This is a genomic window from Frondihabitans sp. OV104, assembly GCF_057787745.1.
In genome coordinates this window covers 3,390,318-3,501,151 of record NZ_CM173541.1, presented here as the reverse complement: position 1 = coordinate 3,501,151, position 110,834 = coordinate 3,390,318, and the positions used below count along the sequence as shown (strand labels likewise).

The following is a 110,834-nucleotide window of genomic DNA, read 5'->3' as shown; positions in this document are numbered from 1 at the left end:
AACCTCATCCTGGCGGCGATCATCACCGTGGTGATCTCGGCGGCCACCGGCTTCGCGCAGGACGCCTTCATCTGGAAGCCGCTCCGCAAGAAGGGCCTCAGCCTCACCCAGCTGATGATCGTCACGATCGGCCTCTCGATCGCGCTGCAGTACGCGTTCCAGTACTTCTACGGCGCCGCGACGGTGCGCATCCAGACGGCGAACCCCAAGGTCGTCACCATCGCCGGCGTGACCCTCACGGTCCAGTCGTACGTGGCGATGGGCATCTCGATCCTGGTCCTCGGCGGCGCGGCGTTCTTCCTGCTGCGCACCCGCACCGGACGGGCCACCCGCGCCGTGTCGGACAACCCCGCCCTCGCGGCCGCGTCGGGCATCGACGTCGACCGCATCATCCGCCTGGTCTGGACGGTGGCCGCGGGTCTCGCCGGCCTCTCGGGCGTGATGCTCGGCCTGGTGCTCAACGGCGTCAACTGGCAGACGGGGCTTCAGATCCTGCTGCTGATCTTCGCGGCAGTCACCCTCGGCGGCCTCGGCACCGCGTTCGGCGCCCTGGTCGGCTCGATGATCGTCGGCATCATCGTCGAGCTGACGAACCTCGTGCTCCCCGGCGACTTCAAGTACGCCACGGCGCTCTTCATCCTCATCATCATCCTGCTGTTCCGCCCGCAAGGCATCTTCGGCCGGCGCGAGCGAATCGGTTAAGGGAGACCACTCATGGATTACCTCGTTCAGCTCTTCCAGTCCCTCACGGTCCAGGCGCTCGCGCCGTCGACCGCGGCCTTCGCCATCGCGGCGATCGGCCTCAACGTGCACTTCGGCTTCGCCGGCCTGCTCAACATCGGCCAGGCGGCGTTCCTCCTGCTCGGCGCCTACGGCTTCGCCATCTCGATCGACCGCGGCCTGCCGCTCTTCGCCGCGGTGCTCGTCGCTCTCCTCTGCGCTCTCCTGTTCGCGTTCATCCTCGGCTTGCCGACGCTGAAGCTGAGAGGCGACTACCTGGCCATCGTGACGATCTCGGCGGCCGAGATCATCCGGATGGTCGGCCGGTCGAGCATCCTGACCGACCTCACCGGCGGCTCGAACGGCATCACCGGCAACACCTACAACGGCCCGTTCCAGGCGCTCTCGCCGCTGCCCGACGGCAGCACGCAGATCCTCTGGTTCGACTACGACAACAACGGCGTCAACGGCTGGTGGATCCGCATCGTCGGCTGGGGTCTCGTCGGCGTCTTCCTGCTGCTGATCTGGGCTCTGGCCCGCAGCCCGTGGGGCCGCCTGCTCAAGGGCATCCGCGAAGACGAGGACGCCGTGCGCAGCCTCGGCAAGAACGTCTACAGCTACAAGCTCCAGGCGCTCGTGCTCGGCGGCCTGATCGGCGCCGTGGCGGGCATCATCTACGTGCTGCCCTCGTCGGTCCAGCCCGACGGACTCGGCCGCTCGACGACGTTCTTCATCTACACGGCCCTCCTGCTGGGAGGTGCCGCCACGGTCTTCGGCCCGGTGCTCGGTGCGATCCTGTTCTTCGTCATGCGCCTGCTCATCCAGTCGCTCGCGCAGAGCTTCATCCCCGACAGCATCATGTCGACCCAGCAGACCGTGCAGTTCTCGTACGTCCTCGTGGGAGTAGCACTGATGTGCCTGATCATCTTCAGACCCCAGGGCATCCTGGGCAACAAGAAGGAGCTGTCGTTCAGTGTCTGAGACAACCGCAACCGGCACCCAGCCCGGATACGACTACGACCGCGTCGAGCTCCGCAAGAAGCTGGCGACCGTCGAGAAGGCCCCCGGGTCGTCGAAGCCCGACTCGATCCTCACGGTCGACAACGTCGTCCGCCGCTTCGGCGGCATGACCGCCGTCGACGTGCAGCACGTCGAGGTCCAGCGCGGCGCGATCACCGCTCTCATCGGCCCCAACGGCGCCGGCAAGACGACGTTCTTCAACCTCCTCACCGGCTTCGACAAGCCCAACTCGGCACCGACTCTGACGAACCGGGGCGCAGGAACCGCGCGCTGGGTCTTCAACGGCCGAGCCATGGGCGCTGTCGGCGCCGCCAAGGTGGCCAAGAGCGGCATGGTCCGCACGTTCCAGCTGACGAAGGCGCTCTCGCGTCTGACCGTCATGCAGAACATGCTCCTCGGAGCGCGCGACCAGCCCGGCGAGAACTTCTTCGTCGCGATCGTCAAGCCGCTGTGGAAGGCCCGCGAGGCCGAGATCGAGGCCAAGGCCGCCGACCTGCTCAAGCGCTTCAAGCTGTACGAGAAGAAGGACGACTACGCCGGCAGCCTCTCCGGAGGCCAGCGCAAGCTGCTCGAGATGGCACGCGCGCTCATGAGCGACCCCGCCATGATCATGCTGGACGAGCCCATGGCCGGTGTGAACCCGGCGCTGACCCAGTCGCTGCTCGGTCACATCCAGAGCCTTCGCGATGAGGGAACGACGGTGCTGTTCGTCGAGCACGACATGCACATGGTGCGGCACATCTCGGACTGGGTGATCGTCATGGCCGAGGGCAGGATCGTCGCCGAGGGACCCGCCGACACCGTCATGGACGACCAGGCCGTCATCGACGCGTACCTGGGCGCGCACCACGACACCGACCTGGGCGACGACTCGCTCCTCACCGACGAGTCGATCGAGGAGCTCGAGGCCGAGGTCAAAGAGGAAGACGCCGCGCGGGTCGAGACCGAGCACAACGAAGAGGGCAAGGCATGAGCATCGTCGACACCACCGTCCACAAGGGCACGGAGAAGTTCGCCGGCCAGGAGCCGATCATGCGCGCCGAGCACCTCGTCGCCGGCTACCTGCCGGGCGTGAACATCTTGAACGACTGCGACCTCGTCTGCTACCCGGGCGAGCTCATCGGCATCATCGGCCCGAACGGCGCCGGCAAGTCGACGCTGCTGAAGGCGCTGTTCGGCCTCGTGAAGATCCACTCCGGCGCCGTCACTCTCGGCGGCGAGGACATCACGAACCTCAAGGCCAACAAGCTCGTCCAGGCCGGGGTGGGCTTCGTGCCGCAGACGAACAACGTCTTCCCGTCGCTGACCATCCAGGAGAACCTCCAGATGGGCATGTTCCTGCGTCCGAAGAAGTTCGAGGAGCGCCTCGACGTCATCTTCGACCTGTTCCCCGTGCTCGCCGACCGCCGCGACCAGCGCGCCGGCTCGCTCTCGGGCGGCGAGCGCCAGAGCGTGGCCATGGCCCGCGCCCTGATGATGGACCCGAAGGTGCTCCTCCTCGACGAGCCCAGCGCCGGCCTCTCGCCGGTCCGCCAGGACGAGACCTTCATTCGCACCCGCCGCATCAACAAGGCCGGCGTCTCCGTCATCATGGTCGAGCAGAATGCCCGCCGCTGCCTCCAGATCTGCGATCGGGGCTACGTGCTCGACCAGGGCAGGAACGCGTACTCCGGCACGGGCCACGAGCTGGCCGACGACCCCAAGGTCATCGAGCTCTACCTCGGCACCCTCGCCAAGGACGTCGACGGCAAGTGACCTCAGGCAGGTCCTGTGTCGTTCTCAAGGCGCAGCGCCACGTTGTCGCCCCGGAGACATGGCTCCGCCGTAGTCTCCGGGGCTTTGCCTTGCCTCTCACGCACCCGAGCCCACTCGCGAGCTAGCGTGACCTGCTGCCACCCGTGACAGTACCGCCGAGCAGCGCCAGTATGGCGCGAAGCGGAGCTCAGCGGGGGGCGACTGCGGCGGCGAGCGCCTCGGCCCAGACCTCGTGCAGGGTCTTCCACGAGAACAGCCTGTTGACGTACATGTCGCCCAGCCTCCAGGTCGGGAACGGCACGAAGACCATTCCGGGCGTCGACGCGGCGACCTCCTGGCTGACGGCGTTGAGCCGCTCGACCTGCCGGTCGATGATGCGGCGCACGGCCGGGCGGATGGCCCGGAAGTCCGACAGCGGCGGGATGCCCGAGACCACGATGCGGACCGCGCGGAACTGCGACTCCGACCGGATCCGCTCGGCGACCACCCGGAGGTCTGCCGCCCACTTCTCGGAGCGCGTCGCCAGGAGCACGTCGGGGATCCCCAGCATCAGGAACGCGATCTCGACGCCGTCGGCCCCGTAGCGCGTGCGCGCGGCAAGCTGTGCCATCGTGAGGTCGGTCTGACTGATCATCGTCAGGTGCGCGCCGCGATCGCTGGCGGCGGCGATGCCGTACGACGCCTGCGCGGCAACGGTCAGTCCGTGGCTGAGCACGCCGTGTCCGGCCACGGCGATGTCGCCGGCGAAGAGCAGACCCTGAGGGTCGACGCCCTCGATCTGAGTCACGGGAGCGTCACGCGGGTAGAGATTGCGCCGGACCTCGACCCGGTACAGGGCGAAGGAGATCGCCAGCAGGGGTCTGGCGAGCAGGAGGAGCGCTTCTGTCGTCGCGCGACGCCGCGGGGTCGGCGCTGGGGGAAGCGCCCCGGGCTGCGGAGTCATCACGTCAATCGTGGCATGACAAGAGGCTCTTCGACCCCAACGACTGTCCCCGATATGGAGGACTTCTCGACGACGTGAAAAGGCCCGGCAGGAGAGTTCCTGCCGGGCCTCTTCGAGGTGGGGACTGACTACTTCACGTCACCCTGGATGCTGCTCTGGTACACCGGCTTGTTGTTCTTGTCGTACTTGTAGATGCCGATGTAGGCGCTCGACGGGTCGTTGTTCGTGTTGAACGGACCGATGCCGGAGGGACCCGTGTACTGGATGTCCTTGCCCGCGTCGAGGAGGGTCTTGCAGTCGGCGTACGACGTGCACTTCGTGCCGCCGTCAGCACCGGAGACCGCTGCCATCTTGGACTGGATCGTCGGAGCATCCGTGCCCTTGCCGGCCTCGGCCGCGAGAGCGGTCAGGGTGATGGCGTCGTAGGACTCGGCGGCGTACGAGTAGTCGGCGAGCGTCTTGCCGTCGTTCGACTTGTACCAGGCGCTCAGGCGCTTCTTGAGATCGTCGTTGGGCTGAGCACCGGGAATGGTGCCCTGGCCGCCGTTGAGCGTCCCCGCCTCGAAGTCCTTCGAGTAGTCGGCCGTGTTGCCGTCAGACATGTACGTGTCTTTGAGGTCGTAGTTCTGGGCGACGAGCTCGGGGACGATCGACTTGGTCTCGTCGAACGCGAGGATCACGATCGCGTCGGGCTTGGTGGCGAGAGCCGCGGTCACCTCGGTCGAGAACGTGGTCTGGCCGGGAGGGAACTCCTGGCTCTTGCCGGTGCCGCCGTAGACGACCGAGCCGCCGGCAGCCTCGATGGCCTTCTGCGTCGAGTCGCGGAGGCCGGTGCCGTACGAGTCGTTGAAGACCAGGAAGGCGACCTTGGCGTGACCGTCGTTGACGACGAGCTGACCGAGCGCCGAGCCCTGAACGGAGTCCGGCGGAGCGGTGCGGTAGTAGTACGACGAGTAGCCCGAGAGCGACGACGCCGTGTTGGCCGGCGAGATCTCGATGGTGCAGCTCGAGGTGATCTGGTCGATGACGTTCAGCGTGACGCTCGACGACTCGGCGCCGAGGACGACGGAGACCTTGGCGGCCTTCAGCTTCGCCGCGGCCGCGGTGGACACCGTGAGGTCGCTGGAGTCGCCCGAGTCGGTGGCGGTCGAGATCGAGGCGTCCTTGCCGAGGACGCCGCCGGCCTTGTTGATGTCGTCGAGGGCCAGGCCTGCACCCGCGATAGCGGGCGGGCCGAGGTACGCGAGGGATCCCGTGAGCGGCAGCATCGTGCCGATCTTGAGGGCGTCAGTGCTGGGCGTGCCCGGCTTGCAGGCCGCTGCCGGGTCGGCCTTCTTCGTCGACGTCGACGAAGCAGAGGTCGAAGCGGAGGGGGTGCTCGTGGAGGAGCAGCCGACCAGGGCGACAGAGACTGCCCCCATGATCGCTAGCGCCTTCACGGCTGTGGTGGATCTGATCATCCGTGAACCCTTTCTTGACGGTGGTGATGCGGCGGCACGATGGCGTGCAGCCCAACCGTGTGAATGGGTTAGAACCTATGCGGCGATTGTTTCGCGTGTGTGTTGCCGGGGTCACCTTGGGGTTTCGTTAGCAATTCGTGATGTGGTGACTGAGAGTCGTCGAGCCCCCGACACCCGCTCGCGGCGTCCCGACGAGACCGCGTGGATGCTCAGGATCACGAGCGCGACCCAGATGAGGGCGAAGCCGACCCAGCGCGACGTGGTCATCGGCTCGTGGAGCACGACGACGCCGACGACGAGCTGCAGGATCGGCGCGATGTACTGGGTGAGTCCCAGCGTCGACAGCGGGAGACGGCGGGCGGCCGAGGCGAACAGGAGGAGGGGCACGGCGGTGATCACGCCCGTGCCGACGACGGCCACGACGTGCCCCGTGCCGCTGCTGCCGAACGCGAGACCCGAGGTCGCACCGACGACGGCGAGCGCGATGCCGGCGGGGATGGCGACCGCCATCGTCTCGATGGTCAGGCCGCTGACCGCGTCGACCCGGCCGCCGACGCGCTTCTTGATCAGGCCGTAGAAGCCGAACGAGAACGCCAGCACCAGCGAGATCCACGGGAACGACCCGTAGCCGATCGCGATCACGAGAATCGCGACGACGCTGACGCCCACCGCCACCCACTGCAGCGGCTTGAGCTTCTCGCGCAGCACGAAGACGCCGAGCAGCACCGTCACGAGCGGGTTGATGAAGTACCCGAGGGCGGCCTCGACCACGTGGCCGGTGAGAGTGGCGAAGATGAACGTGGTCCAGTTGACGACGATGAACGCCCCCGCAAGTGCGAGCGTGCCGGTGATCGTCCGGTCGCGTGCCAGGGCCGCGAAGCGGCCGAACGAGCGGGTCACGGCAAGCAGGATCGCGCAGAACACCAGCGACCAGAGGATGCGGAAGGCGACGATCTCGATCGCACCCGAGGGGCGCAGCAGGAGGAAGTAGACCGGGAGCACGCCCCAGAGACCGTAGGCCGCCACGGCGTAGAGGAGGCCGGCGCGAGGGGTGTCTGTCTGGGTCACCTCGAAAGACTATCCGCGGCCGCCCACACCGGGGCGGCTCGTGACCGCCAGCGTGCGCGCACAAACTGCCACGTCGCGTTCCTGGACGACCGGTGACACAGAAGAACCCCGCCTCCGAGGAGGCGGGGTTCTTCGTGAACGTCGTCGTTACTTGACGATGACCGCGAGCACGTCGCGAGCGGAGAGGACCAGCAGGTCTTCGCCCGAGTACTTGACCTCGGTTCCGCCGTACTTCGAGTAGATGACCTTGTCGCCGACGGCGACGTCGAGCGGGACGCGGTTGCCGTTGTCGTCGATGCGGCCGGGGCCCACGGCGACGACCTCGCCCTCCTGGGGCTTCTCCTTGGCGGTGTCCGGGATCACGAGACCGGAGGCAGTGGTCTGCTCGGCCTCGACCTGACGGATGACGATGCGATCTTCGAGCGGCTTGATGTTGACCGACACGGTTGACCTCTTCTTTCTCACGAGCTGCGACGGTGTTGCTAAGAACAGAGATTGTGTTGTTGGCACTTCACGCGGGTGAGTGCCAGTTCAACTGTAGGGCGTGGCTGGCACTCGGTCAATCCGAGTGCTAGCAGTGGCACGATTGGGCCATGGACACTTCCGAGCTCCGCACCCTCCTCACCCCCGACGGGCTGCGGCTGCTCGACTCGCTGCCGCCCTTCGATCAGAAGGCCGATGTGGTGTCGCAGGTGGCGCGGCTGCGCAAGGAGGGGCACTCCCCCGATCTCGTCGCGGCCGTGCTCAGCCAGGCGAAGCTGCGCGCCAAGGGGCACGCGAAGTTCGGCGACTTCGCCGTCAGCATGCTCTTCACCGAGGCGGGCCTCGAGCAGGCGACGCGGCTTCCGGTGGCATCGAGCCACGCCGGGCGCTTCCGCAAGGCCGGTGTCACCCGGGTCGCCGACCTGGGCTGCGGCATCGGCGGTGACGCGCTGGCGTTCGCGGCGCTGGAACTGGGCGTGGTCGCCGTCGACCGCGACGAGGTCACGGCCGCCATAGCGTCGTTCAACCTCGCCCCGTGGAGCGCCGCCTCCGTCGTGCACGCCACGGCCGAGGAGGTCGACCTCGACGGCGTCGACGGCGTCTTCCTCGATCCGGCGCGCCGCACCGCCGGCACCGGCCAGACCTCCCGAATCCAAGATCCCTCGCAGTGGTCGCCCACCCTCGACGTCGCGTTCGGCTTCGCCGAGCGCTTCCCGACCGGCGTCAAGCTCGGCCCCGGCGTCGACCGCGAGCTGCTGCCGTCCGACGCGGAGTGCCAGTGGATCTCGGTCGACCGCTCGGTCGTCGAGGTCGGCGTCTGGTTCGGCCCGCTGGCCCGGCCCGGCATCACGCGAGCCGCTCTGGTGCTCGGACCCGACGGCCCGGCCGAGATGACCGCGCCCGGCGACTCCGACGACGTCGAGGTCGGCGAGCTCGCCGAGTTCGTCTACGAGCCCGACGGGTCGGTGATCCGCGCACGCCTGATCGGCGACCTGGCCCGCTCGCTCGACGCCACGACCGTCAGCCGCGACATCGCCTACCTGACGGCGCCGACCTCGGAGCCGACGCCGTTCGCCCAGTGCTTCCGGGTGGTCGAGACGCTTCCGCTCGACGAGAAGCGCCTGCGCCAGGAGCTCAAGGCGCGCGGCATCGGCCGGGTCGAGATCAAGAAGCGGGGCGTCGACGTCGACCCGGCGGCGTTCCGCAGGCGGCTGCAGCTCAAGGGGTCGAACGAGGCGACGCTCATCCTGACGCGCGTGGCGGGGCGGCACACGGCGCTGCTCTGCGAGCGCGTCGCTTGACTCCCTCTAGTACGGGTAGCTGCCGCTGGTGCCCTCGTTGAAGCCCTCCGTGCCGGCAAGCGCGAACAGCAGGACGAGGCCGACGATGCTCAGGATCGCGAAGACGATTCCGATGATGCCGAGCACGATTCCGGCGGTTGCAAGACCGCTGCCCTCCTGGTGCGTCTCGCGGATGCGGCGCTTGGCCAGGATTCCGAGGATCAAGGAGGCGATACCCGAGAAGCCGCCGGTGAAGACGATGGCGATGCCGGTGATGAGAGCTGCGATTGCCAGCCCGTTCGTGCCGACCGGCTGGTAGCCCCCGCCGTACGGCTGCGCCCCGTAGGGCTGCTGCGAGTAGCCGGACGTCTGCTGGCCGTACCCGGGCTGCTGTCCGTAGCCGTACTGTTGCTTGCCCGCGTCGGCGGAGCCGTAGGCGGGCGGGGTCGAGCCGTACGCGGGCGGCTGCTGACCCGTGGGCTCCTGGCCGGGCTGGTTCTGGTCGGTCATGCTGCTGCTCCGGTGTGTGATCGGTGTCGCGGGGCGGGTTGTACGCCCTCGACCCTACCGAAGGGACGCGAAAGGCGGGGCCGACGAGCGACCCCGCCTTCGCGGACGACTACTTGTTCATGTTCGCGACGACCGCCGAAGCCAGGATGATCGAGAGGATGCCGATGACGATGCCGATGGCACCGAGAATGATGCCGGCGAGTGCGAATCCGGCACCACGCTGGCCGGTGGCCTTGATCTGGCGACGGGAGACGATACCGAGGATCAGGGCCACCAGGCCCGGGATCCCGTAGAACGACAGGACGAACGTGACTCCCACGATTCCGACGACGAGCGAGGCGACCGCGAGGCCGTTCAGCTTGCCGGCAGCTGCTCCGGGCTGGGCGTAGGCGTCATTGCTGGGCGGGGCCACGGGGGGCGTTGAATCGGACATCGTCGTGCAACTCCTTGTTCGGGTATGCGGCCGGGGGTTCCGTCCGAGTTCGCGCGGAGACGAACTGGACAGGACGATAGACCACGGCATTCTGAGTGCCCCTCAGGATGTACCCCGGGTGTCGCTTAGACCGCCTGCGCGCTCGTGACCGGCAGGGTCGAGTCGGCCCCGAATCCGAGCGGTGACGGGGTGCGGCCGCGGGCGGCCAGCTCGGCCCCGAGGGCGGCGATCATGGCGCCGTTGTCGGTGCACAGGGACAGCGGAGGGATCCGCAGCTCGATCCCGGCGGCGGAGCACCGCTCGGCGGCCACCTGTCGCACCCTCGCGTTGGCCACGACGCCGCCGCCGAGCAGCAGTCGCGGTACGCCCCGGTCGGCGCACGCGGCGAGCGCCTTCGTCAGCAGCACGTCGACGACGGCCTCTCGGAAGCTCGCGGCCACGTCGGCGACGGGAACCGGCTCACCGGCGTTCTCGAGCTTCTCGACGTGGCGGGCGACCGCCGTCTTGAGCCCCGAGAACGAGAAGTCGTAGCGGTGCTTCGCCAGGTCTTTCGGCAGGGTGAGCCCGCGTGGGAAGCGGATGGCCCTCGGGTCGCCCTCGGCCGCCACGCGGTCGATCTGCGGGCCACCGGGGTAGGGCAGCCCCAGAAGGCGCGCGACCTTGTCGAAGGCCTCCCCCGCAGCGTCGTCGATGGTCTCGCCGAGCAGCTCGACGTCGTCGAGCAGGTCGCGCACGTGCAGCAGCGACGTGTGGCCCCCCGACACGAGCAGCGCGATCGTCGGCAGCTCGATGGCGGTGCCGTCGTCGCGGAGCACGTCGGCGCCGACGTGTCCGACGAGGTGGTTGACGGCGTACAGCGGCTTGCCGGCACCGAGCGCAAGGGCCTTGGCCGCTCCGACGCCGACCATCAGCGCCCCGGCGAGCCCCGGGCCGCTGGTGACGGCGATGGCGTCGAGGTCGTCGAGTGCGACGCCCGCCTCGGCGAGTGCCGCGGTGAGCGCGGGCTGGAGCGCCTCCAGATGGGCACGCGCGGCGATCTCGGGGACCACGCCTCCGTACCGGGCGTGCTCGTCCATCGACGAGGCGATCACGTTGGCCAGCAGGGTGCGGCCCCGGACGATCCCGACGCCGGTCTCGTCGCAGCTGGTCTCGATGCCCAGCACGAGTGGCGGGTTGCTCACGGCAGCTCCTTCTTCATCACGAGCGCGTCCACGCCGTCGGGCATGTAGTAGCGCGGGCGCACGGCGATCCCGACGAAGCCGAGCAGCTCGTAGAGGGCCTGGGCACCGGGGTTGTCGACCCTCACCTCGAGGAAGGTCTCGCGCGCGCCCCGTGAGGACGCCTCGTCGAGCATGAGCCGCATGAGCTCGCGCGCGATGCCCTGCCGCCGCGCCTCCGCGACCACGGCGATCGTCTGGACGTCCGACTCCGGACCACCGGGCGCCACGACGATGCCCGAGTACGCGACGACCTCGCCGCTCTGCTCGGCCACGAGGTAGAGGCACTGCGGGTTCGCGAGCTCGGCGGCCATCAGCTCGCGGCTCCACGCGTCGTTCGCGAACAGCGACTGCTCGAGGCCCATCAGCACGTCGAGGTCGTCTGCCACGGCGCGGCGGTACTCGACGCTCACGAGACGCGCTTCGGTGCGCCCGGGACCGTCACGTCGGGCGACCGCAGGTAGAGGGGCTCGTCGGCGGCGAACGGGCGCCGGTTCGCGAACAGGGTCTCGCCGAGCATGCCGAGAGCGCCGGCCGACACGGTCGTCGCCGCGGGATCCGTGCGCGTGGCGGCCGCGGCGAAGTCCGCACCGCAGGAACTCGACACCGCCTCGTCGAGCTCCGCCGGCCGGGTCAGCGCGGGCGCCCCGATCCGCACGGGGAGCCCCGCCTCGTCGAGCCCGCTGTACGCGCTCCAGTACACCTCGCGGCGGCGCGCGTCGGTGACGACGAGCAACGGCCTCGCGGTGCCGGTCGTCGCTGGGGCAGCATCCGCAGAGCCGGTCGCCACGGCCAGGCCGCCGAGCCGCTCGAAGGCGATGGCGTCGTGGCTGACGAGCGGCAGACAGGGCTTGCCGGCGCCGAACGCGAAGGCGCGCGCGGCCGCGATTCCGACGCGCAGGCCCGTGAACGGCCCGGGGCCCATGCCCGCGACGACGGCGCTGAGGCCGTGCGGCGCGATGCCCGACTCGTCGAGGCACGCGGCGATCAGCTCGCCGACGACCTCGGCATGACGGCGCGTGTCGAACTCGGTGGCCTCGGCCAGGACGCCGCCGTCGCGGTCGACCACGGCGACCGATGTGCCCGCGGAGGTGTCGATCGCCAGAAGCATGCGTCAATCGTAGTTCGCCGCCGGGGCGCGGCGCCGCGTCGGCGGATCAGAGCGGGAGCGCCACGCCGTCCCAGCGCGGCCCGTGCCCCTCGACGACCACCTGCCGCGGCTCGTCGATCTCCGCCTCGGCCTCGGTCTCCGCCTCGAGAGCGGCTGATCCCGCCCCCGTCGGCCTCTCGATCGTCACCTCGAGCCACGACTCCGTGACGCCGTCGAGCAGCCCCGCGCCCCACTCCACGACGACGATCGATCGGTCGTAGTCGATGTCGAGGTCGTCGAGCTCGGCCGCGGAGCCCAGCCGGTACGCGTCCACGTGCACCAGCGGCGGCCCGCCGGCGTGCAGCGCGGGGTGCGTGCGTGCCAGCACGAACGTGGGCGACGCCACCTGCCCGCGCACCCCGACGCCGAGGCCGAGTCCGCGCGTCATGGTCGTCTTGCCCGCTCCGAGGGGGCCGGTCAGCACCAGCAGGTCGCCCGCGCGCAGGAACCCGCCCACCCGCCGCCCGAACCTCTCCATGGCGCTCGAGTCGTCGATCGTCCCCTCCCACACGACCGTCACAGGTCGGCGCTCTCGGAGAGGCCGGCACCCTCAGACAGGTCAGCGCCCTCAGAGAGATAGGCCCGCGGCACCCGCGGGCCGATCCCCGAGCAGACCTCCTCGCCGATCGTGCCGATGACCTCGGCCCACTCTCCGACCGTCATCTCGCCGCGCGAGCCGGTGCCGAACAGGGTCACCTCGTCGCCGACCTCGACGGGGTCGTCGCCGACGTCGATCAAGAACTGGTCCATGGCGACGCGGCCGACGATGGGGTACCGCTTGCCGCGGAGGGCCACGGAGACGCCGTGCTGGGCGCGTCGCGACACCCCGTCGGCGTAGCCCACGGGGACGAGGGCGACGGTGGTCTCGTGCGGGGCGCGGTAGGTGTAGTCGTACGAGACGCCCGTTCCTGCGGCGATCCTCTTGACCCGGGCCACGCGGGCGCTGAGCGTCATCACCGGGGTGAGTCCGCGGTCGGCGGCCGAGACTCCGTCGGTGACGGGGATGCCGTAGGTGTTCGAGCCCATGCGGACCATGTCGAGGCGGAGCTCGGGCCGCTCCATGCCGGCGCTCGAGGCGGTGAGATGCCGGCGGTCGAACCGCGCTCCGAGGGAGTTCGCGCGCTCGACGGCCTCGGTGAGCAGCACGGCCGAGTCGGTGTCTTCGTCGTCGGAGGCCTCGGCGAGGTGCGAGTAGATGCCTCGGAGACGGATGACTCCGGCGCCGACGAGCTCGACGGCGCGAGTGACGAGCGGCTCCCAGTCGGCGGGCAGGACGCCGTCGCGGTGCAGGCCGGTGTCGACGTTGAGGTGCACCAGCGCGGTCAGCGCCGGGTCGACGGCGCCGCCCGAATCGGGGCTCGACGCCTGCGAGACGGCCTCGACGGCGCGGGCGACGGACTCGAGCTGCGCGAGCGACGAGATGCCGAGGTCGATCCGCTCGGACACGGCGCGCTCGAACGTCTCGGTGAACGAGAACTGCCAGGCGAAGAGCGCGACTGCGTCGGGGTCGGCCGTGCCGTCCGGCCCGGCCGGCGGACGGAACCCGGCGGCGCGCAGCTCGTGGGCGTTGCGGAGGTCGAGCGTGCCGAACCAGCGGACCCCGACCTCGAGCGCGGCCGCAGCGAGGTGGGTGGCGCCGTGCCCGTAGCCGTCGGCCTTGACGACGGCCATCAGCTCGGCGGGAGCGACCAGCTCGCGCAGGCGGCCGAGGTTCGAGCGGTACGCGTCGAGGTCGATCGTCGCCCGGCGCAGCCACGGCGCAGAGGACGGCGATGTGCGGGCGCTCATCGGCAGCTCCTCGGCAGCCGCGGCGACAGAGTCGCGACGACCTCGTAGTTGATCGTGCCGGTGGCGTCGGCCCAGTCGGCGGCGGTGGGGTGGCCTGCGGCCTCGTCGCCCCAGAACACGGCCTCGTCGCCGAGGCGCACGGGGTCGGCCGCGTCGTCGGGCCCGATGTCGACCGTGAGGGCGTTCATGGCGACGCGGCCGACGACGGGGCGCATCCTGCCGCCGAGCAGCACCCGGGCGCTGTTGCCGGCGTGCCGGGCGATGCCGTCGGCGTATCCGATCGGCAGCAGCGCCAGCCGGGTGTCGACGCTCGCGCGCCAGGTGTAGCCGTACGAGGTGCCCTCGCCGGCGGGGATCGCCTTGATGCCGATGACCGGAGCCGACAGGGTCATCGCGGGCCTCAGACCGAGGTCGGCGCTGGCGCGGTCGTCGAACGGGCTCAGGCCGTACATCGCCAGCCCGAACCGCACCATCGTGATGCGCGACGCCTGGTACGACAGCGCGGCCGCCGACGCGGCGAGGTGCTGCAGCGGCGGAGTGATGCCGCGCTCGGCGAGCAGTCCGACCGCGCGCACGAACGCCGCCATCTGGTGGCCGTCCTCGTGCGGCGACGTGTTCGAGAGGTGGGTCATCAGCCCTTCGATCTCGACGACGCCCGCGAGCTCGGCCGCCCGGTCGAAGAGGGCTGGCCACTCCGACGAGGTGGCGCCGTTGCGGCTGAGCCCCGTGTCGATCACGAGATGGACCGCAGGAACTCCTGCGGCAGCACACGCCTCGAGCTGCTCCAGGTCCGAGACCGCCGGCGTGATGCGGAACGCCGCCGCCCGCTCGAACGTCTCGCCGGGTGCGTGCAGCCAGCTCAGGATCGACGCGTCGACGCCGCCTTCGCGCAGGGCCACCGCCTCGTCGAGGTCGACCACGCCCAGCCAGTCGACCCCGGCCTCCTCGAACGCCAGCGCCGATTCGACTGCGCCGTGGCCGTAGGCGTTCGCCTTGACGACGGCCATCACGGCGGCGGGGGCGACGGCGCGGCGGAGCACGTCGACGTTGTGCTGCAGCGCCGCGCGGTCGACCGCGACGACGGCCTCGCGGGTCACGAGCCGCTCTCCGCGACGACGAACGCCGTCGCGATGCCGGCGTCGTGGCTGAGCGAGAGGTGCACGCGCGTCACCGACCGGGACTCGGCCAGCACCGCGGCACCGCCGCTCAGCAGCAGAGAGGGCGCGCGCTGGTCGTCGGCGCCGACGACCATGTCGTGCCAGGAGATCCCGGTCGACCCGCCGACGGCCTTGATGAACGCCTCCTTGGCGGCGAACCGGGCCGCGAGCGACTCGATCCGGCGCGGCTCGCCCTCGCGGACCAGCTCGGTCGGGGTGAACAGCCGGGCGAGCAACGCCGGGGTCCGCTCGAGCGAGCGCTCGAAACGGCCGACGTCGACGACATCGACCCCGATCCCCACGATGGCCACGAGCTACTCGACCGTGACGCTCTTGGCGAGGTTGCGCGGCTGGTCGACGTCGAGCCCCTTGGCGCTCGCCAGCTCCATGCCGAAGATGTGAAGCGGGACGACCGCGAGGAGCGGCTCGAACAGAGGCGCCGCGAGCGGGATGTGCAGCACCTCGTCGGCGAACGGCAGGACCGCCGCGTCGCCCTCCTCGGCGATCGCGATGACGCGTGCGCCGCGAGCGCGGATCTCCTGGATGTTCGAGACGACCTTGGCGTGCAGCGATCGCGGGTCGCGAGGCGACGGCACGATCACGAAGACGATCTGGCCCGGCTCGATCAGAGCGATGGGGCCGTGCTTCAGCTCGCCGGCGGCGAAGCCCTCGGCGTGGATGTACGCGAGCTCCTTGAGCTTGAGAGCGCCCTCGAGCGCGATCGGATAGCCGACGTGGCGGCCGAGGAAGAGCACGGAGCGGGTGTCGGCCATCCAGCCGGCCAGCGTCTTGATGCGCTCGCCGGTCTCGAGCACTCGCGAGATCTTCTCCGGGATGGCCTTGAGGTCGTCGACCTGCTCGACGATCTCGTCGGCGGTCAGCGTGCCGCGGATCGTCGCGAGGTGCAGGCCGAGCAGGAAGAGCGCCGTGCCCTGCGCGACGAACGCCTTGGTCGACGCGACAGCGACCTCGGGGCCGGCGTGCGTGTAGATGACGGCGTCGCTCTCGCGCGGGATCGTCGCGCCCTGCGTGTTGCAGATCGACAGCACCTGGGCGCCCTGCTCGCGAGCGAACTTGACGGCCATGAGGGTGTCCATCGTCTCGCCCGACTGGCTGATCGACACGACGAGCGTGTGCTCGTCGAGCACCGGGTCGCGGTAGCGGAACTCGTGCGCGAGCTCGACCTCGACGGGGAGGCGCGACCACTGCTCGATCGCGTACTTGCCGAGGATCCCGGCATAGGCGGCTGTGCCGCAGGCGATGATGATGAGCCGGTTGACGGTGAGGAGGCGCTCTCGGAGCGGCTCCAGATCGTCGAGGTGCACGGCGCCGTCCACGGCGCGGCCCAGCAACGTGTTGGCGACGGCCTCGGGCTCCTCCGAGATCTCCTTCGCCATGAAGCTCGACCAGCCGCCCTTCTCGGCCGCCTTGGCGTCCCAGGTGACCTCGAACTCGGTGGCCTCGACGGGGTTGCCGTCGAAGTCGACGACGGTGACCTCGTCGGCGGTGATCGTGACGAGCTGGTCCTGGCCGATGGCCATGGCGCGATGCGTGAACTCGATGAACGCGGCGACGTCGGACCCGAGGAAGTTCTCACCGTCGCCGAGGCCGATGACCAGCGGGGAGTTCCTGCGCGCCCCGACCACGACGCCGGGCTGGTCGGCGTGCACCACCAGCAGGGTGAAGGCCCCCTCGAGGCGCTTCACGACCGCGCGAAGGGCCTCGCCGAGGTCGCCGGTCTCGCGGTAGGCGCGGGCCACCAGGTGAGCGGCCACCTCGGAGTCGGTCTCGCTCAGGAACTGCACTCCCTCGAGCAGCAGCTCTTCTTTGAGCTCGGAGAAGTTCTCGATGATGCCGTTGTGGATGAGGGCGAGCCGGCCGCCGTCGGCGAGGTGCGGGTGCGCGTTCTGGTCGGTCGGGCCGCCGTGCGTCGCCCACCGCGTGTGGCCGATTCCGGTGCTGCCGTCGGCCAGCGGCGCCGCGGTCAGGTCGTCGACCAGCATCTGCAGCTTGCCGGCCTTCTTGCGCATGCCGAGCAAGCCGTCGGGCGCGATCACGGCGATTCCGGCCGAGTCGTAGCCCCGGTACTCCAGACGCTTCAAGCCGCCGAGGAGAACCTCGACGCTCTTGTCAGAGCCGACATATCCAACGATTCCACACATGCCAGCCAGCCTATTCGACGCCGCCCGGGGACTCGTCCGCCGCTCGGCGTATAGCCTCTCTACTTATGGCCGATGCGACCGCAGCCGCTCCCCCGACCCACCCCACCCCGTTCGTCGAGATCCATCGCGACGCGTGGGCGGCGTTGGCACCTCGGGCGCAGAATCCCCTGACCGAGACCGAGCTGGTGCAGCTTCGGGGGCTGGGCGACCGGCTCGACCTGCAGGAGGTCAGCGACGTCTACGTGCCGCTCAGCCGCCTCATCAACCTGTACGCTGCCGGTGCCCGGAACCTGCATCGGGCGACCAGCGACTTCCTCGGCGAGCGGGCCCAGCGGACCCCGTTCGTGATCGGCGTCGCCGGGAGCGTCGCCGTCGGCAAGTCGACCGTCGCGCGCCTGCTCCGCGAGCTGCTCTCGCGCTGGAGCGACACCCCGCGCGTCGAGCTGATCACCACCGACGGGTTCCTGTACCCGAACGCCGAGCTCGAGCGTCGCGGCATCATGGACCGCAAGGGCTTCCCCGAGTCGTACGACCGACGATCGCTGCTCAAGTTCGTCTCGCTGGTCAAGAGCGGCGCCCCCGAGGTGCGCGCGCCGTTCTACTCGCACCTCGAGTACGACATCGTGCCCGGTGCCGAGGTCGTCGTGCGCCAGCCCGACATCCTCATCGTCGAGGGCCTCAACGTGCTGCAGCCGCCCATCGGCGGCCGCCTCGCCCTGTCCGACCTGTTCGACTTCACCGTCTACGTCGACGCGCGCACCCACGACATCGAGGACTGGTTCGTCGAGCGGTTCCGATCGCTGCGCGAAGGCGCGTTCAACCAGAAGGACTCGTTCTTCCATCGCTTCGCCGAGATCCCCGAAGACGAGGCGCTCGGCTTCGCCCGGCAGGTCTGGCGGAGCGTCAACGAGCCGAACCTGAAGCAGAACGTGCAGCCCACCCGCTCGCGCGCGACTCTCGTGCTGCGGAAGGGCGCCGACCACAAGGTGGCGTCGGTGCTGCTCCGGAAGATCTAGAGGCGCCTCTCCACGGGCCTCAGCTCGCGGGAAACCGCCGCCGACCCGAGAAGGCGAAGACGCACACGATTGCGGCCGCGACGGCGAATCCGATCCCCGTCTCCGAGAGCCCCACGAGCTTCACTGCGACCCCGGCGAGGATCGCGGGGACGGAGATCGCGAGGTACGCGACGATGAAGTAGGCGCTCGTGGCCTCCGTCCTGACGGCATCCGGCGAGGCACCGGTGATGGCGCGCAGGCCGAAGCTGAAGAGGAGTCCCTGACCCGCGCCCGAGACGATCGAGGCCACTACCAGAAGGGCCAGTGACGCGAGGGGCAGGGCCGCCGCCAGCACGGCCATGCCGATGAACAGGAGCACGGCGCCGAGCGCGATGGCTCGCCGCACCGCGAGACCGCCGAAGGCGATCTGCGCCGCGGCCGACGCGATGAACAGCGAGGCCGTCACGACGCCGACGACGAGGGGCGAGTGGATGCCGAGCACGGTCCCGACGAAGTTCGGCGCGACCGATGAGAACAGGCCGCAGACCGCGAAGCCCGCCGTCGCTCCGAAGGCCGCCGCCGCGAACACGGAGCGCGCTTCGACCGGCACACCGGGCCGCTGCAGGCGGAAGCGGGCTCCCGGCTGCTTCTCCACGCTCTCTCGGATCGCGAGGAGGGCGATGCCGGCGATGACGAGAAGGACGGCGTGCATCACGAACGGCGCCCTGGTCGGCCACGGCGTGAGCTGCGCCACGAGTCCTGCGAGGAGCATGCCGAGGCCTAGGCCGCCGATGTTCGCCGCCGTCGCGAGAGGTCCGGCGATGCGGCGCTTCGAGTCGGGTGCCGCCTCCAGGACGGCGACCGTGCCCGTGCTGGTGAGGATGCCCGCAGAGAATCCGGAGATGATGCGACCGATGAAGAGCAGCGACTCGGCCGTGCCGATCGCGAAGAGCACGGCGCTGATCAGCGAGAGCACGATGCCCGCGAGGAGCAGCGGCTTTCGCCCGACGACTTGACTGAGGCGGCCGACCGTCACGAGAGCGACGATGACACCGCCGGCGTACACCGCGAAGAGCACCGTCGTCGTCGAGCCGCTGAAGCCGAACTCCCGCTGCAGCTCCGGGTAGATGGGCGTCGGCAGCGTGGTGCCGATCATGACCACGGCGAAGACGAAGAGGGTTGCGGCGAAGCCGAGAGTCGAGCGGGGGTTGGACGTCACCGGTCGACGGTACCGCTCCGGAGTCGGCTAGGCGGGCGTGGCGGCCAGCTGCACGCGGACGACGTCGGCGAGACGGTGCGCGATGCGGTCCGCGTCGTCCTGCGACGCCGCCTCGACCATGACGCGGACGAGCTGCTCGGTGCCCGACGGGCGAAGGAGCACCCGCCCCGAGTCGCCCAGCTCGGCCTCGGCCTCGGCGACGGCTGCGGCGACGACCTCGTTGCCGCCGAGGGCCGAGCGGTCGACGTCGCGGACGTTGATCAGGATCTGCGGGAAGACGGTCATGACCGAAGCGAGCTCGGCGAGCGACTTGCCCGTGCGGGCCATCTCGGCCACGAGCGAGAGGCCGGTGAGGATGCCGTCGCCGGTGGTGGCGTGCTGCTGGAAGACGATGTGGCCCGACTGCTCGCCGCCGAGGCTGTAGCCGTGCTCGTTCATGGCCTCGAGCACGTAGCGGTCGCCGACGCCGGTCTCGACGACCGCGATCCCGTTGTCGCGCATCGCGCGCTTGAGGCCGAGGTTCGACATGACGGTGGCGACGAGGGTGTCCTGGGCGAGGTCGCCGCGCTCCTTGAGCGCGATGGCGAGGATCGCCATGATCTGGTCGCCGTCGATGGCGGCGCCCGAGGCGTCGACAGCCAGGCACCGGTCGGCGTCGCCGTCGTGGGCGATGCCGACATCGGCGCCGTGCTCGAGCACGGCGGCGGCGAGCTGGTCGAGATGGGTCGAGCCCACGCCGTCGTTGATGTTGATGCCGTCGGGGTCGGCGCCGATGACGGTGACACGGGCACCGAGGTCGTGGAAGACCTCGGGCGAGACGCCGGCGGCCGCGCCGTGGGCGCAGTCCAGCACGACGTGGATGCCGTCCAGGCGGTTGCGCACCGCACCCATCAGGTGCACGACGTAGCGGTCTTCGGCATCGGCGAACCGCCGGATGCGGCCGACGTCGCCACCCACCGGCATGAGCCGGGGGGCGTCCATCGTGGCCTCGATGCGGTCTTCGACCTCATCGGGCAGCTTCGTGCCGCCGAACGCGAAGAACTTGATGCCGTTGTCAGGAGCCGGGTTGTGCGACGCGCTGATCATGACGCCGAAGTCGGAGCCGGAGTTCTCGACGAGGAAGGCGAGAGCCGGCGTCGGAATCACCCCGGCATCGAGCACGTCGACCCCGGAGGACGCGAGACCGGCGGCCACCGCAGCGGCGAGGAACTCCCCCGAGATGCGAGGGTCCCGCGCGAGGACGGCGACAGGACGTCGCCCCTCGGCGCGGCGGGCATCGGCGTGATGCCCCTTCGTGAGCACGACCGCGCTCGCCTGGGCGAGACCCAGGGCGAGCGCGGCCGTCAGCTCACGGTTGGCAAGGCCCCGAACTCCGTCGGTTCCGAAAAGTCGCGTCATCGCGAAGCCTCGCCAGGTGTTAGCGCTTGGAGAACTGAGGAGCCTTACGGGCCTTCTTGAGACCAGCCTTCTTGCGCTCCTTGACGCGAGCGTCGCGGCTGAGGAAGCCCGCCTTCTTCAGCTCGGCGCGGTTGTTCTCTTCATCGATCTCGTTCAGCGTGCGGCTGATGCCGAGGCGGAGGGCGCCGGCCTGACCCGAAGGGCCACCGCCGGAGATCTTCGCGACGACGTCGTACGAGCCGAGCAGGTCGAGGACCTTGAACGGGTCGTTGATCAGCTGCTGGTGCAGCTTGTTCGGGAAGTAGTCCTCGAGGGTGCGGCCGTTGACGACGAAGTTGCCGGTGCCGGGGACGAGGCGCACGCGGGCGATGGCCTGCTTGCGACGGCCGACGGCGCCGCCGCCGACGGTCAGGACGGGGCGGGGAGCTGCAGCAGCGACAGGAGCGGCGCTCTCGGTCGTGAAGCTCTCGGGGGTGGATTCGATGGAATCGGCGATGCTAGCCACTGTAATAAGTCCTTTAGGTCTTCAGCGGTCGCTACTGGGCGACCTGGTCGAGGGTGTACACCGTGGGCTTCTGCGCGGCGTGGGGGTGCTCAGGACCCGCGTACACCTTCAGCTTTGCGATCTGGGCGCGGCCCAGCGAGTTCTTCGGCAGCATGCCTCGGATGGCCTTCTCGACGGCGCGAGTCGGGTGCTTCTCGAGCATCTCGGAGTACGTCTGAGCCGAGAGGCCGCCCGGGTAGCCCGAGTGGCGGTAGGCCAGCTTGGTCTGGAGCTTCGAGCCGGTCAGGGCGATCTTCTCGGCGTTGATGACGATGACGAAGTCGCCCATGTCCATGTGCGGAGCGAAGGTCGGCTTGTGCTTGCCGCGGAGGAGGGCGGCGACGTGGCTGGCGAGACGGCCGAGAACGATGTCGTTCGCGTCGATGATCAGCCACTCCGGCTGGACATCAGCCGGCTTGGGGGAGAAAGTGCGCGTCACAGTAGTGCTGCTTTCTTGTCGAGGTGAGAGGTTCGTGAATCCCGCTCCGTTGCCATTCGATCGCGATGCGGGCGAATGAGTCAGGTGGAGGGCTCAACTTCGGGTGAAGCGCGCAGTTGCGCAGACACCAAGGGGATACGTTACAGGATCACCGGCCGGGCGGCAACAGGCGTCACATCGACTGACGGCGGGCCCGCGTGACGGACGCGCGGGCCCCGAGTTCCTGCGCTTCGGGGTAGCGGACCTCGCGCAGCGTGAGGCCGTGGGCCGCCGCCACCTTGAACTGCCCCTTGCGGGCCCGGGAGTCGCGGATCCGCACGGCGTCGTCGACCGCGAGCAGCCCCTGCCCCACGGCGAGCGTGGCGCCGACCAGCGACCGGACCATGCTGTGGCAGAAGGCGTCGGCGCGGACACGCGCGACCAGCACGCCGTCGGGGTCGCGACGCCAGTGGAACTCCTGGAGGGTGCGGATCGTCGTGGCGCCTTCGCGCTGTCGGCAGTAGGCGGCCCAGTCGTCCAGGCCGAGGAGCGAGAGCGCGGCGGCATTCATGAGGTCGACATCGACGGTGACGTCGGTCCATAGCGTGTCGAGACGGCGGATCGGGTGCCGGGGGCCGGTGAGGTCCGAGACGCGGTACTCGTACTCGCGCCACAGCGCCGAGTAGCGGGCGTCGAAGGCGCCGTCGACGATCGTCGCGTCGGTGATGAAGAGGTCGTCCTCGGCGCCGGCCAGGCCGTTGATCCGCCGGGCGAGGCGCTTCGCGGGCGGGAAGGGAGGGTACTTCGTCTTGTTGCGGTGGGGAACCTCGAGGAAGGCGAGCTGTTCGGGGCTGAGGTCGAGGTGGGCGACCTGGCCGGTCGCATGCACGCCCGTGTCAGTACGACCGGCGACGATGAGCCTCGGAGCCGGGAGCGTCCGCTGGAAGGTGGTCGCCATGGCCGCCTCGATCTCGCCCTGGACGGTGCGCAGGCCCGGTTGCGTGCTCCAGCCGTTGAATCGGGTGCCGTCGTACGAGATGTCGAGCCGGAGTCGCGTGTCTCCGCTCTTCAGCCGAACCTCGGGCTCGGGGGCGTCGCTCATCACGAGAGAAAAGTCTACGCACGCGACCGCCGGCGGGACGCCAGAAGGCCCGCCTCCCGGAGGAGGCGGGCCTTCACGGCTGTGGTGCGGTGGAACGGACTACTTCTTGTCGCCGTCGGCCGGAGCCTCGTCGGCCGGAGCCTCGTCGGCGGGGGCGTCCTCGAATGCGGCCTCGGCGTCAGCCTCGGTCGTGCCCTGCGCCTCGGCCTCGGGGGCCTCGGTGGTCGCCTCGATGATCGTCTCGTCGGAGGCGGTGAGCTCTTCGGCGGGCTCCTCGATGAGGGCCTCGGTCGTCGCGGGGGCGGCGGCCTTCTTCGACGAGGACTTCTTGGCCTTCGGGGTCACCGGCTCGAGCACGAGCTCGATCTGGACCATCGAGGCGTTGTCGCCCTTGCGGAAGCCGAGCTTCGTGATGCGGGTGTAGCCGCCTTCGCGGAGCTCGAGCAGCGGCGCGACCTCCGACATCAGGATGTGCGTGGTCTCCTTGTTGCGGAGGATGCTCATCACGCGACGACGCGAGTGGAGGTCGCCGCGCTTCGCGAACGTGACCAGGCGCTCGGCGACGGGACGGAGGCGCTTGGCCTTCGTCTCGGTCGTCTTGATGCTCTTGTAGGTGAACAGCTGACCGGCCATGTTGGCCAGGAGGAGACGCTCGTGGGCGGGACCGCCGCCGAGGCGGGCACCCTTCGTGGGCTTGGGCATAGTGGATTCCTAAGTGTGTGAGTGAGGAGGGCGGGCGGGCGGAGACCTAGTTGGTCTCCTCCTCGTCGTAGCCGCTGTAGAAGTGGGCGCCGTCGAAACCGGGCACGGTGTCCTTGAGCGAGAGGCCGAGCTCGACGAGCTTGTCCTTCACCTCGTCGACCGACTTCTGACCGAAGTTGCGGATGTTCATCAGCTGCGTCTCGGACAGAGCGACGAGCTCGGAGACCGTGTTGATGCCCTCGCGCTTGAGGCAGTTGTACGAGCGGACCGACAGGTCGAGGTCTTCGATCGGGGTCTGGAGCTCGCTCGAGAGGACGGCGTCGACGGGAGCCGGGCCGATCTCGATGCCCTCGGCCGCGTTGTTGAGCTCGCGAGCGAGTCCGAACAGCTCGGTCAGCGTGCGGCCGGCCGAGGCGATGGCGTCGCGGGGGCTGATCGCGGGCTTGGTCTCGACGTCGACGACCAGGCGGTCGAAGTCCGTGCGCTCACCGGCACGAGTCGCCTCGACGCGGTAGGTGACCTTCAGGACGGGCGAGTAGATCGAGTCGATCGGGATCTGGCCGGCCTCGGAGAACTCCGAGCGGTTCTGCACCGCGGTGACGTAGCCGCGGCCGCGCTCGATGGTGAGCTCCAGCTCGAACTTCGCCTTGTCGTTCAGCGTCGCGATGACGAGCTCGGGGTTGTGCACCTCGACACCGGCCGGGACCGAGATGTCGGCGGCGGTGACCTGACCGGCGCCCTGCTTGCGCAGGTAGGCGGTGATGGGCTCGTCGTGCTCGCTCGAGACGACCAGGCTCTTGATGTTCAGGATGATCTCGGTGACGTCTTCCTTGACACCGGGAACGGTCGTGAACTCGTGCAGGACGCCGTCGATACGGATGCTGGTGACAGCCGCTCCGGGGATCGACGAAAGGAGGGTGCGACGCATCGAGTTGCCGAGCGTGTAGCCGAAGCCGGGCTCGAGGGGCTCGATCACGAAGCGGGAGCGGAACTCCGAGATGTTCTCCTCGGTGAGAGTGGGGCGCTGTGCAATGAGCACTGTGGATTCCTTTCGGCGAAGAGTCCGCTATATGACTCTTGGCGGTACGACTGGGTGGCTGTCAGTCGGTCTTTTGAGTTGTGAGGTGCCCCGAGTGCGCGGACGCGCCCGGGTGACGGTAGAACGAGGCGAGCGCCGCGGCCTCTGACACCCCGGGAAGGGGCTGTCAGAGGCGCGGCGCGACGCTTAACTCAGACGCGACGGCGCTTCGGCGGGCGGCAGCCGTTGTGCGCCTGCGGGGTGACGTCGTTGATCGAGCCCACCTCGAGGCCGGCGGCCTGGAGCGAGCGGATCGCGGTCTCGCGGCCCGAGCCCGGACCCTTCACGAACACGTCGACCTTCTTGACGCCGTGCTCCTGCGCCTGACGCGCAGCCGACTCAGCGGCGAGCTGTGCGGCGAACGGCGTCGACTTGCGCGAGCCCTTGAAGCCGACCGCGCCGGACGAAGCCCAGCTCAGGACGGCACCGGACGGGTCGGTGATCGAAACGATGGTGTTGTTGAACGTCGACTTGATGTGGGCCTGGCCCACAGCGACGTTCTTCTTCTCTTTACGGCGGGGCTTGCGCGCGGCCGACTTAGGTGCTGCCAATTTTTTCTCCTACAACCTTGAAGGCTACGGCGGACGCCGGGCCTAGCGAGCCTTCTTCTTGCCGGCGACGGTGCGCTTCGGGCCCTTGCGGGTGCGAGCGTTCGTCTTGGTGCGCTGTCCGCGGACGGGCAGGCCGCGGCGGTGGCGGATGCCCTCGTAGCTGCCGATCTCGACCTTGCGGCGGATGTCGGCGGCCACCTCACGGCGGAGGTCACCCTCGACCTTGAAGTTGCCTTCGATGTAGTCGCGGAGCGCGACGAGCTGGTCGTCGGTGAGGTCCTTGACGCGGATGTTGCCGTCGATCTCGGTCTCGGCCAGAGCCTTGAGCGAGCGGGTGCGGCCGACTCCGTAGATGTAGGTCAGTGCGACTTCCACGCGCTTGTCGCGCGGGATGTCAACGCCTGCTAGACGTGCCATTGTGGCTTCTCCTTGAGAGATGGTGGAGGTGTGTCGCAGCGCCGGTGCCAGGGCCTCCGCCCGGGGTGTCCCCGTCCCGCGCCTCTCGGCGCCGGACGGTTCTGGTGCTGCAGTGGGGTGATGCTGGTGGAGCTAGGGAACCGCTCAGCCCTGGCGCTGCTTGTGGCGCGGGTTGCTGTTGCAGATCACCATGACGCGACCGTTGCGGCGAATCACCTTGCAGTGCTCGCAGATGCGCTTGACGCTGGGCTTGACCTTCATGTTGCTTCCTTTTGACTCGCTGGCCTCGTGCCCGACGGGTGCGCCGGGCCGTTCCTTTCCAGAACGCGCCGTGTTTCTAGGACTGGCCTACTTGTATCGGTAGACGATCCGGCCGCGGGTCAAGTCGTAGGGGCTGAGCTCCACGATCACACGGTCTTCGGGGAGGATGCGGATGTAGTGCTGCCGCATCTTGCCGGAGATGTGCGCGAGAACCTTGTGTCCGTTGCTCAGCTCAACGCGAAACATCGCGTTGGGCAGCGCTTCGACCACTGCGCCTTCGATTTCGATGACACCGTCTTTTTTGGCCATAGCCTCACTGTCGCTAAAAATTGGTTGTTCTGGTCTTGCGGGGAGTGGCGCCGGAGAATGACCTGTCGCGGCTCAAGCGGATTCACAGGAAGCAGCTTGAAGATTGCACGCGGGCAGGCGCCCACGGCACCAAGGGTCAATCTTATGGGATTGCGCTACTGTTTGCCAACCTGGTGGGTCAACTCGACACGCCGCAGTCGACCCTGAGTCGTTCGGTTCGTCCGCCTACGGCGATCACCGGGCGTGCGCCTCAGAGCAACGAAAGAGAGACCCGTGCCCGAAGAGCGTTCGAGCCGCCGAGCCCCCCGTATCCCCGGCGCCGCCCGCCATGGCCGCCTTGGTCGACCTCACCCGATCCGCTTCGCGGCGATGATCGTCGCGGTCGCGCTGGGCGTCTCCGTCGTCACGGTGGCGGGTGTCGGCGCCTACGCCTTCCACGACGTCGCCAGCTCGGTGAAGAGCGTGTCGATCGGCTCCAAGGAAGACAGGATCGCCCAGCAGACCTCCATCGGAGCCATCGAGGGGGGCGCCAACATCCTCCTCGTCGGCAGCGACACGCGCTCCGGCCAGACCGAGGTGCAGGCCGGCGTCGCCGACGGCAGCCGCAACGACGTCACGATCCTGATCCACCTGTCGGCCGACCACAAGCAGATGACGGCCGTCAGCTTCCCGCGCGACCTGATGGTCGACATCCCCTCCTGCACCGGCACCGACGGGTCGACCTTCCCTGCGCTCTCCTATCAGCAGTTCAACACGACCCTCGGCCAGGGCCTCGGCTGCACGGTCGCGACGGTCGAGTCGATGACCGGCCTCACCATCCCCTACGCAGCCGAGATCACGTTCGACGGCGTCATCTCGATGTCGAATGCGATCGGCGGGGTCACCGTGTGCGTCGCCTCCCCCATCGTCGACAGCGACACCGGCCTCGATCTGACCGCCGGCAAGCACGTCCTCCAGGGCTCGACCGCGCTCGCCTTCCTCCGCACCCGTCACGGCGTCGGCGACGGCAGCGACCTCGCGCGCATCTCGTCGCAGCAGGTCTTCCTCTCGGCGATGATGCGCAAGATCGCGTCCGCCGGAACCCTCGGCAACCCCGTCAAGCTCTACGCGCTGGCGTCGGCGGCCGTGAAGAACATGACGCTCTCCACCAGCCTCAGCAACACCGACACCATGGTCGAGCTCGGCCTGGCTCTCAAGAACATCGACCTGTCGAACGTCCTGTTCGTCCAGTACCCGACGACGGCCGATCCCCAGGACTCCAACCGGGTCGTGGCCAGCGAGGCCGACGCCACAGTCCTGGACACAGCCCTGCAGAACGACACGAAGTTCTCGCTCGGCGACGACAGCACGGGCCGGGCATCGCAGGCGGAGTCGTCGGGCACCTCCGGCAGCGGCGCCTCGTCGGGCACGTCGACCGGCACCTCATCGGGGTCGTCCGCCTCCAGCGGCACGTCGTCGTCGACAGCCACCGGCAAGGCCACCTCGACGCCGACCTCCTCCTCCACGGCCCTGCCCTCCACCATCACCGGGCAGGCGGCCTCCGAGGCGACCTGCTCCGTCGGCAACGGCTACTAGAAGAAGCACTCGTCAGCGCAGGAACGGCGCCCACCGACTCCGGTGGGCGCCGTTCTGACGCGGTGGCAACGGCACCTGGCTCGACCGGGGTCCGGGGCTACGGGATCGGGACGGGCCTGATGCCGAGCGGGGCCAGCCCCGCGGCTCCGCCGTCGGCCGCCGTCAGCACCCAGATGCCGTCCGCGTGCACCGCCACCGAGTGCTCCCAGTGCGCGGCATCGGAGCCGTCGACGGTCGTGACCGTCCAGTCGTCGTCCTGGGTGACGGTGTCGATGCCGCCGGCGGTGATCATCGGCTCGATGGCGACGACGAGACCGGGACGAACTGCAGGGCCGCGGCCGCGGACACGGTAGTTGAAGACCGGGGGTTCCTCGTGCATCGATCGGCCGATGCCGTGCCCGACATAGTCTTCGAGGATCCCGAACTCGCCCTGCTCTTCGACGTAGCCCTCGATGGCGTCGCCGACCTCGTTGAGGTGCTTGGCCGACGCGAGAGCGGCGATGCCGTGCCAGAGCGACTGCTCCGTGACGCGGTTGAGGGTCGTCCGCACGAGGGCGCGATCGTCGTCGGGGTCGCCGTCCAGCACGAAGGAGCGGGCGCTGTCGCCGTTCCAGCCGTCGAGCTGGGCGCCGCTGTCGATCGACACGATGTCGCCGGGCTGCAGCACCCGACCGCCGGGGATCCCATGGACGACGTCTGCGTTCACCGACGAGCACACCGTGTGACGGTAGCCGGGGACCAGCATGAAATTCGGCTCACCCCCGCCGTCGCGGATGACCCGCTCGGCGATCGCATCCAGCTCACCCGTGGTGACTCCGGGGCGTATCGCCGCCGCCACAGCATCGAGGGAGGCACTCGTCAGCAGCCCCGGCGCCACGAGGCGCCGGAGTTCGTCGGGTTTCTTGTAGATGCCCGGCTTGGAGAACGCCACTGCCCGCGTCAGGCCGCGGCGGTGGGGCGGATGCCCCGTGCCGACAGCACTTCGTCGATGCGGTCGGCGACCTCGTCGATCGTGCCGAGACCATCGACCTCCAGAAGGATCCCGCGGTCGGCGTAGGCCGAGATGAGCGGACCCGTCTCGCGGAGGTAGACGTCCTGGCGATGACGGATCGCATCTTCAGTGTCGTCGCTGCGCCCCTGGTCGACGGCGCGCTTGCGCAGACGCTCCACGATCTCGTCGCGATCGGCGACGAGCTGGACGACGGCGGTGAGTTCGAGGCCCGACGACGCGAGGAGGGCGTCGAGGTGCGCGACCTGGTCGGACGTGCGCGGATAGCCGTCGAGGAGGAAGCCCTCGGCCGCGTCGGACTGTGCGAGGCGGTCGTCGATGAGCTCGTTGGTCAGCGAGTCGGGCACGTAGTCGCCAGCGTCCATGATCGCCTTGACCTTGAGGCCGAGGGGCGTCTCGTTCTTGACGTTGGCGCGGAAGATGTCTCCCGTCGAGATGGCCGGGATGCCGTACGACTCGGCGATGCGCACCGCCTGTGTGCCCTTGCCGGCGCCGGGAGGCCCGACGATCAGGAGACGTGCGCCGTCCGCACTCGGACCGTCGGTCATCGAAGGAGCCCCTCGTAGTGACGCTGCTGCAGCTGGGAATCGACCTGCTTCACGGTCTCGAGACCGACACCGACGATGATCAGGATGCTCGCCCCGCCGAAGGGGAAGTTCTGGTTCGCCCCGACGGTGGCCAGCGCTATGAGCGGGATGAGGGCTACCAGGCCCAGGTAGAGCGATCCGGGGAGCGTCACGCGCGTCAGGACGTAGTCGAGGTAGTCGGCGGTGGGTCGACCGGCGCGGATGCCGGGGATGAACCCGCCGTACTTCTTCATGTTGTCGGCGACCTCTTCGGGGTTGAACGTGATCGCCACGTAGAAGTAGGTGAAGCCGATGATGAGCATGAAGTACAGGAGCATGTAGAGAGGCTTGTCGCCCGAGGTGAGGTTCGTCTGCACCCAGGTGACCCAGGCAGCCGGAGCCGAGCCGTCGGAGGGCGTGTTGAACTGGGCCACGAGCGCCGGCAGGTACAGCAGCGACGAGGCGAAGATGACGGGCACCACGCCGGCCATGTTGACCTTGATCGGGATGTACGTGTTGTTGCCGCCGTAGGTTCGGCGACCGACCATCCGCTTGGCGTACTGGACGGGTATCCGCCGCTGCGACTGCTCGACGAAGACGACGAGACCCATGATCACGATGCCGACCACGATGACCATCAGGAAGACCTCGAAGCTCTTGGCCTGCTCGATGGCCCAGAGGGCCGTGGGGAACTTGGCGGCGATCGAGGTGAAGATCAGGAGCGACATGCCGTTGCCGATGCCGCGCTCGGTGATGAGCTCACCCATCCACATGATGAGTCCGGTGCCGGCCGTCATGGTGATGACCATGAGGAGGATGGCATACCAGGCGTTGTTCGTGATCAGCTGGCTGCACTCGGAGACGGTCGACGAGCCGAACAGCGCACCCGAGCGGGCGACGGTGATGAGGGTCGTCGACTGGAGGATGCCCAGCGCGATCGTGAGGTAGCGCGTGTACTGCGTGAGCTTGGCCTGGCCCGACTGACCCTCTTTGTAGAGGTTGTCGAAGTGCGGGATGACCACGCGGAGCAGCTGCACGATGATCGACGACGTGATGTAGGGCATGATGCCCAGCGCGAAGATCGAGAGCTGGAGGAGCGCGCCGCCGGAGAACAGGTTGACGAGCTCGTAGAGACCGGACGTCGACTGGTTGCCGGCCAGGCAGACCTGGACGTTGCTGTAGTCGACGAACGGCGAGGGAATGAAGCTTCCCAGGCGGAAGAGCGCGATGATGCCGAGCGTGAACCCGATCTTTCGGCGTAGGTCGGGTGTGCGGAGAATCCGCGATACAGCTCTGAACACAAGGGCCTCCCGGTGATGAGGATAGACGACTGATGGGGGCGGCCCGTATCCGGGCCACCCCCTCAGGTATTACTTGGTGACGGTTCCGCCTGCGGCGACGATCTTCTCTTCGGCAGAGCCGGAGACCTTGTCGACGGAGACGGTCAGCTTCACGGACAGGTCACCCTGACCGAGAACCTTGACCTTCTCGTTCTTGCGAACGGCCCCCTTGGCGACGAGGTCGCTCACGGTGACGTCTCCGCCGGCCGGGTAGAGGTCGTTCAGCTTGTCGAGGTTGACGACCTGGTACTCGACGCGGAACGGGTTCTTGAAGCCGCGGAGCTTCGGGGTGCGCATGTGCAACGGCATCTGCCCACCCTCGAAGCCGACCTTGACCTGGTAGCGGGCCTTGGTTCCCTTGGTACCACGGCCTGCCGTCTTGCCCTTCGAGCCCTCACCGCGACCCACGCGGGTCCGAGCCTTCTTGGCACCGGGAGCCGGACGAAGGTGGTGGACTTTGAGGATCTGCGGACGGGCCACGTCGGAGGTCTCCGACTTCGCCGCGGCGGCCTTGGTCGAAGCCGCCTTGGTAGCGGGCTTCTTGGCAGCTGCCTTGGGGGCAGCAGCCTCGGTGGTTGCTTCCTTTGCTTCAGCCATTAGTCAATCTCCTCGACCTTGACGAGGTGAGCGACCGTGACGACGTAACCGCGGTTCTGCTTGTCGTCCGGGCGAACGACCGTCTGGCCGATTCGCTTGAGACCCAAGCTGCGCAGCGTGTCGCGCTGGTTCTGCTTCTCGCTAATTTTGGACTTGATCTGAGTCACGCGGAGCTGAGCCATCAGGCACCTGCCTTCTCAGTTGCGGCAGCGCGAGCCTCAGCCTCGACACGAAGCAGACGAGCGGGTGCGACGGCGTCGATGTCGAGACCGCGGCGAGCTGCGACGGCGCGCGGCTCTTCCAGCTGCTTCAGTGCCGCGACGGTCGCGTGCACGATGTTGATGGTGTTCGACGAGCCGAGCGACTTGCTCAGGACGTCGTGGATGCCGGCGCACTCGAGCACGGCGCGGACGGGACCACCGGCGATAACACCGGTACCGGCCGCAGCAGGACGCAGCAGGACGACACCGGCTGCAGCCTCACCCTGGACGGGGTGCGGGATCGTGTTGGCGATGCGAGGGACACGGAAGAAGTTCTTCTTCGCCTCCTCGACGCCCTTCGAGATGGCCGTGGGGACCTCGCGGGCCTTGCCGTAGCCGACACCGACGAGTCCGTTGCCGTCGCCGACGACGACGAGAGCGGTGAAGCTGAAGCGACGACCACCCTTGACGACCTTGGACACGCGGTTGATGGTGACGACGCGCTCCAGGAACTGGCTCTTGTCGCGGTCGTCGCGTCCGCCGCGGCCCTGGTTCCGGTCGCCGCGACCGGCGCCACGACGGTCGGTACGACCGGTGTTGCCGCCTTCGCGGTTGTTCGACTCGGAGCCGGCAGCCGTCTCGACGGGGCGCTCGACGACAGCCGGGGCCTCAGCCTCGGGGGTCTTGTTCGTTGCGTCGCTCACAGGTTCAACCCACCTTCCCGGGCGCCCTCGGCAATTGCCGCGACGCGTCCGGCGTACTTGTTACCACCGCGGTCGAAAACGACCGCTTCGATTCCGGCAGCCTTGGCGCGCTCGGCGACGAGCTCGCCGACCTTCTTGGCCTTGGCGGTCTTGTCACCGTCGAACGTACGCAGGTCGGCCTCGAGGGTCGATGCGCTGGCGACGGTGTGGCCCTTGCTGTCATCGACGACCTGCACGAAGACGTGGCGGGCCGATCGGTTGACGACGAGACGCGGGCGCAGCTCGGTGCCCACGATCTTCTTGCGCAGGCGGGTGTGACGGCGGCTGGTAGCGGCCGACTTGCTCTTGCCTCTAGTTCCGAGACCCATGATTACTTACCTGACTTTCCGGCCTTGCGGCGGACGACCTCGCCGGCGTAGCGGACACCCTTGCCCTTGTAGGGCTCGGGCTTGCGCAGCTTGCGGATGTTGGCGGCGACTTCGCCGACGGCCTGCTTGTCGATGCCGACGACCGTGATCTTGTTGTTGCCTTCGACCGTGAAGCTGATGCCCGCGGGCGGCTCGACGGTGATGGGGTGCGAGTAGCCGAGCGCGAACTCGACGTTCTGACCCTTGGCCTGCACGCGGTAACCGGTGCCGACGATCTCGAGGCCCTTGGTGTAGCCCTCGGTGACGCCGGTGATCTGGTTCGCGATGAGAGTGCGGGTGAGGCCGTGCAGCGAACGCGAGGAGCGCTCGTCGTCAGGACGGGTCACCAGAACGGTGCCCTCTTCCAGCTTCGCCTCGATGGGGCTCGCGATGACGAGCGAGAGCTCGCCCTTCGGGCCCTTGACGGTGACGGCCTGGCCGTCGATCTTCACATCGACCCCGGTGGGGATCGGAATGGGGAGTCGTCCGATTCGTGACATGACGGATTACCACACGTAGGCGAGGACTTCCCCACCCACGCCCTTCTTCTCGGCCTCGCGGTCGGTCAGCAGACCGGAGGAAGTCGACAGGATGGCCACGCCGAGACCGCCGAGAACCTGAGGGATCTCGGTCGACTTCGCGTAGACACGGAGGCCCGGCTTCGACACGCGCTTGATGCCCACGAAGGAGCGCTCGCGAGCGGGGCCGTACTTGAGGTCGATGGTGAGGGTCTGGCCGACGCGAGCGTCTTCGACCTTCCATGAGTCGATGAAGCCCTCTTTCTTGAGGATCTCAGCGATGTGGGACTTGAGCTTGGAGCTCGGCAGCGACACGGAGTCGTGGTGCGCCGAGTTCGCGTTGCGCAGTCTGGTCAGCAGGTCTGCGACCGGATCTGTCATCGTCATGCGAATGATCTCTTTCTCGTGCGGTTTCGACTTCCGGTACACCGGGAGCCGACCTACGCGATCGGGTGGTTCGGAGCGGATCCCCGAACACGGAAGTGCGGCCGGGCACCCGCCAGAAGCGAATGCCCGACCGAACGATCTTAGTTGGCCTGGTCGGCCGTGCGGAACGGGAAGCCGAGAGCCTTGAGCAGAGCCCGGCCCTCGTCGTCGTTCTTGGCCGTGGTCACGACAGTGATGTCGAAGCCACGGACCCGGTCGATACGGTCCTGGTCGATCTCGTGGAACATGCTCTGCTCGTTGAGACCGAAGGTGTAGTTGCCGTTGCCGTCGAACTGACGGTCGCTGAGGCCGCGGAAGTCGCGGATGCGCGGGAGCGCAAGCGACAGCAGGCGGTCCAGGAACTCCCAGGCACGGTCGCCACGGAGCGTGACGTGAGCGCCGATGGGCTGCCCCTCGCGCAGCTTGAACTGCGCGATCGACTTGCGGGCCTTCGTGACCTGCGGCTTCTGTCCGGTGATGGCAGTGAGGTCCTTGACCGCACCATCCATGACCTTCGAGTCGCGCGCGGCCTCGCCGACACCCGTGTTGACGACGATCTTTACGAGACCGGGCACCTGGTGCACGTTCGAGAAGCCGAAGTCGTTCTTGAGCGCCGGCAGGATCTCGGCCTGGTACTTGGCCTTGAGGCGCGGCTGAGCCTTGACTTCAGCGGTAGCGGTGTCGCTCATCAGAGGTCCTCTCCCGACTTCTTGGCGTAGCGGACGCGAACGGTCTTGGACACGCCGTCCTTGGTGACCGTCTCTTCGCGGAAGCCGACGCGGGTCGGCTTCTTGGTCTTGGGGTCGACGAGCTGCACGTTCGACACGTGGATCGGGGCCTCGTGGGTCTCGATGCCGCCGGTCTTCGTGCCGCGCTGCGTCTGACCGACGCGCACGTGCTTGGTGACGAAATTGACACCTTCCACGACGACGCGGTCGGCGTTCTTCAGCACCTCGATGACCTTGCCCTGCTTGCCGCGGTCTCCGCCGCGGGCCTGCGAGGGCCCGGTGATGACCTGAACCAGGTCACCCTTCTTGATGTTTGCCATGACTTAGATAACCTCCGGCGCCAGCGAGATGATCTTCATGAACTTCTTGTCGCGGAGCTCGCGACCGACCGGTCCGAAGATGCGGGTACCGCGGGGGTCTCCGTCAGCCTTCAGGATCACTGCGGCGTTCTCGTCGAACTTGATGTAGGAGCCGTCGTTACGACGGGTCTCCTTCTTGGTGCGAACGATGACCGCCTTGACGACGTCACCCTTCTTCACGTTGCCGCCGGGGATGGCGTCCTTCACCGTGGCGACGATGACGTCACCGAGACCGGCGTAGCGACGGCCGGAGCCGCCGAGAACGCGGATGGTGAGGATCTCCTTGGCGCCGGTGTTGTCGGCGACCTTGAGGCGGGATTCCTGCTGAATCACTTCTGTCTCCTATCGAGCAGGCCGAGGCCTACTTCGCCTTCTCGAGGATCTCGACCAGGCGCCAGCGCTTGGAGGCGCTGAGCGGACGGGTCTCGCTGATGACGACCAGGTCGCCGATGCCGGCGGAGTTCGCCTCATCGTGGACCTTGACCTTGGAGGTGCGGCGGATGACCTTGCCGTACAGGGGGTGCTTCACGCGGTCCTCGACCTCGACGACGATGGTCTTCTCCATCTTGTCGCTGGTGACGTAACCACGACGCGTCTTGCGGTAACCGCGGACGAGGGTCTCCGTCGCGGCGGCCTCGGTCGGGGCAGCCGCAGTCTTCTTCTCGGTAGCCATTACTTGGTCTCCTCGGCGGTGTCGGCGGCCTCGGCAGCCGGAGCCTCGTCGGCCGGCTTCTCAGCGGCCTTCTTGGTCGACTTCTTGGCAGCGGCCTTGGGGGCGGCAGCAGCCGGGGCGGGGGTGGCACGGATGCCGAGCTCGCGCTCGCGCAGGACCGTGTAGATGCGAGCGATGTCGCGCTTCACGGCGCGCACGCGGCCGTGGTTCTCGAGCTGACCGGTCGCGGACTGGAAGCGAAGGTTGAAGAGCTCTTCCTTCGACTTCTTCAGTGCGTCGACGAGACGCTCGTCTTCAAGGGTGTCGAGCTCAGCCGAAGCGAACTCCTTGGATCCGATCGCCATTATGCGTCGCCCTCCTCGCGCTTGATGATGCGTGCCTTCAGGGGCAGCTTGTGGATTGCACGAGTGAGCGCCTCCTTGGCGATCTCCTCGCTGACGCCGCTGAGCTCGAAGAGCACGCGACCCGGCTTGACGTTGGCGACCCACCACTCGGGCGAACCCTTACCGGAACCCATGCGGGTCTCGGCAGGCTTCTTGGTCAGCGGGCGGTCGGGGTAGATGTTGATCCACACCTTTCCACCGCGCTTGATGTGACGGGTCATGGCGATACGAGCGGACTCGATCTGACGGTTGGTGACGTAGGCAGGCGTGAGGGCCTGGATACCGTACTCACCGAAGCTCACACGCGTGCCACCAGTGGCCTGGCCGGAACGGCCGGGGTGGTGCTGCTTGCGGTGCTTGACACGACGGGGAATCAACATGGTTATGCCTCAGCTCCTGCGGTGACCGGCGCGTCCTGCTGGGGGGCGCGGCTTCCGCCACGTCCGCCGCGGTCGCCGCGGTCGTTACGGTCGTTACGACGCTCGGGGCGCGACGACTTCTGGTTCGCCTGCTCGCGCGCGAGCTCCTTGTTCGTGATGTCGCCCTTGTAGATCCAGACCTTCACACCGATGCGACCGAACGTGGTCTTGGCCTCGTAGAAGCCGTAGTCGATGTTGGCTCGGAGCGTGTGCAGGGGCACGCGGCCCTCGCGGTAGAACTCCGAGCGGCTCATCTCGGCGCCGCCGAGGCGACCCGAGACCTGGATCCGGACGCCCTTGGCGCCGGCACGCTGAGCACCCTGCAGGCCCTTGCGCATCGCACGGCGGAACGCCACGCGAGCAGCGAGCTGCTCGGCGATGCCCTGCGCGACGAGCTGAGCCTCGGCCTCGGGGTTCTTCACCTCGAGGATGTTGAGCTGGATCTGCTTGCCCGTGAGCTTCTCGAGGTCGGCGCGGATGCGCTCGGCCTCGGCGCCACGACGACCGATCACGATGCCCGGACGGGCGGTGTGAATGTCGACGCGAACGCGGTCGCGGGTGCGCTCGATCTCGATCTTGGCCACGCCGGCGCGGTCGAGCGAGGTCTTGAGCAGGTTGCGGATCTTGATGTCCTCGGCGACGTAGTCGCTGTACCGCTGCCCGGCCTTCGTGCTGTCGGAGAACCAACGCGACACGTGGTCGGTGGTGATACCGAGACGGAAGCCGTACGGGTTTACTTTCTGGCCCATTACTTGCTCGCCTTCTTCGACGTTGCGGCCGCTTCGGCCTCTTCGGGCGTCGCGAGGACGACCGTGATGTGGCTCGTGCGCTTCAGGATCTGGAACGCACGGCCCTGAGCGCGCGGCTGGAACCGCTTGAGGGTCGCGCCCTCGTCGACGAACGCCTTCGAGATGTAGAGGTCTTCGTCGTTGAGGTAGCTGTTCGAGGCATCTGCCTTGACACGGGCGTTGGCCATGGCCGACGCGACGAGCTTGTAGACGGGCTCCGAAGCACCCTGGGGGGCGAACTTCAGGATCGCCAGGGCCTCGATGGCCTGCTTGCCGCGGATCAGGTTGACGACGCGACGGGCCTTCATGGGGGTGACGCGGATGTGACGCACGCGTGCGATCGACTCCACCATTTCTCTCCTCCTTCTCGCCGCCGCGTTAGCGGCGACGACCCTTCTTGTCGTCCTTCACATGGCCGCGGAAGGTGCGGGTGGGCGCGAACTCGCCGAGCTTGTGTCCGATCATCGACTCGGTCACGAACACGGGGATGTGCTTGCGTCCGTCATGCACGGCGATGGTGTGGCCGAGCATGTTCGGGATGATCATCGAGCGGCGCGACCACGTACGGATCACGTTCTTGGTGCTGGCCTCGTTCTGCACGATCACCTTGCGAAGCAGGTGGTCGTCGACGAAGGGGCCCTTCTTCAGACTGCGTGGCATCTTCTACAACTCCTACTTGCGCTTGTTACCAGCGTTGCGGCGGCGGACGATGAGCTTGTCGCTCTCCTTGTTGGGGTGACGCGTGCGGCCCTCTTTCTGGCCCCACGGTGAGACCGGGTGGCGTCCACCGGAGGTCTTGCCCTCACCACCACCGTGCGGGTGGTCGACGGGGTTCATGGCGACACCGCGGACGGTCGGGCGGACGCCCTTCCAGCGCATGCGGCCGGCCTTGCCCCAGTTGATGTTCGACTGCTCGGCGTTGCCGACCTCGCCGATGGTCGCGCGGCAGCGCGCATCGACGTTGCGGACCTCGCCCGAGGGGAGACGCAGCTGGGCGTAGGGGCCGTCCTTCGCGACGAGGCGGACAGAGGCGCCGGCGGAGCGGGCCATCTTGGCACCCCCACCGGGCTTGAGCTCGATGGCGTGGATGACGGTACCGACCGGGATGTTCTTCAGCGGCAGGTTGTTGCCCGGCTTGATGTCGGCCGCGGGACCCGACTCGATGATGTCGCCCTGGTTCAGCTTGTTCGGGGCGATGATGTAGCGCTTGGTGCCGTCCACGAAGTGGAGCAGCGCGATGCGCGCGGTGCGGTTGGGGTCGTACTCGATGTGAGCGACCTTGGCGTTCACGCCGTCCTTGTCGTTACGACGGAAGTCGATGACGCGGTACTGGCGCTTGTGGCCACCGCCGATGTGACGGGTCGTGATGCGTCCGGCGTTGTTGCGGCCACCGGTCTTCGACAGGGGGCGCAGCAGCGACTTCTCGGGAGTCGAGCGCGTGATCTCGGCGAAGTCGGCGACGGACGAACCGCGGCGACCCGGAGTCGTGGGCTTGTATTTGCGAATAGCCATTTTGTTATCCCTCCGAGCCCTAGCCGACAGCCGTGAAGATGTCGATGGTGCCCGACTTGAGCGTCACGATGGCGCGCTTGGTGCTCTTGCGCTTGCCGATCCCGAACTTGGTGCGACGGGTCTTACCCGGGCGGTTGAGCGTGTTGATGCTGTCGACCTTGACGTCGAAGATCTTCTCGATAGCGAGCTTGATCTCGGTCTTGTTCGAGCGGGGGTCGACCAGGAAGGTGTACTTGCCCTGGTCGATCAGGGAGTAGCTCTTCTCGGAGACGACCGGCGAGATCACGATGTCACGGGGGTCTTTGTGGATGCCGCTCATGCGGTGGCCTCCTTCTGGGTCTTCTTGGCCACGAAGGCCTCGAAAGCGCTCTTGGTGAAGACGATGTCGTCAGAGACGAGGACGTCGTAGGCGTTGAGCTGGTCCCACGTGATGACGTGGACCTCGTCGACGTTGCGGACGCTCTTCTGCGTCAGCGTGTCTTCGCGCTCGATGACGATCAGGACGTGCTTGCTCGTCGAGATGCCGGCGAGCAGCTCGAGAGCGGTCTTGGTCGAGACGACGTCGGCCACGAAGGACTCCACGACGTGGACGCGGGCGCCGCGGGCGCGGTCCGAGAGAGCGCCGAGCAGAGCGGCGGCGATCATCTTCTTGGGGGTGCGCTGCGCGTAGGAGCGGGGCGTCGGTCCGTGGACGATGCCACCGCCGGTCATCTGGGGGGCGCGGATCGAGCCCTGGCGAGCGCGACCGGTTCCCTTCTGCTTGAACGGCTTGCGGCCGGCTCCGGAGACCTCGCCGCGGCTCTTGACCTTGTGCGTGCCCTGGCGTGCGGCAGCGAGCTGCGCGACGACGACCTGGTGGATGAGCGGGACGTTGGCGACGACGTCGAAGATCTCCGAGGGGAGCTCGACGGTGCCGGCCTTGGCGCCCTTGGCGTCGAGGACGTCGACGGTGCTGACGGGTGCAGTGGTGGTAGCCATGCGCTAGTTCCCCTTCACGGCGGTGCGGACGAAGACGGTACGGCCACGAGCGCCGGGGACGGCGCCCTTGACGAGCAGCAGACCCTTCTCGGCGTCGACGGCGTGAACCGTGAGGTTGAGGACGGTGACGCGCTCGCCACCCATGCGACCGGCCATGCGCATGCCCTTGAAGACACGGCTCGGGGTCGACGAAGCACCGATCGAGCCGGGCTTGCGGTGGTTGCGGTGCGAACCGTGGGAGGCGGAGACGCCCTTGAAGTTGTGACGCTTCATGACACCGGCGAAGCCCTTGCCCTTGGAAGTGCCGACGACGTCGACCTTCTGGCCGGCTTCGAAGGTCTCGACCGTGAGCTCCTGGCCGAGTGCGTACTCGGCGGCGTCAGCGGTGCGGACCTCGGTGAGGGTGCGGCGCGGCGTCACGCCGGCCTTGTCGAAGTGACCGATCGAAGGCTTGTTGGCCTTGCGCGGGTCGATGGCGCCGGCAGCGATCTGGACGGCGACGTAGCCGTCGACCTCTTCGGTGCGGATCTGGGTCACGACGTTCGGCGAGATCTCGACGACGGTGACGGGGATGAGCTTGTTGTTCTCGTCCCAGACCTGGGTCATGCCGAGCTTCTTGCCGAGCAGGCCCTTGACGTTCTTGGTGGTGATAGCCATTAGTCAGTCGCCCCCTACAGCTTGATCTCGATGTTGACGTCGGCGGGGAGGTCGAGACGCATGAGCGAGTCGACGGCCTTCGGCGTCGGGTCGATGATGTCGATGAGGCGCTTGTGCGTGCGCTTCTCGAAGTGCTCGCGGCTGTCCTTGTACTTGTGGGGCGAACGGATGACTGCGATCACGTTCTTCTCCGTGGGGAGCGGCACGGGGCCGACCACGGTCGCGCCGGCACGGGTCACCGTGTCGACGATCTTGCGAGCTGACGTGTCGATGACCTCGTGGTCGTACGACTTCAGCCGGATGCGGATCTTCTGTCCCGCCATGTGTGACTCTCTCTCGATGTATACGTCGCGCACCTTCACGGGGCCGCCTGACGCGCCCTCACGACCGGAGTCGTTCAGGCTGGCACTGTTGTCGTGTCAAGACACGGTCGTGTCGAAACACTCGGTGTCGTGCCTCTTCGCGCGCACGCCGCAGAACTTCTGACCGAAGCCGGCGTGGCAATCGAACCCGCTCCGGATGACCGCCCTGGGGAGGTCAGCTCTTCTCCGGATTCGATTGAAGAGGTGTCCTTCTACCCGCGGCCCAGCCTCGTGAGACTGTTCACAACATGGCAGTGATTCACGCCCGTAGGCGGAAATGTTGAACCAGATAATCTTGCCACACCCGGGCATTTGCTGCAACCCGGGCGTGTCGCGCCTCGGAACCCTGAGGAATCAAGGGTTTCGACGCACGGCGGTCACTCGTCGGACGGCTTGAACCACGGCGGGTAGACGGCCACGCGAGGCGCCTTCCCCGAGTACTCGCGGAGCAGGGCCTTGACCTCGTCGCGCGCGCGGTCGTTCGGCACGCCGATGAGCGTCACGCCCGCCAGGTCGAAGGCGTCGGGAATCAGGAACTCGGCCTGCGCGAGCTCGGGGTCGGCCAGCGAGGCGCGCCTCGCCAGCTTCGCCCCCTCCTCGAGGCCCTCCGCGAAGCGGGTCAGCGGCGCGGCCGCATCCCCGTCCGCGAACACGAACCCGTCGCCGACGGACTTCACCGGGGCGACGAGGACGACGAAGTCGGTGGCCCGCGTGGCGCGGGCGGCTGCCGACCACTCCGCGCCTGCGGCGCCGTGCCGCACGGCGTCCCAGCTGGCCGCGTCGGGCGTCAGGGCGAACGGCACGTGCGCGGAGACGGAGGCGCCGGAGGGGACGGTGACCTCGGAGCGGCGGGTGCGCGCCTCGGGCGAGAGCACGTCGAGCTCGGGCTCCGCGACGGCGCGGAGGGCTCCATCGGCGATGATCGCCGGCAGGTTGGTGAGGTGCGTCCAGTGGTGGACGCGCATGGCGGCCAGATCGACGTCGGGCAGGGCGGGGTCGGACGGCGCCTTCACCTTCGGCGTGCGGAGGGTGGACGGCGCGCGGACTGCGCGGGCCGTCGAGACGGGGCTGCGGCGGGCGGGGGCCGGGAGTTCCTGCGCCTCGTCGCGCTTTCTCGGGGTGCAGATGTCGCACAGTTCGATGTCAAGACCGTGGATGCACTCGATCACAGCTGGGGTTTCCTCTCGCGGGGCCCACAGAAACGGGCCCGAGGGTCAACGTTACGGGACTCAGGTGACCTGACGGTAAAGCAGGGCGCGCACTTCGGACTCCGCGGAGGCCAGACGCGATGGATCGATCGTCTCGCCAGACCCGAAAGCGTCGACCAGACGGGGGTCGACGTAGCTCTTGCGGGCGATGGCGGGGGTGTTTCCGAGCACGTCGGAGGCATCGCGCATGGCCTGGGCCAGCGCCCTCCTGCGCTTCGACTCGCTGGCCTGAGGGCCGGCCTTCGCGAGGCTGACCGCAGCGGCGACCGTGCCATGGAGGGTTCGGAAGTCCTTGGCCGTGAATTCGCCCCCGGTGCGCTCATGGACGTACTCGTTGATGTCGACAGCGTGAAGCGGACGCCAGGGAGAGCCCGCCTCGGGCCGGAACGCCAGGAGTCGCGCTCGACCACCCCGCGACTTCAGCCCGCGGATCACATGGGCGAGGTCGGCGTCGCGGATGGTGCTCTCCCACTCCTGGCCGCTCTTGCCGGGAAAACGCAGGATGACCGAGTCGTCGTGGACGGTCACGTGCGAGCACAGGAGCGTGGACAGGCCGTGGCTCCCGTGCAGCTCGGCGTACTGCTCCGAGCCCACGCGGAGCGAGCCGGTGTCGAGCATCCTGAACGCCGTCGCCAGCGCGCGCTCGCGATCGGGAACGTCACGGCGCAGGTCGAGCGTGACCTGGCGACGAGCCACCGGCAGCGCCTCGGCCAGCGAGAGAGCGCGGTCGAACTTGATCCGGTCTTTCTGCTCGCGCCAGGTGGGGTGGTAGATGTACTGCCGTCGACCCACGCCGTCGAGGCCTGTCGCCTGGATGTGGCCGTTCGGGTACGGCGCGATCCACACGTCCGTCCAGGCCGGGGGGATCGCCAGGTGCTCGAGACGTTCGCGGAGCGCAGGATCAGACACCGTCGCTCCCGTCGAGTCGCGATAGGTGAAGCCCCGCCCCGACCGCACCCGCGTGATCCCGGCGTGGGACGAATCGGAGCGGCGCAGGCGGGGCATGCCGACCAGGAAACTCCCCCGCCCTGCGCGCGACGTGACCGGGGTACGACCGAGCCCCGGGCAGTGCCCGGGGGCTTCGGTGCGAGCCCTACTCGACGGAGTCGGGGCCGATCTTCTTGTCTGCGGCGTCGCGGGCGTTCTCGATCTTGTCGGCGTACTTGCCGCCGGTCACCTTGTTGGCGGCGTTGGCAAGGCCGCCGAGAATGTTGTCGCTCACCTGCTCGGCCTTCTCGCTGGTGCGGACCTCGTCGAACTTCTCCTTGCCGTCCTCGAACGCGGCGGCGGCCTTCTCCTTGCCGTCTTCGAAGAGCCCCTGAGCCTTCTTGGCGATGTTGTCGAACCCAGCCATCTTCTGATCCTCTCGCGGGGAACCGGCCGATCCGGTTCGTGCGCCCATAGTGCCCGCGCCCGCCTGGCAATTCAATGACGCGGGCACGAAAAAGCGGGCCGGACCCGAAGGTCCGACCCGCTCTCCCTGCAGTGCTGATCACCGCGTCAGGAGATCGTCTTACTTGTTGATCTTCGTGACGGTGCCGGCGCCGACGGTGCGGCCACCCTCGCGGATAGCGAAGCGGAGGCCCTCCTCCATGGCGATCGGCTGGATCAGCTCGACGCTGATCTCGGTGGTGTCACCAGGCATGACCATCTCGGTGCCCTCGGGCAGCGTGATGACGCCGGTGACGTCCGTGGTGCGGAAGTAGAACTGCGGACGGTAGTTCGCGTAGAACGGGTTGTGACGGCCACCCTCATCCTTGGAGAGGATGTAGACGTTGGCGTCGAAGCCCGTGTGCGGCGTGACCGAACCCGGCTTGACGATGACCTGGCCGCGCTCGACGTCTTCGCGCTTGGTGCCACGAAGAAGAAGACCGGTGTTGTCGCCGGCCACAGCCTGGTCGAGCAGCTTGCGGAACATCTCGATGCCGGTGACGGTGGTCTTGACCGTCGGGCGGATGCCGACGATCTCGACCTCTTCGTTGACGTTCAGCTGGCCACGCTCGACACGGCCGGTGACGACGGTGCCACGACCGGTGATCGTGAAGACGTCCTCGATCGGCATGAGGAAGGGCTGGTCGAGCGCACGGATCGGGTCGGGGACGTTCTCGTCCACGGCCTCCATGAGGTCGGCAACCGTCTTGGCCCACTTCTCGTCGCCCTCGAGCGCCTGAAGAGCCGAGACCTGAACGACGGGAGCGTTGTCGCCGTCGAAGTCCTGGCTCGAGAGCAGCTCGCGGACCTCGAGCTCGACGAGCTCCAGGATCTCTTCGTCGTCGACCATGTCGGACTTGTTGAGCGCCACGACGATGTAGGGCACGCCGACCTGGCGAGCGAGCAGCACGTGCTCACGCGTCTGGGGCATGGGGCCGTCGGTGGCGGCGACCACGAGGATCGCGCCGTCCATCTGAGCCGCACCGGTGATCATGTTCTTCACGTAGTCGGCGTGGCCGGGAGCGTCGACGTGAGCGTAGTGACGCTTCTCCGTCTGGTACTCGACGTGCGAGATGTTGATCGTGATACCACGAGCCTTCTCTTCGGGCGCGTTGTCGATCTGGTCGAACGCGGACGCCGTGTTGAGGTCGGGGTACTTGTCGTGCAGAACCTTGGTGATCGCCGCGGTAAGCGTCGTCTTGCCGTGGTCAACGTGACCGATGGTTCCGATGTTTACGTGCGGCTTGGTCCGCTCGAACTTGGCCTTCGCCACTGTGGGTCCTCCTCAGGACTCGGGTGCAGTCTCTCCGCCCAGCCGTGCGGCCAGTCGGAACATCTGCGATTTGGTGTGTTCACATGCTACGCGGTCGAGGCTCGACCACGCATTTCGAGCCGGTCGACCTGTGGATAAGTGCTGTGGAAGCCACTCTCTGCAGGCCGACCGACCCGGGGGTGGGCTACTCGCCCTTGTTCTTCGCGATGATCTCCTCGGCAACAGCCTTGGGGACCTCCGCGTACGACTCGAACGTCATCGAGTAGACGGCGCGACCCGAGGTCTTCGACCGCAGGTCGCCGACGTAGCCGAACATCTCGGACAGCGGAACGCTGGCCCGGACGACCTTCACGCCGCTGGCGTCCTCCATCGAGGCGATCTGGCCACGACGGGAGTTCAGGTCGCCGATGACGTCGCCCATGTACTCCTCGGGCGTACGCACCTCGACGGCCATGATCGGCTCGAGAAGCACGGGGGTGGCCTTGCGGGCAGCCTCCTTGTAGGCGATCGATCCTGCGATCTTGAACGCCATCTCGGACGAGTCGACGTCGTGCGCCGCACCGTCGAGAAGCAGTGCACGGACACCCACGGTCGGGTACCCGGCGAGAACGCCGACCTGCATGGCGTCCTGGATACCGGCGTCGACCGACGGGATGTACTCGCGCGGGACGCGGCCGCCGGTGACCTTGTTGACGAACTCGTACGTCGACTCGGCAGTGACCTCGAAGGGCTCGAGAGCGATCTGGACCTTCGCGAACTGGCCCGAACCACCCGTCTGCTTCTTGTGGGTGTAGTCGTAGCGCTCGATGCCCTTCTTGAGCGTCTCGCGGTAGGCGACCTGGGGCTTGCCCACGTTCGCTTCGACGTTGAACTCGCGCTTCATGCGGTCGACGAGGATGTCGAGGTGAAGCTCGCCCATGCCCTTGATGACCGTCTGGCCCGTCTCGGCGTTGAGCTCGACGCGGAACGTCGGGTCTTCCTCGGCGAGCTTCTGGATCGCGATGGAGAGCTTCTCCTGGTCTTGCTTCGTCTTCGGCTCGATGGCGACCTCGATGACGGGCTCCGGGAAGGTCATCGACTCGAGGACGATCTGCTCGTTCGGGTCGCACAGGGTGTCACCCGTGGTCGTGAACTTGAGACCGATCACCGCGTAGATGTGGCCGGCGGTGACGCCGTCGACGGGGTTCTCCTTGTTGGAGTGCATCTGGAAGATCTTGCCGATGCGCTCCTTCTTGTCTTTGGTCGAGTTGATGACCTGCGCGCCGGACTCGATGTGACCCGAGTAGACGCGGACGTAGGTGAGGCGACCGAAGAAGGGGTGCACCGCGACCTTGAAGGCGAGAGCCGAGAACGGCTCGGTCGACTCGGGCTTGCGGATGATGATCTTCTCGGCGTCGCGGACGTCGTGGCCCTCCATGGGAGGCACGTCGAGCGGCGAGGGCAGGTAGTCGATGACTGCGTCGAGCATCGGCTGCACGCCGCGGTTCTTGAACGCGGAGCCGCAGAACACCGGGTAGATCTCGGAGTTGACCGTCAGCTTGCGGACGGCGCCCTTGATCTCGGCGACCGTCAGCTCTTCGCCGGCGAAGAACTTCTCGAGAAGCGCGTCGTCGGTCTCGGCGACGACCTCGAGGAGCTTGGCGCGGTACTCGTCGGCCTTCTCCTTGAGGTCGGCCGGGATCTCCTCGATCTCGTACTTGGCGCCCATCTCGACGTCGCCCTTTGCGTCGCCGCGCCAGGTCAGCGCGCGCATCTCGACCAGGTCGACGACGCCCTCGAACGAGGACTCCGCACCGATCGGGAGCTGCATGACCAGCGGCTTGGCGCCGAGGCGGTTGATGATGGTGTCGACCGTGAAGTAGAAGTCGGCGCCCAGTTTGTCCATCTTGTTGACGAAGCAGATGCGCGGGACGTCGTACTTGTCGGCCTGACGCCAGACGGTCTCGGACTGGGGCTCGACGCCCTCCTTGCCGTCGAAGACGGCGACGGCACCGTCGAGCACGCGGAGCGAGCGCTCCACCTCGACCGTGAAGTCGACGTGACCGGGGGTGTCGATGATGTTGATCTGGTTCTTGTTCCAGAAGCAGGTGGTCGCAGCGGACGTGATCGTGATGCCACGCTCCTGCTCCTGGGCCATCCAGTCCATCGTGGCCGCACCGTCGTGGACCTCACCGATCTTGTGGGTGATGCCCGTGTAGAACAGGATGCGCTCGGTGGTCGTCGTCTTGCCGGCATCGATGTGCGCCATGATGCCGATGTTGCGGACCTTGTTCAGGTCGGTGAGCACGTCCTGTGCCACGGGTTCCTCCGATTGGGGGGTTAGAGAGAGTGTTGTCGCCGGGCGGCAGCGGTTGCAGCCGCCCGGCGGTGCCCTTGCGGGCGGTGGTGCTTACCAGCGGTAGTGCGCGAAGGCCTTGTTCGACTCGGCCATCTTGTGCGTGTCTTCACGACGCTTGACAGCGGCGCCGAGACCGTTCGACGCGTCGAGGATCTCGTTCATGAGACGCTCGGTCATCGTCTTCTCGCGACGAGCCTTGGCGTAGCTGGTGAGCCAGCGGAGAGCCAGGGTGTTCGCACGGTGAGGCTTGACCTCGACGGGGACCTGGTAGGTCGAACCGCCGACGCGACGCGATCGGACCTCGAGGGTCGGACGGACGTTGTCGAGAGCCTTCTTCAGCGTGACGACGGCGTCCTGGCCGTTCTTGGCCGAGACACCGGCGAGGGCGCCGTAGACGATGCGCTCGGCGAGACCCTTCTTGCCGTCGAGGAGGATCTTGTTGACGAGCTGGCTGACGATCGGGGCGCCGTAGACGGGGTCTGCGACGACGGGACGCTTAGGAGCGGGACCCTTGCGAGGCATTACTTCTTCTCCATCTTCGCGCCGTAGCGGCTGCGAGCCTGCTTGCGGTTCTTGACAGCCTGGGTGTCGAGAGCGCCGCGAACGATCTTGTAGCGGACACCGGGGAGGTCTTTCACACGACCGCCGCGGACGAGGACCATCGAGTGCTCCTGAAGGTTGTGACCTTCGCCGGGAATGTACGCGGTGACCTCGGTGCCGTTGCTCAGCTTGACGCGAGCGACCTTGCGCAGGGCAGAGTTCGGCTTCTTGGGGGTGGTGGTGTACACACGGGTGCACACGCCACGCTGCTGGGGGTTGGCCTTCAGGGCGGGAGCCTTGGTCTTGACGACCTTCGGCGTGCGACCCTTGCGGACCAGCTGCTGAATAGTTGGCACTGGTTCTCCTTGGATTCGTACTTCTCGGTTCTGGCCGCCCCGGTCGGACGGCTTCCTCATCTCTGGAGCACGACAGCAACACTCGACTTGCTGGAGGTTGTGGTCAGGCGTCATCCCGCGGAGAGTGTCCGCGGCCTGCGCGGGGAACGAGAAGTTCGTCACCCCGAAGAGACGGTTGTTTCGGCCTTCGAACTTCGACCGAAAATCGGGCGCGCCGCTAAGCGCACACCCGAGCAAGAATAGCCGGATGCTAGGGCAAGATCAAACGCGCTCGCCTGTGCCGGGAGCGAACGCCGCTCCGGACTCCCGGGTCACGCGTCTCCGGTGCGGGCCAGGAGCAGAGTTGCGGCGACCACGGCACCTGCCCACAGGGAGGTGAGCAGCACGAAGCCGCTCGCGACGTAGCGCCCGGCGAAGAGGACCAGCCAGAGAGCGTCGTGGCGGCCGAGAGCGTAGAGCCCTCCGCCGACGAGGAGCATCGCGAGGTAGCTGGCGACTGCGGCGGCCAGTGCGGGCGGGGAGTTCCTGCGCCCTGGGGATTCTCCGTCGCGGGCCTCGACCCCGAAGCGCCGCGCGAGAGCGAAGAAGACGCACGCCATCGACGCCAGGACCATGGCCGGGCCCAGCAGGAAGCTCGCGTCGGACTCACCGATCGGATCGGAGCCGGTGACGTAGAAGAGGACTCCCGCCGTCAGCACCGACAGAGCGAGGTGCGTGACGGTCGCCATGAACGTGAGGAGGCCGTGCGACATTGCCCCACCTTAACGAGAAGTGCCGGCGAGCGCTGGTTGGCGCTCGTCGGCACATCCACTCCTGCCATCCCGGCAGGTCGACTGCCTCTCAGCGGCGACGCTGATCGGCGGATGGAAGCCACGAGTCGGTCGATCGGGACCTTCGACCGACCCGTGGCGGCTTGTGCTCCCCTACTTGCCGGCCGCGGTGTCGGTCGACGAGCCGTCGGTCGCGCTGGACGCGGTGGAGGAGTTGGTGGTGGTCTGCTGCTGCTTCTGAGCCGACTGCGCGTCGGTCAGGGCGTAGACCAGCCCGCCGAACGTCCAGTTGATGGTGTCGGTCGAGTTCGCCGAGGTCGTCGACGAGTCACCCGAGTCCGCTGTGGCCGCAGCGCTGGTGATCGAGTTGATCATGAACAGCCGGTCGCCGTCGCGGACCCCTTGCAGGAACGTCAGGGCGTCGGCATACGATCCCTTGATCTGCACGGTCAGGGGGATGCTCGTGAAGTTCGCGGCCGTGATGAGGGAGTCGGTCGTCACCGCCGGGGCGGCCGGGGTGGAGGCGGACGCCGAGGGAGAGGCGGTCGCTGATGCGGAGGGCGACGCCGAGGCAGACGCAGTGGCGGTCGCGGCCGGAGCCGTCGAGACCGGCGGCACGTAGGCCGCAGCCGTCCCGAACTGGATGTTGCTCAGGGTCACGTTCGAGGCCTTGGCGATCCCGTTCAGCTCGGTGATCATGGCACCGCTCTCGACACCGGCCGGAACCGTGCTCTCGAGGTCGGAGAGCTCGGACTTCTTGTCGTTCATCTTGTCGTACTGCTTGCGGAGCAGCGCGAGACTCGTTGCGAGGCTCTCGTTCTGCGCGGTCACGGTGGACTCCTGGGCGTGCGCGTCGGCGGCTGCCTTGAGCTGAGGCTGGACCCCGAGGAGGAAGCCCCCCGCGAGGACGATGACCGCGGCGAGGACGGCTCCGATCATCATGAAGCGGTTGCGATCCATGGTCACTTGCCTTTCTTCGAGTAGACGTGGGAGAACGCGTCGGTGTCGATGTGCACGACCACGTTCGAGGTGTAGACGCCAGACGAGAGCGCGACCGTTCCGGCCGACGCATCGGTGTAGCCCGGAAGCTTCTGCAGGCTCGTCAGCCAGGTCGGCACGTCGGGCAGCGAGGTGCTCGTCGACGAGAAGGTCAACGTCGCGACGCGCTGGCCCTCGAGCGGAGTCGTCGCCTGGGCGTAGGCGACGACAGGCGACGCGGAATCGATCGTCACTGTGGCGAGCTCCATGCCTCTGGGCAGGGTGGCCTGGACCTTGGCGAGATACGACGGCCAATCGATATCGGTCGAGCCACCCACCTTTCGAGCGGCGTCGATCAGATCGATCTGGTTCTGCACCTTGTTGACCTCGGCGAAGCCCGCGGACTGAGCCGTCAGGCTCGACGTCTCCTTCTGAGATGCAGCCAGGGTCGACTTGGACGCCGTCGCATACACGGCCGCGGTCCCGCCGGCTACGCCGACGATGATGACCAGGCCCGCGACAGCGGTCCACGCACGACGCACGTTGACGGCAGCGTGGCGCTCTGCGCGAACCTCGGGCGGGAGCAGGTCCACGCGAGGGAGGCCGCCGATCGCGATCACGCCCTTCGCCGGCTTGGGCTGCCGGGCAGGGGAGACGGTCGACGAATCGCTCGGCTTCCGCTTCCCATCGCGCTTCTTGGGCCCGGCGGCGACTGGAGCCTCTGCTGAGGCGGAGACCATCCCGGCCGCAGGTGCGGTCGGGGATATCGGAGCGGACGGGGTCGCGGTACTCGCGCTGGAGGGTGCGTCCATCAGGACGGGGCCACCCGAGGGCACCACCGCGGTGGAGCGGCGCGCACGCGGCTGCTTCTCCGACTGTGCGGCGGGCGCCTTGCCGTTGGCAGGGGACTTTCCCTCGGCGGCCAACTGCGCGGCCTTGGTCAGGTAGAACTTCATGCTGCGCTCCCCATGGCCAGGCCGAGCGCGACCGTCAGCGAGGAGGCGCTCGAGCGGACAGCCGACTCAGAGACCGACCGCGAGAACGCGACGCCCCGGAGGGGGTCGGCGGCCACGACGGGGATGCGCGTGACCTCGGCGAGCGCCTCGGGCAGACCACGCAGCTGAGCGCCGCCACCGCTGAGGACGATGTGGCTGACCGTCTCGGTCGGGCGGGTGTTGGCGTAGTAGCTCACCGTGTTACGGAGGCTGCCGAGCAGCTCGTTGGTGGTCTCGAAGATTACGGCGGAGGCGGTCTTGTCTTCCTTCGTCGCCGAGGAGGCTACGAGACCCAGGGTGCGCTTGGCTCCCTCGGCGAGCTCGCGAGGGATCTCGAGGCGGGACGCCAGGTCGGACGTGACGTCGTCACCGCCTGAGGGTATGAGTCGAACGAACTGCGGGACGCCGTCGGACACGAGGACGACCGAGGTCGTCGCGGCTCCGATGTCGATGAGAGCCACGGTGCCCTCGGTGCCGTGCCGGTTGACGAGCAGCCGCGACACCGCGAACGGGATGAGGTCGACTCCGACCGCGTGGAGACCAGCGAGCTTCGACGCACGCACGTTGCCGAGGACGGCGTCCTTGACCGCGGCGATGAGGAGACCGTTGATGATCGGTCCGTGCTCGCCGATGCCCTCGGACACGGGGTAGAAGTCGAGGAGGGCGTCTGCCACGGGAATGGGCAGCATGTCCTGCACCTGGAACGGCAGCGATTCGCGGATTCGGGCCTTAGATGCCTTGGCGACGGTCAGATCGCGGGCGAGAACGCGCTGATTGCCCATGCCGAGGACCACCTGCTTGCTCTTGAATCCGGCCTGCGACCACAGGGTCTTGAGGCTCTGAGCGACGGTCTGAGGCTCGAGGACCTCGCCTCGGCTGACCGAGCCGGACGGGAGGGGCACCTCGCCGAAGCGCACGAGCGTGGGCTTCGCCGAGGAGGGGTTGGCGATCTCCACCGCGCGCAGCGAGGCTGCGCCGATGTCGATGCCGACGATGGACTTGCTCATTGGTACTCCAAGGAATTCGGGGCGGGGGTCGGGCCTAGGCCAGACCGAGCAGTGACAGGTAGCCGTTCCAGACGGCCTGGCCGGCGAAGACGCCGACCCATGCGCCCACGAGCATCCAAGGACCGAAGGGGATCCCGCCCTTCCTCCCGATTCGCTTGAGGGCGAGCAGCACGATGGAGAACACTCCACCGATGAAGAAGGCCGCGAAGCCTCCCACGATGAGGGGGCCCCACCCGAGGTATCCCAGGTAGAGACCGAGCAGACCGGCGAGCTTGACGTCTCCCAAGCCCATGCCAGCGGGGTAGATGAAGGCGGCGATGAAGTAGAACGCGCCCAGGACCGCCATCCCCAGCCCAGCCCGTGCCAGATCGCCCCACGCGCCGCCGAGGGCGGTGGAAGCCGTCAGAAGAACGGCGGCCACCCCGTACGACGGGTACACGATGCGGTCCGGGAGCCGGTGGTGCTCAGCGTCGATGATGCCGAGAGCCATGCTGATCGCCGAGAGGTAGAGAAAAGCGGCGATGAGCAGGATCCGGCCGGCGAGCTGCGCACCGTCCATCGTGTCGACGGCGGCGGGCCAGAACCGGATCGCTACGACGACGAAGAAGACGCCGGTGACGAACTCCACCAGCGGGTAACGCGACGAGATAGGCGTCTGGCAGTCGCGGCACTTGCCGCGGAGCACCAGCCAGCTCAGCACAGGCACGTTGTCGAATGCACGAATCTCGGACTTGCACTTCGGGCAGGCGCTGGCGGGATGCGACACGGACATGCCAGCGGGTACCCGGTAGACGACGACGTTCAGAAACGAGCCGATGACGAGACCGAGCACAGCAGCGAGAACGGGGGCGACGGCGATCACAGACTCGCTCCCGTCGACGAGATGGCCGTCTTCGACTCGACGATCTGCGTGATTCCGTACGTGGTCGACACCGGCGACAGGAACTTGGGCGGAGCCTCGTACGCCATACGGGGGTCGTAGGTGTAGTTCTTCGTGTACCCGGACACGATCTTGTTGTTCGAGGTGGTGGCCACGGTGCCGCGGAACTTCTGGGCGATGGCGCCCATGACGGTCAGGGTGCCCTTCGGGTAGTTGGTGTCCTGGTTGTAGTTCTGGACTCCGAAGGAGTGCAGGACGCTCATCACGGCGGCGTCGATCGTCCGGTTCGACTTCGTGCGGTCGAGCAGGCGCAACGAGCCGTTCACAGTCGTGACCGGGTTGTAGACGACGACGTTGTTCTCGCCGATGAGGCCGAGCATGTCGGAGGTCGGGTCGTCGTAGAGGATGTCGTCGACGACGTAGAGGTAGTTGTTCGCCGCGATCGTCACATTGCCGCGGAGGGTCCCCTGAACGAACGCGTCTCCGTTGGTGCAGCTGTAGGACGTGCTCGCAGGTGCCGTCTCGCCGACGGCGGGATAGCCCACGCCGTTGCCGACGGTGGTGCCGTCGGCGCCCGTGCAGGAGAACTTCGCCGGCTTCGCGGTACCCCAGTAGTTCGGGTCGGTAGAGGTCGTCGGCACGTTCTGCACGTAGATGAGGTTGCTGTCGATGACGGGCATCGTCTGGCCGCCCGGGCTGCCGAGCGTGTTGCCCACCGTCGCATTGAGCGGAGTGCCGCAGTTGGGGTTGACGGAGCCGCTCGACGCGGGGCTGCCGGCGATGTTCGTCTTCTTCGTGTAGGGCGAGTAGACGGTCATCGTGCCGTCGTCGTTGAACGTGATCGTCGTCGGGCCCGTGTAGAGGCAGCCGGGACGAGGAACCGTCGAACCGGTCAGGTCGGAGCGCGTCTCCTGGATGAGCGACCCGATGGTCGCCGGCATCTGGACGACGGGCGAGTACGAGGGGCTGCCCGTGACGGCGAAGGTCGGCGCGGAGCATCCCGACGGAGTGACATACCGGGGGGTGTTCGGGTTGGCCGTCGTGACCTTGCCCTTGAACGTCGTGCCGCAGATGTACATCGAGTCATTGGAGTGCGCCGGGCCGTTGATGACGTCAGCGGCACCGAATTGAATCGTGGAGCAGTTGGGTCGGCTGTTGACCACCCATGCGTACGCCGCGGTGCACCCGGGTGTCGTGATGGGGTCGCTGATCTCGTAATCCGTGAAGTAGAGGAAGTCGAGGAACCCGGACTGCTTCATGTCGGCGACGACCGTGCGAGTGATGTTGCCGACCCGGCCTGTGGACTGGAGACGGAGGACGCCGGTGGAGGAGTACTTCGAGTTGTCGACCTGGTATCGGTAGGACCCGCCACCGGAGGCGACGCTGGGGTCGACCGACGGATCGACGGTGGCCCAGGTGCCGGTCGTGCCCAGGCCGAAAGCGGGATTGTTGTTCGTGCCGTTGAAGGTGCTGCTCGCACTGAACGCGCTGCCCACCGCGCCGTACTGGCTGTAGGAGTTGTCGTTGGCGAGCTTCGACTGGTAGTCCTCGACACCCGCGTAGGCGGCTTGACCTGCGGCGTTCCAGTTCGCGTCGGTAACCGACTTCGTCGCCCCGGAGACCGAGACCGTCACGATGGCGCTGCTGAGCAGCATCAGCACCGTGCCGAGCACGATGACCATGGCGAGGGCCATGCCGCGCTCGTCGTCGCGGGCACCCACGACGCGGAGGAAACGACGGGCGATCCGCGCACTCAGGATCTTCAACATCAGTTCGTCCTCGAGACGTTCAGGTTGGGAAGGCCGACAGCGTTCGTCAGCAGCGTGGACTGGTTGCTCGCCGAGGTCGCTCCGATCTGCAGCGAGACCTTGACCGCTGCGATGTTTGCAATCTGCGCGGTCGGAACAGTTCCGGCCGCAGTGGCGATGACCGCTCCCGTGCCGTCGAGGTAGGTGAACATGGTCGGGCCGCCCGCGGCGGGGAGGACGACGGGCTGGGCGACGACCCGGCTCGTGCAGGATGTCGCGCAGGAGCCGACCGGCGGGAAAGTGAAGTAGCCGCCCACGAGAGTCGACTGCCAGGTCCACGACACGAGGTTGGTACCGCTGACGAAGAACTGCACCCGGACGGGCTTGGCCGCGGAGGAGTTGAGGTTGACGAAGGTCGTGACAGTGATTGCAGTGTCGGTCGCCTGCACGAAGGCGGGATCGGGCAGCGTCTGATTAGCTACGGCGTTGGTTGCCGCGCCTCGGAGCGTCCGGGTCATCTCATCCATGCCGATCTCGGCGATGCGGTTTGTCGAGTCGATGGTGCGGTTGGTCTGGGTGGCCCGGGTGGCGTTCACCATGAAGCCCGCGGTCATGGCCAGGAGGAAGCCGAAGATGACCATGGAGACGAGCAGCTCGACCAGCGAGAGACCGCGCTCGCGGTTGTCGGGAGTCGTCAGGACGCCGAGGCGGGTGCGCAGGCAGCGGATCACGGAGTCACCCCCCGCGGGTCGAGCGTGACGGTGCTGCCACTCACGGTGCCGCCCGTCTTGACGGCGTCGGAACCCGGGGTGATCGAGAGAAGCCCGCCCAGGGTCTGGAACTTCCACGTGCCGAAGGGAAGCGCGATGGTGGGCGATCCGGAGACGGCGTTGAAGCTGTACTGGGTGATGATCTGGCAGCCGGGATCGCCGTTGGCGGTCGTGTTGACGCTGGTCGCGATGACGCCGGTGAGGCCGGAGAGCGCGGGCAGCGTGACGACGCCCATGGGGATGTTCACCGTGGCGCTCCCGCCGGGCAGTGCGCCGGGAGTCGTGAACGAGGTTCCGACCTTCTTCGCCGAGTTGGCGGTGGTCCACGCTCCGGGATCCGGACTGACGCAGTACGGAAGGGCGACGCCGGCGGGCGACGTCGCCGGCGCGACGTAGGCCCCTGTCTCGTAGGTGTATCCGCCGGTGAACGGGAAGAGCGCGACCGGGTTGGTCGAGCCGAGCTTCATCGTGTCGACGCCGCCCGTGGTGCTGTTGAACGTCGTGTCCAGGTTCGTGGGGAGGTTGACTGTCGCGTTGCCGGTGTAGTTGGTGGCGTACTTCACGGTGAAGAGCGCGTTCGTGTCGTAGGTGAAGGGGATCGTCGACGACGTACCCGCGATGACAGCCACGGGCGAGTTCGACGGCGACGCCACCTGGTTCACGTCGATGCCGTTCGTCTTGGTGATCGCGACCTTGTAGTTGCCCGGCGTTACCTTCAGCGCGTAGGTGCATCCGTTCGCGTCCGTGGCGGCCGGGGTGGCGATCGCGGTGGCGCCGTTGGGGTTGGCGGACGTCGGCGTGATCGCGACGCTCACGCCCGAGACGCCTGCGCCGGACGCCCCGGTGACGGCCACGATGATCGTGCCGAGGGCGGGGTCGTTGATCCGGCTGTTGGGGGCCAGGACGGTGGAGGACGAGACCGAGCCCGAACCCCTCTGGCCATCCCAGGTGGCGGTGTCGCGGATGGACTTGTACTGGAGCGTTCCGGTGCCGGATCCGCAGGCGGTGGTCCCGGTCGTCGAGCTGTTCCAGGCGACTTCGCGTTCGAGGTGGAACTTCGTACCCTGCACCGTCGTGTCCCACGTCTTGCTCTGCACCGAGAACACATCGGTGATGGCGCGCTGCAGGTCGAGGTCCTGGGAGATCAGGTTGACCGCCGCGGTGCGAGCCCGTGCGTCGCGGGTCAGGACCAGCGAGTTGGTGATGGAGGCGGCGACGCCGAGGGAGATGACCGAGAAGACCAGCATGGCGACGATGACCTCGACGAGGCCGAGGCCGGCTTCGGGGTCGCGGTCGATCACGGCGCGGAGACGGCGACTAAGAGCCTTCATGGTTATCTCACCTCCTTCTGGTCGATGGGCGGAGCGGGCGGCGCGGGCGGAGCTGTGTGGCCGGGAGCGGGGCGGGTGCATCAGTAGCACCCGCCCCGCGCACAGCGACTACGGGGCTGTGCAGGTGGAGGGGAGAGCCGAGGTCGAGGTGACCTTCGTGACGCCGAGCTGGTCGGTCGTGTAGAAGACGTTGTCGGTCTGGCTCTTGGCAGCGAGGCAGAATGCGGTGCCGGTCGTGTTCAGCGTGACGTTGCCCTTGAGGTTGGTGCCGAAGGTGGCGCCGGCGGCACCGATGCCGGTGACGGTGCTGAGGTTGGTCGTCGAGGCGGGCACAGTGCCGCTGGTCGTCTGGATCGACACGACGGCCGTCTTGGCGTTGGTCAGGTCGGACTGGACAGCGGAGTCCTTGGCGTTGTTCTGGACGCCGAGGTAGACCGGGATCGCGATCGCGGCGAGGATGCCGATGATGATCACGACGACCAGGAGCTCGATCAGGGTGAAGCCCTTGTCGGTGTCCTGAGTGAGGTTCTTGCGGCGAGCGTTGAGCTTGCCCATGAGCTGCGCGTACATGCGAGTTCCGTTCTGGAGTGGTGGATTTGCGAGGATGCGGCGGCAAGCTCTGCCTGCCACGTATGACGCTATGGGGATGCAAAGGGGTACAGAATCCCGCGTCCGGGGGGTCTTGACCCTTTTCATGTCCCCAGTCCGGGGCGGCCTCGTCACCTGATCGGGGCACACAGAAAGGGCGGCCCCGCTCATGCGGGACCGCCCTCTCCGAGGATCAGATCAGAGTCACGGGGCGACGAATGCGCCAGTCGCGCCGCACGTGCCCTTGGCGACACCGAGCGAGTCGGTGGCTGCGAACGAGACGCCGGAGGTCGAGTCGCCCTGGACGCAGAACGCGGTTGCTCCGGAGTTGATGGTGACCTTGATGGTCGTCGTGTTGCTTCCGCGAGTCGCACCTGCGGCCGTGTAGGTCGAAGGCAGGTCGTTGGCCGCGGTGTAGGTGCCGGCCGTGTAGGCGGTGCCCGAGGTCTGAAGACTGACGAGAGCCGTCTTGACGTTCGTCAGGTCGGACTGCGTGGCGGAGCTCTTGGCGTTGTTCTGGACGCCGAGATAGACCGGGATCGCGATCGCGGCGAGGATGCCGATGATGATCACGACGACCAGGAGCTCGATCAGGGTGAAGCCCTTGTCGGTGTCCTGAGTGAGGTTCTTGCGGCGAGCGTTGAGCTTGCCCATGAGCTGTGCGTACATGTTTCGTCCTGTCGGATTCGAGGTGAAGTGAGTGTGGCGGAGGCAAGCTCTGCCTGCCGAGATAGACGCTATGGCTGCGCCCCGCGGCCTGAGAATCCCGCGTCCGGGGGGTTTTCCAGCAAACCGTGGCCCCAGTCCGGGGTGACATAACCCCCGATCACGAGGGTGTTGCTAGGGGGCCGTCGTGACGTTGGCCGCCGAGGCGACACCGGCCGTCGTGCACGACCCCTTCGCTACTCCGAGCTGGTCGGTCGCGACGAAGCTCTTCCCTGTCTTGGATATCCCCAGCACACAGAATCCGGTGCTGCTGGGATAGAACGTGAGGTTCGACGTGCTGCTGCCGAACGTCGCTCCAGCGCTTGCCGTGGCCGTGTCTATCTGAGAAGCCGCAGTGATCGACGTCTTGGCAGTGGGTCCCGATCCGGAGACCTGGAGGCTCACGACAGCTGTCTTGAGGTTGGTCAGGTCGGACTGGACAGCGGAGTCCTTGGCATTGTTCTGGACGCCGAGATAGACCGGGATGGCGATCGCGGCGAGGATGCCGATGATGATCACGACCACGAGGAGCTCGATCAGGGTGAATCCGCGGTCGCCATCCTCCGAGCGACGATCCTGGTGGCGCTTCAGGGCGCAGGGAAGAGATGACAAGTTAAGCGGTCCGTTCGGGTGTGAGGGGCTCAGTGAATGAGGGACGTGATCTGGAAGATGGGCAGGTAGAGAGCCACGATCATGCCGCCGACCACGACGCCGAGGAAGGCGATGAGAAGCGGCTCGATGAGCGAGGTCAGAGCCTCGGTCGTGGCCTGGACTTCGTCGTCGTAGAAGAGTGCGATCTTCTCGAGCATGGTCTCCAGCGATCCAGCGTCCTCACCGACTGAGATCATCTGCGTGACCATGGCGGGAAACACGTCGGCTTCGTTCAGCGGGACCGCGATGGACTCGCCTTGACGCACCGATTCGGCGACATCCACCAGGGCTTTCTGCAGAACGTAGTTGCCGGAGACCTCGCCCACGATACGGAGTGCGGTCAGGATCGGCACGCCGGCGCCGATCATGTTCGAGAAGTTACGACTGAAGCGCGCGATCGCGATCTTGCGAATCAGGGGCCCGAAGACGGGCAGCCGGAGCTTGAGCGGGTCCACGACAGAGCGGACGCGTTCCGAATTCTTGTTCGTCCTCCACCATGCGGAGAACGCGATAGCGACTACGGCGAGGATAGGAATGACGTAGACCATCGCGTGCGAGGCATAGACGAGAAGCTGCGTCGGCAGCGGCAGCTTGCCTCCGAGACTGGAGAACATGCTCGAGAAGATCGGCACGATGAAGGTCAGCATGACGATGACGGCGACGAGCGACATCACGAGCACGACGACCGGGTAGGTCATGGCCGACTTGATCGTGTTCATCAGCTTGACCTCCTTCTCGAAGTTCTCGGCGAGAGAGTCCAGGGCGCCGTCGAGGAAGCCGCCGGTCTCACCGGCGCGCACCATGTTGATCATGATCGGGGGGAGGTGCTGCGAGTGCTTGCCGATCGCGTCCGAGAACGACACACCGGTCTCGACGTCCTCACGCACCTCGGTCAGGATCTTGGCGAGCTTCTCGTTCTCGGTCTGCTCGGCGAGGATCGACAGCGCTTTGAGCAGCGACAGGCCCGACGAGATCATCGTCGACATCTGGCGCGCCATGATGGCGAGGTCCTTGAGCTTGACGCCCTTCGAGAAGCCCGGAATCGAGATCTCGCGCTGAAGGCCGGTCGAGCTCGACTCCGAGATCGCGATGGGCGAGACGCCCATCGTGCGGAGGCGGGTGACGACGGCGCCCTCGCTGGAGGCCTCGACTTTTCCCTTGACGACCTTGCCTGCGGCGTCGCGGCCGCGGTAGGCGAAGGTGAGTGCGGCGGCCATCAGTGCTCGTTCCTCGAGAAGGAGTCGCCGAAGTCGATGCCGCCAGCGTTCATGCCCGCAGCGGCCCCGGTGTCGGTGCGCGTGACGAGGCGGTGGAAGCCCTCCTCGTCGTGCACCTTCTCCATGGCGGCCTTCAGGGTGATTTTGCCGGAGTTGACCAGGTCGGCGAGGTCCTGGTCCATCGTGTGCATACCCAGATCGCGACCCGCCTGCATCGACGAGGAGATCTGGTAGGTCTTGCCCTCGCGGATCAGGTTGCCGACGGCAGGCGTCATCATCATGATCTCCGTGGCGACGATGCGACCGCGGCCGGTGGCGCGGGGCACGAGGGTCTGGCAGACGACGCCCTGGAGCGTCGAGGCGAGCTGCGTGCGCACCTGGTCCTGCTGGTGCGGCGGGAACACGTCGATGACGCGGTCGATCGTCTGGGCGGCGTCCTGCGTGTGCAGGGTCGCGAAGACGAGGTGGCCGGTCTCGGCGGCGGTCAGCGCGACGGAGATGGTCTCGAGGTCGCGGAGCTCGCCGATCAGGATGACGTCGGGGTCCTGGCGCAGCACGTGCTTGAGCGCGTTGGCGAAGCTGTGGGTGTCGGCCCCGACCTCGCGCTGGTTGACCAGCGCCTTCTTGTGCTTGTGCATGAACTCGATCGGGTCCTCGACCGTCACGATGTGGTCGGCCCGAGTCTCGTTGACGAGGTCGATGAGGGCGGCGAGAGTCGTCGACTTGCCCGAACCGGTCGGCCCGGTCACCAGGACGAGTCCGCGGGGCAGGCCCGCGAACTTGCCGATGACCGGGTCCATGCCGAGCTGGTCGAGCGTCTTGATCTCGGTGGGGATGAGACGGAAGACAGCGCCTAGGACACCCCGCTGCTGGTAGAAGTTCACGCGGAAGCGGGACTCGGGTGAGAGCGTGTAGGCGAAGTCGAGCTCGAGCTCGGTGTCGAACTGGTCCTGGCGGTCGGCGGTGAGCAGGCTCGCCAGCGCCGTCTGGACCTTGGTGCGGTCCCACGGGGTGGGCGAGATCGCAGGCTGGAGGTGGCCGTCGACGCGGATCGTCGGAGCGGCGTCGACCGTGATGTGGAGGTCGGACGCCCCCTGGAAGACGACCTGGCAGAGAGCCTCGATGAGGTCCTTGTCGGCGTCGTGCCGCGCGTGGTGGCTCAGGTTCGTCTGGGCGGCGGCGCCGGCGGGGTCGAAGCTCGACTCCGCGGGCGCGGGCAGGGCGGAGGGGGTACCGACCCAGGCGGGGGCATCGGAGGGTGCAGGGGCGGCGAACGCGGGGGCGGCGCTCTCGGGCGCGGGGGCAGGGGCCGACGGGAACGACGACGCGGGCCACGCCGGCGCCGCGGACGGCGCGGGCAGGTCGAAGACACGGGGGCTCTCGGGGGCACGGCCGAGTTCCTGCGTCTCCAATGCGGCTGCCGACTCGGGCACGATCACCTCGTGGAACGCGGCGACACCGGGGGTGAGCGGAGATGTCGGCTCCTGCTCGCGGTACCAGCGTCGGCTGCCCACGGGCGCCGGGGTCCAGCCGCCGGCCGGCTCGGCATCGGAGGCGTCGTCGAGCGAGTAGACGGGGCGCGGTGTGCCGTCGTCGTAGGTCGGCTGATCGTAGAGCGGTTCACTCATCGGTCTTGTCCTTTGCGGGGGTGTGTGATCGTTGGGGAGTGGCGGGGCCTAGGCCACGACACGGAGGATCTCTTCGACGCTGGTGAGGCCCTGCTTGGCCTTCTCCCAGCCGTCCTGACGGAGCGTGAGCATGCCCTGCTCCTGGGCGAGGCGTCCGATCTCGGCGCTGGAGGCGCGCTTGACGGCGAGGCGTTCGATCTCTTCGGAGACGCTCATGACCTCGTGCAGCGCCACGCGGCCGCGGTAGCCCGTGTTGGAGCACGACTGGCAGCCGGCCGGCTCGAAGATCTGCGGCGGAGCCTGGTCGGGGTCGATGTGGAACTTGAGCGCGTTCAGGTGCATGGGCGTGTACTCGGCGGGGCGCTTGCAGCGGTCGCAGAGGCGGCGGGCGAGCCGCTGGGCGACCACGCAGTCGAGCGCCGAGCCGACGAGGAACGGCTCGATGTCCATCTCGGTGAGGCGGACGATCGCCGACGGCGCGTCGTTGGTGTGCAGCGTCGAGAGCACGAGGTGGCCGGTGAGCGACGCCTCGATGGCGATCTGCGCGGTCTCGTGGTCGCGGATCTCACCCAGGAGCACGACGTCGGGGTCGGAGCGCAGGATGCTGCGGAGGGCGCTGGCGAACGTGAGGCCCGCCTTCGGGTTCACCTGCACCTGGTTGATGCCCTGCATGCGGTACTCGACCGGATCTTCGACCGTGATGACGTTGATCTCGGGGCGGGCGACGGCGTTGAGCGTCGTGTAGAGCGTCGTGGACTTTCCTGAACCGGTCGGGCCGGTGACCAGGATCATGCCGTAGGGCTTCGAGTACGACTCGGCGTACACGTCGAAGTTGCGCTCGAGGAGGTTCAGATCGCGAAGCGAGAGCGACGTGTTCGAGTTGTCGAGGATTCGCATGACGACCTTCTCGCCCCACACCGTGGGGAGGGTCGCGACGCGGAGGTCGATCTGCCGGTTGCCGTGGCGCACCGACATGCGGCCGTCCTGAGGGCGGCGGCGCTCGGCGATGTCGATCTCGGACATGATCTTGAGGCGCGAGATCACGCCGTTCTGGATGCTCTTGGGGGCCGGCTGCATCTCGTGCAGGACGCCGTCGATGCGGTAGCGGACCCGCACCTCGTTCTCGCCAGGCTCGATGTGGATGTCGGAGGCCTTGTCCGTGATGGCCTGCGAGACCAGCAGGTTCACGAAGCGGACGATCGGGACGTCGTCGTCGGGACCCGACGCGATGTCCATCGAAGCGGCGTCCTGCTTGTTCTCCTCCTCGAGGGTGGAGGTCAGGTCGTTGAGCTCGTCGTCGGCGCGGATGTAGCGGTCGATGGCGCTCCGGAGGTCGCCCTTCTCGGCCATGACCCACTCGATCGGCATGCGGCTGGCGGCACGGACGTCGTCCAGGGCGAAGACGTTGCCGGCGTCCGAGACGGCGACCAGGAGCAGGCCGTCCTTGATGGCGATGGGGAGGGCGCTGTGCCGGCGGCAGACGGCCGACGAGACCATGGTGACGGCGTTGCGGTCGACGGGGTAGTCGACGAGCTCGACGAACGACATGTTCGCGGCCTGCGCTCGCGCCTTCGCGATCTGCAGCTCCGACACGACGCCGCGCGCGAGCAGGTCGCGGACACTGGCCTCCTCGTCAGACGGGTTGGCCATCAGGTCGAGCTGCTCGATCGGCAGGAGACCGTGCAGAATCAGGATCTCGGTCATCGACGCCATGGGGACCTCCTTGGACAGGTGTGCCGAGCGCTGTCCCGAGCAACACGGCGATGCCTGCTCGTGGAGCGGGCTTCGTAAGTGTCACCCGGTAGCGACACGGGGTACACGTCCCAAAGGGAGTGGCACCAGTGCGGGGGGCGCGCTTGCGGCGGGACTGATCCTCCTGACAGAGTCGTTTCGGCACGTAATATTCTGCGTGTGACCCTCACGCGTTCCAGCCGGCTTGTGTCGGCCGACCCCCTGGTCGGCCTCGACTATCTCAGGTTCGTATCAGCGACCGTCATCGCTCGCGACCGCGGCGAAGACGGAAGCGGTATCGGGGTCGGTGCACAGACGGCGTTCACCCTGAGGCTTTCGGCGCAGCGGCGCTGGCGCTTGACCGAATCGGGCGATCCGACTCTCGACCCCTGCTCGTGTTCGCGGGCCAATATTCCAGCCGTCTTCTCGATGACCGTTCGGTGAGGCATGAGGTGGCGGTCAACTACGTCGGCCTCGATCTCTAGGGGCCCGCGCTCGGTGCCACTGACATGCATGACCGCGTGGCCCTAGGCCGGATGCGCGAAGACCGTCACGAGGTTGAGGGTGCGGGCGCCCGATGCCGGATTGGCGAGATATGGCACGGACAGACCTGTCAATGTGACATTCCAGGTGAGATAGACAAGTATGTGGGAATGGGTCGATGTCGACCCATCCCCTGGCGGTGCGTTACAGCACACCGCGAGCCGGTCACGGAAATGCCGTGTCCTATCACTGTTGGAGCAATGATGATTAATTGTAGATCTTCTCGATCGCGGAACACCTGGGTCGTAGTCACGGCATTGATCGCGCCAGCACTCTTGGGAATTGCTGCGCCGACGGTCGCGTCGGCTGCCACGCCCACGATCACGTCAAGTGTGACCTCGACCAGAACGGCCGCTCCGATCTCTGTAGCGTCGGCGGCCGCAACAACAGAGGGCATTGTCCCGGCCGGGGGAATCGCTCCCGCCGGTGCGCAAACAATGGAACCACGGGGCGCCATCGGCACATTGCTGAAGCTTTTCGCGACGGGAGTCAACAAGGTTCCGGGACTCTGGAGCACTTTCGCGTCCGGAGTGAAGAAGGCCTACTCGTGGTTCGCCAACAACACATGGAAGGCCGTCAAGGCCGTTGCAGCCGCCGTCTCGTTTTTGCTGAACGCCTATGACATCTGGAAGGGCTTCCACTAGCAGCAATGGAGCGGCGGGCCACCGCCCGCCGCTCCTCCTCCCCCCTTCCCCTCCCCTGAGACACGAACGGAGCACCATGACCCACCCCTCAGACCGGGCCGCCCGCTGGATCCCTCAGGAGTCGTGGGCATGCCCCGTCCTGGCGGCGGCCAGCCTCATCCTGGTCGTCTTCGACACTCGGCTGTCGCTCATCCCCCTGGCTCTGGCGTTCGCCCTGTTCGCCCACCTGGGCCGACGCGCCGGCGAACGCACCGAGCCTCGCCACGCGCTGATGGCATCGCTGCCGTTCATCATCGCGATAATCGTCATCCACGTGGTGAGGTGGACGACCGCGTGAGTGCCGACGACACCACTGCCGACACGGTCGTCGTCGGTCTCACCGTCGCCGGCCTCCAGAAGGCCTACAGCGGCGCCCCGGCCGTGAACGGCGTCAGCTTTGACTGCGCCCCGTCGAGCGTCACCGCCTTCCTCGGCCCGAACGGATCGGGCAAGTCCACGACGCTGCGGATGATCACGGGGCTATCGCGCCCCGACAGGGGTTCGAGCACCTTCGATGGATCGACGATCGCTGAGCTGGAGAACGCCGGTTCGACGGTCGGGGTGCTCCTCGACGCGAGCGCGCACCACGGCGGGCGGTCCGTCAAGGAGACCGTCGCCCTCGCGTGCATCGTCATGGGCGCCCCGCGATCGCGCGCGGAGGAATGCATCGAGTTCGTCGGGCTCACCACCGCCTCGAAGCGCCGAGTCGGGGCGTTGTCGCTGGGAATGCGCCAGCGTCTGGGACTGGCGATCGCCCTGATCGGCGATCCCCGCTACCTGATCCTCGACGAACCCGCCAACGGGCTCGACCCGGAGGGGATCCACTGGATGAATCAGTTCCTCCGCGAATTCGCCGACCGGGGCGGGACGGTCCTGCTCTCCAGTCATCATCTGAACGACATCGAGGCCGTGGCCGACCATTTCGTCATCATCGACAAGGGTCGCGTGACAGCCGACTATTTGACCGGAACCCTCCCGTCCAGGCCACGGACCAGCTTCGTGCCGAGCGACGCGAACTCCTTCCTCCGGGCTCTCGACGACAGGGGAATCGCGTGGACAGCCACGCCCGGTCACCGAGAGATCCTGGCCGAAGTCGATTCGATGGCGATCTGGCATCTCTCGGCCGAACTCGCCCAGCCGCTGGAGTCGCTGACCCCCTTGAACGATCAGTCCCTCCACTCGCTCTTCCTCTCATCTACGACCGGCGAGTTCATCGGCGGAACCCTTTCGAATCGAGATCCGCAGTGATGCAGGCACGACGACTCCTCGAGGCCGAACTGCGCAAGTGCGTCGACACCATCGCGTCCCGGTGGGTGATCGCGGCCATGATCGTTCTCAGCTGCGCGGCCCTCACGATCAACAAGATCGCCGACGTCGATGACTTCGGCACGTTTGTCCGGGGCGCGACGCTGCCTCTTCCTGCGCTCCTGCCGATCCTCGCCGTCCTGGCGACGACTGGTGATTGGACTCAGCGGTCGGCGATGACGACCTTCGTGCTCGTCCCACAGCGCTCGCTCGTCCTCGGCACTCGCCTCGTCGCGGCGGTCATCATGGTCCTGGGAGTGACTGCCGCCATCTCGGTGATCTCGCTCGCCACGTTCCTCGTCCTCTTCCCGGGCGGGGCGTCGAGCGTGTTGACCGTGCAGACGGCCTCGAGCCTCCTGTCGATGACGGGACTCTCGACGGCTGCCGCTCTGACCGGCACGGCGGCGGGCTTCCTCCTGCTGAGCACGCCGCTCGCGATCACCACCACGTTGCTGCTGCCATTCGTTTACGACGTGGGTATCGGCCTTGCACTCCCTCACGTGGCGCCGTGGGTCTCGATCCTTGCGTTCAGCGCCTGGATGACGCAGCCGGAGTGGGCCTGGACGACGACGCACGGCACGGAGGTCGGCATCGGCCCCGCGCTCACCTCGTTCCTCCTGTTCGTGATCGCGCCGATCGTACTGGGGTGGTGGAGGCAGCTTCGTCGCGAGGTGAAGTGATCCGACGTGCAGTGACACGTCGTGCAGTGACACGTCGCGCAGTGACACGTCGCGCAGTGACGCGACGGAACTCGGGGCCACCTGACGCGCACCACGAGCCGCCATGGGGAGAGTCGCGTCAGTACTCGCGCACCAGGCTGACGGACGAGCCGATCGGCATGAAGCCCAGCCCCTCGTAGAGGCCGGTCGCGCCCGTGGGGCTCTCGGAGTCGACGTCGAGCACCGAGTGGGCGAGCCCCGCCGCAGCGTGAGCGCGCATCGTGCGAGTCAGCAGCGCCTGCGCCACGCGGCTGCCTCGCCACTCGCGCTTCACGCCGACGTACTCGAAATAGCCGAACGGGTGGCCGGCCTCGACCCACTCCGCCTCGTTGACGCTCGTGAGCACGAACGCCACGACGTCGTCCGTCGCCGGATCGACTGCGACGAACGACAGGTCGGGGCGTGCGATCGGCAGGGCGGCCGTCGCCTCCCAGTCAGCCTGCGTCGTCGGCTGCGAACCCCAGTGGTCGCGGAACACCTCGTTGCGCGCCTGGCGGGTCCGCTCCGACCAGTCCGGGCCGTATGCCTGAATCCTGAGCGCAGGAACGAGGGGTACCTCTTCGACGCCACCCGCGAGATCCCGGGTCAGCTCGAGCCACCACCGTCGCTTCCCGAACCCGTGACGCTCGAACAGGTCCAGGATCCACGTGGCACGCGCATCCGCGTGGGTGAGGGTCCAGCCGGGCAGGGCACGCTCGCTCGTTGCGAACTGCTCCTCGGCGCGCGCCACCTGCCACCGCAGGAGCGCCGTGCCGATGCCTTCGCCGCGGCGGTCCGGGTGAACGGCTCCAGGGATGCTGGACCGCACCAGGGTCTCCTGGCTTGGCAGCAGGACGGCGAACCCGTACGCGACCATCCGCCCGTCGGCGTCCTCGGCCACGACGGTGTCGCGCTCCGGGTCGAGCTCCTCGCGCGCCAGGTCGTGCACGAACTCCTCGAGCGTGAACACGAAGTCGGGGTGGTCGACGAGCCCGGCGGCGTTCGCGACGGCGAGGACCCCGGCGGCGTCGGTCGCGCGCATGCGGCGCCAGGTGACCGGAGGGAGTTCCTGCGATTCGCGGCCCTGCGCCCTCGGCGCCTCTTCGGGGAGGCCCACAGGCTCGGCAGGGGCGATCACGCGGTCGCGGAGGGGCGTCGTCGTCTGGTCCACTCCCCCAGTGTGACGGATCCGCTCGGCAGACTCAGGAAGGCCCCGCCACGCAGTGCGTGACGGGGCCTTCCCTGTGGAGCGGTGGTGCTGACTAGCTGTAGCTGCCCGGCGTGAAGTCGTCAGACGAGAACGAGTCGAAGTCGACGAAGCTGAGGTCAGCCTCGTTGAACGACGCGTCGTCGGTGAAGACACGGTTCGGGTAGCGCTCGGCCTTCGCCTCTTCGGTGGCCTCGACGGCCACGTCGCGGTAGCGGCTGAGGCCGGTACCGGCCGGGATCAGCTTTCCGATGATGACGTTCTCCTTGAGGCCCATCAGCGGGTCGCTCTTGCCCTCCATGGCGGCCTGCGTGAGAACACGCGTGGTCTCCTGGAACGAAGCGGCCGACAGCCACGACTCGGTCGCGAGCGAGGCCTTCGTGATGCCGAGGACCTCCTGGCGAGCCGAAGCCGTCTTCTTGCCCTCGGTGAGAGCGGCGCGGTTGATCTCGTTGTACCGCATGCGGTCGACGAGCTCACCCGGCAGCAGGTCGGTGTCGGCGTGGTCGACGACGGTGACCTTGCGGAGCATCTGACGGACGATGACCTCGATGTGCTTGTCGTGGATCGGCACGCCCTGCGAACGGTAGACGTCCTGGACGCCGCCGACGAGGTGCTGCTGAACCGCACGGACGCCCTTGACTCGCAGGACCTCCTTGGGGTCGACCGCACCGGCGATGATCTGCTGACCGAGGTCGACGTGCTGGCCGTCCTCGATGAGGAGGGTCGAGCGCTTGAGCACCGGGTAGATCACCGGCTCGTCGCCGTTGTCGGGCGTGAGGATGACGCGACGCGAACGGTCGGTGTCTTCGATCACGACACGGCCGGCGCTGTCGGCGATGGGCGACGCACCCTTGGGGGTACGAGCCTCGAAGAGCTCCGTCACGCGGGGAAGACCCTGCGTGATGTCGTCCGCCGAAGCCGAACCACCGGTGTGGAAGGTGCGCATGGTCAGCTGCGTGCCGGGCTCGCCGATCGACTGGGCCGCGATGATGCCGACGGCCTCTCCGATGTCGACGAGGTTGCCGGTCGCGAGCGAACGGCCGTAGCACTTCGCGCAGACGCCGACTGCCGACTCGCAGGTCAGGACGGAGCGGACCTTGATGGTCTCGACACCGGCCGCGACGAGCTCGTCGATCAGGACGTCTCCGACGTCAGCGCCCGCCTCGGCCACGACAGTGCCCTTGGGGTCGACGGCATCGGCAGCGAGGGTACGGGCGTAGACCGTGTTCTCGACCGTCGCGTCACGGACCAGGACGCCGTCGGCGCCCGGAGCCGCGATCGGCATCTCGAGACCGCGCGTGGTGCCGCAGTCGTCTTCGCGGATGATGACGTCCTGCGACACGTCGACCAGACGACGCGTGAGGTAGCCCGAGTCGGCCGTACGGAGAGCGGTGTCGGCCAGGCCCTTGCGTGCACCGTGCGTGGCGATGAAGTACTCGGCGACCGACAGACCCTCGCGGTACGAGGAGATGATCGGACGAGGGATGATGTCACCCTTCGGGTTGTTCACCAGACCACGCATACCCGCGATGTTGCGGACCTGCAGCCAGTTACCACGAGCACCCGACGTCACCATGCGGTTGATGGTGTTGTCCTTCGGGAAGTTCTCGCGCATCGCGGCGGCGACCTCGTTGGTCGCCTCCGTCCAGATCTTGATCAGGTCGGCGCGACGCTCGGCGTCCGAGATCAGGCCCTTGTCGAACTCGCCCTGGACCGCTGCGGCCTGCTTCTCGTAGCCCGCCACGATCTCCGGCTTGCGCGGAGGCGTGAGGATGTCCGAGAGCGCCACGGTCACACCGGAACGCGAGGCCCAGTAGAAGCCGGCGTCCTTGATGTTGTCGAGGGCGGCGGCGACAGCCACCTTCGGGTACCGCTCGGCGAGGTCGTTGACGATCGTCGAGAGGACGCCCTTATCGGTGACCTCCTGGACGAACGGGTAGTCCTCGGGGAGGGCCTCGTTGAAGATGGCACGGCCCAGCGTGGTCTCGACGAGGGTGGTGTCACCCTCGACGTAGCCCGCGGGAGCCTCGCCTGCGGCGAACGTCAGACCCGGGATGCGGATCTTGACGACGGCGTTGAGGTCGAGCGAGCCCTGGTCCTTGGCGAGGATCGCCTCGGACACGGACGAGAACGCACGGCCTTCGCCGGTCGCACCCTCGGTGACGGTCGTCAGGTGGTGCAGGCCGATGATCATGTCCTGTGCGGGCAGGGTCACCGGACGGCCGTCTGACGGCTTGAGGATGTTGTTCGACGCCAGCATCAGGATGCGGGCCTCGGCCTGCGCCTCGACGCTCAGCGGGAGGTGCACGGCCATCTGGTCGCCGTCGAAGTCCGCGTTGAAGGCGGCGCAGACGAGCGGGTGGAGCTGGATGGCCTTGCCCTCGACGAGGAGCGGCTCGAACGCCTGGATGCCCAGACGGTGCAGCGTCGGCGCGCGGTTCAGCAGCACGGGGCGCTCGCGGATGATCTCCTCGAGGACGTCCCACACCTGCGGGCGCGAACGCTCGACCATGCGCTTGGCGCTCTTGATGTTCTGAGCGTGCGACAGGTCGATAAGGCGCTTGATGACGAACGGCTTGAAGAGCTCGAGAGCCATCTGCTTGGGCAGACCGCACTGGTGCAGCTTCAGGGTCGGCCCCACGATGATGACCGATCGACCCGAGTAGTCGACGCGCTTTCCGAGCAGGTTCTGGCGGAAACGACCCTGCTTTCCCTTGAGCATGTCGCTCAGGGACTTCAGGGCGCGGTTGCCGGTACCCGTGACGGGGCGGCCGCGGCGGCCGTTGTCGAACAGCGCGTCGACGGCCTCCTGCAGCATGCGCTTCTCGTTGTTGACGATGATCTCGGGGGCGCCGAGGTCGAGCAGACGACGAAGACGGTTGTTGCGGTTGATCACACGACGGTAGAGGTCGTTGAGGTCGGAGGTCGCGAAGCGGCCACCGTCGAGCTGCACCATCGGGCGCAGCTCCGGCGGGATGACCGGGACGACCTCGAGCACCATGGCGGCCGGCGAGTTGCCGGTCGACAGGAAGGAGCTCACCACGCGCAGGCGCTTGATGGCGCGGATCTTCTTCTGACCCTTGCCGTTCGCGATCTGGTCGTGGAGGATCTCGGCCTCGGCCTCGAGGTCGAACGACTGGAGGCGCTTCTGGATCGCCTCGGCGCCCATGTGGGCCTCGAAGTAGATGCCGAAGCGGTCCTGCAGCTCGTGGAAGACGGCGTCTTCGGGCTTGAGGTCGCCGACCTTGAGCGTGCGGAAGTCCTCCCACACGCGCTCGAGACGGTTGATGTCCTCGTCGAACGCCTTGCGCGTCTGCGACATCTCCTTCTCGGCACCGTCCTTGGCACGACGCTTCTGGTCGCTCTTGGCGCCCTCGGCCTCGAGAGCCGCGAGGTCGTCCTCGAGCTTCTTCAGGCGGTCGGCGATGCGGCTGTCGCGCTGCGACTCGAGCTGCTTGATCTCGAGGCGGAGCTCGTTCTCAAGGCCCGGCATGTCGGCGTGACGACCCTCGTCGTCGATCGAGATGACCATGTAGGCGGCGAAGTAGATGACCTTCTCGAGGTCCTTCGGCGCCATGTCGAGCAGGTAGCCCAGACGCGACGGAACACCCTTGAAGTACCAGATGTGCGTGACGGGGGCGGCGAGCTCGATGTGGCCCATGCGCTCACGACGGACGGAGGACTTGGTGACCTCCACGCCGCAGCGCTCGCAGACGATGCCTTTGAATCGGACTCGCTTGTACTTGCCGCAGGCGCACTCCCAGTCGCGGCTGGGTCCGAAGATCTGCTCTCCGAAGAGGCCGTCCTTCTCGGGCTTCAGCGTGCGGTAGTTGATGGTCTCCGGCTTCTTGACCTCACCGTGCGACCAGGCGCGGATGTTCTCGGCAGTGGCGAGACCGATCCGCAGCTCATCGAAAGTTGTTGCTTCGAGCAATGTGTATCCCTTTTTAGAAAAGTGTCGACGTTGTCGGGGGTGGGCTTAGATCTCGTCGATGTTCGACGACTCGAAGCGGGAGGAGATGTTGATGCCGAGCTCTTCCGCAGCGCGGAACACCTCGTCGTCGTTGTCGCGCAGGCTGACCGTCTGGCCGTCGGCAGACAGCACCTCGACGTTCAGGCAGAGCGACTGCATCTCTTTGATGAGCACCTTGAAGCTCTCGGGGATACCGGGCTCCTGGATGTTCTCACCCTTGACGATCGCCTCGTAGACCTTCACGCGGCCGAGGATGTCGTCGGACTTGATGGTCAGGAGCTCCTGGAGCGCGTACGCGGCTCCGTAGGCCTCGAGGGCCCAGACCTCCATCTCACCGAAGCGCTGGCCACCGAACTGCGCCTTACCACCCAGCGGCTGCTGCGTGATCATCGAGTACGGACCGGTCGAACGGGCGTGGATCTTGTCGTCGACCAGGTGGTGCAGCTTCAGGATGTACATGTAGCCGACCGAGACGGGCTCCGGGAACGGCTCTCCCGAACGACCGTCGAACAGGCGCGCCTTGCCGGACGAGCCGATGAGGCGCTCGCCGTCGCGGTTGACCAGGGTCGAGTCGAGCAGGCCGGCGATCTCGTCCTCCGACGCACCGTCGAAGACCGGGGTCGCGACCTTCGTGCCGGGCTCGGCCTGACGGGCGTGATCGGGCAGGTTGTTCGCCCACTCCTGGATTCCGTCGACGTTCCAGCCCTGCTTGGCGATCCACCCGAGGTGGATCTCGAGCACCTGGCCGAAGTTCATTCGACCGGGCACGCCCAGCGGGTTGAGGACGATGTCGACGGGGGTTCCGTCGGCGAGGAACGGCATGTCCTCGACCGGGAGGATGGTCGAGATGACGCCCTTGTTGCCGTGACGACCGGCGAGCTTGTCGCCCGCGGTGATCTTGCGCTTCTGGGCGATGAACACGACCACGCGCTGGTTGACGCCCGAGCCGAGCTCGTCGTCGCCGTCCTGCGAGTCGAACACCTTGACGCCGATGATCGTGCCCTGCTCGCCGTGAGGCACCTTCAGGGACGTGTCGCGGACCTCGCGGCTCTTCTCGTTGAAGATCGCGCGGAGCAGGCGCTCCTCGGCACTGAGCTCGGTCTCGCCCTTCGGCGTGACCTTGCCCACGAGGATGTCGCCGGGGCGGACCTCGGCGCCGATGCGGATGATGCCGCGCTCGTCGAGGTCGGCCAGCAGGTCCGGGCTGACGTTGGGGAGGTCACGGGTGATCTCCTCCTTGCCGAGCTTCGTGTCGCGGGCGTCGACCTCGTACTCCTCGATGTGGATCGACGAGAGGGTGTCGTCCTTCACCAGGTTCTGGCTCAGGATCATGGCGTCTTCGTAGTTGTAGCCCTCCCACGGCATGAACGCCACGAGGAGGTTCTTGCCGAGCGCGAGCTCGCCGTTCTCGGTCGCAGGACCGTCGGCCAGGACCTCGCCGGCCTCGACGCGCTGACCGGCGTCGACGATCACGCGGTGGTTGTACGACGCACCCTGGTTCGAGCGGTCGAACTTGCGCAGGTAGTAGTCCTGCGTGCCGCCCTCGTCGAGCTGCACGGTGACGACGTCGGCGGAGACCTCGAGGACCACGCCGGCCTTGTCGGCGGTGACCACGTCACCGGCGTCGATGGCCGTGTAGCCCTCCATGCCGGTTCCGACGAGCGGCGACTCGCTGCGGACCAGCGGGACGGCCTGGCGCTGCATGTTCGCACCCATGAGGGCGCGGTTCGCGTCGTCGTGCTCGAGGAACGGGATGAGCGACGTCGCGACGGAGACCATCTGGCGCGGCGAGACGTCCATGTAGTCGACCTCGGCCTTCGCGACGAGCTCGACCTCTCCGCCCTTGCGGCGGACCAGGACCTTGTCGTCGGCGAAGTGGAAGTCGCCGGTGAGGGGCGCGTTGGCCTGGGCGACGATGAAGTCGTCCTCCTCGGACGCGGTCAGGTAGTCGATGTTCGCCGTGACCACGCCGTCGACGACGCGACGGTACGGGGTCTCGATGAAGCCGAACGAGTTGATTCGGGCGAACGACGCCAGCGAGCCGATCAGACCGATGTTCGGGCCTTCAGGGGTCTCGATGGGGCACATGCGGCCGTAGTGCGACGGGTGGACGTCGCGGACCTCGACGCCGGCGCGCTCGCGGCTCAGACCACCGGGGCCGAGGGCCGAGAGGCGGCGCTTGTGGGTCAGACCCGAGAGCGGGTTGTTCTGGTCCATGAACTGCGACAGCTGGCTCGTTCCGAAGAACTCCTTGATCGCGGCGACGACGGGGCGCACGTTGATCAGGGTCTGCGGCGTGATCGCCTCGATGTCCTGCGTGGTCATGCGCTCGCGGACGACGCGCTCCATGCGGGAGAGACCGGTGCGGACCTGGTTCTGGATCAGCTCGCCGACCGCGCGGATGCGACGGTTGCCGAAGTGGTCGATGTCGTCGATGTCGAGGCGCAGCTCGACGGGCTTGCCGTCGCGGGTGCCGGCGATCGTCTTCTGCTCGGCGTGCAGCGACACGAGGTACTTGATCGTGGCGACGATGTCGTCGACGGTCAGGACCGAGTCGGTCAGCGGCGCGTCCATGCCGAGCTTGCGGTTGATCTTGTAGCGACCCACCTTGGCGAGGTCGTAGCGCTTCGGGTTGAAGTAGAAGTTGTCGAGGAGCGCACGCGCAGCCTCGGCAGCGACCTGCTCGCCGGGACGGAGCTTGCGGTAGATGTCCTTGAGCGCCTCTTCCTTCGTGAGGATGGTGTCCTTCTCGAGGGTGGCCTCGATGGACGCGAAGCCCTTGAACTGCTCGGCGATGTCTTCGGAGGTGAGGCCGAGGGCCTTCAGGAAGACGGTGACGCTCTGCTTGCGCTTGCGGTCGATGCGGACGCCGACCTGGTCGCGCTTGTCGATCTCGAACTCGAGCCAGGCACCGCGGCTCGGGATGATGCGCGAGGAGTAGACGTCTTTGTCGGAGGTCTTCTCGGGCGTGCGGTCGAAGTAGACGCCGGGCGAGCGCACGAGCTGCGACACGACGACGCGCTCGGTGCCGTTGATGATGAACGTTCCGCGCTCGGTCATGAGCGGGAAGTCGCCCATGAACACCGTCTGGGTCTTGATCTCGCCCGTGAGGTGGTTCATGAACTCGGCGTTCACGTAGAGGGGAGCCGCGTAGGTCTTGCCGCGCTCCTTGCACTCGTCGATGGAGTACTTGGGCTCTTCGAGCTCAGGCGCGGTGAACGAGAGCTGCATGGTCTCGCCGAGGTCCTCGATCGGGGAGATCTCCTCGAAGATCTCCTCCAGGCCCGAGTTCACGGCGAGGTCGGTGCGGCCGGCAGCTTGGCCATCGGCGAGACGCGCCTTCCACACGTCGTTGCCGACCAGCCAGTCGAAGCTCTCCGTCTGAAGCGCCAGCAGGTCGGGGACCGTCAGCGTGTCGGTGATCTTCGCGAACGACAGGCGCGATGCGGCGCGGCCGTTCTTGGGTGAGTTGGTTTGTGCGTTGGGCGCAGCAGCCAAGGAAACTACCTCCATGGACACGAGGTCCTATGTCGTCTGTTCGGACAGTACGTTGTGTGTATCGTCGAACCCACCAGGTGCCAGGAGGCCGAGACCTCGGACAAGACACCACCTCATCGCGGGCCCTTCGCAGGGCCGCCTCGAGGAGCCTCAGACGACCGCAATATGACGGCTGAAGGCATGGGGAGCGCAAAGATCAACTATATGCGGCTCCGACGCGCCCTGTCCAGTGGCATCGTTGACCTTTTTAGCGATCCCCGGTATAAGCCGTGGCGCGTAGCGTGCGTTTCGCCCCCTCGCCCCTCTCCCCCCTCTCCCGAAATTCAAGGAGATCCTCCCTGGGGGAAGGCGTTGACCCGGATCGCCAGGCCATAGCGCGCAGTTTCTCCTTGAAATTGCTGGGCGGGGACTGTCCACAGCTTCTGAGCGGCGCCCCGTTGTCCACAGGGACGTCGTTCCGGGGCTGAACGACTTGCAGATCCGGGCACAGTCACTCCATGGATCCAGGACTCGACATCGCCCTCCGCAGCCTGAACGGCCTCGCACGACGAGCAGAGCTGTTGAGGGCAGGCGCACCAGCCGACAGTTTCGGGCCCGCATGGGCCGCCGGCGAGATCCTGCGAGTACGTCACGGCGTGTACGCGCGTCCGGGACTCCCCGAGCCGATCCTTCGCGCCGCCCGGATCGGCGGCGTCTTGGCGGCCGCGTCGGCCGCGCCGTTCCTGGGGCTGTGGAAGCCGCCGCACGAAAGGCTGTTTGCGAGCGTCCGCCCGGGCGCCATGGGGCTCCGCGATCCTGACGATGCGACTCGCGCCCTCGACCGGATGCGAGACGACGTCGTCGTCCTTCACGATGGCGGACGACTCCGACCCGGCGCCCGACTCCACGTCGATGTGCGGACCTGCGTGCGGCAGACCGTGCAGCTGGAGTCTCCTGCGTTCGCCCTGGCTATCCTCAACTCGGCGCTTCGGGCAGGGCGACTCGACGCCGACGACCTCGCGTGGCTGACTACGTCGGCGCCCGTTCGCTGCCACCCGGTGCTCGCCGCTGCGGACCGCCGGGCCGAGTCCGGCACCGAATCGGTCATGATGTGGAATTTGCGCTGCGCGGGCATCGCATTCGAGCCCCAGGTCGTAGTCGACGGTGGTGAGCGCGTCGACTTCGTGGTCGGCCGACGAGTCGCAGTCGAGTGCGTCAGCGTCGAGCACCATGCGGGGACGGCCAACTACTCGAAGGATCGCCGACGTATCGCGTCGATCGTCCGACAGGGCTATGTCGTCCTGGAATTCACGTACGACCAGGTTCTCTACGACTGGCCGATGGTCATCGCGACAATTCGAGCGGCCATCGAGCGGGAGTACCTGGCCAACGCCCTCTAAGCCTCCGGCTCCCCAGAAAATTCAAGGAGATTATCCATCGGCTCGGCCGGTCTCAGAGGCGGCCCGGGCGCCCTGGCAATAATCTCCTTGAATTTCGGGGGCCGGAGGCGAGGGCGGAGGCGAGATGAGGGCGAGGAGGGGGGGCTCAGAGGCCGAAGGCCAGCCGCAGGCCGAGCCCGACCATCACGCACGCGATGACGGCGTCGAGCACCCGCCAGGCCCCCGGCCGCGCGAAGACGGGGCGGAGCAGGCGCGCACCGAACCCGAGGCCGGCGAACCAGAGGCACGACGCCGCGAGCGCGCCCCCGGCCCACCACCACCGCTCGTCGGGGCCCTGCTGGTTGGCGACCGAGCCGAGGAAGAGGATCGTGTCGAGGTACACGTGGGGGTTGAGCCAGGTGAGGGCGACAGCGGTGGCGACGGCGGCTCGGAGGGGGCGGTCGCGAGTTCCTGCGCCCGGAGCCAGAGCGGCGGGTCGGATGGCGCGGCGTGCGGCCAGGAGGCCGTACCCGACGAGGAAGGCCGAGCCGATGACGCGGATCGCGAGGAGCGCGACGGGGGCGGCCTGCACGAGGGCTCCGATGCCGAGCACGCCGGCGAGGATCAGCACGGCGTCCGACAGCGCGCAGACCAGCACGACGGCTGCCACGATCCGGAGCCGGCCCTCGATGCCGATGCGCAGCACGTAGGCGTTCTGCGCTCCGATGGCGATGATGAGCGAGAGGCCGGTGGCGAGGCCGAGGAGCGCGGGCAGGAGCGTTGTGGTCACGAGGCGACGCTAGGGGGCATGAGCGATTCAGTACAGCTAAAGATTCTCACTCTGCATAAGCTGAGCTAATGCACCGCGACCAGCTCGAGACGCTCGCCGCCCTGATCGACGAGGGCACCTTCGACGCGGCCGCCCGGCGCCTGCACGTGACGCCGTCGGCCGTCTCGCAGCGGGTGAAGGCCATGGAGCAGGCGGCGGGCCAGGTGCTCGTGCGCCGCACGTCGCCGGTCGAGGTCACCGAGGCGGGGGCCGTCGTGCTCCGCCATGCGCGCCAGGTCGCTCTGCTCGAGGCCGACACGCTCCGAACCCTGGGCGCAGGAACTGGCGCCACCGCCGTCGCCCTCGCCGTCAACGCCGACAGCCTGGCCACGTGGTTCCTCCCCTGCCTGGCGGGGCTCGGCGGCCGCGTCACGCTCGACCTCCGCCGCGAGGACCAGGAGCACACGGTGGGCCTGCTGCGGTCGGGCACGGTCATGGCCGCCGTGACGTCGACGCGCGAGGCCGTGCAGGGGTGCTCGATCGAGCCGCTCGGCGTGATGCGCTATCGCGCGGTGTGCGCCCCGCGCTTCGGCGCGGCGCACGGGCTGCCGGGCACCCTCGAGTCGGCGCCGGTCGTCTACTTCGACCGGGACGACGACCTGCAGGAGGCGTTCCTGAGGCGGCGCGGACTGCTGGTCGGAGCGGCGCCGCGGCACTACATCCCGACGTCGGACGACTTCGCGCGGGCGGTCGCGCTGGGGTTCGGCTGGGGCCTGCTCCCCGAGCAGCAGTGCCTCTCGCCGCTCGAGGACGGCTCGCTGATCGAGCTCGCCCCCGACGAGCCGCTCGACGTGGAGCTCTTCTGGCAGCGCTGGAACCTGCGGTCGGAGACCCTGGACGCCGTGTCGGACGCCGTGCGGGCCGGTGCCGCGGCGGCGCTCCGGCCACCAGCGGGGATCAGCGCGGGCTGACCACCTTCTGCGCCGCCCAGAGCGCGACCTTCTTCGGCAGCAGCCGCACGCCGACACGGGCGAGCACCGCGTTCGAGACGCCGTCGACGACGCTCGGCTGGTCGCGCGCCAGGGCGCGCTTCGTCGTGTCGATGAGCTGCGCGGTCGTGCGCTTGGACCTCGCGAAGTCCTCGCCGGCCACGTCGAAGAACGGCGTCTCGGTGGGGCCGGGGCAGAGGGCGAGCACTCGCACGCCGGTGCCCCGGGTCTCGTGCCAGAGCGCCTCGGTGAACGACAGCACGTAGGCCTTGGTCGCTCCGTAGACGGCCATCAGCGGCAGCGGCTGGAAGGCGGCGTTGCTGGCCACGTTGATGATCGTGCCGCTGCGGCGCTCGATCATCGCGGGCAGGCAGCGCTGCGACAGCTCGGTGAGCACCTCGCAGTTGAGGCGGATCTGGTCGGCGAGACGGTCGGGGTCGGCCTCGGCGACGGGGCCGTGCGTGCCGAAGCCGGCGTTGTTCAGGAGGAAGTCGACGTGCAGGCCCGCGGCGGCGACGTCGGCCGTCAGCTCGGCGGCCGCGTTCGGCGCGCCCAGGTCGCGCGCCATCACGGTCACCGCGACCCCGGACGCGGCGCGGATCTCGCCGGCGAGCGTCTCGAGCTTGTCGGCGGAGCGGGCGACGAGCACGAGGTCGAGGCCGTCGGCGCCGAGGCGGCGGGCGAACTCGGCGCCGATGCCGGTGGAGGCCCCGGTGATGAGGGCGGTGCGAGAGGTCATGGTGGCCGATGCTACCGGCGCGGTCAGACCCGCACCGCCATCGCCCGATCGGCGGGCTCCGACTCGCTGGCCCAGCGCAGGGTGACGACGGTCCCGTGTCCGGGCGCGCTCGTGATCGCGGCGACGCCGCCGATTCCGTTGACACGCTCGAGGATCGACACGCGGACCCCGAGGCGCTCCGACTTCACCGACGTGTCGTAGCCCGCGCCGTCGTCGGCGACGACGATCTCGGCGACGCCCCCGACAGCGCGCACCTGGATGTAGCGCGACGCTCCGTCGCCCGCGTGCTGGCAGCTGTTGACGACGGCCTGGATCGTCGCGTCTCCGAGGGCTTCGGCGATGTCGGCGGGCAGGAGCATGGCGGGGACGAGGCGGGCGTCGCTGATCTCGGCCTCCGTGTCGAGCTGGGCCATCGCCTCGCGGATCCGCTCGTGCACGTCGATGAGCGGGACGGGCAGATCGGCCGCGCCGTGCCCGGCCATGGCCTCGCCGAGACGGTCCATGCTGGTCTTGGCCATGGCGGCGGCGAGAGACCGGGCCCTCGGCGTGTCGGCCTTGCCGGCGGAGATGAAGGCCGTGAGGACGCCGTCGTGCACGATCGAGTCGACCTGCACCCGCTCCAGCTCGGTGGCGTGCTGGCGCACGGCCTCGCTGTAGCGGCTCACGGCAGCGCTCTGGGCGATGTCGACGCTCTGCGCGGCCCTCCGCAGGAGGCTGACGAGGATCAGCACGGCGGCGCCGAGCACGATGGCGTAGCTGGCGTCGAGTGCGGCCTGACCGGGTGCGACCCCGCCGCCGGCAGGCGTCTGCCTCACGTAGAAGAAGAGGCCGGGGATGATGAAGAGGTAGGCGGTCGCCACCCACGTGCTGAAGGCGAAGACCGCAGCGGCCAGCACCATGTTGCAGACGTACCAGAGCCACGGGCCGCTGGGCTGGACCTGCGTCAGATCGGGGAACGCGAACGGCCAGGTGGCGAGAGCGACGACGAAGACGACGCAGGTGATGGAGGCGACGTACGGGACGAAGCGTCCGACGAAACCGGCGACCACCAGCACCAGGAACGACCCGAACACCAGCACCAGCATGAGCAGCGCCCAGCTCGGCCGCAGCGACGGCGACTGGGCCATGGCGATGGGCACGGCCTGCGCCCCGAAGACCAGCGACATGATCGAGAGGCTCCGCTCCAGCACGCGCTCGACGGCCAGGCCCGTGACGGGCTTGGAGGGTCCGCGCCGCTGCGGGGTGGGGGCGTCGTTCGACTCCGGGAGGGACATGACGTGTTCTCGATCAGGGCGGGTCAGAAGCGACGTCGAGGCGAGACGTCGAGGGAAGACTAACCGGCAGGCGTGGCCCGGTGGAGGGCCGGGCGCGAGAACACACGCTAATTGGGGGTACGGGTTCCGGGCCGCGGGGGACGGCCCGGAACCGAGGTGCTACTCCTCGTCGAGACGGCCGGCCGCGGAGCGGCGACGACGCGCGATGACGGAGAGCAGGAGGCCGAGGCCGAGCAGCACGAGGACGCCGGTCAGCGGGGTGCGGACGTCGGTTCCGGTGTAAGCCAGGGCGCCGGTCGCGACCGGGGTCGCAGTGCCGCCGAGGGTAGGCGTCAGGCCGGCCGCGGCCGGGGTGACCGGGACGACGACGACGGGTGTCGTGGGCGTGCCGGGGGTGACGGGCGTGGTGCCGCCGCCGGCCGGAGGCGTCGTGCCGTTGCCGCCGTTCGGGCCGGTGGGCGTGACGGCGTTGACTCGGGCGAAGTACGCGTTCGAGCTCGTGACCGCGGTGCCCGACGTGACGCCCGTGCCGGTCACGGTGCCGACGTCCTGGTGGTCGATGTCGCCCGATCGCACGCCGCTCAGGTCTGCGGTGCAGGTGAACGAGGCGCCCGGCGCGAAGCGGCCGGCCCAGGTGGTGCCGGTGGCGGGCCCGCCGAGCGGCGAGAAGTCGCAGCTCAGGCCGGTCACCGTGCCGTTGGCCACGACGTCGTCGACGACCGAGACGTCGCGCAGCGGGTCGGTGCCGGTGTTCGTGACCTTGTAGACCAGCGAGGCGGTCCCGTTCGTGGCGAGGGTGACCACGTCGGCGGCCGTGTCGGCCGCGTTGCCCAGGCTGTCGCCCTTGACGATCGAGACGGAAGCCGTCGGGTTCGTGCCGGCGCCCACGCCGCCCGCGGCGGCCTGCGAGATGCTGGCGAAGCCGCGCTGGGTGCGCGTCGCTCCGGCGACCGTCGTCGCCACGGTGCCGACGTTGCTGAACGTCTGGGCCGCGGTCTCGGAGCCCGTCGCCTCGCGGAGCGAGACGCGGATGCTCACGCGGTAGGCGTGATCGGCCGCGGCGGCGGGCCAGGTCGCGGTGTAGCCGGCCTCGGTGCACGACTGCGAGGCGGGCACTGTGGTGGTGATCGAGGCGATGGTGGTGGTGCCGGGGGTGAAGGCGACGTCCTGGTAGCGGATGGTCGAGCAGTCGTAGAACCAGTTCTGGCCGGTCGGCACGGTGTCGCTCGAGACGGCGCTGTCGAACGGTCCGACCGGGGTGTCGAGCCACCACGCCAGGAAGTCGACGGGGTTGGTGTGGCCCTGATCGGCCGAGGTGAAGGCGCGCGACTTGATCGGCACCGAGCGCGTCGACACCGAGCCGGGGCGCGTGATGACGGTGGTGAACGAGACGCCGTCGCCGGTCACGGAGGTGATCGGGGTCGACGCCCCCGGCGGCACCTGCACGCTCGAGTAGTCGGAGGTGACGAAGGCGGTGCCGTGCGTGTCGAGGTGTGTCGACGCGTAGTCGGTCAGCGTGAACGTGATGACGACCGGCGAGGTCGACGAGAGCGCCGCAGTGGCGACGACGGCGCCGCCGTCGGGGTCACGGAGCGCGAAGTCCGAGGGGAGGTTGCGGAGCACCGAGCTCAGCGTCAGCGTGAACGTGTCGCCGGCCTGGGCGTTGTCGGGCACCTGCCAGTCGATGCTCGTGGTCAGCTGCTGGCCGGGAGCCGGCGTGGTGGGCGTGACGGCCACGTTCGTGATCGCGCCGCTGATGACGGCGGCGCTCGCCGGGGTCGCGCCGAGGGCGATGCCGGCCGCCGCCAGCAGCGGCACGGCCGCCAGGGCGACGACTCGGCGCCATCGAGCCAGTCGGGTGACAGGGCGTGCGGGCACAGGGAGGCGCAGAGAAGACATGCAGGACCTTCGGGATCGGGTGTCGACGCGAACCTGCCCCCGGGCGTCACGCAGCGCCGTCTCCCAGCGGTTGGGGCCGCGGAGATCTGGCCTGGGTGTGCGTGACCGACGTGATCAAGGGGCGTCTTCGCGCCGTCGGATAAAAGCCAACCTAACCCCCGAACGGGGTACACCACCAGCCTCTTCCGGAATGCGCAGACCTCACGAGAGCGCCAGCGCCATCGCCTGCGCGCGGGTGGTCACGCCGAGCTTGGAGAAGATCGCGTTGACGTGCGCCTTGACGGTGGCGACGCTGACGAACAGGCGGGCCGCGATCTCGGGGTTGGCGAGGCCGTCGGCGATCAGCGAGAGCACCTCGGCCTCGCGGGGGCTGAGCCCGGCGAAGCGCGAGCGAAGGGACTCGGGGGTGCTCGGCGGCGGCGCTTCCGTTCCTGCGCCCGTGAGACTGGCGACGAGACGCGCGCCGACCGAGGCCGCGAACGTCGCCTGGCCGGCTGCGGTGGCGCGGATGGCGCTGGCGAGCTCGGCGCGCCCCGCGTCTTTGGTGAGGTAGCCGCGGGCTCCGGCGCGGAGGGCGCCGACGATCGACTCGTCGTCGGCGTAGGTGGTGAGCACGAGCACGGCGACGCCGGGGTGCTCGGCGATGATCCGGCGGGTGGCGTCGGCTCCCGAGAGCTCGGGCATGCGGAGGTCCATCAGGATCACATCGGGCACGAGCTCGGCCGCCAGACGCACGGCCTCGACTCCGTCGCCGGCCTCCCCCACCACCTCGAAGCCGTCGACCAGCCGCAGCACAGTGACCAGGCCATCGCGCACGATCGCCTGGTCGTCGGCCACGAGGATCCGGATCGTGTCGGTCATCGCGCGCCTGCCTCGGGGCAGTCGAGCTCGAGCACGACCGAGAACTTGTCGCCGTCGCGCCTCGCGGTCAGCGTCGACCGGTCGTCGAGCTCGGCCACGCGCGAGCGCATGCCGGGCAGTCCGCTGCCGTCGCCGAGCGGGCCATCCTGCCCGGCGGGGTTCGAGATGACTGCGCGCAGGAACTCCCCGCCCACCTCCCGAGACAGGCTCACCCTCACCGGCGCGCCCGGCGCGTGCCGGCGCGCGTTGCTGAGCGCCTCGCGCAGCACCCCCGCGAGCACCCTGCGGTGGCCGGCGTCGAGGGAGGACGCGCCCTCGACCCCGGACGCCTCGACACTGCCGCCGAGACCGCGGTGCGCCGCCAGCAGGTGCGCCACGGCGTCGTCGGCGTCGAGCGAGCTCGGGGCCGGGTCGGCGGCGGGGTCGCGGAGGGCGGTCACGGCGCGGCGCGCCTCGCCGAGCCCGTCGGCGGCGAGGGTGCGGGCGGCGGCGACGCGGGACGCGGCCTCCTCGGTGCGGCCCGCCTCGAGCAGCGCCTCCACGGCGTCGAGCTGGATGACGAGGCCGCCGAGGCTGTGCGCGAGCACGTCGTGGATGTCTCGGGCCACGGTCGCACGGTCGGCGAGCAGCGACGCGCGCTGATGCTCGCGCTCGAGGTCGAGCTCGCGGGCCAGGAGCGCGCGCTCCCGCTCGGCTGCGGCGACGGTCTGCCGCCGGTTCAGGCCGACGACGATGCCGAGCGCGTAGCCGCCGAGGACGCCGAAGAAGAACGACGCCGGCCTCACCTCGGCCAGGCCGCCGATGACGGTGATCACCGCGCCGAGGGCGGCGAGCAGCGGACCGGCGTAGCGCGAATGCCGCGTCTCGGCCGTGACCGCGGTAACGGCGATGATGGCCGGCGTGACCAGGAGGCCGTCGGTCGGGCCTACCATGGCCGCGCCGCCGACGACCATGACCAGCGCGGCCAGGTCGCGGAGCAGGTCGACGCGGACGAAGGCCCGCACCGCCCAGATCAGGAGGACGACGAGGCTGCAGCCGATGACGATCGGCTCCCGGTCGTCCGGGCCGCCGGTGCCGGCGATCACCCAGAACGCGACGACGACGGCCCCGACGCCGTTCAGCGCGGGGCCGAAGCCCGTGCGGGACGGAGTCGGGGCGGGAGTCGTCACGTCAGCCATCATGCCGTGGCCGTGACCACCCGCGGCATCCGGGAGTCGAGCACGAGCGCCGAGGCGGCGCGGTTCGCGGCGATGGTGAGCAGGATCACGCCCGTCGCCGTCAGCAGGTGGGCGCCGAGGGCGGAGCCGGCCACGTCGATCCCGATCCGCACCGCGATCAGCGCGATCCACAGCGTCATGCCGAGGCCGCCGCTGCGCGACTCGAGGACGTTGCCCTTGTCGTCGGGTGCCGCCGCGCGGCGGAACACCGTTATGCGGCCCATGATCAGGCCGAGGACGACCGCGAACGCGAGCTCGACGGCGATGAGCGTCACGTCGATCGGACCGACGCTGAGGCCCTTGGCCGACGTCGACAGGCTGATGAGGCCGACGATCGCGAGGATCGCGGGCATGCGCCAGACGCGGGCCCGGTCGAAGGGGCGCCAGCGGAGCTGACGGGCGCCGATGTAGACGACGAGTGCGACGCCGACGGCGATGTTGATGAGGAGCTGGACGGTCATGTGCGGGCCTTTCTCTGGGGTGGTTCCAGCTTCGCCGCGCGAGTTCCTGCGCCCCACCACCCCAGGGTGGAGAGGCGTCGCGGCAGGGTGGAAACCGGGCGGGCATGGGAGGCTTGGGCAATGGCCACCCCACCCGAGAACCTCGAGATCACCATCGGCGCAGGCCAGGCCCGGATCGAGCCCGACAAGTACTCCCCCGGCTCGTACACGCTGGTCGTCGACGGCACGCCGCAGTCGCACGTCGACCTCGACGACCCCACCCACCTCGTCTTCGAGTACGTGCGCCGGATCGGCCACGCCATCGACCTGCTGCCCGCCGGCCCGGTCACGGCGCTGCACCTCGGGGCCGGCGCCCTCACCCTGCCCCGCTACGTCGAGGCGACGCGGCCCGGCTCGCGCCAGCAGGTCGTCGAGCTGGAGCAGTCGCTCGTCGAGCTGGTGCGGGCGCAGCTGCCGTTTCCGCGCGGGGCGTCGATCCGGATGCGGTACGGCGACGCCCGCGAGGTGATGGAGAAGCTGCCGGGCGGCCTCCGCGGCACCGTCGACCTCCTCGTCGTCGACGTCTTCGGCGGGTCGCGCATCCCGGCCCACGTCACGTCGCTCGAGTTCTACGAGGCCGCGGCGGCGTTCCTGTCGCCGACCGGGATGCTGGTCGTGAACTCCGCCGACGGAGCCGGGCTCGCCTTCGCCCGCGGCCAGGCGTCGACCCTCGCGACGGTCTTCGAGCACGTCGCCGCCGTCGCCGACCCCGGCACGCTCAAGGGCCGCCGTTTCGGCAACGTCGTGCTGATCGGCTCGCGGTCGCCGCTGCCCGTCGACCAGATGCCGCGCGTGTACTCGGCCGACCCGCTGCCGGCGAAGGTCGTGGCCGGGCGCGAGCTGCGCGACTTCATCGCCGGGGCGCCGGTCGTCACCGACGCGACCGCCGTGCCGTCGCCGGAGCCGTCGCGGTCGGTGTTCGGCGGGCGCTGATCTGCGCCCCGCCCGACGCGCGGCCGCCGCTTCAGAAATTCAAGGAGATTTTTGCGCCGACGGGCTGGGATCCGCATGGGCAAGTCGGCTGAGCGCCGAATCTCCTTGAAATTCTGGCGGGGCCGGGAAGGGCGGGGCCGGGCAGGCTCGGCAGAGTGAGGCGCTGACTACCTCGCGTCGGGGGCGGCCTCGTCGGGCTTGGCGAGCAGGTCGCGCAGCGTCGCCTCGGCCTCGGCGGGCGCGGCGGCGGCTTCGGCGTTGGCCTCGGTCACGGCCCGCACGACCTCCTCGCGCTGCACCTTGATGCCGCGCGGAGCGTCGATGCCGACGCGAATGCCGTCACCGCGGGAGTCGAGGATGGTGAGGACGATGTCGTCACCGATGAGGATCCTCTCCCCCACCTTGCGCGTAAGCACCAGCATCCCGCCAGACTACCGGGCCGCGCGCGCCTGACACGTCGAAACGGCGAAAACACCCCGCCGCGGCGCAGTGCCGGCACCGATCCGGCGGGGCTGCGCCGATTCGGCGGGCCCGGGCCGATTCCAAGGGCATGTGCCGATACCTAAGGCCTACGCGTCGACCCAGCCCAGCGGCAGGCCGAGCTCCCGCACGGTGTCGGGCGTCGACGTCGTCGCCAGGCCCGAGGCGGCGAGGCCGTCGGCTTCGATGACGGCGGAGGCCTGCGCGATCCACCGCTCGGTGTCGGCGGGCTTGCGCCCGGCGTCCACGACGAACCAGATCTGGTCGGGGGCGAGGTTCTCGACGACGCCGGCGGCCGTGGAGTCCCAGCCGACGGCGACGATGGTCGCGCGGTCCATCTCGACGCCCGAGGCGCGGGCCTCGAGGGCGCCGCGACGGTCGGTGATGGCGACGAAGCGGCCGTCGGCGCACGAGCCCGCGACCCGGATCGCGGCACGCGTGCGGGTCGAGCCGTCGGCCATGGCCTGGGCGACGGCGACGGTGTCGGGCCGCTCGCCGACGATGACGACGAGGTCGCCCGGGCCCTCGAGAAGGGCCGGCGCGATCGGACGGGGCGCGCTGGCTGCGGCGGCGGCCGCGGCGCGTCGGGCTGCACGGGTCGGGAACGCCTGCTGCTGAGCGGCTCCGGGCACCGAGGCACCGGGCGCAGGAACTGGCACGGCCACGTCGGGAGCCACCCCGTTGAAGGCCAGGTCGTCCATCAGCTCCGCGAACGCGTTCGAGCGGGTGGACACCGCCGGCTCGGGCTCCGGCGCCTCGGCTGCGAACATCTCGTCGCCGCCCTCGGCATCGGCCAGCAGGGCGGCGAGTCCGACGCGCTGGGCGGGGGTCGGCGCGAAGGCGCGCTCGGCGGCGGGGCCGGCGGGGGCGGGCATTTCCTGCGCCCCGGGCTTCGCGGCGGATCGACGGCCCTTCTCGGGCAGCTCGACCGTCGCCTCGACGTAGCGCTTGGAGAACAGGCCGGCGATGCCCAGGCCGCCCGACGTCACGCGCTCGGCGGCGACGATGCGGGCTCTCGGGCCGTGCTCCTCGCGGACGCGCGCGGCGATGTCGTCGAGGCTCTTGCCCTTCAGGACGATCCGCTGTGCCATGCGGCTAGTTTCGCACTAGGCCGCGAGGGTGTCGACGCCGCGGACGACCCCGACGGTCTCGATGGTCGAGTTGCCGGCGGTGGCCTCCTGGTAGTTCAGGACGGGCAGCCCGCCGGTCTGGGCGGACACGAGGCGGCGGATAGCCGGGCGGAGGGCGGGGGCGCAGACGAGGACGGCCGAGGGGCCCGATGCCTCGACGTTCTGCAGCGACGCCTTCAGCGACGACAGGATCATCTCGATGCGGTTGGCGTCGATGAGGATCTGCGAGCCGTTCTCGGACGGGCGCAGGCCCTCGAGGAGCGACTGCTCCAGGCCGGGCTCGATCATGATGACGCGGAGCACGTTGCCGTCGAGGTACTGGGCGGCGAGCGCGGGGCCGAGCGCGGCGCGGGCCGACTCGATGAGGCCCTCGGGGTCGGTCGACACCTTGGCGCGGAGCGTGAGCGCCTCGCAGATGCGGCCGAGGTCGTTGATCGGGATCTGCTCCTGGAGCAGGCCCTGGAGCACGCGCTGCAGCTCGGCCATGCTGAGCATGCCGGGGATGAGCTCGTCGACGGCCGGGGCGTTGACCGTCTTGACGCCCTCGACGAGCACGCGGACGTCTTCGCGGGTGAGGAGGCGAGCCGCGTTGTCGGCGATGATCGACGACAGGTGGGTGACCAGGACTGACACGCGGTCGATGACGGTCGCGCCGGTCATCTCGGCCGAGTGGCGCATCTCGGAGGGGATCCACTTGCCGGCGAGGCCGAACACGGGCTCGATCGTCGAGACGCCGGGGAGCGCGTCGAGGTAGTCGCCGAGGGCGAGCACCTTGCCGGCGGGCGCGGTGCCGCGGCCGGCCTCGACGCCGGCGATCCGGATTGCGTAGGTCGACGGCGGCAGCTCGACCGAGTCGCGGGTGCGGACCGGGGGCACGACGACGCCGAGCTCCATGGCGACCTTGCGGCGCAGGGCGCGGACCCGGCCGAGGAGGTCGTCGGAGGCGCCGGAGACCATGTCGACCAGGTCGGGCGCGAGCTGGATCTCGAGGGCGTGGACGCGCATCTGCTCGAGCAGGTCGTCGGTGGTCTCGGTGGTGGGGGCGGCCGGGGCGATGGCGGCGAGCTCGGCGGCCGCGGCCTCCTTGGCGTTCCGGGTCTTGATGCGCTGGCCGATGATCAGGAGGGTGACGCCGACGACGAGGAAGGGCACGATCGGCATGCCGGGGATGAAGCCCATGCCGATCGCGGCGACGCCGGCGATCATGATCGCGGTGCGCGACTGGGTGAGCTGCGTGGACGCCGTCGAGCCCAGGTCGGACTCCGCGTTGGAGCGGGTGACGATCATGCCGGTGGAGACGGCCATCAGCAGCGCGGGGATCTGGGTGACGAGGCCGTCGCCGATGGTGAGGATGCCGTACTTCGAGAGCGCGTCGCCGATGGCGAGGCCGCCGGAGACCATCCCGGTGGCGATGCCGCCGATCAGGTTGATGATGATGATCAGGATGCCGGCGATCGCGTCGCCCTTGACGAACTTCGACGCACCGTCCATGGCACCGTAGAAGTCGGCTTCGCCGGCCACCTCGGCGCGGCGCTTCTTGGCGATCTCGTCGGTGATGAGTCCGGCGTTCAGGTCGGCGTCGATCGCCATCTGCTTGCCGGGCATGGCGTCGAGGGTGAAGCGCGCGCCGACCTCGGCCACGCGCTCGGCGCCCTTGGTGACGACGACGAACTGGATGACGACGAGGATCAGGAAGATCACGGCGCCGATGATGACCGAGCCGCCGACGGCGACGTGGCCGAAGGCCTGGATGACGTCGCCGGCGAAGCCCTGGCTGAGCACGAGGCGGGTCGACGCCACGTTCAGGCCGAGGCGGAAGAGCGTCGCGATGAGGAGCAGCGACGGGAAGACCGAGAAGTCCATCGGCTTCTTGACGAACATCGTCGTCAGCAGGATGACCAGCGCGAGCAGGATGTTGCAGATGATCAGGGTGTCGAGCAGGAACGACGGCACCGGGACGACCAGGAGCAGCACGATGCCGACTACCCCGACGGGGACGGCGAGCTTGGGGAGGCCGGCCATTTTTGAGGGTGCGGTCATGCGGGGGCTCCAACGAGGTCGGGGGCGGTCGGTTCTGAGTCGGTGGGGGCGGGGGCCGTGTAGCCGGCACCGCCGGGCATCGTGTGCACGCCCTCGGCGGCGCGCGAGCCGCGCGCCGTGAGGGCCATCACGAAGGTGAGGACGCGAGCGACCGGCGAGTAGAGCTCGACGGGGATCTCGTCGCCCAGCTCGCACGCGGCGTGGAGCGCGCGGGCCAGCGGGATGTCCTTGACCATGGGCACGCCCTCGGCCTCGGCCTTCTCGCGGATGCCGCGGGCGACCTCGCCGGCGCCCTTCGCGACGACGCGGGGCGCCGAGCGGCCGGGCTCGTACTTGAGCGCGACGGCGACGTGCGTGGGGTTGACCATGACGACGTCGGCGTCGGCGATCGCGCTCATCATGCGACCGCGGCTCATCGCCATGGCGCGGGCGCGACGCTGCTGCTTGATCAGCGGGTCGCCGTCGGACGACTTGCTCTCGTCCTTGATCTCCTTCTTCGACATCCGCGTCTTCTTGCGGTTGCGGCGCATGACGACCAGGACGTCGAGGCCGCCCAGCACGAGGCCGGCGGCGACGGCCGCGACGACGAGCGACGAGACGCCGCTTCCGGCGGCGGCCATGAGCGAGGAGAGCGGGAGGTCGGCGTTCATCAGCACCGGCAGGAGGCCCTGGATGACAGTCCACAGCACGAGCGCGACGACGCCGGTCTTGAGCAGCACCTTCGCGCCCTGCCAGAGCGCCTGCATGCCGAACATGTTCCTGATGCCGGCGAGCAGGTTGAAGTGCTCGAACTTCATGATCGACTTCTTGAAGTGGACGCCGCCCTGGACGACCGCGGTGACCAGCACGGCGATGCCGACGATCGCGAGCATCGGGCCCATGACGCCGCCGATCGACGAGAAGGCGTCGAACATGGCCGCGGTGGCGCGCGCCTGTGTCGGGTCCTTGATGACGTCCTGGACGGTGACGACCTGGTGGAGGCCGGCGGTGGTCGCGCGGTCGATGGCACCGGGGATGGCGATGACGGCCGCGGCGACGCCGACCCACGCGCTGAGGTCGGTGGACTTGGAGAGCTGGCCCTTGCCGTGGACCTCCTTCATCCTCTTCTCGGTGGCGTCCTCTGTCTTCTCGCCGGTCTCGTCGGCCATCAGCTCACCGCCCCGAGCATGATGTCGACGGCCTCGCGCGAGAGCGACGAGACGACCTGCGGCAGCGCGACGAAGACCATGCCCGCGAGGCCGAGCGTGATCATGATCTTGAGCGGATAGCCGAGCTGGAACGCGTTGAGCGCCGGCGCGACGCGCGTCAGCAGGCCGAGGCCCGCGTCGGCGAGGAAGAGGATGACGATGAGGGGCCCGGCGATCTGCAGCGTCGACAGGAACATCGACGACGTCGTCGACACCAGCAGCTGCGCGGGGTGAGCCAGGTCGAGGCCGCCCGAGACCGGGATGGCGTCGAACGTGCGGAGCAGGCCGCCGATGACCAGGAGGTAGCCGCCCGACGTGAACAGGAGGACCAGCGAGGTCATCTGGAAGATGCGCGTGAACTGCGCGCCGTTGACCTGCGAGCCGGGGTCGTAGCCCATGGCGAGCTGGAAGCCGCCGAAGAGGTCGATCGCGCTGCCGGCCGACTGGACGGCGGCGAAGGCGAGCCACACCAGGAAGCCGAGGACGGCGCCGGTGACCAGCGACAGGATGAGCGACACGAAGAAGGCGCCGGTCGCCTGCTCGACGTAGCCCGGCACGACGACCGGGGCGACCGCGAGGGCGAGGCCGACACTGAGCATGGCCTTGACGCGGGCGGGGATGGCCGAGTGGTTGAACGGCGGCGCGATCATCAGGAAGGCGACGATGCGGACGCCGGCGAGCATGACGGCCTCGACCGCGCCCATCGAGAAGGAGAGGCCCATCAGGCACCGCCGAGCAGCGACGGGATGCGGTCGAACAGGGTGGTCGTGAAGGTGACCATGGTCGAGATCATCCAGTTGCCGCAGACGACCAGCGCGATGGCGCAGGCGATCGCCTTGGGCACGAACGCGAGCGTGGGCTCCTGGATCTGGGTGATCGACTGCAGCAGCGAGATGGCGAAGCCGACGACGAGGGCCGTGATGAGCACCGGGGCGGCGAGCTTCGCGGCCACCACGAGGGCCTGGACGCCGAGGTCGAGAACGGCTGTGCTGTCCATCAGTTGTAGCTCTCGATCAGGCTCTTGATGATCAGGCCCCAGCCGTCGACGAGGACGAAGAGGAGGATCTTGAAGGGCAGCGAGATCATGACCGGCGGCAGCATCATCATGCCCATCGACATCAGGGCGGCGGAGACGACGAGGTCGATGACCAGGAACGGCAGGAAGATGACGAAGCCGATGATGAACGCCGAGCGGAGCTCCGAGATCATGAACGACGGGATGAGGGTGAGCATCGGCACCGACTCGATGTTCGCCGGGTTGGCCTTCTTGGCCGCGCGGGTCATCAGGGCGATGTCCTCCTCGCGGGTGTGCGCCGTCATGAAGGTGCGGAGCGGCTGCTCGGCGAGCGTGATCGCGTGGGTGAAGTCGATCTTCCCGGCGAGGTAGGGCTGCAGGGCGGCGTCGTTGATGTGGATCAGGACCGGGCCCATGATGAACAGGCTCAGGAAGAGCGCGAGGCCCGCGATGACCTGGTTCGGCGGGATCGACTGGAGGCTGAGCGCGTTCCGCGTCATGGCCAGGACCACGAAGATCTTGGTGAAGCTGGTCATCATCAGCAGCAGGGCCGGCGCGACGCTGAGGAGCGTGAGTCCGAGCAGCGTGACCACGGCCGACGAGGGGGTTCCGTCGGGGCCGTTGATGTTGACCGAGACGCCGCCGGTGCCCGAGGTGGCAGGCGCCGTGGGGCCGGTCGGGGTGACCGGCGCCGTCGGCTCGACGGGAGCGGCGTGGCCGGCGTTCGCCGTCACGAGCACGAAGCCGACGATGAAGACGAGCACGGCGGTGACGACGAGGGCGATGCGGAGCAGGCGCGCGAGGCGGATGCGGCGCAGGGCCTGGCGCTCGGCGGCCGACAGGAGGACCGGGGCGGGGCCGAGCCCGAGGAGCTTGGCGGCCAGGCTGTGCTCGGCGCCCTGGCGGAGTGCCTCGACGAGGGCGGGGCGCGAGTTCCTGCGCTCGCCTCCGAAGAGGCGGCCGGATGCCGGACGTGACGCCGGACGACCGGAGCATGTCGAAGGGCCGGTGCCGCGGGAGGTATCCGGCCCGAAGAGGAAAATGGGCGCACTGGTGGGAGCCGCGGCCCACGTGGAGCGGCGGAGGGGCGTGGTCGTCATGCTCGCTTCTGTGCTCTCATGGCGGCGGCGGCCTGCTTCCAGGTGCTCGCGGAGAGGATGGAACCCGCGATCGGCGAAGCCGGGACCGGAGCCGCGGCGGCAGCGCGGGCCGCGCGGCGGGGGCTGAGCACGACGGTCTCGACGGCGGGGGCCGGGGTCTGGTCGAGCACGCCCGCGAAGGCGGACGCAGTCGTGGCTGCGACGGCCGGCGCGATGGCCGTGACCTTGGCGTCGGCGGGCGCCTGGCCCGATCCGAGGACGCTCACCTGGGTCTCGGTGACCCCGAGCACGTACCGGATGCCCTCGACGTCGACGACTGCGACGGAGGCCTTCCCCGAGAGGCCCTGGCGGGCCACCACGGTGACGTGCTTGGCCTGCTTGGCGCCGCGCCCTGTCTTCGCGGCGACCTTCTTCTGGATGAACCAGAGGAGGCCCAGCACCGCGGCGAGGGAGACGACGACCCGAAGGCCCAGGAAGAGGGTGTCCACGGTCAGATCTGTCCGTCCGCGAGGTCGAGGATCTGCGTGATGCGGACGGCGTAGTCCTGGTCGACGACGACGACCTCGCCGTGGGCGATGAGGCGGCCGTTGAGGAGGACGTCGGCGGGGGCGCCGGCTGAGCGGTCGAGCTCGATGACGGCGCCGGGCTCGAGGCCGAGCACGTCGCGGACCGACATGCGCGTGCGGCCGATCTCGACCGTGAGCGCCATCTCGACGTTGTTGATGCGGCCGAGCTTGTCGGCGACCGAGCCGACGAACGCGGGTGCGGTGCCAGCGACGGCACCGAACTCGCGGATGCGGACGACGAACCAGCCGACCGGGCGACCCGCGTCGACGAGCTCGAAGACGACGCTCTCGGAGTCGGCGGCGAGCGCCTGAGCGTCGGAGGCGACGACCTCGCCGAGCACTCCGGCGCCGAGTGCGTTCGCGGCGGCCTCGAGGGCCGGGCGGAGCAGGTCGGCTGCGGGCAGGCCGGCGGCGGCGCTGCCCGAGAGCTCGGTGACGAGCGCGAAGTCGGCCGACACGTCGCCGACGAACGTCGAGACGACGGCGTCGGCGAGGACGCCGACCGGGGCCGCCGCGGTGGGCTGCACCGACAGCGGGGTGCTCGACGGCAGGAGGTCGGCGAGCGCGTACGCGGCGGCCGAGTGCAGAGCGGTGGCGGTGGTCATGCGAGTCTCTCTTCGGTGGTGACGATGATGCCGGCGAGGCGGGAGCCGTTGGCTCCGACGGCGGCGCGACCGACGGGGATGCCGCCGACGGTGACGTCGAGCGGGCGGTGCGCGGGGTGCGGGAGGGCCAGGAGGTCGCCGACCGCGAGGTCGAGCACGGCCGAGGGCAGAACCCGAGCGGGCAGGAACTGCAGCCCGACGTCGACCGGGACCTGAGCGAGCTGCGCGTCGACGAGCTCGCGGGCGTTCGCCGTCGTGGCCATCGGGTTGGTCTCGCCGAGCTGCGGCAGCAGGATCTCGGCGGGAAGCGCGAGCGTGGCGGGCGCGGAGGCCTCGCCGACGCGGATCTCGAACGAGGCGACGATCATGAGGTCGCTCTTCGCGGCCGCCTGGGCGAACTGCGAGTTGTACTGGAAGCCGCCGACCGAGATCGGGGTGACCAGGAGCGAGCCGAGCGAGTAGCGGAGGTCTTCGAGCGCGTCGTCCATGAGGCGACGCACGAGAGCCTGCTCGATCGGGGTGAACTTGCGCTCGGGGAGCACGGTCGCGGCGGTGGTGGTGCCGCCGAGCATGTGGGTGACCCAGCCGAGGGCCGCCGCCGACGGGAACTGGATGACGGCCTTGGCCGTCACGCCCTCGAGCGGGCACAGCACCATGGCGGTCGTGGCGGGGAGCGACGCGGCGAAGTCGTCGTAGGTGGTCATCTCGACCTGCTCGCAGGTCACCTGCGAGATGACGCGGACCTTGGCGGTCAGCTGCGTCCCCCACTGGCGCGCGAAGGTCTCGAAGCCCAGCTCCAGCACGCGCGAGTGCTCACGAGCGAGCGTCGTGGGGCGGCGGAAGTCGTAGACCTCGACCGAGCGCGCAGGTCGCTGCGTGCTCGGAGCTGTCTGGTCGAGGAGGGTCACGTGAATAGTTATCGGCCGACCCCGACCAGGCGTTAGAGATTTATCTCGATTGGTTTACTACTTGGTGCCGTCTACTTCATCGCGGCGGCCTCCGCGGCGGCGATCTTGGGGATGAGCGCGTTGACGTCGTCCTTCTGGTTCGAGAGCACGACGATGTCGACGCGGCGGTTCTTGGCCATGTCGGCGTCGGTCGACCCCTTCGACAGCGGCCGCGACGAGCCGTAGCCGACGGACTGGATCCGGTCGGCCGGCATGCCGCCCCGCTCGACGAGGTCGCGGAGCACCGCGGTGGCCCGCGCCGCCGACAGCTCCCAGTTGGTCGCATACGGAGCGGTCGACGCTCGGGAGTCGGCGTGACCCTCCACCGAGACGTTGTGGCCCGCTGTCTTCAGCACGGGGGAGATGGCGTTCATGACCTGGTCGGCGATGGCCGACAGGTCGGCCGAGTTCGATCCGAAGAACGTCTCGGAGCCGACGAGCCGCACGGTCAGGCCGCGCGAGTCGAGGGTGAACTGCACGTCGTTCGTCAGGCCCTCCTGGGCGAGACGTGCGGCGATGGCCTTCTTGATCGAGGTGAGGTCGTCGACCTCGGCGGAGGCCGCCTTGGTGTTCGCCTTCTGCTGGGCGGGGGTGGCCTTGGCGGCGGCAGCAGCGGCCTGCTGCTTCGCGGCGGCGGCGGCCTTCGCAGTTCCTGCGCCCGATGCATCGCTGTTGGTCGCGGCGACGCCGTTCGCCGCGGCGGCGGTCTTGGCGTCGGTGTCGGACTTCGAGTAGCCGGCGCCCTCTTTCGTGGCGTCCTTCTTGTCGACGACGGTGCCCGACGCGGTGTCGACGTGCGACGACTTGGTCTGGCCGAAGCCGGTCGCCAGGGACTCCTTGAGGGCGGCGAACTTCTGGGCGTCGACGCTCGACATCGCGAACAGCACGAGGAAGAGGCACATGAGCACGGTGATCATGTCCATGTACGACGCCATCCAGCGCTCGTCGGGGTGCTCGTCGTGCTCCTCGACGTGCTTCTTGCGCTTGCTCACGCCGCGACGTCCTCTTTGTCGCTCACCTTGGTCGACTTGACCGTCTTGCCCTCGGCGGGGAGGTCGACCTTCGGCACCATCGCGCGGAGGCGGGCTCCGAGCAGGCGCGGCTGCGTGCCCTCCTGGATGGCGAGGACGCCTTCCATGAGCAGCGTCATCCGGGTGACCTCGAGCTCCATCATGCGCTTGATGCGGCCGGCGATCGGCAGCCAGATCAGGTTCGAGCTGATGAGACCCCACAGGGTCGCGATGAACGCCGACGCGATGAGGGGGCCGAGGGTGTCGGGCGACGAGAGGTTCTCGAGCACGTGGGTCAGCGAGACGACGGTGCCGATGATGCCGACGGTGGGGGCGAACCCGCCCAGCGTCATGAAGAAGCGGGCGGCCTGGCGCCACTGCGCGGTGCGGCCCTGGATCTCGTCTTCGAGCAGCTCGCGGAGCTCGTCGCCGTCGGTGCCGTCGGCGACGCTCTGCAGCGCGCCCTTCAGGAACGGGTCGTCGACGCCCTCGGCCTCCTGCTCGAGGGCGAGCAGGCCGTTGGCGCGCGCCTTCTCCGAGATGGCGACCAGGTCGTCGATGGCCTTCGTGGGGTTGGCCTTCTTCGCCAGGATCGACGGGAGGATCGACTTGAACGAGTTGATCGTGTCTTTCAGGGCACCCGAGGCGATGCCGACGCCGAGCGTCGTGCCGAAGACCAGGACCAGCGGCCCCGGAAGGAAGATGGACATGATCGAGACGTGCTCGATCGTCATCATGCCGACCAGTGCGCCGAAGGCGAGCACCAGGCCGATGAGCATTGCGGGATCCATCAGCGCTCGCCCCTCTTCTCGAAGGAGCCGGTCGTCACGAGGCCCAGCGTGCGCTGAGGCGGCGAAGCCGGCTTCTCGTCGTACGCGAGCGACACGATGCGAGAGCGGTAGCGCGCTATCAGCTCGATCACCTCGGCCATCGTCTCGGTGACGATGAACTTCGCTCCGTCCACCATCACGAGGGTGGTGTCGGGGTTCTCGTGGATTCGCTCGATCAAGTCGGGGTTGATCGCGAACTGACTGTCATTGAGTCGTGTGACGACGATCATGGGCCCGTCCTAGGTCTGATTCTCGCGGTCCATCCGTGTCCCGCGAAGAGCGCTTCCTGCGCTGCTACTACTCACTATCGGCCGGAGGTGAGGGGGCGTTAGGTTCGTGCGCCTCTTTTTCCGGTGGTTTAACGGCGCAGGAACTGCGGATGGCCGGCTTCGTGACGAAGCCGGCCATCTGCAGTTCCTGCGCTATCCCGTCTAGCGCTTGAGGTTCGTGAGCTCCTGCAGCACCTCGTCGGAGGTCGTGATGATGCGGGCGTTGGCCTGGAAGCCGCGCTGGGCGACGATCAGGTTGGTGAACTCCTGCGACAGGTCGACGTTCGACATCTCGAGCGTGCCGCCGGCGAGGGCACCGCGGCCGGGCTGACCGGGGGCGCCGAGGGCCATCGCGCCCGAGTTCGACGACACGACGTAGCCGGAGTTGCCGACCTTCTCGAGGCCGGCCGGGTTCGTGAAGGTGGCGAGCGCGATCTGGCCGAGCTTCGAGGTGGTGCCGTTCGAGAAGGAGCCGACGAGGGTTCCGTCGGCCGAGATCGTGTAGCCGTTGAGCGTGCCGGCCTGGCGGCCGTTGACGTCCGAGACGGCGACGGTCGAGAGGGTGGCGAAGCCGGTGAGCGACGACATGTCGGTGGTGACGTCGCCGACGGTCAGCGAGCCGGAGGTGGTCTGCTTGCCGTTGGCGAAGGCCAGCGACGTGGTGCCCTTGTTGCCCTGGCCGTCGTCGCCGGCGACGTCCCAGCCGGCGGCGGTCTTCGTGAAGTCGAGGGTCAGCGTGTGCTTGGTGCCCTGCTTGTCGTAGGCGTCGACGTCGCGCGTGATGACGGTGCCGGTGGCGGCGTCGCCCGGGAGGTTGCCGCCGACCTTCGCGGAGGTGGTCTCCTGGGCGGCCGAGGTGGCGCCGACGGGCAGCATGATGTCGGCCAGGCCGCCGTTGGTGTTGACGACGCCGTCGGTCGCGGGGTAGCCCTGGACGATCTTGCCGTCGGTGGTGGTGAGGCGGCCCTGGCTGTCGAAGTCGAACGAGCCGGCGCGGGTGTAGACGCTCTCGTTGCCGTTGCGGGTGACGAAGAAGCCGTCGCCCGAGATCATCAGGTCGGTCGCCTTGCCGGTCGCCTGGGCCGAGCCCTGCGAGAAGTTGGTGGTGATGCCGGCGACCTGCACGCCGAGGCCGACCTGGGCAGGGTTCGTGCCGCCGAGACCCTCCTGGGCGCCGCCGGCGCCGTGGGTGATCTGCGACAGGGTGTCCTGGAACACCGTCGACGACGACTTGAAGCCGACCGTGTTGACGTTGGCGATGTTGTTGCCGGTGACGTCGAGCATGGTCTGGTGGGCACGGAGGCCGGCGATGCCGGAGTAGAGCGAGCGGAGCATGGGAGGGCCTTTCGAAAGGAAGGAAGTGTGTGTGAAGCGGCCTTCCGTGGCCGTGATGCCGGTCGCCGTCCGTGGCAGCCGAGGTGGAGCGGGGTCTGTGGTGGTGCTGTGCGTCAGGGGGTCGTGCTGGTCGCCGCCGACTTGTCGACGATTCCCGAGATGGAGTCGAGGGGGACGTCCTTGCCGCCGACGCTCACCGTCGGCACGCTGCCGGCGAACGACACCGACGCGGCCGTGCCGGTCACCGAGGTGCCCGATGCGTCGTCGTACGTGACCTGCTTGCCGACGAGGTTCGCGGCCGAGATCCGCATCTGGAGCGAGAAGTTCTCATTGCCGGTCGTCGTGTTGTTGGTGACCTGCTCCATCATCGCCAGCTGCGTGGTCTGGCTGATCATGGCGTTGGTGTCCATCGGCGACGACGGGTCCTGGTTCTGCAGCTGCGAGACGAGCAGCTGCAGGAACATCTCGCTGTCCATCGACTGCTTCGGCGTGCGGGCCGTCGAAGTGGTGCTGGTGGCGGGAACGGACGTGGAGACCGTTCCGGTGATGCCGTCGAGAGCCATTCGGTAGTCCTTTCAGGCCATCACGTCGATGGAGGAGGAGGTGGGGTGGAGTGCGCGGGGCGCGGCGACAGAGGTGTCTTCGCTCTGACTATCGGCAGTCGCGCGCGATTCGGTAGCTTCTCCGAAGCGATCCGACTGGCCGGCGCCCTGGCCGAACGCGCCCGCGGCCTGCTGCTGCGGCTGGTTCTGGCTCGAGAGGTCGACGCTCGACTGGAGGCCGGCCGACTGCAGGTCGCGACGGAGATCCGGCAGGATCCCGCGCACCGCATCGCGGCCGGCCTCCGACTGCGCGAACAGCTCGACGTGCATCCCCTGCGCACTGACGTGCGCGCGGACCGTCATCGGGCCCAGGGCGTCCGGCGAGAGCTGCACGGTCACGACGTGGTCGCCGCTTCCGGCGGCAGCGAGCGTGAACACCGGGCGGGCGAGCTGCGTGTGGAGGGGCATCGGGGCGGCAGGGGCTCCCGAAGGGGCGGCGGCCGACGGCGCGGCGGGGGCGGTCTGCTGGACCTGTGCGAACGCGGCGGCGGAGTCGACGGCGACGGCCGCCGTGCCCTGCGCGGCCGGGGCCGCCGGCGCGACGGCGGTCGGCAGGCCGGAGCCGGGCTGGCCCTGGCCGGCCTGGCCCGAGCCGGGCTGGCCCTGGGGGGAGGCGCCGGAGGCGGCGGACTGGACGGCAGCGGAGGCCGCGTCGGCGGTGCGGACGAGGGGGCCGTCGGCGGGGGGTGCCGTGGTCGGCGCGGCGGCGAGGGCAGCGGCCGTCGAGGTCGGGCCGGCGGCGGCGGCCGAGCCGGTCGCGGGCGTAGCGGTGGCGGCTGCGGTCGTCGCGGTGGCGGCGGGCGGGGCTGCGGTCGGGGCCGGGGCAGTCGGCGCGGCGGCCGTCGAAGCGGCGGCGGTCGAAGCGGCACCGATCGACGCTGCGCTGGTCGACGCGGTGGCGCTCGGCTCTGCGGCCGTCGAGAACTCAGGGGCGGTGCTCGCGATGGGTGCGCCGACCGGGCTCGTGACGGCGGCGACCGTGCTTCGACCCTGAGTTGTCGACGGGGCGGCGGCGGCGAGAGCGGCCGGCGCGGCGGCTAGGGCGGCGGCCGGCGCGGCGGAGGCCGTCGGCGCGACAACCGACGACGCGGTGCCGGTCGACGACGCGGTGCCGGTCGACAACGCGGTGCCGGTCGACGACTCAGGGGCGATGCCGGCGGCGGACTGCGGGGCGGCGACGGCGAGCTGCGCGCCTCGAGCCTGAATCGCCGCGAGGCCTGCGGAGGCAGGGGCGGCCGCGAGCGGAACGGGGCCGCCGGACGGCGCGGCGCTGGTCGGCGCCGCCGCCGTCGACAACTCAGGGGCAGTGCTCGCTGCAGCCGACGCCAGGGCGGCGAGCACGACGGGTGCGACGCTCGAACCCTGAATCGCCAGCGCGGCAGGGACGGCGATCGGGGCCGCGTCGTCTTTCGCGTCCGCGCTCCCGTCGTCGCTCGTGGACGCGTCCCGCGGCGCGTGGTCGCGCGGCGCGACGGCCTTCGCGGCCTCGCCCGAAGCGGCGCGGCCGGAAGCCGAAGCGGAAGGGCTAGCGGCGGGACCGGCAGCAGCCGAACCAGCAGCGCCGGAACCAGCCCCGGGCGAGCCTGCGGCAGCCTGACCGCCCTTGCCCGCGGCATCGCGCGCCGGAGCCGCTGCACCCTGCATCGCGTCGCCGAACGAGGCAGCCGACGCCGGCGAGTCGACGGACGACGACGAGCCAGGACGCGCGGGCGCCGTGGTGAGCGCGTCGGCGACCGACGGCATCGCCGGGCTCACGCGGCGCTCCTCGAGGAGGCCATGAGCTGCTGGAGCGCGGCGTTGACGAGATCGGACTTCGACGAGCTGCCGGAGACGGGCTGCGTCGTGGCCGCGGTCGAGGGGACGATGCGGCGGATCTCTCCGATGTCGGCGTCCGTGAGGTAGTTGTCGATGATCCTGACGTCCTTTCCGGGGCGCGGCGCGTGGAGGATCTTGCCGTCGCCGAGGTAGATCACGATGTGACCCTCGTCCTTGGTGGTGATGATGTCGCCGGCCTTCGCGTGGGCGAGGTCGGGCACCTTGACGCCCATGTTCGCCTGGTCGGGCACGACGCGCGGCATGGTGATGCCGAGGTCTTTGAAGACGGTCTGGACGAGGCCGGAGCAGTCCATCCCGCTGGTCGTGGTGCCGCCGAACACGTAGGGCACGCCGAGGTACTTCTTGGCGTCGGCCACCACGTCGGCGCCGGTGACGCCGTTGGCGACGAGGCCCCCGGTCGGGCTCGCCGGCGTGGCCGCCGTACCCGCGGTCGAGTCGAGCGCGTCGGTGCTGGTCGCGGTCGTCGCGGTCGCGTCGGTCGTGGCTCCGGCCGCGGCGAGCGCGGACGCGAACGTCGAGGCGCCGTCGGTCGAGGCGGTCGACGAGGTGGACGACGGCAGGCCGGACTGGATCTCGGCGATGGTGCTCTGGATCTGGGAGATCCGAGAGAGGACGTCGGTGACGCTCATGACAGCTCCTCCGGGTCGGCGGGTCGGAAACGGTTGGTGGCGATCTCGTCGAGAGCGAGCTGCTCGTCGCGGAGGTCCTTCTCGCGCTCGGCGAGCAGGTGGCGCTCCTCGAGCTTCTCGAGGGCGACGGAGCGGGCGCGGGCGGCGTTGAACTCGACCTGCGCCTCCGCGGCGGCGACACGGTGGGCATCGGCGACGGCGTCGAGCTCGGCGATCATGCCGCGGGTCGAGGCCCGGGCCGCCGCGACAGCGGTGAGGGTGGCGGCGTCGGTGATGATCGCGTTCCTGCCGGCGGCGTCCTCGAGGGTGCGCTCGGCGCGGGCGCGGCGCTCGGCCACGTCGCGGATGCGGTGGTTGGCCTGAGAGAGCTCGGCCAGCGCCTTCTGCTGCTGGGCGTGCCGGACTCGGAGGAGGCCGGCGAGCGAGAACGTCTTCACAGGGCGGCCCCCAGCGTGCGGGCGAGCGCGATGAGCTGCGCCCAGGCGGCGTCGGACGGCGTCTGGTCGTCCATCGTCTGCTGCAGGAAGCGGTCGATCTCGCCCTGGTGCGCGACGGCCGCGTCGACCAGCGGGTTCGATCCCGACTGGTAGGCGCCCACGTCGATGAGGTCCTGGGCGGCGCGACGAGCGGCCATGACCGTGCGGAGGTGCTTCGCGGCGGCCGACTGCTCCCTCGTGATGACCTTCGAGGCCACGCGCGAGATCGAGCCGAGTACGTCGATCGACGGGAAGTGGCCGGTGACCGCGAGCTTCCGGTCGAGGACGACGTGGCCGTCGAGGATGCTGCGGGCGGCGTCGGCGATCGGCTCGTTGTGGTCGTCGCCGTCCACGAGCACGGTATAGAGGCCGGTGACCGAGCCCTGCACGTCGGTGCCGGCGCGCTCGAGCAGGTTGGCGAGCGTCGAGAACGTCGACGGCGGGTAGCCCCGGGTCGCCGGGGGCTCGCCGACCGAGAGGCCGATCTCGCGCTGGGCCATGGCCACGCGGGTGAGCGAGTCCATCATCAGCACGACGTCCGAGCCGGTGTCGCGGAACGACTCCGCGATGCGGGTCGCCACGAAGGCGGCACGCAGGCGCATCAGCGCGGGCTCGTCGGAGGTCGAGACGACGACGACCGAGCGCGCGAGGCCCTCCGGGCCGAGATCGTCTTCCAGGAACTCGCGCACCTCTCGTCCGCGCTCGCCGATCAGGGCGATCACGCTGACCTCGGCATCCGTGCCTCGGGCGATCATCGACAGCAGCGACGACTTCCCGACGCCGGAGCCCGCGAACAGGCCCATGCGCTGGCCGCGGCCGGCGGTGGTGAGCGTGTCGAGGGCGCGGACGCCGAGCTGAAGGGGCGTGTCGATGCGGGCGCGCTGCATCGAGTTGGGCGTCGCGTGGTCGACGGGCACGAGCTCGTCGAACTGCAGCGGGCCCTTGCCGTCGATCGGACGGCCGAGGCCGTCGAGCACGCGCCCGAACAGGCCGCGGCCGGTCGGGACGAGGATGGGGCGGCCGGTGGGGCGGACCGCCATTCCCGAGCGGACGCCGGTCATCGGCGCGAGGGGCATGATGCGGACGCCGTCGCGGGTCGCAGCGACGACCTCGGCGATGCGCTCCTCCGGCAGGCCGGCGGGTCCGACGATCGGGTCGCCGACCGACACGAGGTCGCCGATGGCGACGTCGAGTCCGGACACGCCGATGCCGAGGCCGACGACGCTCGACACCACGCCGATGCGCAGGGGTCGCGCAGCGCGCGACGCCTCCGCCAGGCGGGGTGCGATGTCGAGGGTGGCGATACTCACGCGGCTCCCCCGGTGGCCGGCTGCGCGCCCGTCAGCGCCTGCTCGGCGCGGGCGAGCGCGGTCGAGAGCGCGGCGTCGATGAAGCCGGCGCGCAGGTCGGCCTGGGCGTCGCCGCGGCCGAGCGACGGGTCGGCGACGAGCTTCACGCCGAGCGAGTCGGCCTGGCCGTCGAGGAGGGAGAGGTCGGACGGGTTCAGCCGCAGGACGACCACGTCCGCGGGGTCGACGTCCGACAGGGCCCGCGTGAGCGCGGCGATGACGGTCGACGACGGATTGGTCTCGACCTCGTAGCCGAGGATCGCCGCCGCCAGCTGGAGCGAGGTGACCAGCAGGGTCTCCTGCGCTTCGGTGCGGAGCGCCGTCTGGCGGTCGTCGATGGCTCGCGCCGACGCCACCATGATGGCGGCGGCCGCGGAGGAGCGCGCGTCGGCCTGCGCCACGGCGGCGTCGCGCTCGGCGACCAGCTGCGCGCGGAGGGCGGCCGTCTCGGCGGCGGCGGCGCGGAGGCCGGCCGCGTAGCCCGCGGCGTGACCGCGCTCGGACGCCTCGTTCTCGCGTGCGGCGGTGATCGGGTTGCGGAGGACGGGGAACGCCGCCTGGACGAAGCTACTCAACGAGGGCCTCCTCGTCGCCGCGCTGCACGGTGATCGCGCCCTGGGCCTCGAGCTCGCGGATCGCGGTGACGACCGAGGCGCGGGCCTCTTCGACCTGAGACATGCGGACCGGGCCGGCGGCGCGGATCTCGTCGTCCAGGAGCTCGCGGTTGCGCTCCGACACGTTCGCGCGGATGACCTCGGTGACGGCCTCGGGAGCGCCCTTCATGGCGATCGCGAGCACGGCCGCGTCGATGCCGCGCAGCACCTGCTGCACGTCGCGGGCGTCGAGCTTGACGATGTCGACGAAGGTGAGCATGCGCGAGCGAACCTCTTCGGCGAGCGCCGGGTCGCGCGCCTCGAGGCCCTCCAGGAGGATGCGCTCGGTGGCCGCGTCGGAGCGGTTGATGATGTCGACGAGGGGCTGGATGCCTCCGACGGCCTCGACCTGCTCGCGCGGGGCGACGACGGCGCCGGCGCGGACCTTGAGGGTCTGCGCGACGATCCCGACGGCCTCGGGGGTGGCGGTGCCCATCGTGGCGATGGCCTGCGCGACGTCGGTGCGGAGCGACACGTCGAGTCCGACGAGCACGGCCGACGCCTGGTCGGCGGCGAGGTGCGCGAGCACGAGGGCGATGGTCTGGGGCAGCTCGCCGTCGAGGAGGGTGAGCAGCTGGCCGGAGTCGGCGGCCTCGAGGAACTCGAACGAGCGGCCGGCCATGGACGACGCGAGGCGCTCCATGACGCCGGCGGCCTTCTCGGAGCCGAACGACGCCTCGAGCAGCCCGACGGCGAAGTCGCGGCCGCCGCGGCGGGTCAGGCGACCCTGCGTGGTGAGGTCGTGGAACTCGCCCACGGCCTCGTCGGCGACGGACGACTCGACGCGGCGCATCTTGACCAGCTCGGCCGTGATCTCGTCGGCCTCGGCCTCGCTGAACTTCTGCATGACGGCGGCCGCGCGGACCTGGTCCATCTGCATGAGGATGACGGCGACCTTCTGGGCGCCGGTCAGCTCGGCCGCCTTGGTGACGGGGCTCATACCGGCTGCCTGTCATCGAGGAGCCCGCGGAGCAGCTCGGCGGTGCGGTCGGGGTCGGAGGCGGCCAGGGCGTCGATCTCGGCGCGCTTGCGCTCCATCGAGGCGCCCTCGGGGTCGAGCGACGGGATCTGCGCGGTCACAGCCGTGCGGGGCTGCGAGGCCTCGAGGAGGCGGCGCTGCTCGGCGGCGTCGAGAGCCATCTGCTTGGTCTCGGCGTCGCCGGGCCAGGTGGTCGCGACCGACGAGATCTCGCCGAGGTCGATGTCCTCGCGCTCCTGCTTGCGACCGCGGCGGGTCAGCAGGAAGAGGGCGATGAGCAGCGGGATCGCGATTCCGCCGATGGTGGCGGCCGTCTTGATCAGCGAGTTCTTGCTGTCAGCGGCGGCCTGGGCGTTCGCCGACTTGAGAGCGGCGGCGGCGGCCTTGGCACCGGTGGTGCTGAAGCTCACGGACTGGACGCTGACGGAGTCGCCGCGGGTCTTGTCGACGCCGGCCGCCTTCGAGACGAGGTCCGAGATCGCGGTGAGGCTGGTGCCGCCGGCGACCGAGCTGTTGATGGCGACCGAGATGGTCTGCTTCGTCAGCTGGCCCGCGGGGATCGACGTGGTCTCGGTGGTCTTGTCGACGGCGTTGTTCTTGGTCGCCGACTCGTTGACGTAGCCGCCGTCGGTGGCCGATGCGGAGGGGTCGGATGCGGAGCCGGAGGGGACGGCGATGTTGTCGGGGCCCAGGACGCCGGTCGTGCCGGTGCTGCCGGATCCTGCGCCGCTGCCGTAGGACTCCTTGGTGCTGGACTCGCTGAGCGGAGCCGCGCCGCCGGTGGGAGCCGTGTACGACTCCGTGACCTTGGTGCCCGACGACTGGTTCATGTCGGCGGCGACGACGACGGTCGAGTTGCCGGCGCCGAGCACCTTGTCGAGCATCGCCTGGACGTTGGACTGCACGCGGCTCTCGTAGTCGCTTGACTGCTTGGACGACGAGCCGGTGGTGCCGGTGCCGACGGCTGAGAGCACGTTGCCGGAGGCGTCGACGACGGAGACGTCGGTCGGCTTCATGCCCTCGATCGAGGCGGAGGTGAGGTGGACGATCGCGTCGACCTGGTCGGTCGACAGCGTGACGCCCGACTTCGGCTGCACGAACACCGACGCCGTGGGGTCGGTCTTCTCGTCGGCGAAGACGGTCTCGGCGGGGATTGCGAGCTGGACGCTGGCGGCCTGGATGCCGTCCATGGCCATGATCGTCTTGGCGAGCTCGCCCTCGATCGCGCGCTTGTAGGTGACGTTCTGCTGGAACTCCGACGAGGTGACGCCCATCGTGTCGAGCAGCGAGTAGCCGCCCGAGTTGTCGGCGGGGAGGCCGGCCGAGGCGGCCTTGAGGCGCTCGGCGTACACCTGCGACTGCGGCACGAGGATGGTGGAGCCGCCGTCGGTGAGCTGGTAGGGGACGCCGTCCGTGGTGAGCTGGTCGACGACCGACGACGCGTCGGTGGCGGCGAGGCCGGTGAAGAGCGGCGTGTACGAGGGCTTGGTGAGCCACGAGGTGAGGGCGATGCCGCCGAGCACGAGCACTGCGACGCCGATGACGGCGAGGGTGCGCTGGGCGACGGTGAAGGCCTGGATCTTGCTCTGCAGGCCGGTCAGCATGGAGCGGAGTGCGGGGGGCATCAGGCCTGCATCCTCATGATCTCGTTGAACGCGTCGACGCCCTTGTTGCGGACGGCGGAGACGAGCTCGAGGGTGACCTGCGCGCGGGTCGCCGCGATGGTGGCGGTGTGGACGTCGTCGAGGTCGCCGGTGACGGCCTTGACCGCCAGGTCTTGCGACTGGCCCTGCAGCGACTGCAGGCCGTCGATGACGTTGCCGAAGCTGCCGGCGCCGGTGGTCGGCGTCGCGTCCATGCCGTTGATCTGCGAGGCGTCCTGAGTCGCACCCACGTTCGAGACGCCGGAGTTGAGGGCGGTCGAACCGACGGGGAAGGTCCCGTTGACGGGGTAAATGGGCATCAGTTGCGTCCGATCTCAAGTGCTGCTTCGTAGCTTGTCTTCGCGCGGTCGACGACCGCCGCGTTCGCCTGGTAGCCGCGCTGGGCCATGATCAGGTCGGCCATCTGGGTGCCGAGGTCGACGTCGGGCATCCGGACGTAGCCGTTCTCGTCGGCCTGGGGGTCGTCGGGCGAGTACGTGACCCGGCCGGCGGCGCTGCCGAACGCAGCTCCCTTGACGTAGACGCCCGAGACGCCGTCACCCTCCTGCACCTCGACGTAGCGCGCCTGGAAGGCGGCCTCCGACATCGGCTTGACGGTGTTGACGTTGGCGATGTTGTCCGAGATGGCGTCCATCCACTTGCGGTGGACGGTGAGGCCCGTGCTCGCGATCCCGATCGCGTCGAACATGCCCATCAGCTGCTCCTCAGAACGGAGCGGACGCTGGTGAGCACGTTGTTCTCGGCCTGGGTGGCGAACTGGTACTGGAGCACCGTCGTCGTGTTGCTGAGCGTCTCGGTGTCGAGGTTGACGTTGTTGCCGTCCTCGTTGGTGGGCTCGAGCGAGCGGGCCATGGTGGCGGTGGTCGAACCGCTGCCCGCCTTGACGGACGCCGCGAGGGCGTCTTCGAACGAGACCCGCTCGGCGGTGTAGCCGGGGGTGTTGATGTTCGCGATGTTGTTCGCGATCGCCTTCTGGCGCAGGGAGAGCCCGTCGAGGGCGCTCTCCAGAGCTCGGGAGGTCACGGATTCCAGCACGTCGGCTCGCTTCGCGGTTGCAAGTGGCGGGGCGGCCGATCCGTGGCCTGATGAGGTGAGCGATCCGTGCTCACTGTGCTCTATCGGCCGGGTGAGGCGATGGCGTTAGGGGTGGTTCGCTCCCGACCGCCCCCGTCTTCGGGGGGCATCATTGACGGATGTCCGTTCCCCGTACCGCCGCACGCCTCCTGCTCGGCGGCATCCTCGTCTTCGCCGGCGCCTCGCACCTCACCTTCGCGCGCGAGCCCTTTCAGGCGCAGGTGCCGAAGTCGATCACCGACAACACCCCGCTGACCATCGACCAGGTCGTGCTCGCCTCGGGAGTCGTCGAGATGGCGCTCGGCGCAGCGATCGCCTCGGGCATCCAGCGGCGCGCGGTCGGAAGCCTGGCGGCGACCTTCTTCACCGCGATCTTCCCCGGCAACCTGTCGCAGCTGCTCAAGCGCGAAGACGCATTCGGGCTCGACACCGACAAGAAGCGCGCGCTGCGCCTGCTCGGGCAGCCGCTGCTCGTCGCGTGGGCGCTCTGGTCGACCCGCAAGTAGCGGGCCCTGGGCGCAGGAACTCGAGGTGGCCGGGTTCCCCAGAGACCTCGCCGCGCCGCGGCAAGAAGGGCGCCGCGGCGTGGGCCGTGACGCCGGACGACCGAGGCTTGTCCGAGGTCCGGTGCCGCGACACGCGTCGCGGCAAGAAGATTCAGCCGGTGGCGTCGAGATAGACCGCGCGGTCGGAATCCCGCGCCGCAGGAACCGATTTCAGTGCGGCCAGGTGCTTGACCACCGTGCGGCGGGCCTCCAGCACGCGCTGGATCGCTGACTTCTGGGCGTCCTGCACCTCGCGGGCGCGCTCGACGAGGTCGGCGGGCAGCGGGCCGAGGTCGGCCTGGGGGGTCCACGCCGAGGGGGCGTAGGCGCTGTCGCCCGAGGCGCCGGCGACGGCCTCCATCTCGGCGAGCGCGTCGAGCCAGGCCTGACGGGTCTCTTCCGACCTAGGCAACGCCGAGGCTCCCGCCCAGGTAGGTGGGGGTGTCGATCGTGGCGGCACCCGCGGCCGGGATCGAGGCGGCGGCCTCGTGCCACGCCTGGCGGAGCGGCTCGAGGAGGCCGATGGCCTCGCGGGTGAGCTCGACGTTGCGGCGCACGTTGGCGTTGACGAGGGCGACCGACACGTAGGTGTACAGGGCCTGGAGCTCGACGCCGCCCTCCCAGAGCTCGACGCGGAGCGACGTGGTGAGCTCGGAGACGATGGCCTGGGCGTGGAGGAGGTTCTCGGAGGCGGTGGCCCAGGATCCTGCGCCCTGTGCCGCTTCTGCCCGGCCGAGGTCGAGGAGGAGGCGGTCGTACAGCATGGTGAGGAGCCGGGTCGGCGTCGCCGAGAGGATGGCCTCGCGCTCGTAGGCGCTGCGCTGGGCGGTGTGTCCGAAGGTGAGGGTCATGGCGGTTCTCAGCTGTAGGTCGGCAGGTTCGCGAGCGACGACGTCAGCGACGTGGCCTGCGACTGGAGGTTGGAGAGCTGCACCTCGAGAGCGGAGTAGAGCTTCTCGAGCGAGGCGCGGCGGTCGGTGAGGCGGAGGTCCCACTCGTCGACCTGCTTGCTCATGGACGTGACGAGCGACTGCTGGCCGGTGATGACGCCGGTGATCTGGCCGTCGTACTTGTCGGACGCCTGGTTCGCGGCGTCGGCCACGCGCGACGTCAGGGTCGAGAACATCGCCTGCGTGCCCTCGGGGTCGGCGGCCATCGCGGCGGCGAACTTGTCGGCGTCGAACGAGAGGATCCCGTCACGGGTGATGCTGATGCCGATCTCGGACGGCGACTTGCCGTTGATCGGCAGCGAGGCCGCGTCGACGAGGGACTGGTTGACGCCGCGCACCGTGCTGTCGCCGGTGAAGGGGCCACCGGAGACGACGGCCTTGCCCGACGAGTCGGTGCTGTTGACGATTGCGCTCTTGGTCGAGATGAGGCCGAAGACGCCGTTGAGGCTGTCGACGAGGCCGGAGGCGACCTTGCTGGCAGCGGTCTGGTCTTGGGCGACGGTGACCGTGACCGGGTCGGTCGACGCCTTGGTGACGGTGACCGAGACGCCGGGGAGCAGGTCGGCGAACGTGTTGGTGTTCGACGTGATGGTCTGCTCGGCGCTCGTGCCGGCCCAGAGCGTGACGGTGGCGTCCTGCGCGGTCTTGGTGACGGCGGCACCGGGAGCGGCGAGAAGGTCGGACCCGCCCTGGAGGACGGTGAAATCGCCCTTCGTGCCGGTCGACTGCGCCGTGAACTGGAGGCGGTACCGAGTCGAGCCGTCGGCGGCGGTGCCCGAGGCGACCTTGACCGCCTTGACGCCCGAGCCGGATGCGTTGACCGCGGTGACCACGTCGTCGAGCGAGCCCGACTTGGCGGTGATGTCGAACGACTTTCCGGTCGAGTCGACGATGCTGAGGGTGGCCGGGTCGGAGGGCCAGGCGGACATCGCGGCGGTGACGCCGGTCTTGGCCTGGGCGACGGATCCGACGGTGAAATCGATGGAGCCGGCGGACGCCGCTGTGGAGGCGGTCGCTGTGACGGTGGTCGACGAGGTCGAGGCCGTGAACAGCGACAGCGAGGTGGCCGACTTGGCCGTGGTGGCGGCCGTGGCGAGCGCGGCTACCTGCGTGTTCAGGCCCTGGAGGGCCGTGATCGCGGACTGGGTCGAGGTGACCTTGGCCTTGAGGAGGGTCTGGGGCTGCGATTCGACGGTCATCAGGGAGTTGATGAGCGACGTCGTGTCGAGACCGGAGACGAGGCCGTCGACGGCGAGTCCTGCCATGAGCGGCTCCTTTCAGCCTTTTCGAGAACGACTTTGGTCCGCGGAGGGGGTGAGGAGGGGACCCGAACTTCCACTCCTCACCCTCCATCCGCGGATGGGTGGTGCTGGTACTGCTGCCCGCTCGCTAGGGACTAGCGGAGGAGGCTCAGCACACCCTGCGTGCTCTGGTTCGCCTGAGCGAGCATCGCGGTGCCGGCCTGGCTGAGGATGTTCGATCGCGTGTACTTGACCATCTCCTCCGCCATGTCGGTGTCGGTGATGCGCGACGAGGCGGCCGTGAGGTTCTCCTTGGCCACGTTGGTGTTGTTGATCGCGTGCTCGAAGCGGTTCTGGACCGCACCGAGGCCTGCACGAGCCGTGGAGATCTTCGTGATCTCGTCGTCGATCGTCTTGATCGCAGCGGCCGACTTGGTGGCGTCGGTCAGGTCGATGGCGCCGACGGCGGTGGCCGTCTTCGACACGTCAGCGGTCGAGAGGTCGACGACGATGGTGTTCGAGGCGGTGTCCGAACCGGCACCGACCTGGAAGCTCAGCTTGCCGTCAGCGCCCGTGCCACCCTTGCCGTCCAGCAGCGAGATGCCGTTGAAGTTGGTGGAGGCGGAGATGCGAGTGAGCTCCGTGGTGAGGGCGTCGGTCTCGGTCTTGATCGCAGCACGCGAGGTGTCGTTGTTCGAGTCGTTGCCGGCCTGAACAGCGAGGTCGCGCATGCGCTGGAGGATCGACTGCGTTTCGGTCAGTCCACCTTCAGCGGTCTGGACGACGGAGATGCCGTCCTGCGAGTTGCGAGCGGCGACCGTGAGGCCGCCGACCTGCGACTTGAGGCCCTCGGAGATGGCGAGGCCAGCAGCGTCGTCAGCGGCACGGTTGATGCGGAGACCCGACGAGAGCTTCTCGAGGGACTTCGACAGCTCACCCTGCGTGCTGTTGAGGTTGCGGTAGGTGTTGTTCGCCGCGAGGTTGTTGTTGATCTGGAAACCCATGATGTTCTTCTCTTCCGTGATTGTTGGGGGTGGTTCTGCCGCCCATCCGTGGGCTGACATTGATAGCTATCGGCGGCGCGTGCCGGTCCGTTAGCGAATTCTCGAAAAGTTTTTCAGGAGGCGACGGCGACGCGCGGAGCCTCGGCGTCGTGCAGGGCGATGCCGATGCCGGCGACGGCATTCCCGGCGACACGGGCGAGGTAGGCGGCGCGGCGAGCAGGCGCGGTGCGCGACTCGTGGACGACCTCGGCGTTCTCGTCAGACGCGTAGTGGGTGTTGAGGCCGTCGCGGAGGAGGCGGATCGCCTCGGTGCGCTGCTGCGACACGGCGGAGTGCGTGATGCCGAGCTCCTCGGCGACCTCGGTGACGCTGCGGTCTCCGAA

General features: G+C 68.7%; 125 protein-coding genes (2 of these 125 cut by a window edge). 16 read left to right on the top strand and 109 right to left on the bottom strand.

Annotated elements, in window-relative coordinates; genetic code table 11:
• The 4 genes in view from AC3CBB_RS16635 to AC3CBB_RS16620 are tightly spaced (at most 59 nt apart) and all read left to right on the top strand, a layout consistent with a single transcriptional unit that may run on beyond the window.
• Window positions 1-702, top strand: partial view of a branched-chain amino acid ABC transporter permease gene (locus AC3CBB_RS16635; RefSeq protein WP_488625425.1) — the 3' portion only. Its footprint begins 612 nt before the window's first position; 702 of the gene's 1,314 nt are visible here — the last part of the coding sequence; the start codon falls outside the window, past its left edge; the stop codon is at window positions 700-702.
• Window positions 703-714: 12 nt separating this feature from the next.
• Window positions 715-1,701 (top strand): branched-chain amino acid ABC transporter permease, encoded by a 987-nt coding sequence (locus tag AC3CBB_RS16630; RefSeq protein ID WP_123506980.1) that lies wholly within the window; start codon window positions 715-717, stop codon window positions 1,699-1,701.
• On the top strand, window positions 1,694-2,713 hold the full coding sequence (locus AC3CBB_RS16625) for an ABC transporter ATP-binding protein (RefSeq protein WP_488625424.1): 1,020 nt from the start codon (window positions 1,694-1,696) through the stop codon (window positions 2,711-2,713). The genes AC3CBB_RS16630 and AC3CBB_RS16625 overlap by 8 nt, the downstream gene beginning before the upstream one ends.
• Window positions 2,714-2,772: 59 nt before the next feature.
• A complete protein-coding gene (locus AC3CBB_RS16620) occupies window positions 2,773-3,495 on the top strand; it encodes an ABC transporter ATP-binding protein (protein WP_488626758.1) in 723 nt (240 codons plus the stop codon).
• Window positions 3,496-3,682: 187 nt separating this feature from the next.
• Here AC3CBB_RS16620 and AC3CBB_RS16615 read toward each other — a convergent pair whose 3' ends face one another.
• The 4 genes from AC3CBB_RS16615 to groES all read right to left on the bottom strand — a co-directional run bounded on the left by AC3CBB_RS16615 (window position 3,683) and on the right by groES (window position 7,410).
• Window positions 3,683-4,438, bottom strand: coding sequence for an SGNH/GDSL hydrolase family protein (locus AC3CBB_RS16615; RefSeq protein WP_488625423.1), 756 nt, complete (start codon window positions 4,436-4,438; stop codon window positions 3,683-3,685).
• 128 nt (window positions 4,439-4,566) lie between these two features.
• Window positions 4,567-5,898: an ABC transporter substrate-binding protein gene (locus AC3CBB_RS16610; RefSeq protein WP_488625422.1), complete on the bottom strand. Its 1,332-nt coding sequence runs from the start codon at window positions 5,896-5,898 to the stop codon at window positions 4,567-4,569.
• A gap of 111 nt (window positions 5,899-6,009) precedes the next feature.
• Window positions 6,010-6,966, bottom strand: a complete 957-nt coding sequence (gene rarD / locus AC3CBB_RS16605) for an EamA family transporter RarD (RefSeq protein ID WP_488625421.1) — start codon at window positions 6,964-6,966, stop codon at window positions 6,010-6,012.
• A 147-nt stretch (window positions 6,967-7,113) separates the two neighbouring features.
• Complete coding sequence (gene groES, locus AC3CBB_RS16600; RefSeq protein WP_123506974.1) at window positions 7,114-7,410, bottom strand: co-chaperone GroES; 297 nt, start codon at window positions 7,408-7,410, stop codon at window positions 7,114-7,116.
• 149 nt (window positions 7,411-7,559) lie between these two features.
• On the opposite strand from groES, the gene AC3CBB_RS16595 reads away from it, so the two are divergent.
• Window positions 7,560-8,750 carry a class I SAM-dependent methyltransferase gene (locus AC3CBB_RS16595; RefSeq protein WP_488625420.1) on the top strand — a complete coding sequence of 397 codons (1,191 nt, stop codon included), beginning with the start codon at window positions 7,560-7,562 and terminating at the stop codon, window positions 8,748-8,750.
• 6 nt (window positions 8,751-8,756) lie between these two features.
• Here AC3CBB_RS16595 and AC3CBB_RS16590 read toward each other — a convergent pair whose 3' ends face one another.
• From AC3CBB_RS16590 to glmS, 10 genes are all read right to left on the bottom strand, one after another.
• On the bottom strand, window positions 8,757-9,239 hold the full coding sequence (locus AC3CBB_RS16590; protein WP_488625419.1) for a DUF4190 domain-containing protein: 483 nt from the start codon (window positions 9,237-9,239) through the stop codon (window positions 8,757-8,759).
• Window positions 9,240-9,348: 109 nt separating this feature from the next.
• Window positions 9,349-9,651: a DUF4190 domain-containing protein gene (locus tag AC3CBB_RS16585; RefSeq protein ID WP_488625418.1), complete on the bottom strand. Its 303-nt coding sequence runs from the start codon at window positions 9,649-9,651 to the stop codon at window positions 9,349-9,351.
• A 146-nt stretch (window positions 9,652-9,797) separates the two neighbouring features.
• Entirely contained in the window at window positions 9,798-10,853 is a 1,056-nt protein-coding gene (gene tsaD / locus AC3CBB_RS16580) for a tRNA (adenosine(37)-N6)-threonylcarbamoyltransferase complex transferase subunit TsaD (protein ID WP_488625417.1), read from the bottom strand.
• On the bottom strand, window positions 10,850-11,278 hold the full coding sequence (rimI, locus tag AC3CBB_RS16575; protein ID WP_488625416.1) for a ribosomal protein S18-alanine N-acetyltransferase: 429 nt from the start codon (window positions 11,276-11,278) through the stop codon (window positions 10,850-10,852). Before rimI ends, tsaD begins: the two co-directional genes overlap by 4 nt.
• 20 nt (window positions 11,279-11,298) lie before the next feature.
• Window positions 11,299-12,000 carry a tRNA (adenosine(37)-N6)-threonylcarbamoyltransferase complex dimerization subunit type 1 TsaB gene (tsaB, locus tag AC3CBB_RS16570; protein WP_488625415.1) on the bottom strand — a complete coding sequence of 234 codons (702 nt, stop codon included), beginning with the start codon at window positions 11,998-12,000 and terminating at the stop codon, window positions 11,299-11,301.
• Window positions 12,001-12,046: 46 nt separating this feature from the next.
• Entirely contained in the window at window positions 12,047-12,559 is a 513-nt protein-coding gene (gene tsaE, locus AC3CBB_RS16565; protein WP_488625414.1) for a tRNA (adenosine(37)-N6)-threonylcarbamoyltransferase complex ATPase subunit type 1 TsaE, read from the bottom strand.
• Window positions 12,556-13,827, bottom strand: a complete 1,272-nt coding sequence (alr, locus tag AC3CBB_RS16560) for an alanine racemase (RefSeq protein WP_488625413.1) — start codon at window positions 13,825-13,827, stop codon at window positions 12,556-12,558. Before alr (AC3CBB_RS16560) ends, tsaE begins: the two co-directional genes overlap by 4 nt.
• A complete protein-coding gene (alr, locus tag AC3CBB_RS16555; RefSeq protein WP_488625412.1) occupies window positions 13,824-14,924 on the bottom strand; it encodes an alanine racemase in 1,101 nt (366 codons plus the stop codon). Before alr (AC3CBB_RS16555) ends, alr (AC3CBB_RS16560) begins: the two co-directional genes overlap by 4 nt.
• Window positions 14,921-15,295 (bottom strand): holo-ACP synthase, encoded by a 375-nt coding sequence (locus AC3CBB_RS16550; protein WP_488625411.1) that lies wholly within the window; start codon window positions 15,293-15,295, stop codon window positions 14,921-14,923. The genes alr (AC3CBB_RS16555) and AC3CBB_RS16550 overlap by 4 nt, the downstream gene beginning before the upstream one ends.
• A 3-nt stretch (window positions 15,296-15,298) precedes the next feature.
• Window positions 15,299-17,146 carry a glutamine--fructose-6-phosphate transaminase (isomerizing) gene (glmS, locus tag AC3CBB_RS16545; RefSeq protein WP_488625410.1) on the bottom strand — a complete coding sequence of 616 codons (1,848 nt, stop codon included), beginning with the start codon at window positions 17,144-17,146 and terminating at the stop codon, window positions 15,299-15,301.
• 65 nt (window positions 17,147-17,211) lie between these two features.
• Here glmS and coaA point away from each other — a divergent pair, with 65 nt between their 5' ends.
• On the top strand, window positions 17,212-18,162 hold the full coding sequence (gene coaA, locus AC3CBB_RS16540) for a type I pantothenate kinase (protein ID WP_123506965.1): 951 nt from the start codon (window positions 17,212-17,214) through the stop codon (window positions 18,160-18,162).
• A gap of 19 nt (window positions 18,163-18,181) precedes the next feature.
• Here the strand turns inward: coaA and AC3CBB_RS16535 are convergent, their stop codons facing one another.
• The 11 genes from AC3CBB_RS16535 to infA form a co-directional block, all read right to left on the bottom strand.
• The gene (locus tag AC3CBB_RS16535) at window positions 18,182-19,360 is read right to left on the bottom strand and encodes an MFS transporter (protein ID WP_488625409.1); all 1,179 of its coding nucleotides are present in this window, start codon (window positions 19,358-19,360) and stop codon (window positions 18,182-18,184) included.
• Window positions 19,361-19,387: 27 nt separating this feature from the next.
• Window positions 19,388-20,758 (bottom strand): phosphoglucosamine mutase, encoded by a 1,371-nt coding sequence (gene glmM, locus AC3CBB_RS16530; RefSeq protein WP_488625408.1) that lies wholly within the window; start codon window positions 20,756-20,758, stop codon window positions 19,388-19,390.
• Window positions 20,759-20,777: 19 nt separating this feature from the next.
• The gene (rpsI, locus tag AC3CBB_RS16525) at window positions 20,778-21,263 is read right to left on the bottom strand and encodes a 30S ribosomal protein S9 (RefSeq protein ID WP_123506963.1); all 486 of its coding nucleotides are present in this window, start codon (window positions 21,261-21,263) and stop codon (window positions 20,778-20,780) included.
• 31 nt (window positions 21,264-21,294) lie between these two features.
• Window positions 21,295-21,741 carry a 50S ribosomal protein L13 gene (gene rplM / locus AC3CBB_RS16520; protein ID WP_123506962.1) on the bottom strand — a complete coding sequence of 149 codons (447 nt, stop codon included), beginning with the start codon at window positions 21,739-21,741 and terminating at the stop codon, window positions 21,295-21,297.
• A gap of 172 nt (window positions 21,742-21,913) precedes the next feature.
• Window positions 21,914-22,822: a tRNA pseudouridine synthase A gene (locus AC3CBB_RS16515; RefSeq protein ID WP_488625407.1), complete on the bottom strand. Its 909-nt coding sequence runs from the start codon at window positions 22,820-22,822 to the stop codon at window positions 21,914-21,916.
• A gap of 99 nt (window positions 22,823-22,921) precedes the next feature.
• Entirely contained in the window at window positions 22,922-23,524 is a 603-nt protein-coding gene (gene rplQ / locus AC3CBB_RS16510; protein WP_488625406.1) for a 50S ribosomal protein L17, read from the bottom strand.
• Window positions 23,525-23,570: 46 nt separating this feature from the next.
• Window positions 23,571-24,563, bottom strand: coding sequence for a DNA-directed RNA polymerase subunit alpha (locus AC3CBB_RS16505; RefSeq protein ID WP_123506959.1), 993 nt, complete (start codon window positions 24,561-24,563; stop codon window positions 23,571-23,573).
• Between the two features lie 191 nt (window positions 24,564-24,754).
• On the bottom strand, window positions 24,755-25,153 hold the full coding sequence (gene rpsK / locus AC3CBB_RS16500) for a 30S ribosomal protein S11 (protein ID WP_055799944.1): 399 nt from the start codon (window positions 25,151-25,153) through the stop codon (window positions 24,755-24,757).
• 42 nt (window positions 25,154-25,195) lie between these two features.
• Complete coding sequence (rpsM, locus tag AC3CBB_RS16495; RefSeq protein ID WP_123506958.1) at window positions 25,196-25,570, bottom strand: 30S ribosomal protein S13; 375 nt, start codon at window positions 25,568-25,570, stop codon at window positions 25,196-25,198.
• Window positions 25,571-25,714: 144 nt separating this feature from the next.
• Complete coding sequence (rpmJ, locus tag AC3CBB_RS16490; protein ID WP_055965025.1) at window positions 25,715-25,831, bottom strand: 50S ribosomal protein L36; 117 nt, start codon at window positions 25,829-25,831, stop codon at window positions 25,715-25,717.
• Window positions 25,832-25,918: 87 nt separating this feature from the next.
• Window positions 25,919-26,140 (bottom strand): translation initiation factor IF-1, encoded by a 222-nt coding sequence (gene infA, locus AC3CBB_RS16485; protein WP_055965022.1) that lies wholly within the window; start codon window positions 26,138-26,140, stop codon window positions 25,919-25,921.
• 273 nt (window positions 26,141-26,413) lie between these two features.
• Here infA and AC3CBB_RS16480 point away from each other — a divergent pair, with 273 nt between their 5' ends.
• Window positions 26,414-27,715: an LCP family protein gene (locus AC3CBB_RS16480; RefSeq protein ID WP_233580043.1), complete on the top strand. Its 1,302-nt coding sequence runs from the start codon at window positions 26,414-26,416 to the stop codon at window positions 27,713-27,715.
• A 97-nt stretch (window positions 27,716-27,812) separates the two neighbouring features.
• Here AC3CBB_RS16480 and map read toward each other — a convergent pair whose 3' ends face one another.
• The 44 genes from map to AC3CBB_RS16260 form a co-directional block, all read right to left on the bottom strand.
• Window positions 27,813-28,646, bottom strand: coding sequence for a type I methionyl aminopeptidase (gene map, locus AC3CBB_RS16475; RefSeq protein ID WP_488625405.1), 834 nt, complete (start codon window positions 28,644-28,646; stop codon window positions 27,813-27,815).
• An 8-nt stretch (window positions 28,647-28,654) separates the two neighbouring features.
• Complete coding sequence (locus tag AC3CBB_RS16470) at window positions 28,655-29,272, bottom strand: adenylate kinase (RefSeq protein ID WP_123506955.1); 618 nt, start codon at window positions 29,270-29,272, stop codon at window positions 28,655-28,657.
• Window positions 29,269-30,591, bottom strand: a complete 1,323-nt coding sequence (gene secY, locus AC3CBB_RS16465; RefSeq protein WP_123506954.1) for a preprotein translocase subunit SecY — start codon at window positions 30,589-30,591, stop codon at window positions 29,269-29,271. The genes AC3CBB_RS16470 and secY overlap by 4 nt, the downstream gene beginning before the upstream one ends.
• Before the next feature lie 69 nt (window positions 30,592-30,660).
• A complete protein-coding gene (gene rplO, locus AC3CBB_RS16460) occupies window positions 30,661-31,227 on the bottom strand; it encodes a 50S ribosomal protein L15 (protein ID WP_123506953.1) in 567 nt (188 codons plus the stop codon).
• The gene (rpmD, locus tag AC3CBB_RS16455; protein ID WP_194600685.1) at window positions 31,227-31,409 is read right to left on the bottom strand and encodes a 50S ribosomal protein L30; all 183 of its coding nucleotides are present in this window, start codon (window positions 31,407-31,409) and stop codon (window positions 31,227-31,229) included. Before rpmD ends, rplO begins: the two co-directional genes overlap by 1 nt.
• Entirely contained in the window at window positions 31,409-32,131 is a 723-nt protein-coding gene (gene rpsE / locus AC3CBB_RS16450; RefSeq protein ID WP_123506952.1) for a 30S ribosomal protein S5, read from the bottom strand. The genes rpmD and rpsE overlap by 1 nt, the downstream gene beginning before the upstream one ends.
• A complete protein-coding gene (gene rplR, locus AC3CBB_RS16445; RefSeq protein ID WP_123506951.1) occupies window positions 32,128-32,499 on the bottom strand; it encodes a 50S ribosomal protein L18 in 372 nt (123 codons plus the stop codon). The genes rpsE and rplR overlap by 4 nt, the downstream gene beginning before the upstream one ends.
• A gap of 2 nt (window positions 32,500-32,501) precedes the next feature.
• Window positions 32,502-33,038, bottom strand: a complete 537-nt coding sequence (gene rplF, locus AC3CBB_RS16440) for a 50S ribosomal protein L6 (RefSeq protein ID WP_123506950.1) — start codon at window positions 33,036-33,038, stop codon at window positions 32,502-32,504.
• Window positions 33,039-33,044: 6 nt separating this feature from the next.
• The gene (gene rpsH, locus AC3CBB_RS16435) at window positions 33,045-33,443 is read right to left on the bottom strand and encodes a 30S ribosomal protein S8 (RefSeq protein WP_123507117.1); all 399 of its coding nucleotides are present in this window, start codon (window positions 33,441-33,443) and stop codon (window positions 33,045-33,047) included.
• A 140-nt stretch (window positions 33,444-33,583) separates the two neighbouring features.
• Window positions 33,584-34,171 (bottom strand): 50S ribosomal protein L5, encoded by a 588-nt coding sequence (gene rplE / locus AC3CBB_RS16430; protein WP_123506949.1) that lies wholly within the window; start codon window positions 34,169-34,171, stop codon window positions 33,584-33,586.
• Window positions 34,171-34,530 (bottom strand): 50S ribosomal protein L24, encoded by a 360-nt coding sequence (gene rplX, locus AC3CBB_RS16425; RefSeq protein WP_123506948.1) that lies wholly within the window; start codon window positions 34,528-34,530, stop codon window positions 34,171-34,173. The genes rplE and rplX overlap by 1 nt, the downstream gene beginning before the upstream one ends.
• A gap of 3 nt (window positions 34,531-34,533) precedes the next feature.
• The gene (rplN, locus tag AC3CBB_RS16420; RefSeq protein ID WP_055964996.1) at window positions 34,534-34,902 is read right to left on the bottom strand and encodes a 50S ribosomal protein L14; all 369 of its coding nucleotides are present in this window, start codon (window positions 34,900-34,902) and stop codon (window positions 34,534-34,536) included.
• A gap of 28 nt (window positions 34,903-34,930) precedes the next feature.
• Window positions 34,931-35,242 carry a 30S ribosomal protein S17 gene (rpsQ, locus tag AC3CBB_RS16415; RefSeq protein WP_123506947.1) on the bottom strand — a complete coding sequence of 104 codons (312 nt, stop codon included), beginning with the start codon at window positions 35,240-35,242 and terminating at the stop codon, window positions 34,931-34,933.
• The gene (rpmC, locus tag AC3CBB_RS16410; protein WP_123506946.1) at window positions 35,242-35,586 is read right to left on the bottom strand and encodes a 50S ribosomal protein L29; all 345 of its coding nucleotides are present in this window, start codon (window positions 35,584-35,586) and stop codon (window positions 35,242-35,244) included. The genes rpsQ and rpmC overlap by 1 nt, the downstream gene beginning before the upstream one ends.
• The gene (rplP, locus tag AC3CBB_RS16405) at window positions 35,586-36,005 is read right to left on the bottom strand and encodes a 50S ribosomal protein L16 (protein WP_123506945.1); all 420 of its coding nucleotides are present in this window, start codon (window positions 36,003-36,005) and stop codon (window positions 35,586-35,588) included. The genes rpmC and rplP overlap by 1 nt, the downstream gene beginning before the upstream one ends.
• 2 nt (window positions 36,006-36,007) lie before the next feature.
• Entirely contained in the window at window positions 36,008-36,793 is a 786-nt protein-coding gene (gene rpsC / locus AC3CBB_RS16400) for a 30S ribosomal protein S3 (protein ID WP_123506944.1), read from the bottom strand.
• Entirely contained in the window at window positions 36,793-37,185 is a 393-nt protein-coding gene (gene rplV, locus AC3CBB_RS16395; RefSeq protein ID WP_123506943.1) for a 50S ribosomal protein L22, read from the bottom strand. The genes rpsC and rplV overlap by 1 nt, the downstream gene beginning before the upstream one ends.
• Window positions 37,186-37,210: 25 nt before the next feature.
• Window positions 37,211-37,492 carry a 30S ribosomal protein S19 gene (gene rpsS, locus AC3CBB_RS16390; protein ID WP_123506942.1) on the bottom strand — a complete coding sequence of 94 codons (282 nt, stop codon included), beginning with the start codon at window positions 37,490-37,492 and terminating at the stop codon, window positions 37,211-37,213.
• Window positions 37,493-37,504: 12 nt separating this feature from the next.
• On the bottom strand, window positions 37,505-38,344 hold the full coding sequence (gene rplB / locus AC3CBB_RS16385; RefSeq protein WP_123506941.1) for a 50S ribosomal protein L2: 840 nt from the start codon (window positions 38,342-38,344) through the stop codon (window positions 37,505-37,507).
• Between the two features lie 19 nt (window positions 38,345-38,363).
• Window positions 38,364-38,663, bottom strand: a complete 300-nt coding sequence (gene rplW / locus AC3CBB_RS16380; RefSeq protein ID WP_123506940.1) for a 50S ribosomal protein L23 — start codon at window positions 38,661-38,663, stop codon at window positions 38,364-38,366.
• Window positions 38,660-39,322, bottom strand: a complete 663-nt coding sequence (gene rplD, locus AC3CBB_RS16375; protein WP_123506939.1) for a 50S ribosomal protein L4 — start codon at window positions 39,320-39,322, stop codon at window positions 38,660-38,662. The genes rplW and rplD overlap by 4 nt, the downstream gene beginning before the upstream one ends.
• Window positions 39,323-39,325: 3 nt before the next feature.
• On the bottom strand, window positions 39,326-39,979 hold the full coding sequence (rplC, locus tag AC3CBB_RS16370) for a 50S ribosomal protein L3 (RefSeq protein ID WP_488625404.1): 654 nt from the start codon (window positions 39,977-39,979) through the stop codon (window positions 39,326-39,328).
• A gap of 14 nt (window positions 39,980-39,993) precedes the next feature.
• Entirely contained in the window at window positions 39,994-40,302 is a 309-nt protein-coding gene (gene rpsJ, locus AC3CBB_RS16365; protein WP_055964962.1) for a 30S ribosomal protein S10, read from the bottom strand.
• A gap of 416 nt (window positions 40,303-40,718) precedes the next feature.
• On the bottom strand, window positions 40,719-41,510 hold the full coding sequence (locus tag AC3CBB_RS16360) for a DarT ssDNA thymidine ADP-ribosyltransferase family protein (RefSeq protein WP_123506937.1): 792 nt from the start codon (window positions 41,508-41,510) through the stop codon (window positions 40,719-40,721).
• A 60-nt stretch (window positions 41,511-41,570) separates the two neighbouring features.
• Window positions 41,571-42,554: a DNA topoisomerase IB gene (locus AC3CBB_RS16355; RefSeq protein WP_488625403.1), complete on the bottom strand. Its 984-nt coding sequence runs from the start codon at window positions 42,552-42,554 to the stop codon at window positions 41,571-41,573.
• Between the two features lie 88 nt (window positions 42,555-42,642).
• Window positions 42,643-42,903, bottom strand: a complete 261-nt coding sequence (locus AC3CBB_RS16350; RefSeq protein WP_123506935.1) for an antitoxin — start codon at window positions 42,901-42,903, stop codon at window positions 42,643-42,645.
• A gap of 159 nt (window positions 42,904-43,062) precedes the next feature.
• Window positions 43,063-44,253, bottom strand: coding sequence for an elongation factor Tu (gene tuf / locus AC3CBB_RS16345; protein WP_123506934.1), 1,191 nt, complete (start codon window positions 44,251-44,253; stop codon window positions 43,063-43,065).
• Between the two features lie 184 nt (window positions 44,254-44,437).
• Window positions 44,438-46,552 carry an elongation factor G gene (gene fusA, locus AC3CBB_RS16340; RefSeq protein ID WP_123506933.1) on the bottom strand — a complete coding sequence of 705 codons (2,115 nt, stop codon included), beginning with the start codon at window positions 46,550-46,552 and terminating at the stop codon, window positions 44,438-44,440.
• 90 nt (window positions 46,553-46,642) lie between these two features.
• Window positions 46,643-47,113 carry a 30S ribosomal protein S7 gene (rpsG, locus tag AC3CBB_RS16335; RefSeq protein ID WP_123506932.1) on the bottom strand — a complete coding sequence of 157 codons (471 nt, stop codon included), beginning with the start codon at window positions 47,111-47,113 and terminating at the stop codon, window positions 46,643-46,645.
• Window positions 47,113-47,487, bottom strand: a complete 375-nt coding sequence (gene rpsL, locus AC3CBB_RS16330) for a 30S ribosomal protein S12 (protein ID WP_055964941.1) — start codon at window positions 47,485-47,487, stop codon at window positions 47,113-47,115. The genes rpsG and rpsL overlap by 1 nt, the downstream gene beginning before the upstream one ends.
• Window positions 47,488-47,798: 311 nt before the next feature.
• Window positions 47,799-48,239 (bottom strand): DUF6121 family protein, encoded by a 441-nt coding sequence (locus tag AC3CBB_RS16325; protein ID WP_123506931.1) that lies wholly within the window; start codon window positions 48,237-48,239, stop codon window positions 47,799-47,801.
• A 171-nt stretch (window positions 48,240-48,410) separates the two neighbouring features.
• Window positions 48,411-49,217 (bottom strand): hypothetical protein, encoded by an 807-nt coding sequence (locus AC3CBB_RS16320; RefSeq protein WP_488625402.1) that lies wholly within the window; start codon window positions 49,215-49,217, stop codon window positions 48,411-48,413.
• Window positions 49,218-49,219: 2 nt separating this feature from the next.
• The gene (locus AC3CBB_RS16315; RefSeq protein WP_488625401.1) at window positions 49,220-50,191 is read right to left on the bottom strand and encodes a hypothetical protein; all 972 of its coding nucleotides are present in this window, start codon (window positions 50,189-50,191) and stop codon (window positions 49,220-49,222) included.
• Window positions 50,188-51,237 carry a type IV pilus assembly protein PilM gene (pilM, locus tag AC3CBB_RS16310; protein WP_488625400.1) on the bottom strand — a complete coding sequence of 350 codons (1,050 nt, stop codon included), beginning with the start codon at window positions 51,235-51,237 and terminating at the stop codon, window positions 50,188-50,190. Before pilM ends, AC3CBB_RS16315 begins: the two co-directional genes overlap by 4 nt.
• Window positions 51,238-51,271: 34 nt before the next feature.
• Window positions 51,272-52,099: a prepilin peptidase gene (locus tag AC3CBB_RS16305; protein WP_488625399.1), complete on the bottom strand. Its 828-nt coding sequence runs from the start codon at window positions 52,097-52,099 to the stop codon at window positions 51,272-51,274.
• Complete coding sequence (locus AC3CBB_RS16300; RefSeq protein WP_488625398.1) at window positions 52,096-53,886, bottom strand: hypothetical protein; 1,791 nt, start codon at window positions 53,884-53,886, stop codon at window positions 52,096-52,098. Before AC3CBB_RS16300 ends, AC3CBB_RS16305 begins: the two co-directional genes overlap by 4 nt.
• Window positions 53,886-54,596 (bottom strand): PulJ/GspJ family protein, encoded by a 711-nt coding sequence (locus AC3CBB_RS16295; protein ID WP_488625397.1) that lies wholly within the window; start codon window positions 54,594-54,596, stop codon window positions 53,886-53,888. The genes AC3CBB_RS16300 and AC3CBB_RS16295 overlap by 1 nt, the downstream gene beginning before the upstream one ends.
• Window positions 54,593-55,966, bottom strand: a complete 1,374-nt coding sequence (locus AC3CBB_RS16290) for a type IV pilus modification PilV family protein (protein ID WP_488625396.1) — start codon at window positions 55,964-55,966, stop codon at window positions 54,593-54,595. Before AC3CBB_RS16290 ends, AC3CBB_RS16295 begins: the two co-directional genes overlap by 4 nt.
• 108 nt (window positions 55,967-56,074) lie before the next feature.
• The gene (locus AC3CBB_RS16285; protein WP_488625395.1) at window positions 56,075-56,536 is read right to left on the bottom strand and encodes a type II secretion system protein; all 462 of its coding nucleotides are present in this window, start codon (window positions 56,534-56,536) and stop codon (window positions 56,075-56,077) included.
• A 222-nt stretch (window positions 56,537-56,758) separates the two neighbouring features.
• On the bottom strand, window positions 56,759-57,223 hold the full coding sequence (locus AC3CBB_RS16280) for a type II secretion system protein (RefSeq protein ID WP_488625394.1): 465 nt from the start codon (window positions 57,221-57,223) through the stop codon (window positions 56,759-56,761).
• A 171-nt stretch (window positions 57,224-57,394) separates the two neighbouring features.
• Window positions 57,395-57,871 carry a type II secretion system protein gene (locus AC3CBB_RS16275; protein ID WP_488625393.1) on the bottom strand — a complete coding sequence of 159 codons (477 nt, stop codon included), beginning with the start codon at window positions 57,869-57,871 and terminating at the stop codon, window positions 57,395-57,397.
• 29 nt (window positions 57,872-57,900) lie between these two features.
• Window positions 57,901-59,127 carry a type II secretion system F family protein gene (locus AC3CBB_RS16270; protein WP_488625392.1) on the bottom strand — a complete coding sequence of 409 codons (1,227 nt, stop codon included), beginning with the start codon at window positions 59,125-59,127 and terminating at the stop codon, window positions 57,901-57,903.
• Window positions 59,127-60,755, bottom strand: coding sequence for a type IV pilus twitching motility protein PilT (locus AC3CBB_RS16265; protein WP_488625391.1), 1,629 nt, complete (start codon window positions 60,753-60,755; stop codon window positions 59,127-59,129). Before AC3CBB_RS16265 ends, AC3CBB_RS16270 begins: the two co-directional genes overlap by 1 nt.
• Window positions 60,756-60,803: 48 nt before the next feature.
• A complete protein-coding gene (locus AC3CBB_RS16260) occupies window positions 60,804-62,468 on the bottom strand; it encodes a GspE/PulE family protein (RefSeq protein ID WP_123506921.1) in 1,665 nt (554 codons plus the stop codon).
• 198 nt (window positions 62,469-62,666) lie between these two features.
• Here AC3CBB_RS16260 and AC3CBB_RS16255 point away from each other — a divergent pair, with 198 nt between their 5' ends.
• The 5 genes from AC3CBB_RS16255 to AC3CBB_RS16235 all read left to right on the top strand — a co-directional run bounded on the left by AC3CBB_RS16255 (window position 62,667) and on the right by AC3CBB_RS16235 (window position 65,697).
• Complete coding sequence (locus AC3CBB_RS16255; protein ID WP_488625390.1) at window positions 62,667-62,930, top strand: hypothetical protein; 264 nt, start codon at window positions 62,667-62,669, stop codon at window positions 62,928-62,930.
• Between the two features lie 563 nt (window positions 62,931-63,493).
• The gene (locus AC3CBB_RS16250; RefSeq protein WP_488625389.1) at window positions 63,494-63,673 is read left to right on the top strand and encodes a hypothetical protein; all 180 of its coding nucleotides are present in this window, start codon (window positions 63,494-63,496) and stop codon (window positions 63,671-63,673) included.
• Window positions 63,674-63,749: 76 nt separating this feature from the next.
• A complete protein-coding gene (locus tag AC3CBB_RS16245) occupies window positions 63,750-64,010 on the top strand; it encodes a hypothetical protein (RefSeq protein ID WP_233580042.1) in 261 nt (86 codons plus the stop codon).
• Window positions 64,007-64,960 (top strand): ABC transporter ATP-binding protein, encoded by a 954-nt coding sequence (locus tag AC3CBB_RS16240; protein ID WP_233580041.1) that lies wholly within the window; start codon window positions 64,007-64,009, stop codon window positions 64,958-64,960. The genes AC3CBB_RS16245 and AC3CBB_RS16240 overlap by 4 nt, the downstream gene beginning before the upstream one ends.
• Window positions 64,957-65,697, top strand: a complete 741-nt coding sequence (locus AC3CBB_RS16235) for a hypothetical protein (RefSeq protein WP_123506919.1) — start codon at window positions 64,957-64,959, stop codon at window positions 65,695-65,697. Before AC3CBB_RS16240 ends, AC3CBB_RS16235 begins: the two co-directional genes overlap by 4 nt.
• Window positions 65,698-65,815: 118 nt before the next feature.
• On the opposite strand, the gene AC3CBB_RS16230 is transcribed toward AC3CBB_RS16235, so the two are convergent.
• The 3 genes from AC3CBB_RS16230 to rpoB form a co-directional block, all read right to left on the bottom strand.
• On the bottom strand, window positions 65,816-66,886 hold the full coding sequence (locus AC3CBB_RS16230; protein WP_488625388.1) for a GNAT family N-acetyltransferase: 1,071 nt from the start codon (window positions 66,884-66,886) through the stop codon (window positions 65,816-65,818).
• Between the two features lie 91 nt (window positions 66,887-66,977).
• Entirely contained in the window at window positions 66,978-70,859 is a 3,882-nt protein-coding gene (locus AC3CBB_RS16225; RefSeq protein WP_488625387.1) for a DNA-directed RNA polymerase subunit beta', read from the bottom strand.
• Between the two features lie 45 nt (window positions 70,860-70,904).
• Entirely contained in the window at window positions 70,905-74,396 is a 3,492-nt protein-coding gene (gene rpoB, locus AC3CBB_RS16220) for a DNA-directed RNA polymerase subunit beta (protein WP_123506917.1), read from the bottom strand.
• 497 nt (window positions 74,397-74,893) lie between these two features.
• Here rpoB and AC3CBB_RS16215 point away from each other — a divergent pair, with 497 nt between their 5' ends.
• Window positions 74,894-75,775, top strand: a complete 882-nt coding sequence (locus AC3CBB_RS16215) for a type IV toxin-antitoxin system AbiEi family antitoxin domain-containing protein (protein ID WP_123506916.1) — start codon at window positions 74,894-74,896, stop codon at window positions 75,773-75,775.
• 145 nt (window positions 75,776-75,920) lie between these two features.
• Here AC3CBB_RS16215 and AC3CBB_RS16210 read toward each other — a convergent pair whose 3' ends face one another.
• Window positions 75,921-76,544 (bottom strand): LysE/ArgO family amino acid transporter, encoded by a 624-nt coding sequence (locus AC3CBB_RS16210; protein ID WP_488625386.1) that lies wholly within the window; start codon window positions 76,542-76,544, stop codon window positions 75,921-75,923.
• A gap of 68 nt (window positions 76,545-76,612) precedes the next feature.
• On the opposite strand from AC3CBB_RS16210, the gene AC3CBB_RS16205 reads away from it, so the two are divergent.
• Window positions 76,613-77,494, top strand: a complete 882-nt coding sequence (locus AC3CBB_RS16205) for a LysR family transcriptional regulator ArgP (RefSeq protein ID WP_488625385.1) — start codon at window positions 76,613-76,615, stop codon at window positions 77,492-77,494.
• On the opposite strand, the gene AC3CBB_RS16200 is transcribed toward AC3CBB_RS16205, so the two are convergent.
• From AC3CBB_RS16200 to AC3CBB_RS16175, 6 genes are all read right to left on the bottom strand, one after another.
• Window positions 77,481-78,251 (bottom strand): SDR family NAD(P)-dependent oxidoreductase, encoded by a 771-nt coding sequence (locus AC3CBB_RS16200; RefSeq protein WP_488625384.1) that lies wholly within the window; start codon window positions 78,249-78,251, stop codon window positions 77,481-77,483. The two genes, AC3CBB_RS16205 and AC3CBB_RS16200, sit on opposite strands and share 14 nt — an antisense overlap.
• A 23-nt stretch (window positions 78,252-78,274) precedes the next feature.
• The gene (locus AC3CBB_RS16195) at window positions 78,275-79,525 is read right to left on the bottom strand and encodes a sensor histidine kinase (RefSeq protein ID WP_123506912.1); all 1,251 of its coding nucleotides are present in this window, start codon (window positions 79,523-79,525) and stop codon (window positions 78,275-78,277) included.
• 159 nt (window positions 79,526-79,684) lie between these two features.
• Window positions 79,685-81,403 (bottom strand): Ig-like domain-containing protein, encoded by a 1,719-nt coding sequence (locus AC3CBB_RS16190; protein WP_488625383.1) that lies wholly within the window; start codon window positions 81,401-81,403, stop codon window positions 79,685-79,687.
• A gap of 222 nt (window positions 81,404-81,625) precedes the next feature.
• Complete coding sequence (locus AC3CBB_RS16185; protein ID WP_488625382.1) at window positions 81,626-82,285, bottom strand: response regulator; 660 nt, start codon at window positions 82,283-82,285, stop codon at window positions 81,626-81,628.
• Entirely contained in the window at window positions 82,282-83,454 is a 1,173-nt protein-coding gene (locus AC3CBB_RS16180; protein WP_488625381.1) for a sensor histidine kinase, read from the bottom strand. Before AC3CBB_RS16180 ends, AC3CBB_RS16185 begins: the two co-directional genes overlap by 4 nt.
• A gap of 8 nt (window positions 83,455-83,462) precedes the next feature.
• Entirely contained in the window at window positions 83,463-83,963 is a 501-nt protein-coding gene (locus AC3CBB_RS16175) for a hypothetical protein (protein WP_488625380.1), read from the bottom strand.
• A 120-nt stretch (window positions 83,964-84,083) separates the two neighbouring features.
• On the opposite strand from AC3CBB_RS16175, the gene AC3CBB_RS16170 reads away from it, so the two are divergent.
• The gene (locus AC3CBB_RS16170) at window positions 84,084-84,935 is read left to right on the top strand and encodes a spermidine synthase (RefSeq protein ID WP_488625379.1); all 852 of its coding nucleotides are present in this window, start codon (window positions 84,084-84,086) and stop codon (window positions 84,933-84,935) included.
• Between the two features lie 167 nt (window positions 84,936-85,102).
• Here the strand turns inward: AC3CBB_RS16170 and AC3CBB_RS16165 are convergent, their stop codons facing one another.
• From AC3CBB_RS16165 to AC3CBB_RS16045, 25 genes are all read right to left on the bottom strand, one after another.
• The gene (locus AC3CBB_RS16165; RefSeq protein WP_488625378.1) at window positions 85,103-85,357 is read right to left on the bottom strand and encodes a carbon storage regulator; all 255 of its coding nucleotides are present in this window, start codon (window positions 85,355-85,357) and stop codon (window positions 85,103-85,105) included.
• 147 nt (window positions 85,358-85,504) lie between these two features.
• The gene (locus AC3CBB_RS16160; protein ID WP_488625377.1) at window positions 85,505-86,506 is read right to left on the bottom strand and encodes a hypothetical protein; all 1,002 of its coding nucleotides are present in this window, start codon (window positions 86,504-86,506) and stop codon (window positions 85,505-85,507) included.
• A 15-nt stretch (window positions 86,507-86,521) separates the two neighbouring features.
• On the bottom strand, window positions 86,522-88,585 hold the full coding sequence (locus AC3CBB_RS16155; RefSeq protein ID WP_488625376.1) for a flagellar biosynthesis protein FlhA: 2,064 nt from the start codon (window positions 88,583-88,585) through the stop codon (window positions 86,522-86,524).
• A complete protein-coding gene (locus AC3CBB_RS16150) occupies window positions 88,582-89,733 on the bottom strand; it encodes an EscU/YscU/HrcU family type III secretion system export apparatus switch protein (protein WP_488625375.1) in 1,152 nt (383 codons plus the stop codon). The genes AC3CBB_RS16155 and AC3CBB_RS16150 overlap by 4 nt, the downstream gene beginning before the upstream one ends.
• The gene (locus tag AC3CBB_RS16145) at window positions 89,733-90,494 is read right to left on the bottom strand and encodes a flagellar biosynthetic protein FliR (protein WP_488625374.1); all 762 of its coding nucleotides are present in this window, start codon (window positions 90,492-90,494) and stop codon (window positions 89,733-89,735) included. The genes AC3CBB_RS16150 and AC3CBB_RS16145 overlap by 1 nt, the downstream gene beginning before the upstream one ends.
• Window positions 90,494-90,769 carry a flagellar biosynthesis protein FliQ gene (gene fliQ / locus AC3CBB_RS16140; protein ID WP_123506901.1) on the bottom strand — a complete coding sequence of 92 codons (276 nt, stop codon included), beginning with the start codon at window positions 90,767-90,769 and terminating at the stop codon, window positions 90,494-90,496. The genes AC3CBB_RS16145 and fliQ overlap by 1 nt, the downstream gene beginning before the upstream one ends.
• A complete protein-coding gene (gene fliP / locus AC3CBB_RS16135) occupies window positions 90,769-91,596 on the bottom strand; it encodes a flagellar type III secretion system pore protein FliP (RefSeq protein WP_370454120.1) in 828 nt (275 codons plus the stop codon). Before fliP ends, fliQ begins: the two co-directional genes overlap by 1 nt.
• Window positions 91,597-91,883: 287 nt before the next feature.
• On the bottom strand, window positions 91,884-92,375 hold the full coding sequence (locus AC3CBB_RS16130) for a FliO/MopB family protein (RefSeq protein ID WP_488625373.1): 492 nt from the start codon (window positions 92,373-92,375) through the stop codon (window positions 91,884-91,886).
• Window positions 92,376-92,377: 2 nt separating this feature from the next.
• Window positions 92,378-93,058 carry a flagellar motor switch protein FliN gene (gene fliN, locus AC3CBB_RS16125; RefSeq protein WP_123506898.1) on the bottom strand — a complete coding sequence of 227 codons (681 nt, stop codon included), beginning with the start codon at window positions 93,056-93,058 and terminating at the stop codon, window positions 92,378-92,380.
• Window positions 93,055-93,966: a flagellar motor switch protein FliM gene (locus tag AC3CBB_RS16120; RefSeq protein ID WP_488625372.1), complete on the bottom strand. Its 912-nt coding sequence runs from the start codon at window positions 93,964-93,966 to the stop codon at window positions 93,055-93,057. The genes fliN and AC3CBB_RS16120 overlap by 4 nt, the downstream gene beginning before the upstream one ends.
• Window positions 93,967-94,037: 71 nt before the next feature.
• Entirely contained in the window at window positions 94,038-94,940 is a 903-nt protein-coding gene (locus AC3CBB_RS16115) for an OmpA family protein (protein ID WP_488626757.1), read from the bottom strand.
• Window positions 94,941-94,993: 53 nt separating this feature from the next.
• The gene (locus AC3CBB_RS16110; RefSeq protein WP_488625371.1) at window positions 94,994-95,806 is read right to left on the bottom strand and encodes a motility protein A; all 813 of its coding nucleotides are present in this window, start codon (window positions 95,804-95,806) and stop codon (window positions 94,994-94,996) included.
• The gene (locus AC3CBB_RS16105; protein ID WP_488625370.1) at window positions 95,806-96,075 is read right to left on the bottom strand and encodes a flagellar FlbD family protein; all 270 of its coding nucleotides are present in this window, start codon (window positions 96,073-96,075) and stop codon (window positions 95,806-95,808) included. The genes AC3CBB_RS16110 and AC3CBB_RS16105 overlap by 1 nt, the downstream gene beginning before the upstream one ends.
• A gap of 201 nt (window positions 96,076-96,276) precedes the next feature.
• Window positions 96,277-97,449 (bottom strand): flagellar hook protein FlgE, encoded by a 1,173-nt coding sequence (locus AC3CBB_RS16100; RefSeq protein ID WP_123506894.1) that lies wholly within the window; start codon window positions 97,447-97,449, stop codon window positions 96,277-96,279.
• Between the two features lie 113 nt (window positions 97,450-97,562).
• Window positions 97,563-98,012, bottom strand: coding sequence for a flagellar hook assembly protein FlgD (locus AC3CBB_RS16095; protein WP_123506893.1), 450 nt, complete (start codon window positions 98,010-98,012; stop codon window positions 97,563-97,565).
• 12 nt (window positions 98,013-98,024) lie between these two features.
• Window positions 98,025-99,806, bottom strand: coding sequence for a flagellar hook-length control protein FliK (locus tag AC3CBB_RS16090; RefSeq protein WP_488625369.1), 1,782 nt, complete (start codon window positions 99,804-99,806; stop codon window positions 98,025-98,027).
• A complete protein-coding gene (locus AC3CBB_RS16085) occupies window positions 99,803-100,516 on the bottom strand; it encodes a C40 family peptidase (RefSeq protein WP_488625368.1) in 714 nt (237 codons plus the stop codon). The genes AC3CBB_RS16090 and AC3CBB_RS16085 overlap by 4 nt, the downstream gene beginning before the upstream one ends.
• A complete protein-coding gene (locus AC3CBB_RS16080) occupies window positions 100,513-100,953 on the bottom strand; it encodes a flagellar FliJ family protein (protein ID WP_158614259.1) in 441 nt (146 codons plus the stop codon). The genes AC3CBB_RS16085 and AC3CBB_RS16080 overlap by 4 nt, the downstream gene beginning before the upstream one ends.
• The gene (locus AC3CBB_RS16075; protein WP_370454119.1) at window positions 100,950-102,296 is read right to left on the bottom strand and encodes a FliI/YscN family ATPase; all 1,347 of its coding nucleotides are present in this window, start codon (window positions 102,294-102,296) and stop codon (window positions 100,950-100,952) included. Before AC3CBB_RS16075 ends, AC3CBB_RS16080 begins: the two co-directional genes overlap by 4 nt.
• 2 nt (window positions 102,297-102,298) lie before the next feature.
• Entirely contained in the window at window positions 102,299-102,916 is a 618-nt protein-coding gene (locus AC3CBB_RS16070) for a FliH/SctL family protein (RefSeq protein ID WP_488625367.1), read from the bottom strand.
• Complete coding sequence (fliG, locus tag AC3CBB_RS16065; RefSeq protein ID WP_123506887.1) at window positions 102,909-103,934, bottom strand: flagellar motor switch protein FliG; 1,026 nt, start codon at window positions 103,932-103,934, stop codon at window positions 102,909-102,911. Before fliG ends, AC3CBB_RS16070 begins: the two co-directional genes overlap by 8 nt.
• Window positions 103,931-105,598, bottom strand: coding sequence for a flagellar basal-body MS-ring/collar protein FliF (fliF, locus tag AC3CBB_RS16060; protein ID WP_123506886.1), 1,668 nt, complete (start codon window positions 105,596-105,598; stop codon window positions 103,931-103,933). The genes fliG and fliF overlap by 4 nt, the downstream gene beginning before the upstream one ends.
• On the bottom strand, window positions 105,598-105,936 hold the full coding sequence (gene fliE / locus AC3CBB_RS16055) for a flagellar hook-basal body complex protein FliE (protein WP_123506885.1): 339 nt from the start codon (window positions 105,934-105,936) through the stop codon (window positions 105,598-105,600). Before fliE ends, fliF begins: the two co-directional genes overlap by 1 nt.
• Window positions 105,936-106,331 (bottom strand): flagellar basal body rod protein FlgC, encoded by a 396-nt coding sequence (locus tag AC3CBB_RS16050; RefSeq protein WP_123506884.1) that lies wholly within the window; start codon window positions 106,329-106,331, stop codon window positions 105,936-105,938. Before AC3CBB_RS16050 ends, fliE begins: the two co-directional genes overlap by 1 nt.
• Window positions 106,331-106,672, bottom strand: a complete 342-nt coding sequence (locus AC3CBB_RS16045) for a flagellar basal body rod protein FlgB (RefSeq protein WP_123506883.1) — start codon at window positions 106,670-106,672, stop codon at window positions 106,331-106,333. Before AC3CBB_RS16045 ends, AC3CBB_RS16050 begins: the two co-directional genes overlap by 1 nt.
• Before the next feature lie 158 nt (window positions 106,673-106,830).
• Between AC3CBB_RS16045 and AC3CBB_RS16040 the strand changes: the two genes are divergently transcribed.
• Window positions 106,831-107,217: a DoxX family protein gene (locus tag AC3CBB_RS16040; protein WP_123506882.1), complete on the top strand. Its 387-nt coding sequence runs from the start codon at window positions 106,831-106,833 to the stop codon at window positions 107,215-107,217.
• Window positions 107,218-107,368: 151 nt separating this feature from the next.
• Here AC3CBB_RS16040 and AC3CBB_RS16035 read toward each other — a convergent pair whose 3' ends face one another.
• The 5 genes from AC3CBB_RS16035 to AC3CBB_RS16015 form a co-directional block, all read right to left on the bottom strand.
• Window positions 107,369-107,668, bottom strand: coding sequence for a hypothetical protein (locus AC3CBB_RS16035; RefSeq protein WP_148061220.1), 300 nt, complete (start codon window positions 107,666-107,668; stop codon window positions 107,369-107,371).
• Complete coding sequence (gene fliS / locus AC3CBB_RS16030; protein ID WP_123506880.1) at window positions 107,661-108,107, bottom strand: flagellar export chaperone FliS; 447 nt, start codon at window positions 108,105-108,107, stop codon at window positions 107,661-107,663. Before fliS ends, AC3CBB_RS16035 begins: the two co-directional genes overlap by 8 nt.
• Before the next feature lie 8 nt (window positions 108,108-108,115).
• Entirely contained in the window at window positions 108,116-109,471 is a 1,356-nt protein-coding gene (gene fliD, locus AC3CBB_RS16025; RefSeq protein ID WP_488625366.1) for a flagellar filament capping protein FliD, read from the bottom strand.
• Window positions 109,472-109,602: 131 nt separating this feature from the next.
• Entirely contained in the window at window positions 109,603-110,451 is an 849-nt protein-coding gene (locus AC3CBB_RS16020) for a flagellin N-terminal helical domain-containing protein (protein WP_123506878.1), read from the bottom strand.
• Between the two features lie 113 nt (window positions 110,452-110,564).
• Window positions 110,565-110,834, bottom strand: partial view of a sigma-70 family RNA polymerase sigma factor gene (locus tag AC3CBB_RS16015; protein WP_488625365.1) — the 3' portion only. Its footprint extends 552 nt past the window's final position; the window shows 270 of its 822 coding nt (coding positions 553-822); the start codon falls outside the window, past its right edge; the stop codon is at window positions 110,565-110,567.

Coding starts and splice junctions, on each gene's coding strand:
- AC3CBB_RS16355 (WP_488625403.1), bottom strand. CDS start 42,554: ATGCCCCGCCTGCGCCGCTCCGATTCGTCCCACGCCGGGATCACGCGG.
- AC3CBB_RS16100 (WP_123506894.1), bottom strand. CDS start 97,449: ATGCTCCGCTCGCTCTACTCCGGCATCGCCGGCCTCCGTGCCCACCAG.
- AC3CBB_RS16350 (WP_123506935.1), bottom strand. CDS start 42,903: ATGGCTGGGTTCGACAACATCGCCAAGAAGGCTCAGGGGCTCTTCGAA.
- AC3CBB_RS16270 (WP_488625392.1), bottom strand. CDS start 59,127: ATGGCCGCCGCACTCACCTTCGCCTACCGCGGCCGCGACGCCGCAGGC.
- AC3CBB_RS16615 (WP_488625423.1), bottom strand. CDS start 4,438: ATGACTCCGCAGCCCGGGGCGCTTCCCCCAGCGCCGACCCCGCGGCGT.
- rpmD (WP_194600685.1), bottom strand. CDS start 31,409: ATGGCTCAGCTCCGCGTGACTCAGATCAAGTCCAAAATTAGCGAGAAG.
- rpsG (WP_123506932.1), bottom strand. CDS start 47,113: ATGCCTCGCAAGGGTCCCGCTCCTAAGCGTCCCGTCGTCGCAGACCCC.
- AC3CBB_RS16315 (WP_488625401.1), bottom strand. CDS start 50,191: ATGAAGTTCTACCTGACCAAGGCCGCGCAGTTGGCCGCCGAGGGAAAG.
- pilM (WP_488625400.1), bottom strand. CDS start 51,237: ATGAGCAAGTCCATCGTCGGCATCGACATCGGCGCAGCCTCGCTGCGC.
- AC3CBB_RS16105 (WP_488625370.1), bottom strand. CDS start 96,075: ATGATCGTCGTCACACGACTCAATGACAGTCAGTTCGCGATCAACCCC.
- fliQ (WP_123506901.1), bottom strand. CDS start 90,769: ATGGACAGCACAGCCGTTCTCGACCTCGGCGTCCAGGCCCTCGTGGTG.
- fliF (WP_123506886.1), bottom strand. CDS start 105,598: ATGCCCCCCGCACTCCGCTCCATGCTGACCGGCCTGCAGAGCAAGATC.
- rpsM (WP_123506958.1), bottom strand. CDS start 25,570: ATGGCACGTCTAGCAGGCGTTGACATCCCGCGCGACAAGCGCGTGGAA.
- AC3CBB_RS16145 (WP_488625374.1), bottom strand. CDS start 90,494: ATGGGCCTCTCCTTCTCGATGGGCGCGGTCGAGGCCGTCATGCTCGCC.
- AC3CBB_RS16215 (WP_123506916.1), top strand. CDS start 74,894: ATGGATCCAGGACTCGACATCGCCCTCCGCAGCCTGAACGGCCTCGCA.
- rpmC (WP_123506946.1), bottom strand. CDS start 35,586: ATGGCGATCGGATCCAAGGAGTTCGCTTCGGCTGAGCTCGACACCCTT.
- AC3CBB_RS16205 (WP_488625385.1), top strand. CDS start 76,613: ATGCACCGCGACCAGCTCGAGACGCTCGCCGCCCTGATCGACGAGGGC.
- rplC (WP_488625404.1), bottom strand. CDS start 39,979: ATGGCTATCACCACCAAGAACGTCAAGGGCCTGCTCGGCAAGAAGCTC.
- AC3CBB_RS16020 (WP_123506878.1), bottom strand. CDS start 110,451: ATGGGTTTCCAGATCAACAACAACCTCGCGGCGAACAACACCTACCGC.
- glmM (WP_488625408.1), bottom strand. CDS start 20,758: ATGACGCGACTTTTCGGAACCGACGGAGTTCGGGGCCTTGCCAACCGT.
- AC3CBB_RS16280 (WP_488625394.1), bottom strand. CDS start 57,223: ATGTACGCACAGCTCATGGGCAAGCTCAACGCTCGCCGCAAGAACCTC.
- AC3CBB_RS16115 (WP_488626757.1), bottom strand. CDS start 94,940: ATGGCGTCGTACATGGACATGATCACCGTGCTCATGTGCCTCTTCCTC.
- glmS (WP_488625410.1), bottom strand. CDS start 17,146: ATGTGTGGAATCGTTGGATATGTCGGCTCTGACAAGAGCGTCGAGGTT.
- rplQ (WP_488625406.1), bottom strand. CDS start 23,524: ATGCCCAAGCCCACGAAGGGTGCCCGCCTCGGCGGCGGTCCCGCCCAC.
- AC3CBB_RS16595 (WP_488625420.1), top strand. CDS start 7,560: ATGGACACTTCCGAGCTCCGCACCCTCCTCACCCCCGACGGGCTGCGG.
- AC3CBB_RS16515 (WP_488625407.1), bottom strand. CDS start 22,822: ATGAGCGACGCCCCCGAGCCCGAGGTTCGGCTGAAGAGCGGAGACACG.
- AC3CBB_RS16290 (WP_488625396.1), bottom strand. CDS start 55,966: ATGAAGGCTCTTAGTCGCCGTCTCCGCGCCGTGATCGACCGCGACCCC.
- AC3CBB_RS16325 (WP_123506931.1), bottom strand. CDS start 48,239: ATGTCGCACGGCCTCCTCACGTTCATGGCGACCGTCACGCACCTCGCT.
- rpsJ (WP_055964962.1), bottom strand. CDS start 40,302: ATGGCGGGACAGAAGATCCGCATCCGGCTGAAGTCGTACGACCACGAG.
- AC3CBB_RS16095 (WP_123506893.1), bottom strand. CDS start 98,012: ATGGCTCTCGACGGCATCACCGGAACGGTCTCCACGTCCGTTCCCGCC.
- rplO (WP_123506953.1), bottom strand. CDS start 31,227: ATGGCTGAAGCAAAGGAAGCAACCACCGAGGCTGCTGCCCCCAAGGCA.
- fliE (WP_123506885.1), bottom strand. CDS start 105,936: ATGCCCATTTACCCCGTCAACGGGACCTTCCCCGTCGGTTCGACCGCC.
- AC3CBB_RS16185 (WP_488625382.1), bottom strand. CDS start 82,285: ATGACCGACACGATCCGGATCCTCGTGGCCGACGACCAGGCGATCGTG.
- AC3CBB_RS16620 (WP_488626758.1), top strand. CDS start 2,773: ATGCGCGCCGAGCACCTCGTCGCCGGCTACCTGCCGGGCGTGAACATC.
- AC3CBB_RS16110 (WP_488625371.1), bottom strand. CDS start 95,806: ATGGATCCCGCAATGCTCATCGGCCTGGTGCTCGCCTTCGGCGCACTG.
- AC3CBB_RS16285 (WP_488625395.1), bottom strand. CDS start 56,536: ATGTACGCGCAGCTCATGGGCAAGCTCAACGCTCGCCGCAAGAACCTC.
- AC3CBB_RS16200 (WP_488625384.1), bottom strand. CDS start 78,251: ATGACCTCTCGCACCGCCCTCATCACCGGGGCCTCCACCGGCATCGGC.
- fliG (WP_123506887.1), bottom strand. CDS start 103,934: ATGAGCCCCGTCACCAAGGCGGCCGAGCTGACCGGCGCCCAGAAGGTC.
- rplB (WP_123506941.1), bottom strand. CDS start 38,344: ATGGCTATTCGCAAATACAAGCCCACGACTCCGGGTCGCCGCGGTTCG.
- AC3CBB_RS16170 (WP_488625379.1), top strand. CDS start 84,084: ATGGCCACCCCACCCGAGAACCTCGAGATCACCATCGGCGCAGGCCAG.
- AC3CBB_RS16085 (WP_488625368.1), bottom strand. CDS start 100,516: ATGAGCGTCACCGACGTCCTCTCTCGGATCTCCCAGATCCAGAGCACC.
- AC3CBB_RS16195 (WP_123506912.1), bottom strand. CDS start 79,525: ATGTCCCTCCCGGAGTCGAACGACGCCCCCACCCCGCAGCGGCGCGGA.
- tsaB (WP_488625415.1), bottom strand. CDS start 12,000: ATGCTTCTGGCGATCGACACCTCCGCGGGCACATCGGTCGCCGTGGTC.
- rpsQ (WP_123506947.1), bottom strand. CDS start 35,242: ATGGCTACCGAGAAGAAGACTGCGGCTGCCCCGACCGAGGCCGCCGCG.
- rplV (WP_123506943.1), bottom strand. CDS start 37,185: ATGGTGGAGTCGATCGCACGCGTGCGTCACATCCGCGTCACCCCCATG.
- rplF (WP_123506950.1), bottom strand. CDS start 33,038: ATGTCACGAATCGGACGACTCCCCATTCCGATCCCCACCGGGGTCGAT.
- rplD (WP_123506939.1), bottom strand. CDS start 39,322: ATGGCTACCACCACTGCACCCGTCAGCACCGTCGACGTCCTCGACGCC.
- alr (WP_488625413.1), bottom strand. CDS start 13,827: ATGAGCGCCCGCACATCGCCGTCCTCTGCGCCGTGGCTGCGCCGGGCG.
- rplP (WP_123506945.1), bottom strand. CDS start 36,005: ATGTTGATTCCCCGTCGTGTCAAGCACCGCAAGCAGCACCACCCCGGC.
- AC3CBB_RS16320 (WP_488625402.1), bottom strand. CDS start 49,217: ATGGATCGCAACCGCTTCATGATGATCGGAGCCGTCCTCGCCGCGGTC.
- AC3CBB_RS16265 (WP_488625391.1), bottom strand. CDS start 60,755: ATGAGTGAACCGCTCTACGATCAGCCGACCTACGACGACGGCACACCG.
- AC3CBB_RS16165 (WP_488625378.1), bottom strand. CDS start 85,357: ATGCTGGTGCTTACGCGCAAGGTGGGGGAGAGGATCCTCATCGGTGAC.
- AC3CBB_RS16245 (WP_233580042.1), top strand. CDS start 63,750: ATGACCCACCCCTCAGACCGGGCCGCCCGCTGGATCCCTCAGGAGTCG.
- rplW (WP_123506940.1), bottom strand. CDS start 38,663: ATGAGCGGCATCCACAAAGACCCCCGTGACATCGTGATCTCGCCGGTC.
- AC3CBB_RS16470 (WP_123506955.1), bottom strand. CDS start 29,272: ATGACCGACGGTCCGAGTGCGGACGGCGCACGTCTCCTGATCGTCGGG.
- AC3CBB_RS16175 (WP_488625380.1), bottom strand. CDS start 83,963: ATGACCGTCCAGCTCCTCATCAACATCGCCGTCGGCGTCGCACTCGTC.
- AC3CBB_RS16630 (WP_123506980.1), top strand. CDS start 715: ATGGATTACCTCGTTCAGCTCTTCCAGTCCCTCACGGTCCAGGCGCTC.
- AC3CBB_RS16300 (WP_488625398.1), bottom strand. CDS start 53,886: ATGTTGAAGATCCTGAGTGCGCGGATCGCCCGTCGTTTCCTCCGCGTC.
- AC3CBB_RS16590 (WP_488625419.1), bottom strand. CDS start 9,239: ATGACCGACCAGAACCAGCCCGGCCAGGAGCCCACGGGTCAGCAGCCG.
- fliS (WP_123506880.1), bottom strand. CDS start 108,107: ATGACCCTCACCTTCGGACACACCGCCCAGCGCAGCGCCTACGAGCGC.
- fliN (WP_123506898.1), bottom strand. CDS start 93,058: ATGACCACCGCCACCGCTCTGCACTCGGCCGCCGCGTACGCGCTCGCC.
- rpsC (WP_123506944.1), bottom strand. CDS start 36,793: ATGGGCCAGAAAGTAAACCCGTACGGCTTCCGTCTCGGTATCACCACC.
- rplE (WP_123506949.1), bottom strand. CDS start 34,171: ATGAGCGACACCGCTACCGCTGAAGTCAAGGCTCAGCCGCGCCTCAAG.
- AC3CBB_RS16610 (WP_488625422.1), bottom strand. CDS start 5,898: ATGATCAGATCCACCACAGCCGTGAAGGCGCTAGCGATCATGGGGGCA.
- AC3CBB_RS16150 (WP_488625375.1), bottom strand. CDS start 89,733: ATGGCCGACGAGACCGGCGAGAAGACAGAGGACGCCACCGAGAAGAGG.
- AC3CBB_RS16040 (WP_123506882.1), top strand. CDS start 106,831: ATGTCCGTTCCCCGTACCGCCGCACGCCTCCTGCTCGGCGGCATCCTC.
- AC3CBB_RS16160 (WP_488625377.1), bottom strand. CDS start 86,506: ATGGCACAGCGGATCGTCCTGAAGGGCAAGAGCCTCGACGACATCGCC.
- rpsS (WP_123506942.1), bottom strand. CDS start 37,492: ATGCCACGCAGTCTGAAGAAGGGCCCCTTCGTCGACGACCACCTGCTT.
- coaA (WP_123506965.1), top strand. CDS start 17,212: ATGGCCGATGCGACCGCAGCCGCTCCCCCGACCCACCCCACCCCGTTC.
- AC3CBB_RS16155 (WP_488625376.1), bottom strand. CDS start 88,585: ATGACCGCACCCTCAAAAATGGCCGGCCTCCCCAAGCTCGCCGTCCCC.
- fliD (WP_488625366.1), bottom strand. CDS start 109,471: ATGGCAGGACTCGCCGTCGACGGCCTCGTCTCCGGTCTCGACACGACG.
- AC3CBB_RS16260 (WP_123506921.1), bottom strand. CDS start 62,468: ATGGCGTCGATGACCGAGATCCTGATTCTGCACGGTCTCCTGCCGATC.
- rpmJ (WP_055965025.1), bottom strand. CDS start 25,831: ATGAAGGTCAAGCCCAGCGTCAAGCGCATCTGCGAGCACTGCAAGGTG.
- rpsH (WP_123507117.1), bottom strand. CDS start 33,443: ATGACGATGACAGATCCGGTCGCAGACCTGCTGACCAGACTGCGCAAC.
- infA (WP_055965022.1), bottom strand. CDS start 26,140: ATGGCCAAAAAAGACGGTGTCATCGAAATCGAAGGCGCAGTGGTCGAA.
- rplX (WP_123506948.1), bottom strand. CDS start 34,530: ATGGCAAACATCAAGAAGGGTGACCTGGTTCAGGTCATCACCGGGCCC.
- rplR (WP_123506951.1), bottom strand. CDS start 32,499: ATGGGTCTCGGAACTAGAGGCAAGAGCAAGTCGGCCGCTACCAGCCGC.
- AC3CBB_RS16050 (WP_123506884.1), bottom strand. CDS start 106,331: ATGGGCATGTTCGACGCGATCGGGATCGCGAGCACGGGCCTCACCGTC.